Origin of the sequence: Allobosea sp. OK403 (genome assembly GCF_900113835.1) — a bacterium.
Classification (GTDB): domain Bacteria; phylum Pseudomonadota; class Alphaproteobacteria; order Rhizobiales; family Beijerinckiaceae; genus Allobosea.
Map to the genome: position 1 here is coordinate 1,201,421 of NZ_FOQV01000001.1, position 109,835 is coordinate 1,311,255.

110 protein-coding genes and 2 tRNA genes (2 of these 112 running past the window's edge) are annotated in these 109,835 nt (G+C 65.5%); 64 read left to right on the forward strand and 48 right to left on the reverse strand.

Annotated elements, in window-relative coordinates; all coding sequences use genetic code 11:
* A protein-coding gene (locus tag BMZ97_RS05260) for a GMC family oxidoreductase (protein ID WP_092166145.1) crosses the window boundary here: on the forward strand, nucleotides 1-64 show its final stretch. 1,481 nt of this gene lie to the left of the window's left edge; 64 of the gene's 1,545 nt are visible here — the last part of the coding sequence; its start codon lies off the left edge, out of view; the stop codon is at nucleotides 62-64.
* A 151-nt stretch (nucleotides 65-215) separates the two neighbouring features.
* On the opposite strand, the gene BMZ97_RS05265 is transcribed toward BMZ97_RS05260, so the two are convergent.
* On the reverse strand, nucleotides 216-1,592 hold the full coding sequence (locus tag BMZ97_RS05265; protein ID WP_092166146.1) for a M20/M25/M40 family metallo-hydrolase: 1,377 nt from the start codon (nucleotides 1,590-1,592) through the stop codon (nucleotides 216-218).
* A 365-nt stretch (nucleotides 1,593-1,957) separates the two neighbouring features.
* Between BMZ97_RS05265 and BMZ97_RS05270 the strand changes: the two genes are divergently transcribed.
* From BMZ97_RS05270 to BMZ97_RS05310, 9 genes are all read left to right on the forward strand, one after another.
* Complete coding sequence (locus tag BMZ97_RS05270) at nucleotides 1,958-2,752, forward strand: IclR family transcriptional regulator (RefSeq protein WP_175525435.1); 795 nt, start codon at nucleotides 1,958-1,960, stop codon at nucleotides 2,750-2,752.
* Between the two features lie 4 nt (nucleotides 2,753-2,756).
* A complete protein-coding gene (locus BMZ97_RS05275) occupies nucleotides 2,757-4,820 on the forward strand; it encodes a hydantoinase/oxoprolinase family protein (protein WP_092166150.1) in 2,064 nt (687 codons plus the stop codon).
* A 23-nt stretch (nucleotides 4,821-4,843) separates the two neighbouring features.
* The gene (locus tag BMZ97_RS05280) at nucleotides 4,844-6,412 is read left to right on the forward strand and encodes a hydantoinase B/oxoprolinase family protein (RefSeq protein WP_244546239.1); all 1,569 of its coding nucleotides are present in this window, start codon (nucleotides 4,844-4,846) and stop codon (nucleotides 6,410-6,412) included.
* 90 nt (nucleotides 6,413-6,502) lie between these two features.
* Nucleotides 6,503-7,642, forward strand: coding sequence for an ABC transporter substrate-binding protein (locus tag BMZ97_RS05285; protein ID WP_092166154.1), 1,140 nt, complete (start codon nucleotides 6,503-6,505; stop codon nucleotides 7,640-7,642).
* Nucleotides 7,639-8,385, forward strand: coding sequence for an ABC transporter ATP-binding protein (locus BMZ97_RS05290; RefSeq protein ID WP_092166156.1), 747 nt, complete (start codon nucleotides 7,639-7,641; stop codon nucleotides 8,383-8,385). Before BMZ97_RS05285 ends, BMZ97_RS05290 begins: the two co-directional genes overlap by 4 nt.
* The gene (locus BMZ97_RS05295; RefSeq protein ID WP_092166165.1) at nucleotides 8,354-9,319 is read left to right on the forward strand and encodes a branched-chain amino acid ABC transporter permease; all 966 of its coding nucleotides are present in this window, start codon (nucleotides 8,354-8,356) and stop codon (nucleotides 9,317-9,319) included. Before BMZ97_RS05290 ends, BMZ97_RS05295 begins: the two co-directional genes overlap by 32 nt.
* Nucleotides 9,316-10,101: an ABC transporter ATP-binding protein gene (locus tag BMZ97_RS05300; RefSeq protein WP_092166167.1), complete on the forward strand. Its 786-nt coding sequence runs from the start codon at nucleotides 9,316-9,318 to the stop codon at nucleotides 10,099-10,101. The genes BMZ97_RS05295 and BMZ97_RS05300 overlap by 4 nt, the downstream gene beginning before the upstream one ends.
* Complete coding sequence (locus BMZ97_RS05305) at nucleotides 10,094-10,972, forward strand: branched-chain amino acid ABC transporter permease (RefSeq protein ID WP_092166169.1); 879 nt, start codon at nucleotides 10,094-10,096, stop codon at nucleotides 10,970-10,972. Before BMZ97_RS05300 ends, BMZ97_RS05305 begins: the two co-directional genes overlap by 8 nt.
* A 28-nt stretch (nucleotides 10,973-11,000) precedes the next feature.
* Nucleotides 11,001-11,333, forward strand: a complete 333-nt coding sequence (locus BMZ97_RS05310) for a cupin domain-containing protein (RefSeq protein ID WP_092166171.1) — start codon at nucleotides 11,001-11,003, stop codon at nucleotides 11,331-11,333.
* Between the two features lie 259 nt (nucleotides 11,334-11,592).
* On the opposite strand, the gene BMZ97_RS05315 is transcribed toward BMZ97_RS05310, so the two are convergent.
* Nucleotides 11,593-12,573: a LysR family transcriptional regulator gene (locus BMZ97_RS05315; protein WP_175525436.1), complete on the reverse strand. Its 981-nt coding sequence runs from the start codon at nucleotides 12,571-12,573 to the stop codon at nucleotides 11,593-11,595.
* A 290-nt stretch (nucleotides 12,574-12,863) separates the two neighbouring features.
* Here BMZ97_RS05315 and BMZ97_RS05320 point away from each other — a divergent pair, with 290 nt between their 5' ends.
* The 5 genes from BMZ97_RS05320 to BMZ97_RS05340 all read left to right on the forward strand — a co-directional run bounded on the left by BMZ97_RS05320 (nucleotide 12,864) and on the right by BMZ97_RS05340 (nucleotide 17,124).
* Nucleotides 12,864-13,763 carry an amino acid ABC transporter substrate-binding protein gene (locus tag BMZ97_RS05320; RefSeq protein ID WP_175525437.1) on the forward strand — a complete coding sequence of 300 codons (900 nt, stop codon included), beginning with the start codon at nucleotides 12,864-12,866 and terminating at the stop codon, nucleotides 13,761-13,763.
* Nucleotides 13,764-13,791: 28 nt separating this feature from the next.
* Complete coding sequence (locus BMZ97_RS05325) at nucleotides 13,792-14,508, forward strand: amino acid ABC transporter permease (RefSeq protein WP_092166177.1); 717 nt, start codon at nucleotides 13,792-13,794, stop codon at nucleotides 14,506-14,508.
* Nucleotides 14,509-14,511: 3 nt separating this feature from the next.
* Nucleotides 14,512-15,171 carry an amino acid ABC transporter permease gene (locus BMZ97_RS05330; RefSeq protein ID WP_092166179.1) on the forward strand — a complete coding sequence of 220 codons (660 nt, stop codon included), beginning with the start codon at nucleotides 14,512-14,514 and terminating at the stop codon, nucleotides 15,169-15,171.
* A 71-nt stretch (nucleotides 15,172-15,242) separates the two neighbouring features.
* Complete coding sequence (locus tag BMZ97_RS05335) at nucleotides 15,243-15,971, forward strand: amino acid ABC transporter ATP-binding protein (RefSeq protein WP_139221159.1); 729 nt, start codon at nucleotides 15,243-15,245, stop codon at nucleotides 15,969-15,971.
* 10 nt (nucleotides 15,972-15,981) lie between these two features.
* Complete coding sequence (locus tag BMZ97_RS05340; RefSeq protein WP_175525438.1) at nucleotides 15,982-17,124, forward strand: aminotransferase class V-fold PLP-dependent enzyme; 1,143 nt, start codon at nucleotides 15,982-15,984, stop codon at nucleotides 17,122-17,124.
* Between the two features lie 70 nt (nucleotides 17,125-17,194).
* Here the strand turns inward: BMZ97_RS05340 and BMZ97_RS05345 are convergent, their stop codons facing one another.
* The 8 genes from BMZ97_RS05345 to BMZ97_RS05380 all read right to left on the reverse strand — a co-directional run bounded on the left by BMZ97_RS05345 (nucleotide 17,195) and on the right by BMZ97_RS05380 (nucleotide 25,719).
* Complete coding sequence (locus BMZ97_RS05345; RefSeq protein ID WP_092166185.1) at nucleotides 17,195-18,346, reverse strand: Gfo/Idh/MocA family protein; 1,152 nt, start codon at nucleotides 18,344-18,346, stop codon at nucleotides 17,195-17,197.
* 16 nt (nucleotides 18,347-18,362) lie between these two features.
* Nucleotides 18,363-19,421: a sugar phosphate isomerase/epimerase family protein gene (locus BMZ97_RS05350; protein ID WP_092166187.1), complete on the reverse strand. Its 1,059-nt coding sequence runs from the start codon at nucleotides 19,419-19,421 to the stop codon at nucleotides 18,363-18,365.
* A 118-nt stretch (nucleotides 19,422-19,539) separates the two neighbouring features.
* The gene (locus BMZ97_RS05355; RefSeq protein ID WP_092166189.1) at nucleotides 19,540-20,700 is read right to left on the reverse strand and encodes a Gfo/Idh/MocA family protein; all 1,161 of its coding nucleotides are present in this window, start codon (nucleotides 20,698-20,700) and stop codon (nucleotides 19,540-19,542) included.
* Between the two features lie 10 nt (nucleotides 20,701-20,710).
* Entirely contained in the window at nucleotides 20,711-21,469 is a 759-nt protein-coding gene (locus BMZ97_RS05360; RefSeq protein ID WP_092166191.1) for a sugar phosphate isomerase/epimerase family protein, read from the reverse strand.
* Between the two features lie 27 nt (nucleotides 21,470-21,496).
* On the reverse strand, nucleotides 21,497-22,573 hold the full coding sequence (ugpC, locus tag BMZ97_RS05365) for an ABC transporter ATP-binding protein (RefSeq protein ID WP_092166193.1): 1,077 nt from the start codon (nucleotides 22,571-22,573) through the stop codon (nucleotides 21,497-21,499).
* A 2-nt stretch (nucleotides 22,574-22,575) separates the two neighbouring features.
* Nucleotides 22,576-23,469 (reverse strand): carbohydrate ABC transporter permease, encoded by an 894-nt coding sequence (locus BMZ97_RS05370; RefSeq protein WP_092166195.1) that lies wholly within the window; start codon nucleotides 23,467-23,469, stop codon nucleotides 22,576-22,578.
* Nucleotides 23,466-24,359 carry a carbohydrate ABC transporter permease gene (locus tag BMZ97_RS05375; protein ID WP_092166197.1) on the reverse strand — a complete coding sequence of 298 codons (894 nt, stop codon included), beginning with the start codon at nucleotides 24,357-24,359 and terminating at the stop codon, nucleotides 23,466-23,468. Before BMZ97_RS05375 ends, BMZ97_RS05370 begins: the two co-directional genes overlap by 4 nt.
* 115 nt (nucleotides 24,360-24,474) lie before the next feature.
* Nucleotides 24,475-25,719, reverse strand: a complete 1,245-nt coding sequence (locus BMZ97_RS05380) for an ABC transporter substrate-binding protein (RefSeq protein ID WP_092166199.1) — start codon at nucleotides 25,717-25,719, stop codon at nucleotides 24,475-24,477.
* A gap of 295 nt (nucleotides 25,720-26,014) precedes the next feature.
* Here BMZ97_RS05380 and BMZ97_RS05385 point away from each other — a divergent pair, with 295 nt between their 5' ends.
* Nucleotides 26,015-27,031, forward strand: a complete 1,017-nt coding sequence (locus BMZ97_RS05385; RefSeq protein ID WP_092166201.1) for a LacI family DNA-binding transcriptional regulator — start codon at nucleotides 26,015-26,017, stop codon at nucleotides 27,029-27,031.
* Between the two features lie 227 nt (nucleotides 27,032-27,258).
* On the opposite strand, the gene BMZ97_RS05390 is transcribed toward BMZ97_RS05385, so the two are convergent.
* The gene (locus BMZ97_RS05390) at nucleotides 27,259-28,005 is read right to left on the reverse strand and encodes a FadR/GntR family transcriptional regulator (protein WP_092166203.1); all 747 of its coding nucleotides are present in this window, start codon (nucleotides 28,003-28,005) and stop codon (nucleotides 27,259-27,261) included.
* A 234-nt stretch (nucleotides 28,006-28,239) separates the two neighbouring features.
* Between BMZ97_RS05390 and BMZ97_RS05395 the strand changes: the two genes are divergently transcribed.
* From BMZ97_RS05395 to BMZ97_RS05455, 13 genes are all read left to right on the forward strand, one after another.
* Nucleotides 28,240-29,007, forward strand: coding sequence for an HpcH/HpaI aldolase family protein (locus tag BMZ97_RS05395; protein WP_210188211.1), 768 nt, complete (start codon nucleotides 28,240-28,242; stop codon nucleotides 29,005-29,007).
* 1 nt (nucleotide 29,008) lies between these two features.
* Complete coding sequence (locus BMZ97_RS05400; RefSeq protein WP_092166207.1) at nucleotides 29,009-30,115, forward strand: four-carbon acid sugar kinase family protein; 1,107 nt, start codon at nucleotides 29,009-29,011, stop codon at nucleotides 30,113-30,115.
* Nucleotides 30,112-31,152, forward strand: coding sequence for a 4-hydroxythreonine-4-phosphate dehydrogenase PdxA (pdxA, locus tag BMZ97_RS05405; RefSeq protein WP_092166209.1), 1,041 nt, complete (start codon nucleotides 30,112-30,114; stop codon nucleotides 31,150-31,152). Before BMZ97_RS05400 ends, pdxA begins: the two co-directional genes overlap by 4 nt.
* A gap of 51 nt (nucleotides 31,153-31,203) precedes the next feature.
* Nucleotides 31,204-32,364, forward strand: a complete 1,161-nt coding sequence (locus tag BMZ97_RS05410) for an iron-containing alcohol dehydrogenase (protein ID WP_092166222.1) — start codon at nucleotides 31,204-31,206, stop codon at nucleotides 32,362-32,364.
* Between the two features lie 34 nt (nucleotides 32,365-32,398).
* Entirely contained in the window at nucleotides 32,399-33,832 is a 1,434-nt protein-coding gene (locus BMZ97_RS05415; protein WP_244546240.1) for an FAD-binding oxidoreductase, read from the forward strand.
* Nucleotides 33,833-33,904: 72 nt separating this feature from the next.
* Entirely contained in the window at nucleotides 33,905-34,879 is a 975-nt protein-coding gene (locus BMZ97_RS05420) for a Bug family tripartite tricarboxylate transporter substrate binding protein (RefSeq protein ID WP_092166224.1), read from the forward strand.
* A 69-nt stretch (nucleotides 34,880-34,948) separates the two neighbouring features.
* Nucleotides 34,949-36,160, forward strand: coding sequence for a sialidase family protein (locus BMZ97_RS05425; protein WP_092166227.1), 1,212 nt, complete (start codon nucleotides 34,949-34,951; stop codon nucleotides 36,158-36,160).
* Between the two features lie 58 nt (nucleotides 36,161-36,218).
* The gene (locus BMZ97_RS05430) at nucleotides 36,219-37,028 is read left to right on the forward strand and encodes an ABC transporter ATP-binding protein (protein ID WP_092166229.1); all 810 of its coding nucleotides are present in this window, start codon (nucleotides 36,219-36,221) and stop codon (nucleotides 37,026-37,028) included.
* On the forward strand, nucleotides 37,028-37,891 hold the full coding sequence (locus tag BMZ97_RS05435) for an ABC transporter permease (protein WP_092166659.1): 864 nt from the start codon (nucleotides 37,028-37,030) through the stop codon (nucleotides 37,889-37,891). Before BMZ97_RS05430 ends, BMZ97_RS05435 begins: the two co-directional genes overlap by 1 nt.
* A gap of 51 nt (nucleotides 37,892-37,942) precedes the next feature.
* Complete coding sequence (locus BMZ97_RS05440; protein WP_092166231.1) at nucleotides 37,943-39,010, forward strand: ABC transporter substrate-binding protein; 1,068 nt, start codon at nucleotides 37,943-37,945, stop codon at nucleotides 39,008-39,010.
* On the forward strand, nucleotides 39,007-39,867 hold the full coding sequence (locus tag BMZ97_RS05445; RefSeq protein WP_092166232.1) for an amidohydrolase family protein: 861 nt from the start codon (nucleotides 39,007-39,009) through the stop codon (nucleotides 39,865-39,867). The genes BMZ97_RS05440 and BMZ97_RS05445 overlap by 4 nt, the downstream gene beginning before the upstream one ends.
* Nucleotides 39,868-39,910: 43 nt before the next feature.
* On the forward strand, nucleotides 39,911-40,981 hold the full coding sequence (locus BMZ97_RS05450; protein WP_092166233.1) for an ABC transporter substrate-binding protein: 1,071 nt from the start codon (nucleotides 39,911-39,913) through the stop codon (nucleotides 40,979-40,981).
* Nucleotides 40,978-41,685, forward strand: a complete 708-nt coding sequence (locus BMZ97_RS05455) for an SDR family NAD(P)-dependent oxidoreductase (protein ID WP_092166234.1) — start codon at nucleotides 40,978-40,980, stop codon at nucleotides 41,683-41,685. Before BMZ97_RS05450 ends, BMZ97_RS05455 begins: the two co-directional genes overlap by 4 nt.
* A 169-nt stretch (nucleotides 41,686-41,854) precedes the next feature.
* On the opposite strand, the gene BMZ97_RS05460 is transcribed toward BMZ97_RS05455, so the two are convergent.
* A complete protein-coding gene (locus tag BMZ97_RS05460; RefSeq protein WP_175525439.1) occupies nucleotides 41,855-42,565 on the reverse strand; it encodes a FadR/GntR family transcriptional regulator in 711 nt (236 codons plus the stop codon).
* Between the two features lie 482 nt (nucleotides 42,566-43,047).
* Between BMZ97_RS05460 and BMZ97_RS05465 the strand changes: the two genes are divergently transcribed.
* The 3 genes from BMZ97_RS05465 to BMZ97_RS05475 are packed head-to-tail and all read left to right on the forward strand — an operon-like array spanning nucleotide 43,048 to nucleotide 46,276.
* Nucleotides 43,048-44,598, forward strand: coding sequence for a UxaA family hydrolase (locus BMZ97_RS05465; protein WP_092166236.1), 1,551 nt, complete (start codon nucleotides 43,048-43,050; stop codon nucleotides 44,596-44,598).
* 37 nt (nucleotides 44,599-44,635) lie between these two features.
* The gene (locus BMZ97_RS05470; RefSeq protein ID WP_092166237.1) at nucleotides 44,636-45,616 is read left to right on the forward strand and encodes a Bug family tripartite tricarboxylate transporter substrate binding protein; all 981 of its coding nucleotides are present in this window, start codon (nucleotides 44,636-44,638) and stop codon (nucleotides 45,614-45,616) included.
* Nucleotides 45,617-45,658: 42 nt separating this feature from the next.
* Nucleotides 45,659-46,276 carry a glutathione S-transferase family protein gene (locus BMZ97_RS05475; RefSeq protein WP_092166238.1) on the forward strand — a complete coding sequence of 206 codons (618 nt, stop codon included), beginning with the start codon at nucleotides 45,659-45,661 and terminating at the stop codon, nucleotides 46,274-46,276.
* Between the two features lie 167 nt (nucleotides 46,277-46,443).
* Here BMZ97_RS05475 and BMZ97_RS05480 read toward each other — a convergent pair whose 3' ends face one another.
* A complete protein-coding gene (locus tag BMZ97_RS05480) occupies nucleotides 46,444-47,259 on the reverse strand; it encodes an oxidoreductase (protein WP_092166239.1) in 816 nt (271 codons plus the stop codon).
* 108 nt (nucleotides 47,260-47,367) lie between these two features.
* Between BMZ97_RS05480 and BMZ97_RS05485 the strand changes: the two genes are divergently transcribed.
* On the forward strand, nucleotides 47,368-47,946 hold the full coding sequence (locus tag BMZ97_RS05485; protein ID WP_092166240.1) for a TetR/AcrR family transcriptional regulator: 579 nt from the start codon (nucleotides 47,368-47,370) through the stop codon (nucleotides 47,944-47,946).
* Nucleotides 47,947-48,099: 153 nt separating this feature from the next.
* Here BMZ97_RS05485 and BMZ97_RS05490 read toward each other — a convergent pair whose 3' ends face one another.
* On the reverse strand, nucleotides 48,100-48,669 hold the full coding sequence (locus BMZ97_RS05490) for a TetR/AcrR family transcriptional regulator (RefSeq protein WP_092166249.1): 570 nt from the start codon (nucleotides 48,667-48,669) through the stop codon (nucleotides 48,100-48,102).
* Between the two features lie 110 nt (nucleotides 48,670-48,779).
* On the opposite strand from BMZ97_RS05490, the gene BMZ97_RS05495 reads away from it, so the two are divergent.
* The 5 genes from BMZ97_RS05495 to BMZ97_RS05515 all read left to right on the forward strand — a co-directional run bounded on the left by BMZ97_RS05495 (nucleotide 48,780) and on the right by BMZ97_RS05515 (nucleotide 53,695).
* Entirely contained in the window at nucleotides 48,780-49,568 is a 789-nt protein-coding gene (locus tag BMZ97_RS05495) for an SDR family NAD(P)-dependent oxidoreductase (RefSeq protein ID WP_092166250.1), read from the forward strand.
* Between the two features lie 61 nt (nucleotides 49,569-49,629).
* Complete coding sequence (locus BMZ97_RS05500; RefSeq protein ID WP_092166259.1) at nucleotides 49,630-50,724, forward strand: alkene reductase; 1,095 nt, start codon at nucleotides 49,630-49,632, stop codon at nucleotides 50,722-50,724.
* Nucleotides 50,725-50,808: 84 nt separating this feature from the next.
* Nucleotides 50,809-51,261, forward strand: coding sequence for a DUF2147 domain-containing protein (locus tag BMZ97_RS05505; protein ID WP_092166261.1), 453 nt, complete (start codon nucleotides 50,809-50,811; stop codon nucleotides 51,259-51,261).
* Nucleotides 51,262-51,323: 62 nt separating this feature from the next.
* Entirely contained in the window at nucleotides 51,324-52,325 is a 1,002-nt protein-coding gene (locus BMZ97_RS05510; protein WP_092166263.1) for an NADP-dependent oxidoreductase, read from the forward strand.
* A gap of 134 nt (nucleotides 52,326-52,459) precedes the next feature.
* Nucleotides 52,460-53,695: an MFS transporter gene (locus BMZ97_RS05515; protein WP_175525440.1), complete on the forward strand. Its 1,236-nt coding sequence runs from the start codon at nucleotides 52,460-52,462 to the stop codon at nucleotides 53,693-53,695.
* A gap of 293 nt (nucleotides 53,696-53,988) precedes the next feature.
* Here BMZ97_RS05515 and BMZ97_RS05520 read toward each other — a convergent pair whose 3' ends face one another.
* The 11 genes from BMZ97_RS05520 to BMZ97_RS05570 all read right to left on the reverse strand — a co-directional run bounded on the left by BMZ97_RS05520 (nucleotide 53,989) and on the right by BMZ97_RS05570 (nucleotide 64,621).
* The gene (locus BMZ97_RS05520; RefSeq protein ID WP_092166267.1) at nucleotides 53,989-54,873 is read right to left on the reverse strand and encodes an amino acid ABC transporter substrate-binding protein; all 885 of its coding nucleotides are present in this window, start codon (nucleotides 54,871-54,873) and stop codon (nucleotides 53,989-53,991) included.
* Between the two features lie 60 nt (nucleotides 54,874-54,933).
* Nucleotides 54,934-56,004, reverse strand: a complete 1,071-nt coding sequence (locus BMZ97_RS05525) for an NAD/NADP octopine/nopaline dehydrogenase family protein (protein ID WP_092166269.1) — start codon at nucleotides 56,002-56,004, stop codon at nucleotides 54,934-54,936.
* A 142-nt stretch (nucleotides 56,005-56,146) separates the two neighbouring features.
* Nucleotides 56,147-56,740: a helix-turn-helix domain-containing protein gene (locus BMZ97_RS05530; RefSeq protein WP_092166271.1), complete on the reverse strand. Its 594-nt coding sequence runs from the start codon at nucleotides 56,738-56,740 to the stop codon at nucleotides 56,147-56,149.
* Nucleotides 56,741-56,750: 10 nt separating this feature from the next.
* The gene (locus BMZ97_RS05535) at nucleotides 56,751-57,479 is read right to left on the reverse strand and encodes an amino acid ABC transporter ATP-binding protein (RefSeq protein WP_092166273.1); all 729 of its coding nucleotides are present in this window, start codon (nucleotides 57,477-57,479) and stop codon (nucleotides 56,751-56,753) included.
* Entirely contained in the window at nucleotides 57,476-58,132 is a 657-nt protein-coding gene (locus tag BMZ97_RS05540; RefSeq protein ID WP_092166275.1) for an amino acid ABC transporter permease, read from the reverse strand. The genes BMZ97_RS05535 and BMZ97_RS05540 overlap by 4 nt, the downstream gene beginning before the upstream one ends.
* Entirely contained in the window at nucleotides 58,129-58,848 is a 720-nt protein-coding gene (locus tag BMZ97_RS05545; protein ID WP_092166277.1) for an amino acid ABC transporter permease, read from the reverse strand. The genes BMZ97_RS05540 and BMZ97_RS05545 overlap by 4 nt, the downstream gene beginning before the upstream one ends.
* Before the next feature lie 255 nt (nucleotides 58,849-59,103).
* Nucleotides 59,104-60,318, reverse strand: a complete 1,215-nt coding sequence (locus BMZ97_RS05550) for an MFS transporter (RefSeq protein ID WP_092166279.1) — start codon at nucleotides 60,316-60,318, stop codon at nucleotides 59,104-59,106.
* Between the two features lie 190 nt (nucleotides 60,319-60,508).
* Nucleotides 60,509-60,868, reverse strand: coding sequence for a TfoX/Sxy family protein (locus BMZ97_RS05555; protein WP_092166281.1), 360 nt, complete (start codon nucleotides 60,866-60,868; stop codon nucleotides 60,509-60,511).
* A 173-nt stretch (nucleotides 60,869-61,041) separates the two neighbouring features.
* Complete coding sequence (locus BMZ97_RS05560) at nucleotides 61,042-61,902, reverse strand: sugar phosphate isomerase/epimerase family protein (RefSeq protein WP_244546241.1); 861 nt, start codon at nucleotides 61,900-61,902, stop codon at nucleotides 61,042-61,044.
* 300 nt (nucleotides 61,903-62,202) lie between these two features.
* Nucleotides 62,203-62,988 (reverse strand): enoyl-CoA hydratase/isomerase family protein, encoded by a 786-nt coding sequence (locus BMZ97_RS05565; protein ID WP_092166285.1) that lies wholly within the window; start codon nucleotides 62,986-62,988, stop codon nucleotides 62,203-62,205.
* 10 nt (nucleotides 62,989-62,998) lie between these two features.
* Nucleotides 62,999-64,621, reverse strand: coding sequence for an acyl CoA:acetate/3-ketoacid CoA transferase (locus BMZ97_RS05570; RefSeq protein ID WP_175525441.1), 1,623 nt, complete (start codon nucleotides 64,619-64,621; stop codon nucleotides 62,999-63,001).
* Nucleotides 64,622-64,872: 251 nt separating this feature from the next.
* On the opposite strand from BMZ97_RS05570, the gene BMZ97_RS05575 reads away from it, so the two are divergent.
* The 5 genes from BMZ97_RS05575 to BMZ97_RS05595 all read left to right on the forward strand — a co-directional run bounded on the left by BMZ97_RS05575 (nucleotide 64,873) and on the right by BMZ97_RS05595 (nucleotide 69,579).
* Nucleotides 64,873-65,646, forward strand: a complete 774-nt coding sequence (locus tag BMZ97_RS05575; protein ID WP_092166289.1) for a 3-ketoacyl-ACP reductase — start codon at nucleotides 64,873-64,875, stop codon at nucleotides 65,644-65,646.
* 5 nt (nucleotides 65,647-65,651) lie between these two features.
* The gene (locus tag BMZ97_RS05580; protein WP_092166298.1) at nucleotides 65,652-66,134 is read left to right on the forward strand and encodes a MaoC family dehydratase; all 483 of its coding nucleotides are present in this window, start codon (nucleotides 65,652-65,654) and stop codon (nucleotides 66,132-66,134) included.
* A complete protein-coding gene (locus BMZ97_RS05585) occupies nucleotides 66,131-67,294 on the forward strand; it encodes a dihydrodipicolinate synthase family protein (protein ID WP_092166300.1) in 1,164 nt (387 codons plus the stop codon). Before BMZ97_RS05580 ends, BMZ97_RS05585 begins: the two co-directional genes overlap by 4 nt.
* 68 nt (nucleotides 67,295-67,362) lie before the next feature.
* The gene (locus tag BMZ97_RS05590; protein ID WP_092166301.1) at nucleotides 67,363-68,442 is read left to right on the forward strand and encodes a LacI family DNA-binding transcriptional regulator; all 1,080 of its coding nucleotides are present in this window, start codon (nucleotides 67,363-67,365) and stop codon (nucleotides 68,440-68,442) included.
* A 165-nt stretch (nucleotides 68,443-68,607) separates the two neighbouring features.
* Complete coding sequence (locus tag BMZ97_RS05595; RefSeq protein WP_092166303.1) at nucleotides 68,608-69,579, forward strand: Gfo/Idh/MocA family protein; 972 nt, start codon at nucleotides 68,608-68,610, stop codon at nucleotides 69,577-69,579.
* Between the two features lie 239 nt (nucleotides 69,580-69,818).
* Here BMZ97_RS05595 and BMZ97_RS05600 read toward each other — a convergent pair whose 3' ends face one another.
* Both BMZ97_RS05600 and BMZ97_RS05605 read right to left on the reverse strand, forming a co-directional pair.
* Nucleotides 69,819-70,181 (reverse strand): type II toxin-antitoxin system VapC family toxin, encoded by a 363-nt coding sequence (locus BMZ97_RS05600; RefSeq protein ID WP_092166305.1) that lies wholly within the window; start codon nucleotides 70,179-70,181, stop codon nucleotides 69,819-69,821.
* Nucleotides 70,178-70,375 (reverse strand): type II toxin-antitoxin system VapB family antitoxin, encoded by a 198-nt coding sequence (locus BMZ97_RS05605; RefSeq protein WP_092166314.1) that lies wholly within the window; start codon nucleotides 70,373-70,375, stop codon nucleotides 70,178-70,180. Before BMZ97_RS05605 ends, BMZ97_RS05600 begins: the two co-directional genes overlap by 4 nt.
* Nucleotides 70,376-70,630: 255 nt before the next feature.
* Here BMZ97_RS05605 and BMZ97_RS05610 point away from each other — a divergent pair, with 255 nt between their 5' ends.
* The 6 genes from BMZ97_RS05610 (at nucleotide 70,631) to BMZ97_RS05630 (ending at nucleotide 74,312) form a co-directional block, all read left to right on the forward strand.
* A complete protein-coding gene (locus BMZ97_RS05610; RefSeq protein WP_244546242.1) occupies nucleotides 70,631-71,707 on the forward strand; it encodes an OmpA family protein in 1,077 nt (358 codons plus the stop codon).
* A 210-nt stretch (nucleotides 71,708-71,917) separates the two neighbouring features.
* On the forward strand, nucleotides 71,918-72,229 hold the full coding sequence (locus BMZ97_RS05615) for a putative quinol monooxygenase (RefSeq protein WP_092166315.1): 312 nt from the start codon (nucleotides 71,918-71,920) through the stop codon (nucleotides 72,227-72,229).
* A 47-nt stretch (nucleotides 72,230-72,276) separates the two neighbouring features.
* Entirely contained in the window at nucleotides 72,277-72,591 is a 315-nt protein-coding gene (locus BMZ97_RS05620; RefSeq protein WP_092166661.1) for an EthD family reductase, read from the forward strand.
* A gap of 104 nt (nucleotides 72,592-72,695) precedes the next feature.
* Nucleotides 72,696-72,962, forward strand: coding sequence for a hypothetical protein (locus tag BMZ97_RS30625; protein WP_139221157.1), 267 nt, complete (start codon nucleotides 72,696-72,698; stop codon nucleotides 72,960-72,962).
* A complete protein-coding gene (locus BMZ97_RS05625) occupies nucleotides 72,959-73,816 on the forward strand; it encodes a sigma-70 family RNA polymerase sigma factor (protein ID WP_092166316.1) in 858 nt (285 codons plus the stop codon). The genes BMZ97_RS30625 and BMZ97_RS05625 overlap by 4 nt, the downstream gene beginning before the upstream one ends.
* Before the next feature lie 193 nt (nucleotides 73,817-74,009).
* Nucleotides 74,010-74,312 (forward strand): hypothetical protein, encoded by a 303-nt coding sequence (locus tag BMZ97_RS05630; RefSeq protein WP_092166317.1) that lies wholly within the window; start codon nucleotides 74,010-74,012, stop codon nucleotides 74,310-74,312.
* An 84-nt stretch (nucleotides 74,313-74,396) separates the two neighbouring features.
* Here BMZ97_RS05630 and BMZ97_RS05635 read toward each other — a convergent pair whose 3' ends face one another.
* The gene (locus BMZ97_RS05635) at nucleotides 74,397-75,038 is read right to left on the reverse strand and encodes a ceramidase domain-containing protein (protein ID WP_244546243.1); all 642 of its coding nucleotides are present in this window, start codon (nucleotides 75,036-75,038) and stop codon (nucleotides 74,397-74,399) included.
* Between the two features lie 204 nt (nucleotides 75,039-75,242).
* Between BMZ97_RS05635 and BMZ97_RS05640 the strand changes: the two genes are divergently transcribed.
* The 4 genes from BMZ97_RS05640 (at nucleotide 75,243) to BMZ97_RS05655 (ending at nucleotide 79,093) form a co-directional block, all read left to right on the forward strand.
* The gene (locus tag BMZ97_RS05640; RefSeq protein WP_092166319.1) at nucleotides 75,243-76,541 is read left to right on the forward strand and encodes a GGDEF domain-containing protein; all 1,299 of its coding nucleotides are present in this window, start codon (nucleotides 75,243-75,245) and stop codon (nucleotides 76,539-76,541) included.
* A 37-nt stretch (nucleotides 76,542-76,578) separates the two neighbouring features.
* Nucleotides 76,579-76,836, forward strand: coding sequence for a YARHG domain-containing protein (locus BMZ97_RS05645; RefSeq protein WP_244546269.1), 258 nt, complete (start codon nucleotides 76,579-76,581; stop codon nucleotides 76,834-76,836).
* A gap of 115 nt (nucleotides 76,837-76,951) precedes the next feature.
* On the forward strand, nucleotides 76,952-78,463 hold the full coding sequence (locus BMZ97_RS05650) for a helicase HerA domain-containing protein (RefSeq protein WP_092166320.1): 1,512 nt from the start codon (nucleotides 76,952-76,954) through the stop codon (nucleotides 78,461-78,463).
* A gap of 6 nt (nucleotides 78,464-78,469) precedes the next feature.
* Nucleotides 78,470-79,093 carry an HAD-IA family hydrolase gene (locus tag BMZ97_RS05655; protein ID WP_092166321.1) on the forward strand — a complete coding sequence of 208 codons (624 nt, stop codon included), beginning with the start codon at nucleotides 78,470-78,472 and terminating at the stop codon, nucleotides 79,091-79,093.
* Between the two features lie 4 nt (nucleotides 79,094-79,097).
* Here the strand turns inward: BMZ97_RS05655 and BMZ97_RS05660 are convergent, their stop codons facing one another.
* Complete coding sequence (locus BMZ97_RS05660; protein ID WP_092166330.1) at nucleotides 79,098-79,661, reverse strand: TIGR00645 family protein; 564 nt, start codon at nucleotides 79,659-79,661, stop codon at nucleotides 79,098-79,100.
* 254 nt (nucleotides 79,662-79,915) lie between these two features.
* On the opposite strand from BMZ97_RS05660, the gene BMZ97_RS05665 reads away from it, so the two are divergent.
* Together BMZ97_RS05665 and xth are read left to right on the forward strand one after the other, a co-directional pair.
* Nucleotides 79,916-80,374, forward strand: coding sequence for a BA14K family protein (locus BMZ97_RS05665; RefSeq protein ID WP_092166332.1), 459 nt, complete (start codon nucleotides 79,916-79,918; stop codon nucleotides 80,372-80,374).
* A gap of 177 nt (nucleotides 80,375-80,551) precedes the next feature.
* Entirely contained in the window at nucleotides 80,552-81,331 is a 780-nt protein-coding gene (gene xth / locus BMZ97_RS05670) for an exodeoxyribonuclease III (protein ID WP_092166334.1), read from the forward strand.
* Nucleotides 81,332-81,599: 268 nt separating this feature from the next.
* Here the strand turns inward: xth and BMZ97_RS05675 are convergent, their stop codons facing one another.
* From BMZ97_RS05675 to dps, 6 genes are all read right to left on the reverse strand, one after another.
* Nucleotides 81,600-81,962, reverse strand: coding sequence for a hypothetical protein (locus BMZ97_RS05675; protein ID WP_092166336.1), 363 nt, complete (start codon nucleotides 81,960-81,962; stop codon nucleotides 81,600-81,602).
* A gap of 175 nt (nucleotides 81,963-82,137) precedes the next feature.
* Nucleotides 82,138-83,085: a tetratricopeptide repeat protein gene (locus tag BMZ97_RS05680; RefSeq protein WP_244546244.1), complete on the reverse strand. Its 948-nt coding sequence runs from the start codon at nucleotides 83,083-83,085 to the stop codon at nucleotides 82,138-82,140.
* Entirely contained in the window at nucleotides 83,072-84,802 is a 1,731-nt protein-coding gene (gene ilvD, locus BMZ97_RS05685; RefSeq protein WP_069691866.1) for a dihydroxy-acid dehydratase, read from the reverse strand. The genes BMZ97_RS05680 and ilvD overlap by 14 nt, the downstream gene beginning before the upstream one ends.
* A gap of 408 nt (nucleotides 84,803-85,210) precedes the next feature.
* Nucleotides 85,211-85,792 carry a YqaA family protein gene (locus BMZ97_RS05690; RefSeq protein WP_092166344.1) on the reverse strand — a complete coding sequence of 194 codons (582 nt, stop codon included), beginning with the start codon at nucleotides 85,790-85,792 and terminating at the stop codon, nucleotides 85,211-85,213.
* A 309-nt stretch (nucleotides 85,793-86,101) separates the two neighbouring features.
* Entirely contained in the window at nucleotides 86,102-88,921 is a 2,820-nt protein-coding gene (locus BMZ97_RS05695; RefSeq protein WP_092166353.1) for a valine--tRNA ligase, read from the reverse strand.
* 185 nt (nucleotides 88,922-89,106) lie between these two features.
* On the reverse strand, nucleotides 89,107-89,589 hold the full coding sequence (gene dps / locus BMZ97_RS05700; protein ID WP_092166355.1) for a DNA starvation/stationary phase protection protein Dps: 483 nt from the start codon (nucleotides 89,587-89,589) through the stop codon (nucleotides 89,107-89,109).
* Nucleotides 89,590-89,795: 206 nt separating this feature from the next.
* On the opposite strand from dps, the gene BMZ97_RS05705 reads away from it, so the two are divergent.
* Together BMZ97_RS05705 and BMZ97_RS05710 are read left to right on the forward strand one after the other, a co-directional pair.
* Nucleotides 89,796-90,281 (forward strand): pyridoxamine 5'-phosphate oxidase family protein, encoded by a 486-nt coding sequence (locus BMZ97_RS05705; protein ID WP_092166357.1) that lies wholly within the window; start codon nucleotides 89,796-89,798, stop codon nucleotides 90,279-90,281.
* 25 nt (nucleotides 90,282-90,306) lie between these two features.
* Nucleotides 90,307-90,534: a hypothetical protein gene (locus BMZ97_RS05710; RefSeq protein ID WP_092166359.1), complete on the forward strand. Its 228-nt coding sequence runs from the start codon at nucleotides 90,307-90,309 to the stop codon at nucleotides 90,532-90,534.
* A gap of 139 nt (nucleotides 90,535-90,673) precedes the next feature.
* On the opposite strand, the gene BMZ97_RS05715 is transcribed toward BMZ97_RS05710, so the two are convergent.
* The 4 genes from BMZ97_RS05715 to BMZ97_RS05730 form a co-directional block, all read right to left on the reverse strand.
* Entirely contained in the window at nucleotides 90,674-91,291 is a 618-nt protein-coding gene (locus tag BMZ97_RS05715) for a PopZ family protein (protein WP_092166361.1), read from the reverse strand.
* A 147-nt stretch (nucleotides 91,292-91,438) separates the two neighbouring features.
* Nucleotides 91,439-92,860: a TolC family outer membrane protein gene (locus BMZ97_RS05720; RefSeq protein WP_244546245.1), complete on the reverse strand. Its 1,422-nt coding sequence runs from the start codon at nucleotides 92,858-92,860 to the stop codon at nucleotides 91,439-91,441.
* A gap of 162 nt (nucleotides 92,861-93,022) precedes the next feature.
* Nucleotides 93,023-93,664, reverse strand: a complete 642-nt coding sequence (locus BMZ97_RS05725; RefSeq protein WP_092166363.1) for a protein-L-isoaspartate O-methyltransferase family protein — start codon at nucleotides 93,662-93,664, stop codon at nucleotides 93,023-93,025.
* Nucleotides 93,665-93,922: 258 nt separating this feature from the next.
* A tRNA-Cys gene (locus BMZ97_RS05730) sits at nucleotides 93,923-93,996 on the reverse strand.
* 188 nt (nucleotides 93,997-94,184) lie between these two features.
* Here BMZ97_RS05730 and BMZ97_RS05735 point away from each other — a divergent pair.
* A tRNA-Asn gene (locus tag BMZ97_RS05735) sits at nucleotides 94,185-94,259 on the forward strand.
* 370 nt (nucleotides 94,260-94,629) lie between these two features.
* On the opposite strand, the gene BMZ97_RS05740 is transcribed toward BMZ97_RS05735, so the two are convergent.
* The 6 genes from BMZ97_RS05740 to BMZ97_RS05765 form a co-directional block, all read right to left on the reverse strand.
* Nucleotides 94,630-95,367, reverse strand: a complete 738-nt coding sequence (locus BMZ97_RS05740; protein ID WP_092166370.1) for an ABC transporter ATP-binding protein — start codon at nucleotides 95,365-95,367, stop codon at nucleotides 94,630-94,632.
* A complete protein-coding gene (locus BMZ97_RS05745; protein WP_092166371.1) occupies nucleotides 95,354-97,132 on the reverse strand; it encodes a branched-chain amino acid ABC transporter ATP-binding protein/permease in 1,779 nt (592 codons plus the stop codon). Before BMZ97_RS05745 ends, BMZ97_RS05740 begins: the two co-directional genes overlap by 14 nt.
* Nucleotides 97,129-98,004, reverse strand: a complete 876-nt coding sequence (locus BMZ97_RS05750) for a branched-chain amino acid ABC transporter permease (protein WP_092166372.1) — start codon at nucleotides 98,002-98,004, stop codon at nucleotides 97,129-97,131. The genes BMZ97_RS05745 and BMZ97_RS05750 overlap by 4 nt, the downstream gene beginning before the upstream one ends.
* A 153-nt stretch (nucleotides 98,005-98,157) precedes the next feature.
* Nucleotides 98,158-99,312: an ABC transporter substrate-binding protein gene (locus tag BMZ97_RS05755; protein WP_092166373.1), complete on the reverse strand. Its 1,155-nt coding sequence runs from the start codon at nucleotides 99,310-99,312 to the stop codon at nucleotides 98,158-98,160.
* A 193-nt stretch (nucleotides 99,313-99,505) separates the two neighbouring features.
* Nucleotides 99,506-99,724 (reverse strand): hypothetical protein, encoded by a 219-nt coding sequence (locus tag BMZ97_RS05760; protein ID WP_092166374.1) that lies wholly within the window; start codon nucleotides 99,722-99,724, stop codon nucleotides 99,506-99,508.
* A gap of 59 nt (nucleotides 99,725-99,783) precedes the next feature.
* A complete protein-coding gene (locus BMZ97_RS05765; RefSeq protein WP_092166375.1) occupies nucleotides 99,784-100,803 on the reverse strand; it encodes an aldo/keto reductase in 1,020 nt (339 codons plus the stop codon).
* A gap of 694 nt (nucleotides 100,804-101,497) precedes the next feature.
* Here BMZ97_RS05765 and BMZ97_RS05770 point away from each other — a divergent pair.
* Nucleotides 101,498-101,872, forward strand: a complete 375-nt coding sequence (locus tag BMZ97_RS05770) for a hypothetical protein (protein WP_092166377.1) — start codon at nucleotides 101,498-101,500, stop codon at nucleotides 101,870-101,872.
* Between the two features lie 271 nt (nucleotides 101,873-102,143).
* Nucleotides 102,144-102,443: a hypothetical protein gene (locus BMZ97_RS05775; RefSeq protein WP_092166379.1), complete on the forward strand. Its 300-nt coding sequence runs from the start codon at nucleotides 102,144-102,146 to the stop codon at nucleotides 102,441-102,443.
* Nucleotides 102,444-102,618: 175 nt separating this feature from the next.
* Here BMZ97_RS05775 and BMZ97_RS05780 read toward each other — a convergent pair whose 3' ends face one another.
* Both BMZ97_RS05780 and BMZ97_RS05785 read right to left on the reverse strand, forming a co-directional pair.
* Nucleotides 102,619-103,992, reverse strand: a complete 1,374-nt coding sequence (locus BMZ97_RS05780) for a methyl-accepting chemotaxis protein (RefSeq protein WP_092166381.1) — start codon at nucleotides 103,990-103,992, stop codon at nucleotides 102,619-102,621.
* A 165-nt stretch (nucleotides 103,993-104,157) separates the two neighbouring features.
* Nucleotides 104,158-104,964 (reverse strand): SDR family NAD(P)-dependent oxidoreductase, encoded by an 807-nt coding sequence (locus BMZ97_RS05785; protein WP_092166383.1) that lies wholly within the window; start codon nucleotides 104,962-104,964, stop codon nucleotides 104,158-104,160.
* A gap of 384 nt (nucleotides 104,965-105,348) precedes the next feature.
* Between BMZ97_RS05785 and BMZ97_RS05790 the strand changes: the two genes are divergently transcribed.
* From BMZ97_RS05790 to BMZ97_RS05805, 4 genes are all read left to right on the forward strand, one after another.
* On the forward strand, nucleotides 105,349-106,077 hold the full coding sequence (locus tag BMZ97_RS05790; protein ID WP_092166385.1) for an alanyl-tRNA editing protein: 729 nt from the start codon (nucleotides 105,349-105,351) through the stop codon (nucleotides 106,075-106,077).
* Nucleotides 106,078-106,167: 90 nt separating this feature from the next.
* Nucleotides 106,168-107,025, forward strand: coding sequence for a 3-mercaptopyruvate sulfurtransferase (sseA, locus tag BMZ97_RS05795; RefSeq protein ID WP_092166387.1), 858 nt, complete (start codon nucleotides 106,168-106,170; stop codon nucleotides 107,023-107,025).
* A 4-nt stretch (nucleotides 107,026-107,029) separates the two neighbouring features.
* Nucleotides 107,030-107,533 carry a cupin domain-containing protein gene (locus BMZ97_RS05800; RefSeq protein WP_092166389.1) on the forward strand — a complete coding sequence of 168 codons (504 nt, stop codon included), beginning with the start codon at nucleotides 107,030-107,032 and terminating at the stop codon, nucleotides 107,531-107,533.
* Between the two features lie 124 nt (nucleotides 107,534-107,657).
* Complete coding sequence (locus BMZ97_RS05805; RefSeq protein WP_092166664.1) at nucleotides 107,658-109,079, forward strand: M20 family metallopeptidase; 1,422 nt, start codon at nucleotides 107,658-107,660, stop codon at nucleotides 109,077-109,079.
* Nucleotides 109,080-109,502: 423 nt separating this feature from the next.
* Here BMZ97_RS05805 and BMZ97_RS05810 read toward each other — a convergent pair whose 3' ends face one another.
* Nucleotides 109,503-109,835, reverse strand: partial view of a helix-turn-helix domain-containing protein gene (locus BMZ97_RS05810; RefSeq protein WP_092166401.1) — the 3' portion only. The gene runs 255 nt beyond the window's last position; only the last 333 of its 588 coding nucleotides appear in the window; its start codon lies beyond the right edge, outside the window — the gene reads right to left on this strand; the stop codon is at nucleotides 109,503-109,505.

Sequence of the window (109,835 nt, forward strand, 5' to 3'; positions counted from 1 at the left end):
GGCGAACCTGCACTTCACCTGCGTGATGATCGGCGAGGCCCTGGCGCGGCGGATGCGCGCCTAGGGTATTTTCGAGCGAAGTGGACACCGGTTCTCCCGCGACAAACGCGAAGCGTTTGCGCGGAGAAAACGCGTTGAAACAAAGAGCTGGAGCCGTTTCCGATCCAGTCGGATCAGAAACGGCTCCAGAACAAGGGGCGCCCTACCCAGCCCGCTCAGGGAGCCCGCAGCTGGCCCAGCTCGTGCAGCAGCGCGGCCCCGGTGCGTAGCCCGCTATAGAAGCAGTCGAGTGTCAGGTTTTCGTTCGGGGCATGGTTCGCCTCGTCGGGATTGGCATAGGGCGTGACGAAGGCGGGAATGCCGAGGATCTTGGTGAAGACATAGCCCGGCAGGCTGCCGAAGCCCGCCGGGATCAGCAGCGGCTCCACGCCTTGCGCGGCGACGAAGGCCCGGCGCAGCACCGGGGTGAAGGGCGAGGCAATCGGCGTCTTGGAGGGCTGCATGCCCTTCTCCACCGCGATGAACTCGACCTCCGGCGCGTGCCTGGCGACATGAGCCGCTATCTTGCGCAGGACATCTTCCGGGTCCTGCGCGCCCACCAGCCTGACATCGCATTTCACGAAGGCCTCGTTGGGCAGCACCGTCTTGGAGCCGGGCCCGCCATAGCCGCCGTGCAAGCCGTTGATCGTCAAGGTCGGGCGGAAGCAGAGACGATCGTAGAAGGGCCGCTCCGCCGGTGCATCGAGCCGTGTGAGCCCAAGGCTGTGCTTGAACGCCTCGATGTCGAGCGGCAGGCGCTCGATCGCGGCAAGCTCCTCCGGTGAAGGGGGCTCGACGCCGTCATGGAAGCCTTCGATGGTGATCTCGCCAGCCTCGTTCTTCATGGTGCCGAGCAGATGCACCAGCGTCCAGATCGGGTTGGGCACGACGCCGCCGAAATTGCCGGAATGCACGTCGCGGCTGGCATGGCGGCAACGCAGCTCGAAGGACGCCACGCCGCGCGAACCGAACTTGATAGCGGCCGCCCCGCTGGCATGGCGCGGACCGTCGGCGGTCACCGCGAGATCGGCCTTCAGCACGTCCTTATTGGCGCGCACGAAGCCGGCGATGTTCGGGCTGCCGATCTCCTCCTCGCCTTCCAGCATCAGGATGACGTTGCAGGGAAGGGTTCCATGCACCTTGAGGTGGGATTCGATCGCCAGGATCTGTGCGAAATGCTGACCCTTATTGTCGCCGACACCGCGCGCATAGAGACGGCCATCTCGGATGGTGGGCTCGAAGGGTGGCGAGAGCCATTTCTCGAGCGGGTCCGGCGGCTGCACGTCGTAGTGGCCGTAGAGCAGCACGGTCGGCTTGCCCGGCGCCTTCTCCCAGCGCGCGACGACCATGGGGTGCCCCTCGGTCGGCATCAGGCTGGTTTCGAGCCCGATATCGCTCAGCATCTCCACCAACAGCGCCCCGACTTCGGCAATGCCGACATTTTCGGCGCTAATGCTGGGATGGCGAAGATAGGCGATCAGGCGATCGAGGAAACTCGCTCGGTTCGTCTCGATATGCTCGAAAACCGCAGCCAGCGCATCGGAGGAAGGCATGACTTTGTCCCTGACGGAGGAAAGATAGGCCTGAAGGCGCAGAACGCCTCATCACCTATTTCTAGATAGTTGAGCCCGATGCTTGATGAAACGGTTTATCGGGATGCCAGCATCTTTCGCACGGCGTCCTTCGCCTGTCCGGAAGCCTCTCGGCCCTCGCTGGAGAGGCCCGAGCCGCAACCAATTCGCCCGCCCTTTCTGACAGCGCCAGACGATTTGCGGCTGCACGCCCCCTGATCCGGGCATCCGAAGAAAACTGATCAGCACGGCCAGAGTGGGCATTGACCTCCTCGCAGCTTTCATCATAGCGTATCAAATAACAAAATGATGTTTCATTATATGAAATGAAACACAGAGGAACGCTCTTGCCGACGAAACCCGATCCAGATGCGGCCAAAGCCGCACCGGCCGGCACCAGCACGCTCGATCTCGCCTTGCAGGCAGTCGAGTACCTGGTGCAGCAGAGCCGTCCGGCGGCGCTGGCGCAGATCGCCGGCGCGCTGGGGGCATCGAAAGCCACGATCTACCGGCATCTGGTGACGCTGCAGCGCCACGGCTTCGTGCGGCAGGATGCCGAGACCGGTCGTTACGAAGCCGGCATCAAGCTGATGGTGCTGGGCGAGTCGCTGCGGCAGCGCTTCGACATCGTCAGCGCCGCCCGCGAGGAGCTGATGACGCTGCGCGATCGCACCGGCCAGGCCGTCACGGTCTGCGCCGCGATCGACGCCGAGCTGATCGTCCTCGAATTGATCCAGGGCCGCACGCTTATCGAATTCGCCACGCGCCCCGGCACGCGGCTCGCTTTCCATGCCAGCGCACATGGCAAGATCTGGCTCGCCTTCGGCTCACAGGAGCGCACGGCCGCCATTGCCAATGGCGAGCTCAAGGCCTGGACGCCAGCGACGATCGTCACGCGGGATGCCCTGCTCGCTGATCTCGACGCCGTACGCGAGCGTGGCTGGGCCACCGCACCCGACGAGGTCATCACCGGCGTCAACACGCTCGCCGCCCCCGTCTTCGACCATCGCCAGATTCTCGTCGGCTCGATCGCCATCGTCGGCGCGACACAGTTCATCCCTCCCGTCCCCGATCCCGAACAGATCCGCGAAGTCGTCGGCAGCGCCGCGCGCATCTCGCGGGGATTGACCTGGAAAGACTGAAGCCATGAGCTATTCGCTGGCCGTCGATATCGGCGGCACCTTCACCGATATCGTCCTGCGCGACTCCAAGGGCGGCCTCAGCGTCGACAAGACGCTGACCACGCATCACGACCTGCTCGAAGGCTTCTTCCGCGGCGTCGATTCCGTACTCGGCAAGGCCGGCGTCGCGGCCGATGCCGTCGATGGTCTGGTGGTCCACGCCACGACGGTCGTCACCAATGCGCTGATCGAGCGAAAAGGCCTGCCGACGGCACTCGTCGTGACCGAGGGCTTCCGCGATGTGCTCTCGATCCGCAACGAGCACCGCTACGACATGTACGATCCCCAGATCGAGTTCCCCGAACCGCTGGTGACGCGCGAGCTGACCTTCGGCCTCAAGGAGCGCGTGCTCGCCGACGGCACGATCGCGATCGCGCCCGATCCGCAGGATATCGCGCAATTGGTTCGCGATATCCGCGCCAGCGGCGCGCGAGCGTTGGCGATCTGCTTTCTCAACAGCTTCGCCAACCCCGCCAACGAGGCCCTGGTCGCCGCAGCGCTGGCGCGGGAGCTCAACGACGTCTTCATCTGCACCTCCTCGGAGGTCGCCCCGCAGATCCGCGAATATCAGCGCGCCTCGACGGCGACGGTGAACGCCTATGCGATGCCGATCTCGCAGCCCTATCTCAAGCGCTTGAGCGACAGGCTGCGCCTCGAGGGTTTCGCCAACACGCCCTTGATCATGCTGTCCTCGGGCGGCGTCGTCGGCGCGGAAACCGCCGGGAAGAACCCGGTGCGCATGATCGAGAGCGGCCCCGCCGCCGGCGCGCTGGCGGCCTGCCACTATGCCGAACTGCTCGGCATCGACCGTTTGATGTCCTTCGACATGGGCGGCACCACCGCCAAGGCCTGCCTGATCGAGAACCGCACCCCGCTGGTCACCGGGCTGTTCGAGGTCGACCGGCGCTATCGCTTCAAGGAAGGCAGCGGCCTGCCCGTCACCGTGCCCTCGATCGACCTGATCGAGATCGGCGCGGGCGGCGGCAGCATCGCCCATGTCGACGATCTCGGCCTGCTCAAGGTCGGCCCGGAAAGCGCCGGCTCCAATCCCGGCCCCGCCTGCTACGGCCGCGGCGGCCAGAGCGCGACCGTGACCGATGCCGACCTCGTGCTCGGCCTGATCGATGCCGAGAACTTCCTCGGCGGCGACATGTCGCTCGACAAGCTGGCCTGCGAGGCCGCGATGGCGCGGCTCGGCGAGGCGCTCGCGGTCTCCCCTGTCCAGGCGGCGCGCGGCATCTACCGGATCGTGACCGAGGCGATGGCCTCGGCCGCGCGCACCCATGCCACCGATCGCGGCGTCGACTATCGCGGCCTGCCGCTGTTTGCGTTCGGCGGCGCGGGTCCCTTGCATGCCTGCGGCGTCGCCGACCTGCTGCAGAGCACCTGCGTGATCGTGCCGCCGCAATCGAGCGTGCTGTCGGCCTTCGGCACGCTGGTGACGCCAGTCCGGCTCGATCTGGTGCGCAGCGACCTGACCTTGGTCGCCCATCTCGACTGGAGCCGCGTCGACCGCGTGCTCGGCGACCTCGAAAGCGAGGGCATGGCGGCGCTCGGCCAATCCGGCTGCGCACCCAAGGACGTCACGATCCTGGTCGGCGCCGATATGCGCTATGTCGGCCAGCAGCATGAGGTCACCGTCATCTTCGAGACCGACCCGCGCCAAAGCCGCGATGCGAGCGCCCTCGCCCAGCAATTCGAGGCGGCTTATCGCACGCTCTACGGCGTCAACCCCTCGCATGTCCCCATCGAGATCGTGACCTGGCGCGTGGTGGCGCGCGGCCCCTCGCCGCATTTCGACGGCCAGACCCGCCCCCAGATCGAGCAGGGGCAGGCCAAGCGGCATCGCCCGGTCCATGCCTGGCAGGATGACCAGTCGGTCCCGGTCTATGAGCGCGCCGCGCTCGCTGAGGGCCAGACCATCACAGGCCCCGCCATCATCGAGGAGCGCGAGACCACGACCGCGCTTCCCCCCGGCTGGAACGCCACGATCGACAGCCTCGGCTGCATCATCGCCAGGAAAGGCTGAATCCGATGGCAGGGTCACATCCAATGGCAAAGTCGCCTGCAATGGACGGCGTCGAACTCGAAATCCTCTGGTCGAACCTGATCGGCATCGTCAACGAGCGGGCCAAGGCGCTGCAGCGCATCGCCTTCAGCCCGATCGTGCGCGAGGCGGGCGACCTTGCCTGCGCCCTGTTCGACCAGCGCGGCCGGATGGTGGCGCAGGCCAATACCGGCACGCCCGGCCACATCAACTCGCTCGCCTTCGCCGGCGCCCATCTCGTGCGCATCTTCGAGGGGCGCTGCGAGCCCGGCGACGTGCTGATCACCAATGATCCCTGGCTTTCGGCCGGGCATTTCTTCGACATCACCGTGCTGACGCCGATCTTCGACGGGCAAAACCTCATCGCCTATATCGGCTCGACCATCCACCACACCGATATCGGCGGCTACGGCATCGGCGCCGGCGCGCGCGACGTGCATGAGGAGGGGCTGTGGATTCCCCCGCTCAAGCTCTATGAGCGCGGCAAGCCCAATGAGGTTCTCCACGATATCATCCGGCGCAATGTGCGCACGCCGGACGCCGTCTTCGGCGACCTCTCCGCCCAGGTCTCCAGCGGCGAGGCCGCGGCCGAATACCTGATCACGCTGTGCCGGCGCTACGGCGTCGCCGATATCGAAACCCTGTCGGACGAGATCATCAATCGCTCGGAAGAGGCGACGCGCAACGCCATCCGCAAGCTGAAGCCCGGCACTTATCACGGTGAAACCAGCTTCGACGTGCCCGGCGGCGAGATCATCACGCTCAAGACCGCCGTGACGGTCGATGTCGAGGCCGGCGCGATCATCGTCGACTTCGCCGGCTCGTCGCCCCAGACCGCCACCGGCATCAATGTCGTGCTGAACTACACCCACGCCTATTCGACCTTCGCCATCCGCTCCTGCCTCAACCCCGATCTGCCCAACAACACCGGTTCGCTCGCGCCGATCGAAGTGCGCGCGCCGGAGGGCTCGATCATCAACTGCGCCTATCCGGCGCCGGTGAACGCCCGCCATGTGGTGGGCATGTATGTGCCGATGCCGATCCTGAAGGCGCTGCATCAGGTCATGCCCGAGCGCGTGCTGGCCGAAGGCTCGGGCGCAGTCTGGACCATGCAGATCCAGGGCAAACGGCAGGACGGCCAGGCCTTCACCTCGTCCATGTTCAACTATTCCGGCGGCATGGGCGCTCGTGCCAACAAGCCCGGCCCCAGCGCGACCTGCTATCCGACCGGCGTCGCGGCGGTGCCGATCGAGATCCTGGAGGCGACGATGCCGATCGTGTTCGACCGCAAGGAGCTGCGGCGCGGCTCGGGCGGCAAGGGGCGGATGCAGGGCGGCGACGGCCAGAGCATCCAGTTCCATATGCGCACCGAGACGCCCTGGCTGCTGAACGCAGTGCCGAGCCGATTGAACCACGGCCCCGACGGCATCGATGGCGGACTGCCCGGCGCATCCGGCCACTTCCTCGTCAATGGCAAGCCCGTCAGCGAAGCCAAGAAGCTGACGATGCAGCCCGGCGACGTCGTGCTCCTCGAAACGCCCGGCGGCGGCGGCTACGGAAAGCCAGCGGCCTGAGCGAGGCGTGAAGCCTCGCCACCAAGACCAGAAAGGGCGCGTCGCAGCTTGCGGCGAACGACCCGAAAGCAAGGGAAACGGGAGGAACCCATGAAGACATCCACTGCCCTGGCGGCCGCGCTCGCCGCCTGCCTCGCATCGGCTCTGCCGCAGATGGCCAGCGCGCAGGACTACAAGATCGGCGTCTCCGCCGGACTCACCGGCTATGCCGCAACCGTCGATCGCGCCTGGCGCGACGGCGTCGAGCTCGCGGCGGCAGCCGTCAACGCCAAGGGCGGCGTGATGGGCCGCAAGATCCAGGTGATCGTCGAGGACAACCGCTCCGAACCGCAGGAATCCGTGACGGTCTATCGGAAGATGCTGAGCTCCGACAAGGTCGACGTCTTCGTCAGCGGCTGTGTCTCGGCGGGCAATTTCGCCGCCGCCGGCCTGCTGCTGCGCGCCAAGGTGCCGATGATGCTGTGCTCGATCCTGCCGCAGCTGGCCGAGCATCTGCCCTGGGCTTTCACCACGCTGCCGCCAGCCGGTTTCGAGGTCGACAAGCGCCTCGAATTCCTCAAGGAGAAGACGCAGATCCGCAAGATCGCGGTGCTGCACGACCCCACGCCCTACGCCAATCTCCAGAAGACCGTGGCCGAGCGCAATGCCGCGAAATACGGGCTCGAAATCGTCTCCATCGAGCAATACAAGCAGGACGACGCCGATCTCAGCGTCCAGATCAGCAAGGCGCGCTCGGCCGGGGCCGGCGCCATCCTGAAGATCGGGCTCGGCGGCACCACGCTGACCGCCGCCAAGAATATCAAGCAGCTCGGCGCCGACATGCTGCTCCTGACCAGCCTCGAGGATCTGGCGGTATTTGGCCCCGTCGCCGAAGTGCTGGGCGACAAGTTCTTCTTCGTCGCTTCGCCCTCGCAGGTCTATGAAGCGCTGCCGAACGGCCCGCTCAAGACCAGCATCAAGGCGTTCCTCGATCCCTGGCGCGAGAAGTACCGGGATCGCGACCCGAACTGGGCCTCGCGCGGCTGGGACGGCGTGATGCTCACCGTCGCCGCGGTCGAGCAGGCCAAGTCCTTCGAGGGCGAGAAGCTCCGCGCGGCCTTTGAGGAGCTGAAGGGCTTCCAGGGCACGACCGGTGTCTACAATTTCCGGCCAGATCTGCATCAGGGCATCACCGACAACCCCTTCGTGCTGGCGACGATCCAGAACGGCGCGGTCAAGGTGGTGCAATGAACCTGGCCGTGGCCACGGCGCCGGGCGTCGCGGCTCCCGCGCCCATACTAGCGGCGACAGGCCTCTCGGCCCGCTATGGCCATGTCCAGGCGCTGCATCCGCTCGACATCCGGATCGGCGAAGGCGAGCTCGTCGCCGTGCTCGGTCCCAACGGCGCCGGCAAGTCGACCCTGCTGCGGGCGCTGATGGGGCTGGTCTCGAATGCGGGCGAGGTCCGCTTCCGGGATGCGCCATTACCGCGCCAGGATGTCGTCGCCGTCGCCTCGCGCGGCATCGTCCTGGTGCCGGAAGGGCGCGGCATCTTCGGCCCGATGAGCGTGGCCGATAATCTCGAGCTCGGCGCCTATCGCCTGCGCGACAAGTCCGAATTCGCCCGGCGGCGCGAGCGCGTGCTGACGCTTTTCCCGCGCCTGAAGGAGCGGCTGGGGCAGATGGCGGGCTCGATGTCGGGCGGCGAGCAGCAGATGCTCGCCATCGGCCGAGCGCTGATGGCCGGCCCCAAGGTCCTGCTCCTGGACGAGCCTTCGCTTGGTCTTGCGCCCCGCGTCACCGACGAGATCCTGGAGACGCTCGGCCTCCTGAACCGCGAGGGCCTCGCAATCGTGCTGGTCGAGCAGAAGGCGCCGCTGGCGCTGAAGCTCGCAGCCCGAGTCTACCTGCTTTCCCTGGGGCGCATCGTCGCCGAACTCGATCCGCGTGACATCACATCCCATGACGATCTCGCCCAGCATTACCTCTCCTGACCGGCGCCGCCTGCGGCTCGTCGGCCTGCTGCCCTGGCTCTTCGCCGGCGCGGTCGTCGGCTATGCCATCCTTGTCGGCGGCTATGCGGCAACCGTCGTCTCCTTCGCGCTGATCTATGCCGTCTTCGTCACCGGCCTGAACCTGTTCATGGGCTTTGCCGCCCAGGTCTCCTTCGGCCAGAACGCCTTCGCCGCGATCGGCGGCTATGTCTCGGCCGTGCTCACCGCGAGCCATGGCTGGAGCCCCCTGCCCGCCATGGCGCTGGGCATGACTGCCGCCGTGCTGGCTGCCGCCATCATCGGCTTCCCGACCTTGCGGCTGAAGGGCCATTACCTCGCCATGGGCACGCTCGCCATCGGCCTGATCGCCTATGAGATCACGGTCGAATGGCAGTCGGTGACGCAAGGCTATATGGGCATTTCCGGCATCCCGCCGCTGAGCCTGGCCGGCTACGAAGTCTCCTCGGATCGCGGCCAGCTCGTCATGCTGGCACTCGTCGTCGCAGGCGGCGCTTTCGCCGCGGCGCGCATCCGCCGCTCGCGCTTCGGCCGCGCCTTGTCGGCCGTGGCAGGCAGCGAGGAAGCAGCCCAAGCGCTGGGCATCGATGTCGCGCGCTACAAGCTGATGGCCTTCCTGCTCTCGGCGGGCTTCGCTGCGCTCGCGGGCTCGCTCTTCGTCCATGTCGTCGGTTTCGTCAGCCCGGAGGTGTTCGGGCTGCACATGGTCATCGTTACCTTCACCATGCTCTATGTCGGCGGCATCGGCACCGTCGCGGGGCCGTTGATCGGCGCGCTGATCGTCAGCCTGCTGCCCGAGACCTTCCGCGCCTTCAAGGATTATCAGGACCTCGCCTATGGCGCGGCGCTGATCCTGCTCCTGATCTATGCGCCGCGCGGTCTCGCCAGCCTGTTCTCGACGCGAGGCCGCTCATGACCCGCCGCCTGCGGCTCGAGGGCGTGACGCGCCGCTTCGGCGGCCTCATAGCCGTCGACGATGTCAGCTTTTCCGTACCGGCCCAGGGTGTCACGGCCGTGATCGGCCCCAATGGCGCCGGCAAGACCACCCTGTTCAACCTGATCTCGGGCTTCCTGCCGCCAAGTTCAGGACAAATCATCTTCGAGGAGCAGGACATCACCGGCCTGCCGCCGGTCAGGATCGCGGCGCGCGGGCTGGTGCGCACCTTCCAGCTCGTCAGGCTGTTCGAGGATCTGAGCGTGCTCGACAACGTCAAGGTCGGTTGCCATCTGCATGGCAAGGCCGGACTGTTTTCGGCTCTGTTGCGCCCGGCCTCGGCCCGGCGCGAGGAGGCCGAGGTCGAAGACCGCGCCCGCGAGCTCCTGGCTTTCACAGGCCTTGCCGCTCTGGCCGAGGAACCCGCCTCCAGCCTGCCCTATGGCCGGCAGCGCCTGCTGGAACTGGCCCGCGCCATGGCGGCGGGTCCGCGCCTGATCCTGCTCGACGAGCCAGCGGCGGGACTGAACGCCGAGGAATCGGCCGCCCTATCGCGGATCATCAGGCGCATCGCCGAGACGGGCACGACGGTGTTGCTGGTCGAGCACGACATGACTTTGGTGATGAACACGGCCGACCGGATCGTCGCGGTCGATTTCGGCCGCAAGATCGCCGAGGGCACGCCGGCACAGATCCGCTCCGACCCGGCCGTGATCGCAGCCTATCTCGGCGCCCCCGCCAGCAAGGAAGCGGCCGATGGCTGACTGGTCCTATATCCCCCAGGTCCTCGTCAGCGGGCTCGGCATCGGCTGCGTTTATGGGCTGATCGGCATCGGTTTCTGCGTGATCTACAATGCCAGCGGCATCGTGAACTTCGCCCAAGGCGCCTTCGTGATGCTCGGCGGCATGATCACCCAGACATTGTTTAGCCGCCACGGCCTGCCCTTGCCAGTGGCGGCGCTGGCCGCGGTCGCGGCCGTCGCCGCGCTCGGCGTCGCGATCGAACGGATCGTCGTCAGGCCGCTCTGGAACCGCAAGGCGACGATGTTCGTGATGATCCTGGCGACGCTCGCAGCCCAGATCGTCATCGAGCGCTTGACGCTGATCGCGGTCGGCGATCAGCCCAAGACGCTGCCGGTCTTCACCGACCTGCCGCCCCTCATGATCGGCAGCGTCGCGATCGGCACGCAATTCCTCTGGATCGTAGGCGGCTCGCTCGCAATCGTCGCGCTGCTTGCCGCCTTCTTTGCCCTGACCCGCACCGGCAAGGCGATGCGGGCCTGCTCGATCAACCGCGAGGCGGCGGCGCTGCAAGGCATCCCGGTCTCGCGCATGCTGGCGCTGGCCTTCGCGCTCAGCGCCGCGCTCGGCGCCATCGCCGGCATCTTGATTACGCCGACCCAGTACACCGCCTTCAATGTCGGCGTGCCTTTCGCCATCAGCGGCTTCATCGCCGCGATCGTCGGCGGCTTCGGACGTCCCTTCGGGGCTTTTCTCGGTGGGCTTCTGCTCGGCCTGATGCAGGCGCTCGCCATCGTCGTCTTCGGCGCCGGCCTCAAGACCGTCGCGGCCTTGTCGGTGCTGCTGCTGTTCCTCTTCATCCGCCCATCGGGAATTCTCGGCGCAGCCAAGTGAGCGCGCCTGTCACGACAGGAGACAAGCCATGGACATCCACAAGATCGACTGGAGCCAGCTCCCCTGGACGCCGGTGCGCCCGGGCGTCGAACGCAAGGCCTTCTCGGGTAGCGCCGCGACGCTGGCGCTGCATCGATTGATGCCGGGCCATGAACCCAAGCCCCACAGCCATCCCCATGAACAGATCGCCTATATCGTCAGCGGCACGATCCGCTTCGTCGTCGGCGGCGAGGAACATCTCCTGGGACCGGGCTCGCTCCTGGTCGTGCCGGCCAATGTCGAGCATTGGGGCGAGGTCGTCGGCGATGAGCCCGTGATCAATCTCGACGTCTTCACGCCGCGCAGGCCTGAATATGCCTGATTAAGGAAGCCACCCATCACCTTGAATCGATTCGGGAACTCCCGCCTCGTCTCCTGACGGAACGATGACGCGCAAGCGCGGCTTCAGCCCGTGGCGAGGCCGTCAGTCATGATCTGAACGCTGCCGGCCGAGAGCAGCGCTCGACCCTGGCCCTGACGCCGTAGACACGTTGCAGCATCGCGGACGTGACGACCACGGCCGGCATGCCTTCCGCATCGAGTTTGCCGCTGTCCAGAACCACGACATGGTCGGGCCGTTCTCAACGCAGCGCCGCGAGCTCCTCCATCTGCAGCGATGGCTCGCTCTGGATCAGGCCCGGCCCGTCAGTGGAGAGTTTCGTCCAGAGCTCCTCGGCGCGCCGAGGCAGTTTCTGCGGCGGCCGATAGATGCGGATGTCGAGCGTCAGGTCGAGCGCGCTATCGCCGGCGCGCACGAGCCGGCGGCGCAGGATGTCGTTATGCGTCGTCGTCAGCGGCAGCCAGGCGACGCCGAGCCCCGACAGCGCCATCGAGCGAAGCCCGTCGGCGAGCGAGTTCTCATAGAGCGCATTGAGCTGTGGCAAGTCGCGGCGCGTGGCGATCAACTGCTCGACAGCCCAGCCCAGCGAGCATTCGCGGCTGTAACCGAGATAGGAGGTCGACAGCCTCGGGCCGATGTCGAGCCGATGCAGCGGGGCGCCGTTGCCATCCGGAGCCGATAGTGGGATCAGCGTTTCGCGGCCAATGGTCAAGGAGGCGCAGCCCTCGATGGAGAGCGGCCGCCCAGCCGCCCTGAAGATCGCATCCTGCGCGTCGGCGAGGCAGACGACGAAATCGACCGAGCCATCCTCGAAGGCGCTGGCGCATCCGGGCAGGTTGTCGGACATGACCGAAAGCCGCGTCGCGCCGAGGCTGCTCTGGATCGCGGGAATCCAGCGCGGAAAGAACGTCATCGAGAGGATGTGCGGAGCAGCGAAGCGGATGCTGCGCAGGCGTTCGTCCAGATCCTCGCGGATCGCCCGGCGCGCACCCTTGAGGCGACCCAGCGTGTCGTTGGCGACCTCCAGCAGCTTGTAGCCGGCCTCGGTCAGATCCAGCGGCGACTTGCGGCGATCGATGAGCGGTGCGCCGACCCAGTGCTCGAGCGACTGGATGCGGCGGCTCAGGCCGGACTGCGTGACGTTGCGGATTTCGGACGCCTTCGTGAGATTGCGCGTCTCCGCGACGACGATGAGGTCTTCCAGCCAGCGGATGTCCAGCATGGCTCTCTCCAAAGGGGCCTGCAGCGATCGGGGCGACGCCGAGCATGTCACGGCCGGCATGGCCGCGCCATGCGGATTGCTCATCACTCACCCAGCGATCCGCATTGGCCAGCCTGTTCCCGGCCCAGCATTGTCGGGATCGAAAGCTGGCATATCGCTGCGGGGCAGCAAGCCCCCCGCGGTCAAGACCGGCGGGAACAACCGTATTCCATTCCGAGAATCCGCGGCCCGTCCGAGCAGCAGCGCTCGGGCGCCATGCCGTCATGCCCGACGCAGAGGGGAGCATCATCATGTCGAAATTCGTGCAAGGGTTGGCCGCCACCAGCCTTCTCGGCGCCCTGGTCCTGGCCATCTCTCCCAGCCTGGCGCAGGGCGCGGGCAGCGGCACTGGGACCAGCCCCATCCTCCAGCGCATCGCCGAGCGCAATGCCTTGACGATCGGCCATCGCGAGGCGTCGGTGCCCTACTCCTACATCGACCGGGAGCAGAAGGTGGAAGGCTACTCGGTCGATCTCTGCCTGAAGGTCGTCGAGGCGGTGAAGGAACGTCTCGGCAAGCCCGGCCTGCAGATCAACTACGTGCCGATCAACACGACCAACCGCATTCCGCTGGTCGCCAACGGCACCATCGACCTGGAATGCGGCACCACCACCAACACGCTCGCCCGCCATGAGCAGGTGGCGTTCTCGCCAATCTTCTACATCACCGGCACACAATTGCTGGTGAAGACGGGCAGCGGCTTCAAGGAGGTCGAGGATCTGGCGGGAAAGCGCGTCGCCGTGCTCCAGGGCTCCAGCAACGAGCAATCGCTGCGCGCGCTCAACGACGGCAAGAAGCTCAACATCTCCCTGGTCTATGCCAAGGATCTCGGCGAGGGGGCGCTTCTGGTCGAGACCGATCGCGTCGACGCCTTCGCCGCCGATGGCGGCCAGATCAAGGTCTATGCCGCGACGCGCGCGCAGCGCAAAGGCTCGCTTTCCGTGGTCGGGCGTCTGCTGACCTATGATCCCTACAGCGTGATGATCCAGCGCGGCGACCCGGAATTCGCGCAGCTGGTCTCGCGCGTCTTTGCCGAGACCTTCCGCGCCGGCGAGGCGGAACAGCTCTATGCCAAATGGTTCGGGCCGCTCGGTATCGAGATCGATCCGATCCTCAAGGCCGCCTTCGAGATCCAGGCGCTGCCGCGCTGAGACCCGCGCGCCGATCTCGGAGGCTGCAATGACCTATCGCTGGAACTGGAGCGTGCTCGTCACAGAGCCTTATCTTGGCTGGCTGCTGTCGGGCTTGACCTGGACGCTTCTGGTCGCGGGGACCGCCTGGATCGTCGCGCTCCTGATCGGAACCGGGGTCGGCATCCTGCGCACGCTTCCATCACGAACCGCGCGCGCCCTCGGCACGGTCTATGTCGAGATCTTCCGCAACATCCCGCTGCTGTTGCAGCTCTTCCTCTGGTATTTCGTGATACCCGAATTGCTTCCCGCGGAGATCGGCCGCTGGATCAAACGCGACCTGCCGATGCCGGAATTCTGGACGGCGGCACTTGGGCTCGGCCTTTTCACCGCAGCCCGCATCGCCGAACAGGTGCGCGCCGGCATCGAGGCCGTCGGACGCGGCCAGGCCATGGCGGCAGCCGCCAGCGGCCTTTCCACCGCCCAGGCCTATCGCCATGTGCTGTTGCCGATCGCAGCCCGCAACGTACTGCCGCCGCTGACCTCTGAGTTCCTCAACATCGTCAAGAACTCGTCGCTGGCGCTCACCATCGGTGTCCTCGAACTCACCGGCCAGAGCCGCCAGATCGAAAGCAACACCTTTCAGGGCATCGAGGCCTTCACCGCGGCGACGCTGATCTATGTGCTGCTGACGATGCTGGTGATCGCCGCGATGCGGACGGTGGAGCGGGCCACCGCCATCCCCGGCATCTTGGCGAGGGCCTGATCGATGCACGCCTTCGACATCGATGCGGTCCGGCTCGCCCTGCCCTTCCTGTGGAGCGGCATGATCACGAGCCTGACCCTGCTCGCCATCGCCATGACGGGCGGCATCCTGCTCGGCACCGTGATCGCCATGCTGCGCCTCTCGGCGCCCAGGGCGGTCGCCGCCATCGCGGCAGGCTATGTCAACGGGCTGCGCTCCGTGCCGCTGATCATGGTGATCTTCTGGTTCTATCTGCTCGTGCCGCTGATCATCGGCCGGCCGGTCGGCGCCTTCGTCTCGGCGGTCATAGCCTTCACGCTGTTCGAGGCCGCCTATTATTCCGAGATCATCCGGGCCGGAATCCAGGGCGTGTCGCGAGGCCAGATGGCGGCAGCGCAGGCCGCCGGCCTGTCCCGGCTCCAGGCCTACCGGCTCGTCGTCCTGCCACAGGCGTTCCGCCGCATGACGCCGATCCTGCTGACCCAGAGCATCGCGCTCTTCCAGGATACCTCGCTGGTCTATGTCATCGGCCTTCACGACTTCATGACGGCCGCATCGATCACCGCCAACCGGGAGGGGCGCCTGATCGAGCTCTATCTGTTCGCAGCCGCCATCTACCTGGGCCTGTGCCTGGCTGCCTCGCAGTTGGTCCAGGCGCTGAAACGCCGGATGGCAACGTCATGACAGCTCCGTTTCCCCAGTCCCGCCTCAAAGGCACGGCCATGCCTCGAACCGGCCCTGAGACCGCATCGCCGATCATCGCCATTGACGATCTCTCGAAGGCCTACGGCTCCCTGCAGGTGCTGAAGAACTGCACGACATCCGTCGCTCGCGGCGAGGTCGTGGTCGTCTGCGGCCCGTCCGGCTCCGGAAAATCCACGCTGATCAAATGCGTCAACGGTCTCGAGCCCTTCCAATCCGGTTCGATCAGCGTCGAGGGTCTGTCGGTCGGGGATCGCAAGACCGATCTGACACGCCTGAGATCGCGGATCGGAATGGTGTTTCAGCATTTCGAGCTCTATCCCCACCTCACGGTTCGCGACAACATCACGCTGGCGCCACGCCATGTCCTGCGGCGCTCCCGCGACGAGGCGATCGACAAGGCCGAGGCACTGCTGGCCCGCGTGGGGTTGGCCGACAAGGCCGATCGCTTCCCGGGGCAGCTCTCGGGAGGGCAGCAGCAACGCGTCGCCATCGCGCGCGCGCTCGCCATGGACCCGGTCGCCATGCTCTTCGATGAGCCGACCTCGGCGCTCGATCCGGAGATGATCAACGAGGTTCTCGACGTCATGACGGAGCTGGCGGCGGACGGCATGACGATGATGGTCGTGACGCATGAGATGGGGTTCGCGCGCCGGGTCGCTCACCGGGTCCTGTTTATGGATGGCGGCCAGATCCTGGAGGAAGCGCCAACCGCGGCCTTCTTCGAAGCGCCACGAACCGATCGCGCCAGGAGCTTCCTGTCGAAGATCCTGCAGCATTGAGACTGCCGTCATGCTTCATCTGAACGCAGCCGGGGCCGGCCTGCCGCCGGCGATCGTCACCGAGACGATCGTGAACCATCTCCGCCGCGAGGCGGAGATCGGGCCGCATTGGGCCGCCTCGGAAGCACGCGAGCGGCTCGACGCCGTCCGCGTCAGCGCGTCGGCATTGCTGGGATGCCGGACGCGGAACATCGCCTTCGGCCCCAGCGCCGGACGCCTTTGGGCGATGGCCTTGCTGAGCCGGCCCGTGACGGCCGGAGCTCGGATACTGGTCGCCCGCTCGGAATGGGCGAGCAACGTCCTCAACCTGCTCAAGCTCCAGCGCGACTGCGGCGTGGCCATCGAGATCATGCCGATGGACGAGGCCGACCTGATCGATGTCGCGCGAACCGCGGCGCTGATCGATGACCGGACGATCGCGATCTGTCTGCCCGTGGTCAGCAGCGGCTACGGCCTGCGCCAGCCGGTTGCGGCCATCGCCGCCTTGCCCCGTCCTGCCGATTGCCTGCTTTTCGTCGACGCGGCGCAGGCGGTCGGGCAGTTCTCGATCGGCCTCGATGGGGCGGAGATCGATGTGCTGGTGACACCGGGCCGAAAATGGCTGCGCGGCCCCCGCGGCGAGGCGATGATGGCGCTGTCCGAGCGCGCCCTGAGGCAGCTCGGCGATCCGCCGCTCCTCGACCAGACCGGGTCGCCCTGGACCGATGCATGGACCTATAGAAGCCTCGACGATGCCCGTCGCTTTGAAACCTATGAGTTCTCCGCCGCGAGCCGCCTCGGCTTGGGCGCCGCCATCGATCACGCGCTGGCGCAAGGCATTGCGGAGATCCGCGAGGGCATCGGGGCGCGCCTGGCGCATCTGCATGAAGGCCTGTCGAGGCTGCCAGGCATCCAGCTGTTCGAGCCGTTGGACGCAGAGCCCTTGTTTCTCACCTTCGTCGCCGACGGCCTGCCGCCAGGCGAACTGAACCAAAGGCTCGCCCAGGCCGGGATAGCAGCCGCGATCGTCGACCGCGCTTATGCGAGGCTCGATTTCGAGGCGCGCGGGCTGGCGGCCGTCAACAGGGTTGCGCCCCACATCTACTCGCGCGAAGCGGATCTCGATAAATTCCTGAAAGCGATGGAGACTATCTGCTCTCGGCCCGCCAGATAGCGCGCTGTCCGGCAGTGCGTCAGCAGCGCATCCGCACGCTTGTTGATCCGCTAGAACAAAGCGGCAGCCCTCACGGCTCCGCCGTCACCCAGAGCCCGCCCGCAGCGTGGGAGCGCAGCGCGGCCTCGACCATGGCGACGCCGGCGAAGCCATCCTCAATCGTCGGGAAGCTGACCATCGGATCGAGTGGCGCGCCCTTGCGCCGGGCCAGGATCGCCTCGGCGACCTCCGCATAGATCGTCGCGAAGGCCTCCAGATAGCCTTCCGGATGGCCCGAGGGAATGCGGCTGACCCGCTGTCCGGCGGCATTCACCGCCGCCGTGCCCCGGCGGATGAGGCGTGGCGCCTCGCCGAGCGGTGACCAGAGGAGCTGGTTGGGCTCCTCCTGAGACCAGTCGAGGCCACCTTTCTCGCCAAAAACCCGCAGCCGCAGGCCGTTGTCGCAGCCCGGCGCGACCTGGCTCGCCCAGAGCGCGCCGCGCGCACCATTGCCGTAGCGCAGCAGGATCTGGGCGTTGTCATCGAGCCGGCGTCCCGGCACGAAGCTGGTCAATTCGGCCAGGATCTGCTCGGGAGCCATGCCGGTGACGAAATGCGCAAGCTGATAGGCATGGGTGCCGATATCGCCGACGCAGCCGCCTGCGCCCGAACGGGCCGGGTCGGTGCGCCATTCCGCCTGCTTCTGGCCGCTGGCCTCGAGCGGCCCGGCGAGCCAGTCTTGCGGATATTCCACCTGCACGACCCGGATCGCCCCGAGCTCGCCTGCCTGCACCATGGCGCGGGCATGCCGGACCAACGGATAGCCCGAATAATTATAGGTCACCGCGAAGATCAAACCGCTCGCCCGCGCCTTGTCGCGCAGCCGGCGCGCCTCCGCCAAAGTCGCCGTCAGCGGCTTGTCGCAGATCACATGCAGGCCGGCTTCGAGAAAGGCCTCGGCGACCGGCGCATGCATATGGTTGGGCGTGACGATCGCGACCGCCTCGATACCGTCGGGGCGCGCGGCCTCGGCGCGGGCCATGCTGCGATAATCGGGATAGGAGCGCCCGGGCGGAAGCCCGATCGCCTCAGCCGAACGCGCTGCCTTGTCGGGCGAGGCGGAGAGCGCCCCTGCGACCAATTCGTAGCGGTCGTCGAGGCGGGCGGCGATGCGGTGAACGGCGCCGATGAACGCGCCTTCGCCGCCGCCGACCATCCCCAATCGAATGCGTGGTTCGGCCATCGCGGCATCTCCTCGTTCAGGTCAGGCCCAGCATGCGGCGCAATTGTGCATCGTCGCTGCCGGCGCCGGCGAAATCATCGAACGCCTTGTCGGTGACGCGGATGATCTGGTCGGCAATGAAGGCCGCGCCCTCGCGTGCGCCGTCCTCGGGATGTTTCAGGCAGCATTCCCATTCCAGCACCGCCCAGCGATCATAACCGATGGCAGCGAGCCTGGAGAAGATCGCCTTGAAATCGACCTGCCCGTCGCCCAGCGAGCGGAAACGGCCGGCGCGGTTGAGCCAGGGCTGGAAGCCGGAATAGACGCCTTGCCGGCCGCTCGGATTGAACTCCGCATCCTTGACGTGGAAGGCCCGGATGCGCTCGGCATAAATGTCGATGAAGGCGAGATAATCGAGCTGCTGCAGCAGGAAATGCGACGGATCGTAATTGATCGCGCAGCGCGGATGGTTGCCGACGCGCTCCAGGAACATCTCGAAGGTCGCGCCGTCGAAGACGTCCTCGCCGGGATGGATCTCGTAGCAGAGATCGACGCCAGCCTCCTCATAGGCATCGAGAATCGGCCGCCAGCGCCGGCCAAGTTCATCGAAGGCGGTCTCGATCAGCCCCGGCGCGCGCTGCGGCCAGGGATAGAGGAAGGGCCAGGCAAGCGCCCCGGTGAAGCTGACACTGCCGCTGAGCCCAAGCCGACGCGAGGCTTGCGCGGCCTTCATGAGCTGGTCGACGGCCCAGGCCTGGCGCGCCTGCGGCTTGCCCCTGAGGGCCGCTGGGGCGAAGGCGTCGAAGGCCTCGTCATAGGCGGGATGGACGGCGACGAGCTGGCCCTGGAGATGGGTCGAGAGCTCGGTGATTGCGAGGCCATGGCTCGCCGCCACCCCGGCAACCTCGTCGCAATAGCTCTGCGAGCCCGCCGCCTTGTCGAGATCGAACAAGCGGGCATCGAAGGTCGGAATCTGGACGCCCTTATAGCCGAGCCCGGAAGCCCAGCCGCAGATCCCGTCGAAACTGTTGAACGGCGCGGCATCACCGGCGAACTGCGCGAGGAAGAGCGCCGGTCCTTTCATCGTAGCGGGCATCGATATCTCCTGCGTCCAGCGTCTCTGGTTGATGCTGAGGGCCAGCTCTCCAGCCGGTCCCGAATTGGCCTCCGGAGCGACCGCCCCGGAGGAACAGGCGGCGAATTACGGGCCCTGTTCAGCCCGCCGCAGCGCGCCAATAGGACGCCGCCTCCGCATCGGAGAGCGGCGCAGGCCGTTCCATACGCGTCTCCACCGCGATCGTGCCGCCATGCTCGCCGGCCCGCAGGATCGCATGCATGGCTTCCAGCACATGCGCCGCGAAAGCGCCCGACGCGCGATGCGGCGTTCCGTGCAGGACAGCGCTCGCCAGCTCGGCGATGCCGAGGCAGCGGTAATTCGCCCGGTCGGGTGCACTGGCGGGCCAGTTCGGCGAGCGCCAATTCGGCTTCCCATAGAGCCGGTCTGCGGAATCGAGCACCTGCCAGTCCTCGCCGCGGGCAGTGATCTCGACCGTGCCGCCGAAGAAATTCGGATCGGGCGCGCGCAGCGAGCCCTCGGTGCCGTAAAGCTCGATCGGCGGATGACCGTGCTTCCACACGTCCCAGCTCATCGACAGCACGATGTCGGCGCCTTCCGCGAAATGCAGCAGCGCCATCACGGTCGTCGGCGTCTCGACTGTGATGCGGTCGCCTTTGCGCGGCCCCTCGGCGGAGACCACCCGCTCCGCGAAGCCAACGGAAGCGCGGGCCTGCACGCTCTCGATCGGCCCGAGCAGGTTGCACAGCGCGCCGAGATAATAGGGCCCGATGTCGAGGATCGGGCCGCCGCCAGGCTTGAAGAAGAACTCCGGATTCGGATGCCAATGCTCCATGCCGTGGGACATCAGGAAGCAGGAACCGGCCAGGACGCGCCCGACCTTGCCGCTGTCGATCGTCTCCCGGGCGAGCCTTCCGCCCGCGCCGAGAAAGGTGTCGGGCGCGCAGCCGAGCTTCAGTCCGCGGCGATCGGCCTCCCGCACCAGCCGCAAGCCATCCTCTGCCGAGACGCAGAGCGGCTTTTCCGAGAAAACATGCTTGCCCGCCGTGAGCGCGGCATGGCTGACGGCGAAATGGGCGTTCGGCGTCGTCAGATTGACGACGAGATCGACCTCCGGATCGCGCAGCAATTCGTCGATCGTAAGCGCCCGGATGCCGAATTTCTCAGCCTGGGCGCGCGCACTTTCCGCCAGAAGATCGGCGCAGGCGACGAGGCGCACGCCTCGAAACAGCGCGAGGTTCTGCATGTAGATGGTTGAAATGACTCCGCAACCAACGATTCCGACACCAAGCTCGGCCATGCCCTTCTCCTCAGCGCCAGGATGAGACGGTGGCGAAGGCGCGCCGGGCAAAGCGTGCGACATCGTTGGGCTTGTCGTGCTCGGCGACGAACAGCGTCACGCCGATCTCCTGCAGCACCGGCAGGAGCTTTCCCCAATCGAGCACGCCATGGCCGGGATCGGCCCAGCCATCCTCGTCCAGGCATTGGCCGGCCGGGGCGATGTCCTTGACATGGACGGCTTTGACACGGCCGGCATAGCGCCTGACCTCGGCTGCGGGATCTGCCCCGCCGCGCACGATCCAGGCGAGATCCGCCTCCCAGAGGATATCGGGCGCCTCCTGCAGCATGATGTCGAGGAAGCGCCGGCCATCTGCCGCCTTGCCATATTCCCAATGATGGTTGTGCCAGCCGAAGGTCAGCCCCTCGCCGGTGACCACTTTGCCGATCCGGTTGAGCTCCTGGCCGATGGCCTTCCACTCGGCCTCGCCGCCTTCGCGCTCGCCGAGAGGCGGTGCGGGTGCGTAGATCGTGCCGACGCCGAGATCGCGGCAGAGCTTGACCGTCGCCACCGGGTCCACCCGCAGGCGATCCAGGCCGACATGCGATGTCGGCGCCGCGATGCCGTGGCGCTCCAGCAGCCCTCTCAGCCTGTCCGGCTCGTTCAGGAGCCCGCCAAAGGGCTCGACCTTGCGATAGCCGAGGCCGGCCAGCAGCTCGAACTGCTTCTCCAGCGGTTCGAGCATCCTGGCCGAGTAGAGTTGGAACGAAAGACCATCGAGCGGCGTCATGAGGTGTCCTTTCGGTTATGCGGAGGGTCAGAGACGCCGGCCGGTGGCGGCATCGAACAGGTTGAGCTTGTCGGCCGGCAGCCTGAGCTGCATCGCCTCGCCCGCGACGGTGCAGGCCTCCGCCGGCAGGCGCATCGAGAGCGGATGGCCGCCGACCCGCAGCCAGGCGAGCTGGTCGCTGCCCATCGGTTCGACCATCTCGATTTTGGCTGGGACCTCGCCGCCGGCCTCGACATGCTCGGGGCGGATGCCGAGTTCGACAGGCGCGCCGTCTTGCGGCGGGGCCTCGAAAGCATAGCCGCTCAGGGGGATGGCGATGCCCTCGGTCAGGAAACAGGGCGCGCCCTCTTTCACCGCGAAGGCGCCGGGCAGGAAGTTCATCGCCGGCGAGCCGACGAAGGAGGCCACAAACCGGTTCGCCGGCCGGCGGTAAACCTCGTTGGGCGTGCCAAGCTGCTGGATCACCCGGTCCTTCATCACCGCGATGCGGTCGGCCAGCGTCAGCGCCTCGATCTGGTCGTGGGTGACGTAGATCATCGTCGCCGCCAGACGCTGGTGCAGGCGCTTGATCTCGACCCGCAGTTCGGCGCGAAGCTGGGCGTCGAGATTGGAGAGCGGCTCGTCGAACAGATAGACGCCGGCATCGCGCACCAGGGCGCGGCCAATGGCGACGCGCTGGCGCTGGCCGCCGGAAAGCTCGGCCGGACGGCGATCGAGCAATTCAGTGATCTGCAGCGTCGCGGCGGCAGCGTTGACCCGCCGCTCGATCTCGGGCTTCGGCATGCCGGCGACCTTGAGGCCGAAGGACATGTTGCCGCGCACGGTCATGCGCGGATAGAGCGCGTAGGACTGGAACACCATGGCGATGCCACGGTCCTTCGGCTCCTCCCAGGTGACGTTCTTGCCGCCGATCCAGATCTGCCCGGCCTGCACGTCGATGAGGCCTGCGACCGCGTTCAGCAGCGTCGACTTCCCGCAGCCGGAGGGACCGAGCAGGACGATGAACTCCGATTGCGCCACATCGAGATCGAGCTTCTCCAGCACGCGCACCGCGCCGAAGGAAATCTCGACCCCGCGGATGGAGACGTCGCAAAGCTTGCCCATGGTCAGCCTTTCACCGCGCCGGCGGCGATGCCGCGCACGAACCAGCGCCCGGAGGCGAAATAGACGGCGAGCGGGACGAGCGCCGTGAGGAGGGTGGCGGCCATGTCGACGTTGTAGGCGCGCTCACCCTGAGTGGAGTTGACGATGTTGTTGAGCTGCACCGTCATCGGCAGGTTCTCGCGGCCAGCGAAGATCAGCCCGAGAATGAAGTCGTTCCAGATGCCCGTGACCTGCAGGATGACGGCGACGATCAGCATCGGTGTCGCCATCGGCAACATCACCGACCAGAAGATGCGGAAGAAGCCCGCCCCATCGACACGCGCCGCCTTGAACAATTCCTGCGGCAGCGAGGCGAAGTAATTGCGGAACAGCAGCGTCATCGTCGGCAGGCCGAAGATGGTGTGGATCAGCACAATGCCGAGGATCGAGTTGTTGATCCCGGCAAAGGCGAAGACGCGCACCAGCGGGTAGATGAAGATCTGGTAGGGCACGAAGGCCACGATCATCAGGGCGCCGAAGAGCAGGCCTGCCCCACGCACCCGCCAGAAAGACAGAGCGTAGCCGGTGAGCGAGCCCACCGCGATCGAAGCGACGACGGACGGCACCAGGATCTTCACCGAATTGGCGAAGCCGACGCTGATGCCGTCGCATCTCAGCCCGGTGCAGGCCGCCGACCAGGCCTTGACCCAGGGCTCCAGGCTCGGCGCGCGCGGCAGGGCCAGGATCGCCCCGAGGCGGATCTCCTCCATCGGCTTGAGCGAGGTCACGAGCATCACATAGAGCGGCGTCAGGAAGAACAGCGCCGTCACGATCAGGAAGGCATAGACGCCGATGCGGGCGGGCGTCAGCCGGCGCGGCCGCATGCCGGCGGGTTGGGTCACGGCGATCGCGCTCATACCTGCGCCCTCCGGGCCCGGCGGTTCTGCCAGACCAGCCAGGGCGCGACCACGGCCGCGACCGTGATCAGCATCGAGGTCGCGGCCGCTGTGGCGAGGCCGAGATTGCCGCGCTCGAACAGGTGGTCCATGACGAATTTGGCCGGCACCTCCGAGGCGACGCCGGGGCCGCCATTGGTCATTGCAACGGAGAGGTCGTAGAGGCGCACCACACTGGTCGCGAGCAGGACGGCGGCGGTGGCGAAGCTCGCGCCGAGCATCGGGATCACGATCGAAAGATAGACCCGCCAGGGCGGCAGGCCGTCGATCCTGGCCGCCTTCCAGATATCCTCGTCAATGCCACGCAGGCCCGCCAGCATGATCGCCATGACGAGGCCCGCCGCATGCCAGACGGCGGCAAAGACCAGCGTGTAGATCACCATGTCCTGGCGCACGATCCAGTCGAAGTGGAAGGACGGGAAGCCTAAATCCCGGACCATCTTCTCGATGCCGAAGCTCGGGTTCAGCAGCCACTGCCAGACCAGGCCAGTGACGATGAACGACATCGAATAGGGGTAGAGGAAGATCGAGCGCAGCGTGTTCTCGGCCCGCACGCGCTGGTCGATCGCCACCGCCAGCAGGAAGCCCAGTGCCAGGCTCGCGATCAGGAACAGCGAGCCGAAAACGGCAAGATTGGCGACCGAGACCTGCCAGCGCTCATTGCCCATCAGGGAGGCGTATTGGCGCAGGCCCACAAAGGTGGAATTCGGCAGCATCCGCGACGATGTCAGCGAGATCCACACGGTCCAGGCCGTACAACCGAGATAGACCACGACGAGGACCAGCAACGCCGGCGACAAGGCGAGGCCCGCTGCGAGCCGGGATGCGGTTCGGTGTCTCACGAGGGGCATGGCAAAGCTCCGCCGCCGAGCGACCTAAGGGGGTGAGTGATGCTCCGGGGAGCCCCTGGAGCCGCCCTCGCCTGTCAAGGCGAGGGCGATGAGGCACGAAGATCCCGACTGACCGTCAGAAAGGCTGCTTCAGCACGTCGGCGACCTTCGCCATGAAGGCGTCGGCGGTCATCGCTGGCGTGTTCCAATATTGCGAGATCACATCCTCCATCGCGCCGGTCAGGGCGGGAGGCGAGAGCATCTCCTGGGCAGCGACCTGATGCTTCTTGTCCGCCAGGAGTTTCACCGCCTTCTGGGCGCAGGCGTCGAGGGAGCTGACATCGAGATCGAGCCGAACCGGGATCGAGCCCTTCTTCTGGGCGAAGCGGATCTGCGTTTCAGGCTCGAGCATCACCTTGGCGAGCACCAATTGCGCCTTCTGCTGGGCAGGATCCTTGAGCTTGGGAAAGGCGAAGACATCGCCTCCCATCACATAGCCGCCCTCGTTCGAGAGAATGGCGCAGCCGAACTCCTTGCCCGCCGTCTGGCCGGCCGCGGCAAACTCACCCTTGGCCCAGTCGCCCATGATCTGCATCCCGGCCTTACCCTGGATCACCAGATTGGTGGCGTCGTTCCAGTTCCGTCCGGGTGCGCCCGGATCGATATAGCCGCGCAGCTTGCCATAGGTCTCGGCGACCGCCCTGAATTCGGGGCTCCTGGCCGCAGCCGGGTCGCGTTTGCCATGGATCGATGCCCAGAGCGCGGTGCCGCCCTTGCCGACCAGCACAGCGTTGAAGAGACCGCGCTCCCAGACCTTCTGACCGCTGAAGGCCAGCGGAATCAAGCCCGCGGCCTTGAGTTTCTCGAGTGCGACGAGCGCCTCGTCCCAGTTCGCCGGCTCGGAGGCGCCGGCCTTCTCGAGCGCGGCCTTGGACAGCCACAACCAGTTCTGCCCGTGGATATTGACCGGCACCGCATACATCTTGCCGTTGCGGCTGGTGGCGTCGATGATCGCCTGAGGCATGAAGCTCTTCCACTTCTGCTCGGTCGCGATCTGGTCGACATCGCGCAGCAGATCGTTCTCGACCAGCTCATCGAACTGCTTGCCGGTGTTGAACTGCATGGCGGTGGGCGGCGTACCGCCGACGACGCGGTTGATGGCGGCGGTACGGGCATTGACGCCCCCGGCGATCGCCGTGTCGACCCAGGTTCCGCCCGCTTTCGCGAACTGTTCGGCGAAGACCTTCACCGCCGCCGACTCGCCGCCCGAGGTCCACCAATGGATGACCTCGGCCTTCATCTCCTGCGCATTTGCCGCCTGGAACGAGGCGCCGGCCGCGCACGCCAAGGCGAGAGCCGTCAAGCAAGGCTTGAGCTTCATGGTCCTGTCCTCCCTGTATTCGCATCGTCGTTGAACCCGTGTCCGGGCGCGCTGCGATTTCGATTTGTAATCGATTACATTTTTTTCCATACTGCCACAGGAATGACGCCTGTCAAGCCGTTCCGAGACAGCGTCTTGGCAGGCCGCCGGGATAACGATAGGGCAGATCGAGGCTAGAGCATTGCGCGAAAAACTGGGCACCGGTTTTTCGCGCAATGCTCTAAACTTATAGAATCGATTACGTTTTTTGCATTCGGACGGCTCCGTCCGAAGGCGACGTGATCTAGGGACGATCATGGACGAACGGCTGCGCAAACCGAGGATCGACGACGTCGCCAGGCGGGCGGGCGTCTCGACAGCCACTGTGAGCCGCGCTCTCGCCACCCCCGACCAGGTGAAGCCGAAAACGCGCGCGGCCGTGGAAAAAGCGGTGCTGGAGACGGGTTATGTGCTGAATGTCGCGGCCCGCAATCTGCGCACCAACCGCACCCATGCCGTGCTCGCCGTGGTGCCCGACGTCGCCAACATCTTCTTCTCGCAGGTGCTGCGCGGCATCTCCGACACCTTGCACCAGCACGGCTACCGGCTGGTGATCGCCGATACCGGCAACGATCCCGAGCGCGAGCGCGACCATGCCGAATTCGCCCAGGCCGGCTGGGTCGACGGCCTGCTGCTGCTGAACGGGCGTCTTCTGCCCACCCCGGCAGGAGGGCGGCGCCGCCTGGCCGTGCCGACGGTCAGCCTGTGCGAACGCATCCCGGGCTCCGACATCCCCTATGTCGAAACCGCGAACCGCGAGGCGGCGCGAGCGATGACGGAGCGCCTGCTGCAATTGGGACATCGCCGCATCGGCTATGTCTCCGGCCCGCCCAACAACATCCTGGAGCATGACCGTTTCGCCGGTTATCGGGATGCGCTGGCGGCGCGGGGCCTCGCACCTGACCCTGCGCTGGTGCGCCCGGGCGACTATACGCTGGCCACGGGCGAGGCGGCAGCGAGCGCCTATCTGGCTCTTGCCGAGCTTCCGGACGCGGTCTTCGCCAGCAACGACGCCATGGCGATGGGCCTGATCCGGGGCTTTACCGCCGCCGGCCTCTCGGTGCCGGAGGCGATCTCGATCGCCGGCTTCGACGACATCGAGTTCGCCGGCGCCTACAACCCCGCCCTCACCACCATGCATCAGGCCCGCAGCGAGATCGGCGCCCGCGCGACCACGATGCTGATCGATCTGATCGAAGGCCGCCAACCGGCCAGCCGCGAGGTCCATCTGCCGGCCGAGATCGTCATGAGGGACAGCACGCGCGAGCGCTGAGCCAGAGCAGGATGCGAAAAAGTGGGCACCGGTTTTTCGCATTGATCCTGCTCTCAACTCTTAGATGAGAGACGGATTCAGATTTCAGATGGGATCACTTGGTGAGCCCATCTGAAATCATCCGGCTCTCGGCGTTTTCGAGCGAAGTGGCCACCGGTTCGCGTGAAGAAAACGCTATAAAACAAAGATTTAGAGCAATTTCCGATCCAATTGGATTGGAAATTGCTCTAAAGGGCAAGATCCAGGACCCGCCCCTCGAACAGGCGGTCATAGGAGCCCTTGATGTGCATGCGCATCGCATCCCGCGCCACTTCGGCGTCACGGGCGCGGATCGCCGCGAAGATGTGCGCATGCTCGTCCAGCACGCCGGCGAGGCCGCCCGCGGGTCCGAGCAGCGAAAGCCCGTGCAGCTTCATGCCGACATTGATGTGGTCCTTCAGCGCCTGCATCGACGACAGGAAGAAGTAGTTGTTCGCCGCCTCCGCGATGGCGATGTGGAAGGCATAATCGGCGTCCTCGCGATGGCGATGCGCGTGGGTGGTGTCGCGCAGCAGCTCGAAGGCGCTGCCGATGGCCTCCAGCGCCGCCGCATTATGGCGCTTGGCGGCATAGAAGGCATTGGCCGGCTCCACCTCGAGCCGGAACTCGTAGCAGCGCTGCACATCCGCGATCGTGCCGACCGGCGCGAAGGCCAGCGCCCTGCCTTGGTCCGCCTCGGTCCCGCGCACGAAGGTGCCCGCGCCCTGGCGGGAAAAGATCAGCCCGTCCTCGCGCAGACGGCGCAGCGCCTCGCGCACCACCGGCCGCGATACGCCGTAGATCGCCGACAGGTCGTGCTCGCCGGGCAGCCGCGAATGGCTGGCGTACTCGCCCGAGGCGATCCGGGCGCGCAATTGATGATGCACGCGCTGCACCAATGGCGAGGGCGGGGTGACGTCCGCGGAACGCGCCGGCTTGCCTGAGGTCTGATCCATGGTCGCATGCTTACAACTATTTACAAATCAGTCAATCGCCCGGTCAAAACGCCGCTGGAGGCCTATATCGGCAGACAAATTACAACATGTTGACATATCCAGCCGGATGATGTTCAACCCCCTCAAGGCCCGAAGAGGCCGGCTCATGGAGGCATCCCAAGGACCGTGCGCTACAGCGCAACCGCCCGCTTCCGTGATCCGCTGCCCCGATGGGTGTCTTTCAGCAGGTGGATGATGGCTGACGTCAGGACGAACGGTTTCAAGCGCGATCTCGGCAAGCGGCAGATGCTCGGCATCTTCTCGACGCTGGCCAGCCCCACCCTCACCGAGCTCTTCGCACAGGTCGGCTTCGACTGGATCCTGATCGACACCGAGCACAGCCCCAATGAGCCCGGCGATGTCGTCGCCCAGTTGCAGGCGATGTCGGCATTGCCCGCTGAAGCGATCATCCGGCCGGCCTGGAACGACATGGTACTGGTCAAGCGCGTGCTCGATCTCGGCGCCCAGACCCTGCTCTTCCCTTATGTCCAGAATGCCGAGGAAGCGGCTCGCGCCGTCAGCTACACCCGTTATCCGCCCCATGGCGTGCGCGGCGTCTCCGGCAGCTCGCGCGCGGCGGCCTATGGCCTGATCCCGGATTATTTCGCCAAGGTGCAGCAGGAGATCTGCGTCATCGTGCAGATCGAGACGATCGAGGCGCTGGCCGATATCGAGAAGATCGCGGCGGTCGACGGCGTCGATGCCGTCTTCATCGGCCCCGCCGACCTCGCCGCCTCGATGGGCCATCTCGGCAACACGCAACATCCCGAGGTCCAGGCCGCGATCGATGACGGCTTCCGCCGCCTGAAGGCCATCGGCAAGCCGGCCGGCTACCTCACCAACAACGAGGCCGAGGCGGTGCGGCGCGTCGCGCAAGGCATCGATTTCGTCGGCGTCGCCAACGACACGACGATCGTGGTGCGCGGCTCCAAGGCGCTGCTCTCGGCGGTAAAGGCGAGCTGAGATGGCGCCGCTCCGGCTCCTGGCTGATGACCTGACCGGCGCGCTCGACAGCGCGGCCGCGTTCGGTTCGCCCGCCGAGCCGGTCGCGGTGTGCTGGCGCGGCGGAGCCCCCGCGGAGGGCGCCATCGCCATGGACAGCCGCAGCCGCGAGGTTTCGACCGCCGAGGCGCGCAGTGCAGTCGCCGCAATCGCTCCCACCTTGTGGGCGCGCGGCTCGGGCCTCGCCTATAAGAAGATCGACAGCCTGTTGCGCGGACAGGAGGTGGCCGAGATCGCCACGATCCTCGACCTGCTGCGCCCGGCCCATTGCATCATCGCCCCGGCCTTCCCGGCGCAGCGCCGGATCACCCGCGACGGCAGGCAATATGCCTGGGCGGATGGCGACTGGCGCGCAGCGCCCGCCGATCTCGCTACCGGGCTTGCAGTGGCGGGCCATCGCGTCACGCAGGCCGTTCCGGGAGATGCCCTGCCCCCGGGCATCAGCCTCTGGGATGTCGAGACCGACGCCGATCTCGACGCCGTCATCGCAGCCGCCTCCGGGCGCGATGATGTGCTCTGGGTCGGAAGCGCGGGGCTGGCGGCGGCGCTCGCACGGGCAGCCGGCATCATCCGCTGGATCGATGACCGCCCGCTCGCAGGCAAGGTTCTCGGGCTCGTCGGCTCGGACCATGCGGCGATCGGCCAGCAGCTCGACCGGCTCGGCTCGCTTCACATCGTTCTAGGTCCTGCCTGCAATGCCGAAATCGCCCGGCGCCTCACCCATGATGGCATCGTCTTCGCGAGCGTCGCGTTGCCGGACGGCACCTCGCGCCGCGACGCCGCCGCGCTGATCGACGCGCGACTGGCCAGCCTCCTGCAGGAGCTCGACCGCCCGGACACGCTCTTCGCCGCCGGCGGCGAAACCTTGCGCGGCATCTGCGAGAGCCTCGGCACTGACCGCCTCGACGTCACCGGCGAGATCATGCCGGGCGTGCCGCGCTCGATCATGCGTGGCGGTCGCTGGGACGGCGTCGCCGTGATCTCGAAATCGGGCGCCTTCGGCGCGCCGGACCTTCTTCAACAGCTCGCCGCGACCCGGATCGCGGCCTTTGCCGGAGCGGCAGCATGAAACCTCACCTTGCCATCACCATGGGCGATCCCGCCGGTGTCGGCCCCGAGATCATCGTCAAGGCCTGCCTCGCCCTGAAGGACAGGCTGGCGAGCGGCGATCTGCGCCTGCTCGTCATCGGCAGCAACCCCGCGCTGGCCGAGGCGCGCCGCCTGCTCGGCGCCGACATCGCCATTCCCGAGGTCTCCGAGAGCGAGGCCTGGCCGCATCTCGCCTGTCTGCAGGCGGGGCCGGAGGGCGAACCGATCCGCCCGGGCGTGCTTTCCGCCGATGGCGGCCGCTTCGCCTATCTCGCGGTCGAGAAGGGCGTGAAGCTCGCTCAGGCCGGCCGCATCGGCGGCATCGTCACGGCGCCGCTGAACAAGGAAGCGCTGAACAAGGCCGGCTACAAATTCGCCGGCCATACCGACATGCTGGCGACGCTGACGGGCGCCAAGGGCTCGGTGATGATGCTCGCCCATGGCGGCATGCGGGTAAGCCATGTCACCACCCATGTCGCTCTCAAGGACGTGCCCGCCAAGCTGACGCCGGAGCGGTTGCGCTATGTGCTCGACCGCACCGACGAGGCGCTCTCCGCGCTCGATCTCGGCCGGCGCAAGATCGCGGTCGCCGCGCTCAACCCCCATGCCGGCGAAGGCGGATTGTTCGGCCGCGAGGATGACGAGGTCTCCGCGCCGACCATCGCCAAGGCGGTCACTGATGGTCTCGACGTCGTCGGGCCGGTGCCGGGCGACACGGTCTTCGTCAAGCTGCGCGCCGGTCAGTACGACGCCGTCGTCGCGATGTATCACGACCAGGGCCACATCCCGGTGAAGCTCCTGGGCTTCAATGTGAACCCGGAAACCGGCACCTGGGATTCGCTCTCGGGCGTCAATATCACGCTCGGCCTGCCGATCGTGCGGACCTCCGTCGACCATGGCACCGCCTTCGACATCGCCGGCAAGGGCATCGCCAACGAGCTCAGCCTGATCGAGGCGATCGAATACGCCGAAAAACTGGCTGCAGCGCGCGGCCTCAGTGCCGACCGCGCGGCCTGACAGCGCCAAAGCTGAAAGCGCCAGAAGCCAAAAGTGCCAAGGGAGGCGACCATGAATATCCACGCGCCCAGCCAGATCGCCGTCGCGAGCCTCGCCACGCCGATCGCGATCACCCGGCCGAAGATCATCGAGTTCGGCTCCGGCACGGCGCCACTCGCCGGGCGTTGGGCTGCGGCCCAGGGGCTCTCGCGCATCCTCGTCGTGGCGGATGCCTTCAATGCCGCCCGCGTCGATCTGCTCGGCCTGACCGGCGAGGTCACGATCTTCGGCGAGGTCCGCCCCGAGCCGGACGTTCCCAATCTCGAGGCAGCGCTTGCCGTCGCCGAGCGGGTGAAGCCCGACCTCGTCATCGGCTTCGGCGGCGGCAGCGCCATGGACCTCGCCAAGCTCGTCGCTGTCCTGCCGGGTTCCGGCCAGTCTCTCCAGGATGTCGTCGGCCCCGAGAAGGTCGCCGGCAAGCGCTCGGCCCTGATGCAGGTGCCGACCACCTCGGGCACCGGCAGCGAGGCCGGAACACGCGCCCTGGTCACCGACCCCAAGACGCAGAACAAGCTCGCCGTGCAGAGCCTGCACATGCTCGCCGACATCGCGGTGATCGACCCCGACCTGACGCTGACGCTGCCGCCGGCCGTGACCGCAGCGACCGGCGTCGATGCCATGGCCCATTGCGTCGAGGCCTACACCAGCCTGAAGGCACATCCGCTGATCGACATGTATGCGCTCGAGGGCGTGCGCCTGGTCGGCCGCTTCCTCGGTCGCGCCATCGCCGACGGTTCCGACATCGAGGCCCGCGCCGGCCTGTCGCTCGCCTCGCTTTATGGCGGCTACTGCCTTGGTCCGGTCAACACGGCCGCCGGCCACGCCGTGGCCTATCCGCTCGGCACGCGCCACCATATCGCCCATGGCGCCGCCAACGCGCTGATCTTCCCGCATACGCTCGCCTTCAATGCGCCGGCCGTGCCGGAGAAGACCGCCGCGATCCTCGCCGCACTCGGCCTGAAGGCGTCGGCCCGGCAGGAGGAGGTCTTCGAGGGCGCCCATCGCTACTGCGCCGAGCTCGGCTGCGAGATGAAGCTGTCGCGTCTCTCAGTGCCCCGCGACGATCTCCCGGCGATGGCGAGCGAGGCTCACGCCATACGCCGCCTGCTCGACAACAACCCGCGCGACATCAGCCGCGACGAGATCCTGGCCCTTTACGAAGCCGCCTATTGAGCGCGTTCGCCAGACGCCCACAGGGAGAGAAGCGATGACAGTCCATGCCACGCCCATGATCGTCGAGCGCCTCGCGGCGATCGTCGGGGCGCGGCATGTCATCGGGCCCGATGGCGACCAGGAGCCTTATCTCGTCGACTGGCGTGGGCGCTATCGCGGCACGGCCGAGGCGATCGTGAAGCCGGCGAGCACCGCCGAGGTCGCCGCCGTGGTCAAGCTCTGCGCTGAGCTCGGCTTCGCCATCGTCCCGCAGGGCGGCAATACCGGCATGTGCGGCGCGGCGACCCCGCTCAGCGGGCGCCCGAATGTCGTGCTGCGGCTCGACCGCATGAACAAGGTCCGCGCCATCAGCCGGCTCGGCGATTCCATCGCGGTCGATGCCGGCTGCATCCTCGCCGATGTCCAGAAGGCGGCCGAGGCGGCCGACCGCCTGTTCCCCTTGAGCCTCGGCGCCGAGGGCTCCTGCCAGATCGGCGGCAACCTCTCGACCAATGCCGGCGGCACGGCCGTGCTGCGCTACGGCACGACGCGCGAGCTCACCCTCGGGCTCGAAGCCGTGCTGCCGGATGGCTCGGTGCTCGATTTGATGACGAGCCTGCGCAAGGATTCCACCGGCGTCGATCTCAAGCAGCTCTTCATCGGCGCCGAGGGCACGCTCGGCATCATCACCGGCGCGGTGCTGAAACTGTTCCCGCGCCCGCGCCAGCGCAGCGTCGCGCTGGCCAAGGCCGAGGATATCGAGGCGGTGCTCGATCTCCTGGCGCTGGCCCGCACCGAACTCGGCGACCGGCTCGGCGCCTTCGAGGTGATGTCGCGCGGGCAGGTCGAGGTCATCGCCGAGAATGTGCCCCATGTCGCGATCCCCTTTGCGGCGGACGCGCCCTGGTTCGTGCTGATCGAGCTCATCGACACATTGCGGGGCATCGACCTCTCCGCCGAGATGGAAGCAATGCTGGCCTCGGCCTTCGAGCGCGGGCTGATCGGCGACGCCCTCGTCGCTTCAAGCGAGGCCCAGGCGGCTGCGCTCTGGGCCATCCGCCACAGCGTCTCGGAAGGCTCCAAGCGCGCCGGCTACGTTGTCTCGCATGACAGCGCCGTTCCGCTCGAACATCAGGCCGAGTTCGTGCGCCGGGTCGAGGCGCGTATCGCGGCGCTCCGGCCCGAGGCGCGCATCGTCATGCATGGCCATCTCGGCGACGGCAACATCCATGTGCTCGCCATCCTGCCCGGCATCGCCGCCGACCAGCGCGGGACGCTTGCCCCGATCGTCAGCGCGATCAACCGCGCCGTCGACGAGGAGACGGCGGCGCTCGGCGGCAGCATCAGCGCCGAGCACGGCATCGGCATCGCCAATAAGGAGCGCCTCAACCACGTGACGGCGCCGCGCGAAATGGCCCTGCTGCGGCAGGTCAAGGGGCTGCTCGATCCGCAGGGGCTGATGAATCCGGGCAAGGTCCTCAGCGACTGACAAGATCTTGAGCGCCTGTCCTGGGTACATGAACGACGCGATACGAAAAAAATAATGCAAGGGAGAACAGAGATGAACCGCCGCGATGTCCTGGCTGCACTGAGCCTCCTGTTCGGCCCGGCTCCCGCCTTCGCGCAAGGCGTCGGCTACCCGTCGAAGCCGGTCAGCATGATCGTGCCCTTCTCGGCCGGCGGCACCGCCGACATCTTCGCCCGCATGGTCGGCGAGCATCTGCAGAAGAGCTGGGGCCAGCCCTTCGTGACCGAGAATGTCGGCGGCGCCGGCTCGATCGTCGGGATCACGCGGATTGCGCGCGGGACGCCGGACGGCAGCATCCTCGGCCTCGCCTCGACCTCGGGCCTCTCGATCAACCCGACGCTCTATGGGGCGAAGCTGTCCTATCGCCCGGCGCAGGACCTCCTGCCCATCGCCCAGATCAGCATGGTTCCGAACGTGCTCGTGGTGAACCCCGACAAGATCAAGGCCCGCACCGTCCCGGAGCTGATCGCCCATCTCAAGGCCAATCCGGACAAGGTCTCCTTCGGCTCGGCCGGTGTCGGCACCTCACAGCATCTGGCGGCCGAATTGTTCAAGCAGATGACCGGCACGCAGATGACGCATGTGCCCTATCGCGGCTCGAGCCAGATGGTCACAGACCTCATCAGCGGCAATATCGACCTCGCCTTCGACAATGTGCCGCTGCTGCTGCCGCAGGCGGCGGGCGGAAAGCTCGCGCTGATCGCGACCGCGACCGCCAAGCGCGCGGCCTTCGATCCCAATCTACCGGCGCTGTCGGAATACCTGCCTGGCTTCGAGGCCGTCGCCTGGCACGGCTTCGTCGCTCCCGCGGGGACGCCCAAGCCTGTGATCGACAAGCTCTCGGCCGAGATCCGCAGCTTCATGCAGAAGCCCGAGACGGCCAAGAAGATGGACGAGGTCGGTGCCATCGCGGTTGCGCTCGGCCCCGACGAATTCGCCGCCTACATCGCCTCCGAGACCACCCGCTGGAAGGCGGTCATCGAGGCCGCCGCCATCAAGATCGACTGAGCCGCATCGACAGCGGCGCCGGACCAGGCGGGCGAGCTGCCCGCGCAGACCAGAAGGAGGCCTTCCGAAATGGGAGCCCATTCGACCGATATCGCACCCGCCGGCCTCTCCGAGCGCAGCGGCATCCTGCATCCGCGCGAGGGCGATGCACGGCGCATCGAGGCCTATCTGCCCTCCCCTTGCGTCCAGAACCACGCAGCCAACATCGCCGTGCTCGGCAATGGCGATCTCGCCATCGTCTGGTTCGGCGGCACGCAGGAAGGCATCCCCGACATCTCGGCCTATTTCTCGCGATTGCCCAAGGGTGGCGATCGCTGGTCGGCCCCGGTCAAGCTCTCCGACGATCCGGCCCGCTCCGAGCAGAACCCGGTGCTGTTCACCGCACCCGGTGGCGAGCTCTGGCTGATCTGGACCGCGCAGATCTCCGGCAACCAGGACACAGCGCTGGTGCGCAAGCGCATCTCGCTTGACCATGGTCTGACATGGGGACCGATCGAGACCCTGTTCGAGGCGCCCAAGGGCCATGGCCTGTTCGTGCGCCAGCCTCCCGTCGTGCTCGACAATGGCGATTGGGTAATCCCGGTGTTCCATTGCGTCAGCGTACCCGGCGCCAAATGGGTCGGCGATCACGACATCAGCGCCGTGCGTGTCTCCTCCGACGCCGGCAAGAGCTGGGTGGAGCATGCCGTGCCCGGCTCGACCGGCTGCGTGCACATGAACGTGCTGAAGACGAAGGACGGGCTCGTCGCGTTCTATCGCAGCCGCTGGGCCGATTTCATCTATGCCAGCCGCTCGACCGACGGCCGCAACTGGACGTCACCCGAGCCCACCGCGCTGCCCAACAACAACTCCTCGATCCAGGCGACAGTGCTCGCCGACGGCCGCATCGCGCTCGTCTTCAACCACTCCAGCGCGGCCGACGCGACCGACCGGCGCACCGGCCTTTATGACGACATCGAGGACGAGGAGGCCGGCGCGCCGCAAGCCGAGGCCGCCTCTGCCCCCGCTGCGTCGCATCGCACCGCCTTCTGGGGCGCACCGCGCGCACCGATGACGCTGGCGCTCTCCTCCGATGGCGGCCGGAGCTGGCCGATGATGCGCGACCTCGAGACCGGCGACGGCTTCTGCATGACCAACAACTCCAAGGACCAGCTCAATCGCGAGTTTTCCTATCCCTCGATCACGCAGACGCCGGACGGGGCGCTGCACATCGCCTTCACCTATTTCCGCCGCGCCATCAAATACGCCCGCGTCGCGCCCGATTGGGCGGCCCAGACCTGAACAAGACCAAGCCTGAACAAGACCGAGAACAGCAAGACCAAGAACAGGGAGACCGCAGATGCCTGCACTCGCTCAAGTCCATCCGCTCAACGCCGCGTCCTCGCCTCAGCGCGACCTCATCCGCATTCGCGGCCTCGACAAGACCTATGCCGGCGGCAGCGTGCATGCGCTGTCGGCGATCGATCTCGACATCAAGGATGGCGAGTTCGTCTGCGTTGTCGGCCCTTCGGGCTGCGGCAAGTCGACCTTGCTGCGCATCCTCGCCGGGCTCGACGATTACGACACCGGTACGGCAGCGCTCGACGGCAAGACGATCTCCGGCCCCTCGCGCGATGTCGGCGTCGTCTTCCAGGCAGCAAATCTCCTGCCCTGGCTGACCGTGCGCGAGAACATCGCCTTGCCGCTGCGCGTCGGCGGCAAGCAAGTCGGGCAGGCCGAGGATATCGACCGGTTGCTCGATGTCGCCGGCCTCAAGGATTTCGGCGAGCGCTTCCCCTATGAGCTCTCCGGCGGCATGCAGCAGCGCGCCGGCATCTGCCGCGCCCTGGTGCGCTCACCCCGCGTCCTGCTGATGGACGAGCCTTTCGGCGCGCTCGACGCATTGACCCGCGAGCGCATGAACCTCGAGCTGCAGCGCATCTGGCAGGCCAGCCGCAAGACCGTGCTCCTGATCACCCATTCGATCTCGGAGGCGATCTTCCTCGCCGACCGCGTCGTGGTGATGTCGGCCCGGCCGGGCCGCGTCATCTGCGAGCTTGAGGTGCCGATCCCGCGCCCGCGCAGCAACGACACCATCATCAGCCACCCCGCCTATCCGGCGCTGGCTAAGGAAATCCGCGGATTGCTCAACGCGCAGGGAGACGAATGATGAGCCAGGCGCAAACCACCATCATTGCAGACAGCGTCGCGATCGAGCGCGCGCCCCCGAAGCCCAAGACCAAAGCCAAGGACGGCAAAGGCGTTAACGGCACCGCGATCACGCTGATCGGCCTCGTCGTCCTGTTCGGCGGCTGGTCGCTCGCGGTGAAGTATCTCGAAGTGCCTTCCTACATCCTGCCGACGCCACTGGCGGTGTGGAAGGCGCTGTGGTCGGGCATCGCGGTCAGTCCGTCGAGCCCGCTTGGCTATTACCTGCCGCTCTGGGGCACGCTTAAGAACGCCGCGATCGGACTGGCGATCGGCTCGGGGCTGGGCCTGACGCTCGGCTCGCTGATGGCCGAAAGCCGCTTGATCGAGAAATTGGTCATGCCCTATGCCTTCGCGCTGCAGAGCCTGCCCAAGGTCGCGATCGCGCCCCTGATCGTGATCTGGTTCGGCTTCGGCGACGGCTCCAAGATCGCGATCTCGGCATTGCTCGCCTTCTTCCCGATGCTGATCAACAGCTTCACGGGCCTGCGCGCCGTTGAGCCCGAACGCATTGACCTGATGCGCTCGCTCTCGGCCTCGCGCTTCGAGACCTACCGCATCGTCAAGCTGCCCAATGCGGCGCCCTTCATCTTCGCCGGACTCGACATGGCGGTGGTCTATGCGCTGCTCGGCACCATCGTCGCGGAATTCCTCGGCGCCCAGCAAGGCATGGGCGTCGTCATCACCCAGGCGCAGGCGGTCACCGACGTGGCCGGCGTCTTCGCCGCCCTCGTCATCCTCGGCGCCATGGGAATCACGCTCCACGCCATCGTACGCGGGCTGGAAAAGAAGGTCGTCCATTGGGGCGATCGCGGCCGCAAGTGATCGAGCAAACCTAGACGACCAAAAGCAATAAGCCATAACGGGAGGAACATCATGGTCACACGCAGAGAATGGCTTCTCGCCAGTGGCGCCGTCGCGGCGGCGCTGGCCCTGCCGGCCCGCTCGGCGTTCGCCCAGCCGGCCCGCACCGTGAAGGTGGCGATCGGTCAGAAGACGATCGCGCCGAACCTGGTCAACCTGCTCATCGGCGAAGGGCTCGGCTACAACGCGGCCGAGGGCTTCAAGGCGCAGTTCATGACGGTGGGCGGCGTCTCGAACGCTCAGGTCGCCATCGATCGCGGCGATTCCGACATCTCGACCGGTGTGCCCTCCTTTGCCCTGCCGATCCTGGCCAAGGGCGAGTGGGGCAAGGCGATCCACTTCTACCAGTATACCTATCCCTACAAATGGGACGTGGCGGTGAAGCCGGAATCGACGCTGACGAGCTATGAGGGGCTCAAGGGCAAGAACATCGGCGTGCCGGATTTTGCGGAGACAGCATTCCCAGTCACCAAGAACGTTCTGCGTAGCCTGGGCCTTGACCCGGACAGGGACGTCAAATGGACGGCGGTGGGCACTGGCGTCGCTGCCGGTGTCGCACTGCAGCGCGGCGCCGTCGACGCCCTCGCCTATTACGACACCGGCTTTGGACAGATCGAAGGCGCCGGTATCCCGTTCAAGATGCTGCCGCTTCCGAAAAACGTGCCCATGGTCGGCGGGCAGTTCCTGATGGCGCTGCGCGAACGCATCGCCAGCGATCGCGCATTGCTGATCGGCTATGGCAGGTCGGTCGCGAAGGCGTCCGTCTTCCTCGCGGCAAGTCCGGGCGGCGGGGCGCGCGCCTTCCTGAAAATGTATCCCGAAGCGGCGCCGCGCGGCTCCAACGAGGAGGATGCGATCAAGTCGGTGCTCGTCGCGATCTCCCGGCGCATCAAACTCTACGAGCCGCCCTATCAGGGCGCCAAGATCGGCAGCATCAATCCGGAGGAGTTTCGGATCGAGGCGCAGATGAACGACATGAAGATCGGCTCCTTCGACGGCTTCTACACCAACGAGCTGATCGATGAGATCAACCGCTTCGATCGTGAGGAGATCAAGCGGCAGGCGCAGTCCTACGCATGAGCATCGGGGCCACGGAGATGGACGCTTCGACGGCGCTACGCATCGATGCGCCTGCCGCTGTCGGGATATGCGACACGCATTTCCATGTCTTCGGCCCCTATGACCGCTTCCCGCTGCCGCATCATCCCTCCTATGCGCCGCAGGAGGCGACGGCTGCGGCCTATCGCCAGGTTGCCGAACGGCTCGGCATCGACCGGATGGTGGTCGTGCAGGGTGGCTGCTACGGCACCGACAACGCGGCGATGCTCGATGCGGTGCAGGTGCTGGGTCCCGGTCGGACCTGCGGAATCGCCATCATCGAGGGGACCACGACCGCGGCAGATCTCCGCCGGCTTGACGAAGGCGGCGTACGCGGCATCCGGCTCAACGCCATATCGGACACGCGCATCGACGCCGACGCTATCCGGACCCAGGCGAACATGATCGCGGAGTTGGGTTGGCACATCCAGTTCCACGCGCGCGCCGATCAGATCGTGCAGCATGCGGCGCTGCTTCGCGATCTGCCTGTCGACGTGGTGATCGATCATTGCGGCCGGATCGATCCGCGCGGAGGCCAGGATCAGGAGGCGATGCGGGCGATGCTGGACCTGCTCGCGACCGGGCGATGCTGGATCAAGCTGATCAGCTACCGATCGCTTCCAGCTGGCGGCAAGGGCGACGAGATGGCGCCGTTCCTGCGGCGCTTCGCAGCCGCCGCGCCGGAGCATTGCCTCTGGGGCACCGACTGGCCACATCCGCTGATGGAGGTCGTGCCTGACACGCAAAGACTATTCGAAGAGCTCTGTAGCGTTTTTGACGAGCCTTTTCGCAAGAAGATTTTCAGCAAAAACGCTGAACGACTCTATGGCTTCAAGTAACGGCTCGCGTATCGGGCCCAATCAGCAAGAAGGGAGAGAAACCATGACGACACGCAGAGAATGGCTTCTGGCAAGCGGCGCCTTCGCCGCCGCACTGACAATGGGACCACGCTCGTCCTTCGCTCAGGCGACGCGGACCGTAAAGGTCGGCGTCGGGCTGAAATCGCTCAACTCCAGCGTTATCAACCTGCTGATCGGCGAGGCACTCGGCTACAATGCCGAGGAAGGCTTCAAGGTCCAGGGGCTGGCGCTCGGCGGCAACGCCAACGTCCAGGTCGCGACCGATAAGGGCGATGTCGATGTCGGCATCGGCGTGCCCTCTTACGCCCTGCCGATCCTGGCCCGCAACGAGTGGGGCAGCGCGCAATGGTTCTACCAGTACACCTACCCCTATAAATGGGACATTGCGGTCAAGCCCGGCTCGACCGCCAAGGCCTATACCGACCTCAAGGGTAAGAATATCGGCGTCTCCGATTTCGGCGGCACCGAATATCCGGTCACTCGCAACGTGCTGAAATCGCTCGGTGTCGATCCCGACAAGGATGTGAAATGGACGGCCGTCGGCGCCGGCGTACCGGCTGGCGTCGCCCTGCAGCGCGGCGCCATCGACGCCCTCGCCTATTATGACACCGGCTTCGGTATCATCGACGGCGCCGGCATCCCGCTGGAGCTGCTGGCGCGCCCCAGCAACCTGCCGATGATCGGCGGCCAATTCCTGATGGGCCTGCGCCAGAGGATCCAGGCCGAGCGCGATCTCTTCATCGGCTTCGGCCGTTCGACCGCCAAGGCCTCGCGCTTCATCCTGGAAAACCCCGCGGCCGGCGCGAAAGCCTTCCTCAAGCTCTATCCCGAGACCGCCCCGCGCGGCTCCACCGAGGAACAGGCCGTGAAGTCGGTGCTGGAGGCGATCAGCCGGCGCATCAAGCTCTATGAGCCGCCTTATGCCGGCGCCAAGATGGGCAGCATCAGGGTCGACGAATTCATCACCGAGGCGAAGATGAACGACTGGGCCATCGCCGACTTCTCAAGGGTCTACACCAATGACCTGATCGACAAGATCAACGACTTCGACGTCGAGAAGATCAGGGCGCAGGCGCGGTCCTTCAGCGGATGACGCCGGCGCTTTCGACACAGGACGGGCGCGCGAAACGCGCGCTCGTCACCGGCGTGAGCTCCGGCATCGGCGAGGCGATCGCGAAGCGATTGCTCGCCGAGGGCTGGAACGTCGTCGGATTCAGCCGCAGCACGCCCGCCTTCGCGGATCCGGGGCTGGCACACGAGCCGGTCGACCTCTTCGACAGGGAGGCACTCGCCCTCGCGCTTGAGGGCCTGGGTCCGCTGGACGCCATCGTCCACGCCGCAGGCATCCTGCGCGTCGGCCGGCTCGGCGAACTCGATCCGGAAAACGCGCGAACGATGTGGCGGCTCCATGTCGATGCGGCAGAACAGATCGTTGAGGCGCTTGTACCGACCCTGCCCGATGGCGGGCGCATCGTCCTGCTCGGCAGCCGCACGGCCGCCGGATCTCCCGGGCGGGCGCAGTATGCTGCGACCAAGGCCGCCGTCGTGGGTATGGCCCGTTCTTTCGCCATCGAGTTGGCTCCACGGCAGATCACGGTGAACGTCGTGGCGCCCGGCGCAACCGACACGCCGATGCTCAGGGACCCAAGACGGGCATCGGTCGCGCCGAAGATGCCGCCGATCGGCCGCCTCGTGAAGCCGGAGGAAATCGCTGCGACCACGGCGTTCCTGCTCTCCGAAGGCGCAGCCAGCATCACGGGCCAGCAGATCATCGTCTGCGGCGGGGCCTCGCTTTGAGCAGCCTGCGTCATCGGTCGGCCCTCACCAAACGCTATACGGCATGACCGAACCGAAATGTGGTATGAGGAGGCCTGCGTCCGCGCGATCTCAGGGCGCCCTCGAGCGGGCGCCATTATAGGACGGGACAGTCAGATGCAGTGAGGCCGTCCAAACTGGGGGCTTCATTTCAAGTAGCCACCGTGTCGGCCAAGGTGCGATTCTTGGAATTGGCGATATGCTGTCGCATTGCCTGCCTGGCGCGGTCGGGGTCTTCTTCCAGGATGGCGCGGTAGATCTCCACGTGCTCATCCTGGACCATGCGCAGCCGTGCATGGGTGCTGCTCAAAGCCAAGCTGCGCATCACGCGCATGAAGTCGAAGATTTGCATCGACAGGGCCTGCAGGCTGCCGGCAAACAACTCGTTGCGGCAAGCTACAGCCACGGCCTGGTGGAAGCGCAGGTCGGCCGCGTGGCCGATCTGGCGCGTCTCGATGGCTTGAGCCAGTTCGTCCAGCGCAGCCTGCATTTCCTCCAGGTCTTCATCGCTCCTTCGGCTGGCCGCGAGGTAGGCCGCGTCGCCTTCGATGGCGCTGCGCAGCTCCATGCAGCGCAGCAGTTCTGGCAGCCCGCCGATGGGCGCCAATTTGAACAACTCGGCATCGCGGCGTAGCCGCACGAACGAGCCGGCACCCCGCTGGGTTTCGACCACGCCATCCGCGTGCAGTCGCGACACGGCTTCGCGCACGACCGGGCGCGACACGCCAAAGGCCTCGCACAGCTCCGCCTCAGAGGGCAGCTTGCTGTTCACCGGGAATCGCCCCGCGGTAATCAGCTTATAAATCTGCGTGTAGATCTGCTCGGCCAGGCGCGGAGCACGCGCCGCTTTGGCTCCCAGCAAGGCGTTACCCCCGCGCAGATCGCGTAGATCCCGCAGTGCTGAAGAGGAGGAGCGTCGAGCCATTCTTCGACGGGAAACATGCCTATGGCCAAGTTGTCAACCTAATATCATGCATTACAACTTGTCATGTTAACGCGCGCGGCCACTCCATTGAAGAGGGGCGCACGTTGGTTCTCGCTGTTGCGTTGCCCACGGCGAGCAAGGTGATCGCAGGCCGCCTTGTCCGCCCACGCGCAGAGCGGGCGGACAAGGCCTCTCAGCATGGGCGAACCGATGCTCATGCAGGCCGATCCGCTGCAAGAATGCTCGATTTGTGCGTGACTGCCCGGCCTTGCGTGGCTGCGCGTTGGGCGCCCTCACGCTGTGCCAGAAGGGCGAAACCTAACAACTTGACTGACAACTTTATATCTCGGTAGGCTCGATTGGCTTTGACTGAAGCGATGCCGGGTCATGCGGCGGCGCCGAACGCACCGGGAGAAACCATGAGCCAAGAGAGCCCCGCGGCCATCGTCATCAACAACCCCGTGATCCGCATGCACCCGGCGGACAACCTCGTCATAGCTCGCCTCGACCTTCCCCCCGGCGTGCCGATCGCGGACAGCGGCCTGGTCTCACTGCAAGCGGTTCATGCCGGCGACAAGATCGCCTCGCGAGCCATCGCTAAGGGCGAACCCATCCTCAAGTATGACACCACTATCGGGTTTGCCCTCACCGACATCGCGCCTGGTGATCCGATCGGCTCCAACCGCATCGAATACCGCGAGTTCGACCGCGACTACGCGTTCTGCGAGGCCTACCAGCCATCTGCGCTGTTGCCGGAATCCGAGCGCGCCACCTTCATGGGCTTCGTGCGCGAGAACGGCCGCGCGGCCACGCGCAATTACGTGGGGGTGATCGCCACCGTGAACTGCTCGGCCACCGTTATCCGCAAGATCGCGGAGTGGTTCACGCCCGAGCGACTGGCCGACTATCCCAACGTGGATGGCGTCGTGGCCTTCGTGCACAGCACCGGCTGCGGCATGGAGCAGACCGGCGAGCCGATCGAACTCCTGCGCCGCACGATCGGCGGCTACATCACGCACTCCAACATCGGCGCAGCGCTGGTGGTGGGCCTAGGCTGCGAGCGCAACCAGGCCACGCAACTGCTGGCCTCGCAGGGGCTGCAGGAGAGCGAGAGCCTGCGCGTGCTGACCATGCAGCAGGTCGGCGGCACGCGCGCGACCATCGACGCCGGAATCGAGGCCGTGCGGCAGATGCTGCCGATCTGCAACCGAGCCACCCGCCAGCGCATGCCGGCCAGCCACCTCAAGGTGGGCCTGCAGTGCGGTGGCTCGGACACCTTCTCGTCGATCACCGCCAACCCGGCGCTGGGCCGCGCGGTGGAAATCCTGACGCGCCACGGCGGCACCGCCATCCTGTCGGAGACGCCCGAGATATACGGCGTGGAGCACACGCTGACGCGCCGGGCCGCCACGCCGGACGTGGCGCAGAAGCTGGTCGATCGCGTGCGGTGGTGGAAGCGCTACTCCGAGGGCCGCGACGTCCAGATCAACGGCAAGGTCGCTCCGGGCAACTCGGATGGGGGCCTGGCCAACATCTTCGAGAAGTCGCTGGGCTCGGCCATGAAGGGCGGCACCGGACCGCTGATGGAGGTCTACAAATACGCCGAGCCGGTCACGGCCAGTGGCCTGGTGTTCATGGACACACCGGGCTACGATCCGGTTTCCGCCACCGGGCAGATCGCTGGCGGCGCCAACCTGATCTGCTTCACCACCGGCCGCGGCTCGATGTTCGGCGCCAAGCCGGCCCCGTCGATCAAGCTGGCCACCAACTCGCCGATGTACGAGCGCCTGTCCCAGGACATGGACATCAATTGCGGCGAGATCCTGGACGGCACGGCCGACATGGAGGCCATGGGCCAACGCATTTTCGAACGGATTCTGGCGATCGCTTCCGGCGAGGAGAGCAAGAGCGAAAGCCTGGGTCTGGGCGACAACGAGTTCGTGCCCTGGCAGATCGGCATTACCGGCTGACCGCCCGACTACCCATTCCCACGACGGAGGCAAGGCCATGATCAAGACGGCCATGATCAAGACCGCATCCAAATTGGGCTTTGCCATGGCGCTGTTCGTCAGCGCCTTCGCCGCCTCGGCGCAGAGCGACCGATCGATCGTTCGCCTGGTCGTGCCATTCAATCCCGCTGGCGGGTCCGACCTGTTCGCGCGCGTAATCGCACCCGGCCTGTCCGAGGCCCTCAAGCAGACCGTGATCGTGGAGAACCGCGCCGGCGCCGGCGGCGTGATCGGCGCAGACCATGTGGCCAAATCGGCACCGGACGGACGCACCTTCCTAGTGTCCGACTCTGCCGCCTACACCGTGAGCCCGTCGCTCTATCCCAGCTTGCCGTACGCGGCCAAGGACCTGACCCCGGTGGTGGACATTGCGCGCTTTGCCAACGTGCTGATCGTGCCGGCCAATTCACGCCTCAACTCGCTGGACGACGTGCTCAAGGCTGCGCGCAAGGATCCCGGCAAGCTGACCATCGCGTCGGCCGGCCCCGGCAGCAGCCCCCATCTTACGGCCGAGAAGTTCCAGGCCGACGCGAAGATCAAGCTTATCCACGTGCCCTACAAGGGCAGCGGGCCGGCCATCGTCGACACCATCAGCGGCCAGGTCGATATGGTGTTCAGCGGCCTGCCCAGCGTCTCCGAATATCTGAAGAGCGGCACGGTGAGGGCGCTGGCGATCGCCTCGCTCCAGCGCTCGCCGTTCGCGCCGGAGGTGCCGACCATGTCGGAGGCCGGCGTGCCGGGCTTCGAGTCGATCATCTCGCAGGGCCTGTTTGCACCCGCCGGGACACCGGACGATATCGTGGCCAAGGTCAATGCCGTGGTGAACCAGATCATGGGCGGCAAGGAGATGGCGGCTCGTGCACAACAGCTCAGGGTTGAGCCGCGGGCCTATACCTCTGCCGAGTACAAGGCCTGGCTGGAGGACCAGACAGTCGCTTGGGCAAAGCTGATCAAGGATGCGGGCATCAAGCTCCCGTAATGGCCGCAGGCAAAGCACGGACAAAGAGGGACTGGCGAAAGCATGATTGATGTGTACGCATGGGGGACCACGAACGGTCTCCGCGCGACGCTCGCGATGGCCGAGTGCGGGATCGCGCACCAGGTGATCCCGGTTGACCTGAGCCGCAAGGCGCACAAGACGCCGGAGTATCTGGCGATCAACCCTGCCGGCCAGATCCCGACCATCGTCGACCATGGCGCGCCGGGCGGGCCACGGGTGCTGGCACAATCGGCCGCCATCGTGCTGTACGCCTGCAACAAGGCCGGCCGCCACATTCCGACGGACGAGGCGACCCACTACACGGCGATGCAATGGTGCATGCAGGCCGCCACCGACATCGGCGGTGCCAGCGCCGGTCTGCAGCAGGTGGCGGTGGTCGCGCCCGAGAAGGTGCAGAGCACGGTCGACCTGTTCGAGCAGCGCTTCATTCGCTATTTCGGCTACGTGAACCAGCAGCTGCAGGGCCACGATTTCCTTGCCGGCGACTTCTCGTTCGCCGACATCATGTTGTACCCCAACTACGTGCTGCGCCGCGCGCTGATCGAGCGATTGGCCGATCTGCCCCACCTGCGCGCCTGGGCCGAGCGCATCGCGCAGCGGCCCGGCGTACAGGTCGGCATGCGGTTGCTGGAAGCGTGAGATGAACAGCGCAGAAGCACTTGTGCGCACGCTGGCAGCCTGCGGACGCGGGCAGCCCTTGCTGTTGCCGCCACGAGGCTGGCATCCATAACCAGCGACGCAGCCGATTGGGGCCTTCCGTACTCCAGGTCAAAGGCAGCATTGGTCGGTGATAGCCTCGACTGCGCTCAGGCCGGCAGGCCGAACTGCTGACGCGAGGCCTTGTCGAACATTCGCGCAGGCATCAACCGCCGCAGCAGGCTGATCTGCCGCGCGACCTTGCCGACGGGATAGCGTTGCCGCTGGTGTGTGGCCGTGGCCGCCAGAAGCACTGCCTGCGCCACTTTCGCGGGAGTATCAGCCGTCAGCATGGATTTCTTGTAGAAATCATGCACCCAGGCGCGCCCCTCGTCGTACGCCTTCATGGTGGAATCAGGCTCCAGCGAGCTTTGATCGAAACTGCCCTGGACGGCCCCCGGCTCGATCAGCGAGACGCGCACATTGAAGGCGCGGATTTCGTGGTCGAGCGACTCCGAATAGCCTTCGAGCGCGTGCTTGCTTGCCGCGTAATACGCCGAGTACGGCGCCGGCACGAATCCCAGCGCCGAACTCATGTTGATGATGCGTCCTGCTCCGCGACTCCGCATCGAAGGCAGCACGGCGTTGGTCATCCGGATGACACCGAACAGGTTGACATCGAACAGGCTCTGAACCTGAGCGACCGAGGATTCTTCGGCACCCCCAAATAGGCCCAGCCCGGCATTGTTGACGAGAACGTCGATACGCCCGGTGTTTGAGAGCACCGTCGATACCAGCGAAGCCACAGAGGCTTCATCCGTTACGTCACAAGCCAGCATCGAGACCAGGCCCGGGCCTTTACCGCTGGTCTTGCGGCTGGTGCCGAAGACCGTGAAGCCGGCTCGTGCCAAGGCTTCGGCGCTGGCTTGGCCGATACCGGATGAGGCTCCCGTTACGAGAGCGGTCTTTTGAGAATTCGAGTTCATCGCCGTCTCCGAAAGCGCTGGAGCTACCACCAGCGACCTGCTATTGAATTACGGTCACTTATATAAATTACGAACGTAATGCAATGACTGGTGCTGTGAGGAGCGAGCATGCGGTATGAAAAAGGCCGAAAGGACAGCTCCAAGCGTCGGATCGTGGAGATTGCGGCACAGAGGTTCCGCGCCGATGGCATTGCCGCCACGGGACTAGCGGGCATCATGAGCGGCGCTGGCCTGACAAACGGGGCTTTCTATCCGCACTTCAAGTCGAAGGTGGCGCTGGTCGAGGAAAGCGTCGCGACCGTGATGGAAGCCCAATCGTCATGGCTGAGGGATACTTTGGCGGCCGGTGGGGTCGAAGCCGTCATCACGGCGTATCTGTCACCCGAGCACCGCGACCATCCGGGACTGGGGTGCCCGTCTGCCGCGCTGCTGCCCGAACTGAGTCGCGAACCATCAGACACGCGCGAGCTTTACACGGGGCACTTCCTGGCCCTGGCACGGCAGTTGGCCGCCCAGCTCAGTCCGCACCTTGCGGATCGGGAAGGCAGTGCCATTGCCATTTTCACGACCCTGATCGGCACGATGCAGCTGGCTCGCGCCGTCGACAATGCTGAAGTCTCAGATCGCGTCCTCACCGTGGGTGCCAATGCCGCCCGCGCGCTTGCCGCGCTCGGTACGGCAGCGTGACTTGTGGATCGTTGCGGGCTCCCGACGCCATCGGCGTGGGGTCATTAGCCGTAAACCCTTGAATGCTCGGCGCTTGGATAGCTGCGTAGGGATCGATAGCTCCCGCCGATTTGCAGGTTCTCATCGATCGCCGGTTGCGAAGTGTGCCTTCGGTTATCTGGCGCCGGCAGACTGCGGGTTGATCCCAGCTTTGACCCACTCACGCGTCTGTTCCAGGACCTCATCCGAAAGCGCGGGATCGTCGATCGCCCGGGCGAGGATAACTGCCCCCACCATCGCCGCATAGCTTCCGATTGCCGCGCGGCGCCTGTCGGCCGCATCCAACTCCGGGAGCGCCATGCCGATACGGTCGATTTGCGATCGCAGGCCGTCCGTCATGGCCGAGCGTGCCGCCGGGGTCTGATGGCGGATGGCCGCGGCAAGGCCGGCCGTCGGGCAACCACCCGCGCAATTGTCGCGATGACGGGGCGCGAGATAGGCATCCACATAAGCGCGAAAATCGCCCCCTTCCCCCGCGTCGACGGCGAGAGCATGGACAAGAGTCTGCGCGATCAGATCGTCCTTCGAACTGAAATGGCCATAGAAGCCGCCATGGGTGAGCCCGGCGGCCTTCATCACCTCCGCCACGCTGACCGCCTCGAACCCCTTGTCGCGAAACAGCCGGCTGGCAACCTCCAAAATCCGGCGACGGTTCTCCGCCATCTGCTCTCGACTGACCTTCATTTCAAAATTCTCCGCCGGCTCCGTTGACATTTATATGATGGCCATCATATTTAACGCCAATCATGATGACTGTCATGAATATAGGTTCCCGAAGAGAAAAGAGCAATCCTATGACCACGATCCCCTCAGTCCTCGTCACCGGCGCCTCCACCGGCATCGGAGCCGCCTATGCCGAGCGCTTCGCGCGCCGCGGGCACGACCTTGTGCTGGTTGCCCGTGACATCGCTCGCATGGAGGCCCTGGCGGCCCGTCTGCGTCAGGAAAATGGCGTGGCGATCGACATCATCCAGGCCGACCTTACCAAGGCCGACGAGCTTGCAACGGTAGAGACGCGGCTGCGCGACGACGCCCGCATCGGGATTCTCGTCAACAATGCCGGGACGGCCATCGGCGGAAGCTTCATCGAACAGGGCACAGATGACGTGGCGCGGCTGGTTGCGCTCAACACGACCGCAGTTCTGCGGCTTGCCAGCGCCATCGCCCCGCGCCTTGCGAAGGCCGGCGAAGGAGCGATCGTCAACATCGGCTCCGTGGTCGGCCTGGCGCCGGAGTTCGGCATGACGGTCTATGGTGCGACCAAAGCCTTCGTGCTGTTCCTGTCGCAGGGGCTCAGCCTCGAGCTCGGGCCGAAGGGCGTCTACGTCCAGGCCGTGCTTCCCGCCACGACGCGTACGGAAATCTGGGACCATGTCGGCGCCGACGTCAACGCGCTCTCCAACGTGATGGAGGTGGGCGATCTCGTCGATGCGGCGCTGGTCGGCTTCGACCGCCGCGAAGCGGTGACCATCCCGCCGCTTCCCGATGCCGGGCAGTGGGACGCGTTTCAGGCCGCGCGCCAGGCCATGCTTCCGAACTATCGGAACGAATTGCCCGCGGAGCGGTACCGCACCTCTGCTTGAGCAGCGCCCACGCCATCGCGACAAACCACTCCGCCGCGGCGGAGACCAGCACAGGTGACCCATGACAATCAAAACACTGTTTGAGCCCTATATTCTTGGCTCGCTGATCCTCTCCAATCGTATCGTGATGGCGCCCCTGACGCGCAATCGCGCTGGCCCAGGCTTCGTTCCAGGCGATCTCACCGCCGAGTATTACGGCCAGCGTGCTTCAGCCGGCCTGCTGATTTCCGAGGCCACGCAGATTTCGCAGCAGGGGCAGGGTTACCAGGACACGCCCGGCATCTACACGCAGGCTCAGATCGACGGCTGGCGCAAAGTTACCACCGCCGTGCACACCAAGGGCGGGCGGATTTTCCTGCAGCTCTGGCATGTCGGCCGCGTCTCGCATGTCGATCTCCAGGCAAACGGGGCGGCTCCGGTTGCGCCGTCTGCGATCCGGGCCAAAACCAAGACGTTCGTCAACAATGGCTTCTTTGACGTTTCGGAACCCCGCGCGCTTGAGCTCGACGAGCTTCCGGGCATCGTGAACGACTTCCGGCAGGCAGCCGCGAACGCCATCGCGGCGGGCTTCGATGGCGTCGAGATTCATGGCGCCAATGGCTATCTGCTCGACCAGTTTGCCAAGGACAGCGCCAATGTCCGCACCGATGCTTATGGCGGATCGATCGAGAACCGCGCCCGCCTGATGCTGGAAGTTGCGACCGCTGTGGTCGAGGAAATCGGCGCCGAGCGCACCGGTATCCGCATTTCGCCGGTTTCACCGGCCAACGGCGTCGCGACTACGGACCCCCAGGCACAGTTCGACTATATCGTCGACAAACTGAACAGCCTCGGCATCGTCTACATCCATGTCGTCGAGGGTGCCACGGGCGGGCCGCGCGACGTCGCGCCGTTCGATTTCGGATCGCTCCGCCGGCGCTTCAAGAACACCTATATCGCCAATAACGGCTATGACCTCGACCTCGCGACATCGCGGCTAGCCGAGGACAAGGCCGACCTGTTCGCCTTCGGCCGCCCCTTCATCGCCAATCCCGACCTGGTGGAGCGGCTGGAAACCCGCGCGCCGCTGGCGCAGGTCAATCCTGCCACGATCTATGGCGGGGGCGCCGCGGGCTATACCGACTATCCCGCCATCGCGGCCGCAAGCCGCTCCTGACCCATCGGGGGCGCGCTGGAGCGTGCCCCCGACCTCGGCAAGCTACCTGGCCGGACTACGCAGAGAATCCTGGAGACCGCCGGAATGCGCATTTTGAAACAATCGGGCGTTCTCACGTTCACCCTGGCTGCTGCGCTCATGGCCTCTGCCGCTTGGGCGGAGAATACCTCGCCTATCGGCTTGTGGAAGAACGTCGACGACACCAGCGGCAAGCCGAGGGCCCTGATCCGCATCACGGAAGCGAATGGCGCACTCCAAGGCAAGATCGAGAAAGTCTTCCTCGCCCCGAACGAAAGCCCAACCTGTACGAAGTGCGAGGGCGCGTTGAAGAATGCGCCCGTCATCGGCCTGGTGATCCTATCCGGCCTGAAGAAGGACGGCGCCGAATTTACCGGCGGCCAAATCCTCGATCCGGATAATGGCAAGACCTATAGCAGCAAGATCTACCTGACCGATGGCGGCAAGACGCTAAACGTGCGCGGCTATATCGGTGTATCATTGCTCGGTCGTTCGCAGATTTGGCAGCGCCAGGAATAGGCAGCCGAGGTCGACGGGAAAACTGCTCGATCCAGAGAAAAACCCGTAGAAAGAAACATATCATGAGAGCCTTCATCGTCGATCGATACAAGAAGAAGAGCGCGCTACGACTTGGCGAGATGCCGGAACCGGCGTTGCGGGATGACGATGTCCTGGTCGAGATCCACGCGGCCGGGCTCAATCTTCTGGATTCGAAAGTTCGCGACGGCGAATTTAAGCTCATCCTGCCCTATCGCCCGCCCTTCGTCCTGGGACACGACCTGGCCGGAATCGTCGTTCGGATCGGGGCCAAGGTCCGGCATTTCAAGCCGGGGGACGAGGTCTATGCTCGACCGCGCGATGGCCGGGTCGGAACATTCGCGGAATTCATTGCCGTAAACGAAGCCGACCTGGCGCTGAAGCCCGAGAACCTCACCATGGAGGAAGCGGCTTCCATCCCTCTGGTGGGGCTGACGGCCTGGCAGGTGCTGGTCGAACGAGCCGGCCTGCGAAAAGGGCAGAAGGTCCTCATACACGCGGGCTCAGGCGGCGTGGGGACCTTCGCCATCCAACTGGCGAAGCATCTCGGCGCGACGGTTGCGACAACGACGAGCACGGCGAATGCCGAGCTGGTCAGAAGCCTCGGCGCCGATGTCGTCATCGATTACAAAAACGAAGACTTCGAGAAGGTCCTCTCCGACTACGACGTGGTGTTGAACAGCCTGGACGGCGCCACACTTCAAAAATCCCTGAAGGTGCTGAAGCCCGGCGGCAAGCTGATCTCGATCTCCGGCCCGCCGGATCCCGCTTTCGCCAGGGAACAGGGACTGAACTGGTTCCTGCAGCAGCTCTTGCGTCTTCTGAGCTTCGGCATCCGCAGGAAGGCCAAAGGCCGGGGGGTCAGCTATTCTTTCCTGTTCATGCGTGCGAACGGCGAGCAGTTGCGCCAGATCACAGCGCTGATCGAAGCCGGGATCATTCGTCCCGTCGTGGATCGGATCTTCCCCTTCGAAGCGACCAATGAAGCCCTCGCCTACATCGAAACCGGACGGTCAAAGGGCAAGGTCGTCGTCAAGCTGAGGTAGTTGCCTTGCCTGGAAGCACGGGGCGCGGGGCCAGGAATAGGAGCGCTTTCGCGAGCTAAGGATATTTCGTCTGGCTTTTCCGGGGGAAGCCGGGCAGATGGTTCCTGGAGGAAGCGTCCTGGATATCCGGAGCCGTGACAGAAAAGGCCCATAGCGGTTCGGTCGCCGCGCTTGGCGCGATCGTTGCCGGAGCGCTGATCCTGCAGATTGCCGGCACGATCGTGAACACGGTCGTGCCTTTGCGGATGGCGGTCGCGGGCCAGCCTCCGCTCCTGATCGGCCTGGTCGGCTCGGCCTATTCGATCGGCTTTCTCGTCGGCTGCTTCGCGATTCCCTCGCTGGTGCGCCGCATTGGCCATATTCGCGGCTTTGCCGTCTTCGCCGCGCTTCAGGCCGCCTCGACCTTGAGCTTTCCAATGATTCCCGAGGCCTTGTGGGGCGTGGCGCGGCTCGTCATGGGCCTGTCGGCCGCCGGCCATGCCATCTGCATCGAGAGCTGGATCAGCGGCCAGGCCAAGGGCAGCAATCGCGGCCGCATCTTCGGTATCTACCAGATCCTCAACCGCCTTGCTTTGATCGGCTCCCAGATCGGCGTCGGCTATGTCGCGATCCAGGCGCATGACGTCTTTCTCTACGCCAGCATGGCGTTCTCGTTCGCGCTGATTCCCGTGGCGCTCACCCGGGCGCGCGGCCCTGAATCGAGCGAGGTCGTCTCGGTCAGGTTGCGGACCTTGTGGCGGCATGCGCCGGCCGCCGTCATCGGCTGCCTTTATGTCGGCTTGGTCGGCGGTCCTTTGACCAATGTCGCGCCTGCCTACGGCATCCTGATCGGCCTCGACCAGAGAGCGACGATCCTGCTGACCGCCGCGATCCAGATCGGCGCGCTCATGCTGCAATGGCCGCTGAGCCTGCTCGCGGACCGCATTGCCAGCCGCGTCATCATGCTGACCGCCGCGAGCGCAGTCGCATTGGCTGCGACCCTGCTCGGGGTGCTGCTGCAATTGGGTACGGCGCATGACCGGATATGGCTGTTCAGCCTGTTCACCCTGATCGGCGGCTGCGGCATCCCGCTCTACACGGTCGCCGTTGCGCACGCCTATTTTCGCCTGGGGCAGGAGCAGGCCGTCGGCCTTTCGGCCCGGCTGCTCTTTCTTTGGGGCGTCGGTTCGGCCATCGGGCCGCTCGCGGCGACGCTGTTCATGCAACTTCTCGGCCCGCAGGGTTTGCTGGCCTATCTCGTCGTGCTGTCGATCGCGACGGCCGCCTATCTCGCCCTGCGCATCTCGCGCAACCCTTCGCCGGTCATCCCCGAAAGCGAGCGCGGCCTCACGCCGCCGACCATGCCCGACATCGAATTGGGCAAACGCTAGCAGCGTCTCGCATTAACGTTGGAACAACCCGGTCGCGGCCTTGCTGGAGCGCCTGAACAAGGGCTCGCGCATCGCGGCAGTCGGCAGCCGCTACATCATCGAGGCCCGGCTCGCAGCCGGATACGGCACGAACTGAACAGGGCATTTCCGCATTTCTCCGAATCGCGGAAATGCCCTGCCCTTTTGTTTTATCGCATTTTCTTCACGCGAACCGGTGCCCACTTCGCTCGAAAATGCTCTAGGCCCGGCGGGAGAGACGCAGGAACGCTACCTCTCCCACCGGCCCGTGATCCTCATTCAGCGTAGGATTGCGTCGCCCAGGCCGCCCGCAGCCTCGGCCCAACATGGACGCCGAACGGCCCGAACCATTTGTCGAACAGGGCCTCGGCCTCACCAGATTTGAACATCTTCGCCATGGCGTGATTGACGATCCACAGGATCGTCGGATTGAGCTTGGGCACCATGAAGCCTTGCGGCGCATAGCCGTATTCCTCGCCGACGATGGTCAAGGCATCGGGATTCTTCGACTGCTTGATCAGGCTGTAGAACGCCCCGTTGTCGCTGAAATAGGCGTCCGCGCGCCGGGTCTCGACCGAGATCAGCGCAGCCGCATGATCGTCGACGTTCTGGATGCGGATATTGAGCTTCTTGTCGGAGATGAGCTTCTTGAGGTCAGGTTCGCTGCTGCCGCCGGTGGCGACGGCCACGATCTTGCCGTTCAGATCCTCGTATTTGGTGATGCCCGAGGCCTTGAGAACCAGAAGCTGGCTCGTCGAGACATAGGAGACGGAGGAGAAATCGACCTGCTTGTTGCGGCCGAAGGTGTTGACCGTACCGCCGCATTCGAGATCGACCGTGCCGTTGGCGACCAGCGCCTGACGGTTCTGGATGTTGACCGGCACATATTTGACCTGGATCTCCGGCAGCTTCAGCTCGGCCTTGATCTCCTCGATGATGCGCTGGCAGAACTCGACCGCGTAGCCGGCCGGCTTCTTGTCATTGTCGAGATAGCCGTAAGGGTAGAGCGTCTCGCGGATGCCCATGGTGATCGTCTTGGTGTCGCGCAGCTTCTTGACGATCGCATCGACCTCCTGCGCCTGGGCGGAGGCCGCCATGCCGAGCGCCAAAAGCGCGCCCGTGATGGTGACAAGGTTCAGTCGCATGGTTTTCTCGCGCATGGTTTTCTCCCGTTTGCCGTGATCGTTCAGTTCGTCGCCCCGCCCCCCGGCGGGGAGCCGTCAAAATCCAAGGCGCGCCCGTTCTTGCAGCTCCTCGCGCGTCATCTGCGCGAAGTCGAGAGACGGCAGCAGGTCGTTGTCATCAGCAAAATCACGGCCATAGGCGCCCGAAAGCATGGTCAACCCAGCCTCGTGCAGCACCGCCGGACGACCTACGAGCCGGCCGAGCAGAACCGTCGGCAACAGGCCGAAGGGCGCGTCCTCCAGCACATAGCGGCTCTCCAGCGTCGTCGGGCCGAAGCCGCCGCGCCCCTGGCCATGAAGATTGGCGTTCATCTCCGCGATGCTGGCGAGCGGCAATTGATAGGAGAAGGCATAGTGCTCCTTGATCGTTCGCACCGAAAGTCCGAAGGCTTCGGCGATCGCCAGCCGCTCGGCGTCGAGCGCCTCCATCACGCGGCCGACAGCCGGGGTGACGTTCTCGGCCTGGCCCCAGCGCTCGCCGCGCTCCATCCGCGTCAGGTTGAACAGCGCGATCGCAAGATGGTTCTGTGGATTGAGGTTGCTGAGCGCGATCGCCAAAAGCCCGTCGCGCTTGACGAAACGCTCGCCGAACAGGGCCGTGCAGAGCGCATGGCCCTCATCGAGCCCCGCTTCCGGCACGGTTGCGATATCAATCTTGGAGCGCAGCGAGTTGACACCGACCTCGGTTGGGCTGGTCTTGCGGCCGGTCGTCAGCGTCGTGCCCCAGGCGATGATCGGCGCGCGCACGCCGCGAGCGGCGAGCAGCTTCGAGAGATAGAGCGCGCCGAAAGAGGCGTGCGAGCTGATGATGACCGGTTGCCCTTCGCGCAGATGCGCGGCCGTGGCTTCCAGCGCCATTTTATGGGCATTGCCCGGCATCACCAGCATCACCACGTCGGACTCGGTCACCGCCTCCTTGGCGCTGGATGCGATCCGGGGCTGAAAGCTTGTCTCGATCGCGGTCGTCGCACGCAGCGGAGCGCCCGCAGCCAGTTCGCGGGTGCTCTGGCCTGACGGCGACCACAGCATCGGGTCATGACCGCCGACGAAGAGCTGGGCGGCGGCGCCATAGGCCGCGCCGCCAGCGCCAAGAATGCTTACGCGCATGGGAAAGATGCCTTTGCTCGATCCTGAGGGGAAGAACGGTCGCAACGAAGCTGCGCGACCGTGAATAGCTTGGCGGTGGTGAATGCCTTGGCCGGTGCGGGCATCTCCGCGAGCAGAGATGATCCGTTATAGCGGAAATGAGTCAAGCTGGCCTGCCCTGCCCGGCTTTGCCGTAGAGCAGCACCATCAAGCCGCGGGCCGGCCGCTGCGAGGCATTGCTGATGGAATGGGGAACGTCGACGGGATAGCGCGCCGTCTCACCCGCCTTGACCGGATAGGTCGATGCGCCGCTCGTGATCAGGAACTGTCCCGACAGCGCCGTGAAGTGCTCGCAGGCGCCCGCCGCATGTGGCGCACTGTCGAGCCTGCCGCCGCCGGCGATCTCGACATCGTACCATTCGGTCGTACCCGCCAGGCTCGGGGGGCTGAGGATGCGCAGCCGGCAGGAGCCGTCGCTGCTGCGGATCTCCGGCGTGTGCTCGGACGGGACGATCTCGATCGTCGTATCGCTCGGCACCGCCTGCCCGCCTTGCAGCAGCGCCGCGAAATCGATCTTCAGCCCCTGCGTCAAGCCCCACAGCACGGCGAAGGTCGGGTTGGCCTGCCCGCGCTCGATCTGCGACAGCATCGACTTCGACACGCCCGAAAGGCCCGAAAGCTGCTGCAACGTCAGCCCGCGCGCCTTGCGCTGGCGCTGGATGATCGGGCCGATCTGCGGGGCGCTGAGCTCGGTCATCACATCGATTCTAGTGGGTCAGGACCTTGGTCAGGAACTGCTTGGCGCGCTCCGTCGCAGGGTCGGTGAAGAACTGCGCCTTGGGCGTATCCTCGAGGATCTCGCCGCCATCCATGAACAGCACGCGGTCGGCGACGCGCTGGGCGAAGCCCATTTCATGCGTCACCACCATCATGGTCATGCCTTCCAGCGCCAGCGCCTGCATCACCTCCAGCACCTCGTTGATCATCTCAGGGTCGAGCGCCGAGGTCGGCTCGTCGAACAGCATCGCCTTGGGGTCCATCGCCAGGGCGCGCGCGATCGAGACGCGCTGCTGCTGGCCGCCCGAGAGCTGGCTCGGGCGGCTCGCCAGCTTGCCGCCGAGCCCGACCCGGGCCAGGAGCTTCTCGGAGCGGGCATCGGCTTCGGCACGCGAGCGCTTCAGCACATGGATCTGCGCCAGGCTGACATTCTCGAGCGCGGTCATATGCGGGTAGAGCTCGAAGTTCTGGAAGACCATGCCGATGCGCGCGCGCAGCATCGGCAGGTCGGTCTTCTTGTCCGAGACCGAGACACCATCGACCGTGATCGAGCCCTGCTCGAACGGCACGAGACCGTTGACGCATTTGATCAGCGTGCTCTTGCCTGAACCCGACGGGCCGCAGACCACCACGACCTCGCCGAGCTTCACCGAAGCCGAGCAGCCGCGCAGGATTTTCAGCTTGCCATAGGATTTGTGCACGTCCTCGAGAACGATCATCCCGCGCGGCCTTTCCGGTATAATTCCAGCGCCTTGGTCGATGACAGGCAGATGATCAGATAGACCACGGCGACGAGCGTATACATTTCCGTCGGCCGCCCATCGCGTGCGGCCACGATGCTCGCCGTCGTCAGGAAGTCGTGCAGCGCCACGACATAGACGAGCGAGGTGTCCTGGAAGACGATGATGATCTGGTTCAGCACCAGCGGCGTCATCGCCTTCAGCGCCTGCGGCATGACGATATGGCGCATCACCTGCGAGCGCCGCAGGCCCGTCGCCAGCCCGGCCTCGGTCTGGCCCTGGCGGACATTGTTGATGCCGGCGCGAATAATCTCGCAGTAGAACGCCGCCTCGAACATGACGAAGGCGATCAGCGCCGAAGCGAGCGAGCCAATCGGCCGGCCGATCGCCAGCGGCACCAGGAAATAGAACCAGAACAGCACCAGGACGAGCGGCAGCGAGCGCATCACCGTGACGTAAGCCGCGGCCGGCGACGCGATCAGCCGGTTCGACGACAATCGCATCAAGGCAAGGCCAAAGCCGATGACCAATCCGCCGATGGTCGCGACCGCGACCAGCAAGGCGCTGAGCGCCATGCCTTCGGCCAGGAAGCTCCAGGATCTGACGATGACGCCCCAGTCGAAATCGCTCATGAGCCGGCCCTGCGCAGGGCTGCACCGCCGACCCTGTCGTCGATCAGGCGCATCAGGCCCGTGACGCAGAGCCCGATGACGAGGTAGCCGATAGTGGCGACGGTGAAGGCCTCCAGGCCCTGGAAGGTATAGTTCTCGATATGGCGGCTCTGCGCCGTCAGTTCGAGCACGCCGATCGTCAGGCTCAGCGACGAGAGCTTGACCGTGACCAGGAACTCCGAGGTCAGCGGCCCGACGATGGCGCGTAGGCCCAGCGGCACCACGACCAGCCGGAACGCCTGCATCGGACGCAAGCCCGTCGCCAGCGCCGCCGGCATCAGATGATTGCCGACGGCCTCGATGCCGGCACGCACCTGCTCGGCGACACGCGAGCCCGCAAACAGCCCGATCGCGACCACTGCAGTGACGAATTCAGGATAGGGCAAATCCCGCTTGATCCAGAGGCCGATGGTCTCCGGCACGATCTCGGGCAGGACGAAGTACCACAGGAAGAGCTGGACCAGCGGCGGGATGTTGCGGAAAACGTCGATATAGACGCCGGCGATCACCCGAAGAATGCCGCTCGGCAGGCTGCGGACCACGCCGACGCCGAGGCCGACCGAGAGCGCAACGGCCCAGCTGACGAGGCTGATCGCAACGGTCCATTGCAAGCCGCTCCAGAGCCACTCCGTATAGGGCTCCTGCAGCAGGATGGACCAGTTCCAGCGGTAGTTCATGCCATCGCAACGGCGTGGCGCGGAGCCCTGGTGCAGGATGCGAAAAAGTGGGTACCGGTTTTTCGCATTGATCCGGCCCTCACTCTGAGATGAAAGCCGGGCCGGTCTCGGATATCCATCTAGGCCCCCGCAAATTCCGCTATAGTGGAATAGTTCGATTACGGGGACTGTTTGTCAACTGGCTTTGCTGTTTCGGTCGCACCTGCCGTTGCGGCCGCGCAGACAAGCGCCAATCCTGACGGAACAGCGGGCTTATCACGCCCGCTGTTCCGTCATCTTCGGCAGGAACCAGGCCAGCAGGCCGATCGCCGGCAGGAACGCACAGATCCGGTAGACGGTCTCGATGCCGACCCAGTCGGCAAGTTCGCCCAGCATCGCGGCAGCGACCCCGCCGAGGCCGAAGGACAGCCCGTAGAACAGGCCACCGATCAATCCGACGCGGCCGGGCAGAAGCTCCATCGCGTAGATCAGGATCGCCGCGAAAGCGCTCGACATGATCAGGTTGATTACCACCGTCAGCGCGCCGGTCCAGAACAGGTTGGCGAAAGGCAGCATCAGCGTGAAGGGCAGCGCCCCCAGGATCGAGAACCAGATGATCTTGTTGCGGCCGATCTTGTCGCCCAGGATGCCGCCGCCGACCGCCCCGGCCGCCGAAGACACCAGGAAGAGGAACAGCATCACCTGGGAGGTCTGCACGGAAACGCCGAACTTCCCGATCAGATAGAAGGTGTAGAAAGAGCTGAAGCTCTGCGAATAGGCGTTCTTGGAAAACAGCAGGATGACCAGGATCGCGATCGGCAGGACGACGCTCGCGACGCGGCGGGTCGGCGACCCGGCCACAGAGGCCAGCTTGACCGCGACCGGAGCGGCCGCCTGCTGGCTCCGCAGTTGAGCATGGCGCCCGGCGGTCCAGGTCATCAGGATCATCGCGAGGAGCGCCGCGGCCGAGAACCAGGCGAGGCTGGTCTGGCCGCGCGGCACGATCACGAACGCCGCCAGCAGCGGCCCGAGCGCGCCACCCGTCTGCCCGCCGAGCTGGAAGATGCCCTGCGCCAACCCATGCTGCCCGCCGGAGGCGCTGCGCGCCATCCGCGTCGCCTCGGGATGGAAGATCGAGGAGCCAATGCCGACGCAGGCCGCCGCCAGCAAGAGCAGCGGATAGCTGCCGGCATAGGCAAGCCCGATCAGCCCAGCGAGCGTGAAGCCCATGCCGACGACCATCGAATAGGGCATCGGGTGCTTGTCGGTATAGGATCCGACGAGCGGCTGCAGCAGCGACGCCGCGATCTGGAAGGTCAGGGTGATCATCCCGATCTGCCCGAAATCCAGGGCATAAGCGCTCTTGATGATCGGGTAGATCGCCGGGATCAGCGACTGCATCATGTCGTTGAGCAGATGGGTCGTGCTGAGCGCGATCAGCACGGGCATGGCGGTGCGCTGTGAGACGCTGACCGGACTATTGAGGTTCATCGCCGTGTTCTCATGTCGTTGCCGGGGCGTTTTGTCGCAACGGCCCGGACGTGTTCGTCATGGTGGATGTCACGACATGAAACAAGCCGGCAAAATCACGACACCGACCTGCGCGGAGCGCGCGGCGCCAAGCGGGTCATGGGAGGCTCCCGCAGGGGGAGTGGAATGCCTAACGGCGGTCGATCCAGGGTCACGCCCGGCGCGGCGACATGCGCTTCACTGCGATTCGGCGCGCCGCCGCCAGAGCCGACCGCGCCCAGGTGAGGAGCTCATCCGGCTCATCCAGCAGCCGCTCAGGCACGCGCCAGAAGGAGAGGTCGATGACCTGCCCCTTCTTCTCATAGCTCAGCGGCGGAGAGGCTTCGGCTTCCTTGAACCCCGCCCGGTTGTGATCGTCGACCCGGAAATAGAGCCTGTCCTCCGCCACCACCGCGAACATCACCTGGTCGCAGAACACACCGGTCTTGCCAAACATGCGCCGCAGCGTGACACGGCCGAGCGGCGCAAGCTGCTCTCGCAGGAATTCGGCAAAGCCTTGGCTGGCGACCATCGTCAGTCCTCAACTCTCGACCCGGCGGTTTCCATTCAAGGCGCTCCGTCATTGCGAGGAGCGCAAGCGACGAAGCAATCCAGGAGGGCTCGCGCGACGGCTCCTGGATTGCTTCGCTTCGCTCGCAATGACGGGTCGAGAGGACGACATTACGACCAATCCGCCTGCTTGTATCAGCAACAGCGCGTCAGGCGCTCCGCGCAAGTGGCCAGGATCTCACGCTCGGGCCGCCCCCACCAGTCCCGCGAAAAGATCTCGGTCTCGACAGGGCCGCGATATCCCGCCCGCTCCACCAGCCCCCGAATCTTCGGAATATCGATCACGCCGTCGCCCATCATGCCGCGATCGAGCAGGAGATCGCGCGTCGGCACCAGCCAGTCGCAGAGATGGAAGGCGCTGATCCGGCCCGCCTCCCCGGCCTTGCGGATTCCCTCAGCCAGCCGCGCATCCCACCAGACGTGATAGACGTCGATGGCGATCCCGATGCCGCCGCGCCGCTCGGGGTCGAGCGCTTCGCAGATGGCGAGCGCTTCCGCGAGGCTCGTCACGCAGGAGCGGTCGCCGGCATACATCGGATGCAGCGGCTCCAGCGCCAGGGAGACGCCGCATGCGCGGGCCTGTTCGAGGAGCAGCGCAAGCCCTTCCGCGACCTGCACGCGAGCCGCATCGAGATCTCGCTCGCCGGCCGGAAAGCTCCCGACCACAAGCACGAAACAGGGCGCTCCGAGCGCGGCAGCATCGTTCAGCGCGCGCAGATTATCCGCGACATTCGCCTTGAACTGCGCCCGCGTCGCGGCCGGAAAATAGGTGCTGCGGCAATAGCCGCTGAGCGCGAGGCCAGCCTCGCGAATGCGCCTGGCGACGGCGGCAACGCTGCGCCCGTCGAGATCGCACCGCCAGGGTGCGATCGCACCGAAGCCGAAGCCCGCGACGAGATCGACGACCTCCTCGATCGGCAGGCGATGCCCGAGCGTGGCCGTATTGATCGAGCAGCGATCGAGCGACAAGGGCGCAAGGCCGTGGCGATCCGTCATCATGCCCTCATCGGAAAAGGAGGAGCCAACTGAGAGGCTTCTTGCCTCCCTGAGCCCTCATCTCAGGAGGCCGACCCGAAATGCATCGAGCGATATCAAGGACCTCCGATTGCTCGCCTCACCCGCAGCGTCATTCCGGACGCAGCGAAGCGGAGATCCGGCATCCATCGTAGAGTTCCGGAGCCCTCCGATGGATTCCGGATCTGCGCCGCTGCGCGGCTTGTCCGGAATGACGGCGCATAGGTGATCAAACCAGAGCCCTTGAAATCGCTAGGTTCATTTCCCGCTAGGCTCTCAGCCCTAGACGAAACGCGGCGGCCGCTTCTCGACGAAGGCGGCCTTGCCTTCAATGGCGTCGTCGGAGAGGCCGAGCGGCACGGTGATCTCCTCCTCCATCAGAAGCCCGGCCTGATATCCGTTGCGCAGGCCGGCCGAGACGCTGCGTCGCGAAGCCGCGACCGCTTTGGGCGATTGGCTCGCGATCAGCCCCGCGACCGCGAGCGCCCGGGCTTCGAGCTCGTCATCCTCAACGAGTTCCTCGACCAGCCCGATCCGGTAGGCCTCTTCCGCCCCGATCATCTGCCCCGTCAGCATCAGGCGCAGCGCCTGGCCGCGCCCGACCAGCATCGGCAGACGCTGCGTCCCCGTCGCTGTCGCCATCGCGCCGAGCTTGACCTCGGGAACGCCGAAGCTCGCGCTGCGACCGGCAATGCGGAAATCGCAGGCCAGCGCCAGGACCGTGCCGCCGCCCAGCGTATGCCCGTTGCAGGCGGCGATCACCGGCACCGGACAGCGCTCGATGGTCTCGTTGAGCTTCGTCTCCACCAGGCGCGCCTCTTCGATCCAGGCGGCCGTGGCTTCGAATTCGCGGATATTGGAGCCGACGGAGAAGGCCTGCCCGCTGCCGATCAGCACGACGCAGCGGGCGCCGTGATTACGCTGCACGCTTTCCAGAAAGGCGGTCAACGCCCGCCGCGCCGCGATGGTGAACACGCCGAGCGGCTTGGAGATGATGCGGATCAGGACGACGCCGGGCGCGGCCAGCACCGCCTCGAAAACCTCGTTCTTCAGGAGACTGTCAGTCATCGTACGCCCCTCACGCTGCCTGCAGGCCAGTCCGAATGACCGGAGCGGGTTTGCGGGCCAGGCTGAGGCCGATCGGCTCCGGCCGGAACAAGCGCGCCTCCATCAGCTTGAGATCGCTCGCTACCTGCAGCGGCGTGCCCGCCCGGGCGAGGATGTCGCGTTCAAGATCGACGCTCGGCGCGATCTCCACCACGGTCAAGCCCTCGCGGCGCAGCTTGAGGACGCAACGCTCGGTGACATAGGTGATGTCCTGGCCCCTTTCGACGGCGTTGCGGCCGCTGAAGGTGACATGGCCGACCTCAGGCACGAATTTGGAAATCTTGCCGTCCTGCCGGATGCGCAAGCCGCCATCCTCGGCCGCCACCTGCAAGCCGCCCGCCGTGAAATAGCCGCTGAAGACGATCTTGCGCGCCCGTGTCGTGATGTCGACGAAGCCGCCGCAACCGGCGGTGAGATAGGGCCGTGACGGCAATCGCGACACATTCACGCTGCCGAAGGCGTCTACCTCGAGGAAGGAGAGCAGCGAGCAGTCGAAGCCGCCGCCCTGAAAATAGGTGAATTGCTGCGGCGTCGGGAAGATCGCCTGCGCATTGGCGGCGCAGCCGAAGGCGAAGCCGGTCAAGGGAATGCCGCCGACAGCGCCCTGCTCGATCACCCAGGTCACCGCCTCGGCCTGGCCCTCCTCGATGAGAATTTGCGGCACCAGGGCCGAGATTCCGAAGCCGAGATTGACCGCGCCATCATCCATCAGCTCCATCGCGGCGCGGCGCGCGATCACCTTGTCGACGCTGAAGGGCTCAGGCTTGAAGCTGCTGATCGGGCGGCGGACTTCGCCGCTGATCGCGGGATCGTAGAGGATCTCCGTCGCCTGGGCCTGGTCGGGGTCGACGACGACGTAATCGACCAATGTCGACGGGATATGGACCTTGTGGGCGGGAATCGTCCCTGCAGCCGTCGTTCGCTTCACCTGGCAGATCACGATCCCGCCCGAATTGCGGGCGGCGAGCGCGAGATCGACCATGCCGAGCACGGCTCCCTCCTGCTCCATCGAGATGTTGCCGCGCTCATCGGCCGTCGTCCCGCGAATGATCGCGACCTGCGGGAAATGATTGGGGAAATGCAGCCAGGTTTCGCCGGCGAACTCGACGACCTGCACCACCTCGCCGCGCTTCGCCGCGGCTGCGTTCATCTTGCCACCGTTGAGGCGCGGATCGACGAAGGTGTCGAGACCGACTTTGGTCAGCACGCCCGGGCGCTTGGCCGCCGCGTCGCGGGCCATGTCGTACATCACGCCCGACGGCAAATTATAGGCCGCAACCTCGTCGCGCTCGATCATCTCCCAGATCGCCGGCGAAGGCAGCGAGGATGGCCCGCTCGGAAAGGAGCCGGCGAGGATCGTGTCGAGCAGGCCCTTGCGCGCGAGATGGTCGATCCCCTTGACGCCATACATGTCGCCCGCCGCGATCGGCGAGAATACCGTCAGGTTCCGCGGATGCCCTTCATTGGCAAAGCGTTCGCCGACCGCCTTCAGCATGTGATCGGGGCAGTTGAGACCGGCCGATGAGCCGATCGCCAGAACCGCTCCATCGGGAATGAATCGCGCCGCCTCAGTTGCGGAAATGATCTTGTTCATCATGGCATTCTCATCGGGTCGGAGCCGGGTATGGCCGCATTTGACTGCTGCGTGCAGGCGACGACCGGCACGCGAAGCCAGGACAGTGCGAGGCCGCCCCATCATCGAAGGCGCGGCGCTTCACCGTGAGCCTCATCGTTCCACTCCCATGGGCGCAGCTTAAAAACTGACTTGATCGTTCTAGTAGATCGATTTACTACCGGCCTCAACAAGGCCGTGCAACTGAAAAATTGAAGCCGGGAAACGCTGGGATGGATCGACGACAGCTCGGAAACGCCCTGGTCACGGGCGCCGGCCGCGGCATCGGCCGCGCCATCGCGCTCGCCCTGTCAGACGCCGGATTCAACATCATCGCCAACGACTTGGCCGAATCCGATGACCTGCCCGCCACCATCGCCGCGATCGAGGCGCGCGGCGGCAAGGCCGTGGCACTGCCAGGCGACATCAGCGACCTCTCCAGCCAGCAAGCCCTGGTCGATGAGGCCTGGGCCGCCTTCGGCGGCCTGCATTGCCTCGTCAACAATGCCGGCATCTCCGTCGCCAGGCGCGATGACATCCTGAAGGTCACGCCTGAGAGCTATGACCGCCTGATGGAGGTCAATCTGCGGGGCCCGTTCTTCCTGACGCAGGCAGTGGCGCGGAAGATGGTGCAGGCGCCGTCCGAGCATTTCCGCAGCATCGTCACGATCTCCTCGATCAATGTCGAGTTCGCCTCGGCCGACCGGGCCGAGTACTGCATTTCCAAGACGGGGCTGGCGATGATGTCGCAGCTCTTCGCGGCGCGCCTGGCCGGGGATGGCATCAATGCCTACGAGATCCGCCCCGGAATCATCCGCACCGACATGACTGCCGTGGCGAAGGAGCGTTATGACGCTCTTTTCGCAGATGGCCTCACCCCGCTCGCTCGCTGGGGCGAGCCCGAGGATATCGGCAAGGCGGCCGCGATGCTGGCCTCCGGCTCCCTGCCCTATTCGACCGGCGAGGTGGTGCGGGTCGATGGCGGCCTGGCGGTTCGCAGGCTGTGACGGTCATGAGCGGCAGAGAGCTCCCCCCGGGCGAATACTGGTTCGAGGACCTTGATGAGGGCGATCGCTACCAGACCGGCTTCCTGGTCGTGACCGAAGCCCATATCGTCTCCTTCGCCGGCCTCTCCGGCGATTTCTTCGACATCCACATGGATGACGACTTCGCCCGCTCGCAGGGCTTTCCGGCCCGGGTCGCCCACGGCCTGCTCGGCCTGGCGCTGACGGACGGGCTGAAGAACCGGGCCTCGGTGCGCATCATGGCCATCGCCTCGCTCGGCTGGAACTGGCGCTTCAAGGGCCCGATCTTCGCAGGCGACCGCATCGGCGCGCAAATCCGCGTCGCCGGCAAGCGCCTGTCCAGCAAGAGGCAAGGCATCGTCACGCTGGCTTTCGAAGTGGTGAAACGCGGCGGCGAGATCGCCCAAGAGGGCGAAACCATGCTCCTCACCCGCCTGCGCCCTCAAGTCCTGGAGCGGACACCCGCATGATCACGCTCGCCCTGCCCCGCAGCGACCGCTCGCTGGAACACTTCGCTTTGCCCGATCCCGTCCGCTGGGATACCGCCCGTCCCGGCGAGACGCTGGCGCGCGCCATCCTGTCGGCCGCCCATGTCGTTGCCGATCCGCTGGCCGATATCGCGCCGATGCGCGACATCGCGATCGATTTCGACGCGACCCAGCGCTTCCGCGAGTATCTCTGGGATCTCGGCCTCGGCGTCGCCGAGGCGATGGATACCGCCCAGCGCGGCATGGGGCTCGACTGGCCTTCCGCGAAAATCCTGATCCGCAACACCCTCGCCAGCGCCCGCCAGCGGCCCGGCGCGGTGGTCTTCTCAGGCGTCGGCACCGAGCAGCTCGCGCCGCAGGACGCGACGATCGAGAGCGTCATCGCCGCCTATCTCGAGCAGTTGTCCTATGTCCAGGGCCTCGGCGGGCGTGTCATCCTGATGGCGAGCAGAGCGCTGGCGCGGGCGGCGCGATCCCCCACCGATTATGCCCGCGTCTATGCCCGCGTCCTCTCCGAGGCCGACCAGCCGGTGATCCTGCACTGGCTCGGCGAGATGTTCGATCCTGCGCTTGCCGGCTATTGGGGCGGCAATGATATCGATGCCGCAATGGATTCCTGCCTCGGCATGATCGCCGACAATGCCGGCAGGATCGCCGGCATCAAGATCTCGCTCCTCGACAAGGAGCTCGAGATCGCGATGCGCCGCCGCCTTCCCGAGGGCGTCGCGATGTATACCGGCGACGATTTCAACTATCCCGAACTGATCGCCGGCGACGCCAAGGGCTTCAGCCACGCCTTGCTCGGCATCTTCGATCCGATCGCACCCATCGCGTCGGCCGCCCTCAAGGCCTTGACGCAAGGCGGCGCCGCGCCCTTCCGGGACATCCTCGACCCAACCGTGGCGCTGTCGCGCGAATTGTTCCAGGCGCCGACGCAGTACTACAAGACCGGCGTCGTCCTGCTCGCCTATCTCGGCGGCCATCAGGAGCATTTCACCATGCTCGGCGCCCAGCAGGGCGCCCGCTCGGTGCTGCATCTCTCCCGCGTCTTCCGTCACGCCGCGACTCTGGGGCTGTTCCTAGACCCCGACCGGGCAGCGCAGCGGATGCGGCATGTCCTCGCCCTACACGGCATCGCCTGAGCCCGCGGCTTGACGGGTCGGTCCACCGCGATCAGATCATCCATCCAGAGGCAGAAACAGACGAATCCGTGGCAGATTTCGAGCATCGCAAGACGCAATCGCAAGTGAACCCGCGGCCCACTCTGGTGGATATCGCGAACGCGACCGGCGTCTCGAAGGCCACCGTCTCGCTCGTGCTGCGCAACAGCCCGACCATCCCCAAGCGCACTCATGAGCGCGTGCTCGAAGCGGCGAAAAACCTCGGCTATGTCTATAACCGCGGCGCCGCGGGCCTGCGCTCGACAGAGTCCCGCCTGATCGCCATGGCGGTCAATGATCTGATCAACCCTTATTTCGCCGAGATCGTTGCGGCGATGGAAGACGCGCTGACGGAGCAGAACCGCATCGTCTTGATGTCGAACACCGCCGAATCCGTCGCGCGCCAGAGCGCCTTTGTCTCGGCTGTGCGCGAATACAATGTGGCGGGCCTGCTTGTCGTACCCGCCATGGGCACGGATGCGGCCTTCGTCGACCTGCTCCGATCCTGGCGTTTGCCTTGCGTGATGGTCTCGCGCTCGGTTCCGGGAGCCGACGTCGATCTCGTCCAGGCCAATCACCGCGCCGGCATGATCGAGGCCACAAGGCACCTGATCGAGCTCGGCCACCGCCGGATCGGCATGATCGGCCTCAACGAGAACATCTCGACCGGCCGCGAACGGTTCGAGGGCTACCGGCAAGCCCTGTTCGATGCCGGGATCGCACTCGAACCGCGCCTCGTGCTCTCCGGCCCGGCGACGCGCGACACCGGCATGGCGCATGTTCTGACCCTGCTCGATCTGCCTGAGCCACCGACGGCGGTCGTCTGCTTCAACGATGTCGTCGCTTTCGGCGCCATGCTCGGCCTGCGCTCGCGCGAATTGACACCGGGACGCGATTTCTCCGTCATCGGCTTCGACGACATCGCCGAGGCGACCTTATGGCGCCCAGCACTCACCACCGTCGCGGTCGCACGGCGGACCGTGGGCCGGACCGCCGCCCAGTTGCTGCTGCGCCGGATCGAGGCTTTCGACGCACCGGTCGAAACCGTCCTGCTGCCCACCGAGCTCGTGATCCGCGACACGACCGGCGTGCCGCCCGCTCTGCATCCGCGCAGGAAGGCGCTGGTCTAGCGTATCTTTTGGCTCGGACCCATGTCGTCATTTCGCCCCTCCAGGCCGCCCTGGAATGCCGATCTGGTTCCGAGCCCAAACAGCAGTCTCGCGCCGGACAGTGACCAAGCTCCGCGAATCCTGCTACCCCGCCTTCCCACCTCACAGCTTGAGATCTTGACCGCCATGCCGCAGGCCACACTCTCGATCGGGATCATCGGCGCCGGAATCATGGGCGAGCGCTTGCTGCGCGCGATCCTCGAACAGGCGCCCGACAGCCTGCGGGTCAGCGGCATCTGGGACCCCGCGCCCGCCGCCATGGCACGCATCGCCACCGCCTTCCCCACCGTTCCCCAGTTGGCCAACGCCGCCGCGGTCATCGCGGCCAGCGACTGCGTCTACATCGCCTCGCCGCCCGCCTCGCATCTCGACCATGCCCGCGCCGCGCTGGCCGCCGGCAAAAGCGTCTTCGCGGAGAAGCCGCTTGCAGTCGATGTCACGGATGCGCGCGCCTTCGTCGCCAGCGCCGGCGAGCGCGGCGCGGTCAACTTCCCCTTTGCCTCCTCGCTCGCCGTCGCAACACTGCAAGACTGGGTCGCGCAAGGCGAGATCGGCACGGTCTCGCGCATCACGATCGAAGTCGCCTTCGCGACCTGGCCGCGCTCCTGGCAGGCCGACGCCGCAGCCTGGCTCGACAAGCCGGCGCAGGGTGGCTTCACCCGCGAGGTCGTGTCGCATTTCCTGTTCCTCAGCCGCCGGCTGCTTGGCCCGCTGCATGGGCTTTCGGCCAGCGTGAGCTTCCCGGAAACCGGCAAGGCGGAACGCGCGATCGAGGCCCGGCTTTTCGCCGGCGAAGTGCCGGTCGTGCTCAAGGGCAGCGTCGGCACGACCCCGAAGGACGATCACAACATCTGGATGCTGGAAGGCGACAAGGGCGCGGTCCGGCTCTGCGACTGGTCGATCGCCGAACGCCGCCTGCCCGATGGCAATTGGCAGCGCGCTCCTGGCACGATGTCGAACGAGCAGGCCCGCCCGCTCGCCCTGAAGCGCCAGCTCGAAGGCGTCGTGCGCCTGACCCAGGGCCAGCCGCATCACCTGGCGACGCTGACCGAGGCGCTGAACGTCCAGGAGATCGTCGAGGGCATTCTCGCGAGCTAGGACGTTTTCGAGCGAAGTGGGAGCCGAACGACGCCGCTCGCCTTGCTCCCTGAATGCTGAACCACGCCGTCATTCCGGGGTTTGGCGGAGCCAAGAGCCCGGAACCCAGAACCGATGAAGGTGGAAGGAAGCGCTGGACATCAGAGCTTCGGCACCAAAACGCATCGGTTCTAGGTTCCGGGCTCAGGCCTTCGGCCTGCCCCGGAATGACCTGTGGTTCTGTCCGGAAGCAACAGGCTTTAAGCGATCGCCAGCTTCATCCGCTGCGCCACTGCCTCCAGCCTCTTGTCGCGCGTCCATAATCGCGCATCCCCCATCAGTCGCGTCGAGGCGATGAGATGGGCATCGACATGACCGATACCGATTCCGGCCAATCCCTCACGCTCGATCAACAGCAGAAGCTCGGCATGCGTCGCGACCGCCGCCTGCGGCAAGCCCTGCAACGCCTCGATGACGAGCGAACGTTGACGCAGCGTACCGAGTGCGATCTCGGCAGTCACGAACGGGTGGCCCAGAACCTGGCCGGCCTCGAGCAAGGCGCCGAGCTTCGCATCGGCCCCGCGGAAATGATCGATCCAGACGGAGCTATCGACCAGGATCACGCGGCGTCGGGCCGCCGGCGCGGCGCGGCTTCAGCCGCCGCGTCCGATCCGCCAAGTCGCGCAAGCCGCTTAGCACTTTCACGCTCGATCAGCGCCGTCAGCGCCTCGCGGAGCAGCGCGCTGCGCTCGTGCAGGCCCGTATAGGCTTGCGCCTTGGCGAGCAATTCGTCGTCCAGCGCCACGGTCGTCCGCATCAGATGCTCTCCTTGCAGGCATCAAGATTAGCATCAATCGATGCGCCTTTCCATGCCGGAGCGAAACGGCATCCAAGTCGGAAACATCCGACTTGGATTAGAGAGGGTTCCCCGCGCCTGCTGGGCTTCGGGCTGCGCAACCTTCCCCTCTCGCGGAGAAGGAAAGCGACCTTCCCCAACGCGAACCCGGCATTGAGTCACCCCGGAAAGGTCGATACGGTCCCGCTCCCAAATATGCGAACAGGAGAAGCGGCGATGGCCTGGGCTCGACTGGCTGGTGTGGCGATGGCGTTGATGGCCTTGTCCAGCGCGGCCCATGCGGATGCGACGATCCCGATCAAGGACATCGCCGGCGTGAAGGATAACCCCATGCTGAAGCGCTATGAGGGTTCCTTCATCGTCAGCGGCGCGAGCTCGGCCTTCACCGATTTCAAGGTTCCGCTCTCCAAGCTGGAGCAGACAGACAAGCGCGACACGATGAACAATGTCCTGTTCGCGCCCAAGCAAGAGCAGGAGGTCGAAGGCGCCTTCACCCGCCTGGTCTATGTCACGCCCGCCAATCGCTCGCCATTGGAGGTGCTGCGCAACTACCAGGACGAGATCGAGGCGGCCGGCGGCTCGGTACTGTTTGCCTGCAAGACCGAGGGCTGCGGCGGCGCGCACACCCGCGCGTCGAGCGGCGGCGGCGGCGAATCCAGCCTGATGATGTATTTCTTCCACGAGGCCGACATCAAGGATGGCAGCTTCTCGAACGGCGCCTGCGCCGTCACCGGCACGATCAGCGACCAGCGCTTCTTTGCGGCAAAGCTGCCGCGCCCCGGCGGCGAGGCCTATGTCACGGTCCAGACCTATCAACTCGGCGACAACACCTACTGCGCGGCGCTGACCGGCCGTACGGTTGCTGTGGTCCATATCGTCGAGCCTCGATCGCGCGAGAAGAAGATGACCGAGGTGAAGGCGCAGGAAATGGCGCGCTCCCTGGGCTCGACCGGCAAGATCGCGCTCTACGGTATTCTGTTCGACACCAACAAGACCGAGATCAAGCCGGAATCGGCCGCGACCCTGCAGGAGATCGCGACGCTGATGAAGTCGGATGCGAAGCTCGCCGTCATCGTCGTCGGCCACACCGACAATCAAGGCGGCTACGACTACAATGTCGATCTCTCGCGTCGCCGCGCCGACGCCGTGATCAAGGCGCTGGCCGCCGACTACAAGCTCGACGCCAAGCGCTTCCGCGCAGCGGGCGTCGGCATGGTCGCTCCCGTTGCCAGCAACGACGCCGAAGAGGGCCGCAGCCAGAACCGCCGCGTCGAGCTGGTGAAGCTGAACTGAGGCCCGGAGCGTTTTCGAGCGAAGCGGCACCGGTTCGCGTAAAATCGCGTAAAATCAAAGGATTAGCGGCGTTAGATCATTGCAATTGGCGTTGCAAAACTCGGCAACGCACACGTCCTCGAGACGATTTTCCAAAAAATTTTCTACGGCGCGATCCGTTTTCACCCTTCGGATCGTCCTTGGTGTGTCCGCAACAGAAGGAGACGCGCCATGTCCGACGAGTCCGTTATTTTGATCAATCTGCTGAGGGTCAAACCCGGGAAGCAGGATGCACTGATCGCGCTCTTGAAGCAGAACACCGACACGGTGATCCGCACGCTCCACGGCTGGAAGACGACCCGGCTGATCGCGGCGAAGGACGGCGCCAGCGTCGTCATCTACTCCGAGTGGGAAACACCCGTAGACGTCGAAGCCATGCGCAGCGACCCGCGCATGCAAGCCTATTTCCCGAAGATCATTGAGCTCGCGAGCTTGGACTCAATCGTGGGCTCGGCGGTGTTGAGCGAATGCTGGCGCGGCTGAACACACAGATACGTTTGCATCACCCGGATAACAACGGAGAAGCCGCCATGGCTCAGATGGTCGTGATTTACCGAACACCCAGGAACGTCGAGGCATTCGACCGACATTACTTCGAAATCCATGTGCCCCTCGCCAAGATGATTCCGGGACTGAGGAAATACGAGGTCAGCGATGGCCCGATCGCAATGCCGGTCGGAAAATCCGACGTGCATCGAATTGGAACGCTGCATTTCGATGACCTTGCTGCGATCGAAAAGGCGTTCGCAAGTCTGGAGGGACAGGTGGCCGGGGCGGATCGCAGACTTTTTGCGCCCGATGACTCGGGTGTTCAAATGTTCCTCTTCGAGAACAGGGAAATTTGAGCCCATCTTTCTCGTTCGTCCCGGCCGGCGACGGAGCAAAAGGGCGGCGAAAGCCGAGCAACCGCTTGTAGTCGGCAAATGATTAAACGAAGAGAGACTCAATTATGTCAGCCAGCAAAGCGCCTGAAAGATTTGGCACGGTGCCGCGCCAATACAGCCGCTGCGAACAGGATCGCTCAGTTCCGTTGATTGGTCAGGATCACATGATTGCAACGGTTGACGGTACCGTGGGCGGCAAGACAATCACTCGCAGATTGGAAAGCAGCCACTCGCCATTCCTGTCACAACCGGCCATTCTGTCGAAGATTCTCATCGAGATTTGTATCCAGTCCCTGACAGAACAGAGCGCGGAAGCAGGTCTCGCTACATGAACACGGACGAATTCGAGGATCGTCTGAAAGCGCTGCGGCCACGCCTTCATCGCTACTGCGCGCGTATGACAGGATCGGCAGTCAATGGCGAGGACGTATTGCAAGATACCCTGGTCAAGGCCCTTCACGCGCGAGCCCAGGGCACCGAGGTGGATAATCTTGAGGGCTGGCTGTTTCGCATCGCCCACAACACGAGCCTCGATTTCCTGCGCGACAGGTCGCGGAACACGGTCGTTCCGCTCACCGAAAACCTCGAAGCGGCACCCATGCCCGAGGCGGATATCGTCGCGATCAGCTTTCAGACGTTTCTGCGGCTGCCTGAACTTCAGCGCTGTGCGGTGATCCTCAAGGATGTTCTGGGTCATTCGATCGACGAGATCGCAAGGATCGTCGAGTGCTCTCCGACAGCCGCCAAATCAGCGCTTCAGCGCGGGCGCGCTGCGCTGCAGCGACTCGCGCAGGAGCCCGAAGACACCCGGCTGCCGCTGATGCCCGATTCGGATCGGCGGAAGATCACCGCTTATGTCGATCTGTTTCGAAGCGGCGATTTCGACGCAATCCGCGCCATGCTCGCTGATGACGTGAAGCTCGACCTGGTGAACCGGCTCCAACTGGAAGGGCGCGACAAGATCGGCCTCTATTTCACGCGTTATGCGGAAGAGACGAAATGGCGGTTCGCCCTCGGCGCGGTTGAAGGCCAGCCGGCCATGCTGGTCTTCGACAGCACCGGCCCGATGGAAAGACCTGCGCATTTTGTCCTGATCGACTGGTCGGAAAGCGGAATCATCAAGATTCGAGATTTCCTGTTCGCTCCCTATGCGCTCGAAGCCATAGATTGGGTGCGGTTAGGCTAAAAGGCTATAGTCGAGTTCTAGCCACCCCACGAGGCCACCAGCGTTTCATCTGCTACGGCGATGTCCAATCGAATTGGATCGGACATCGCCGTAACTGCGCAGGCCGCAAAGCAGCCCTTCGCGCTGAGCATGGAACGACGCCGGCGCGCCTTGCGTTTCCTGCGCGGGGCGTGGTTTTGCGGAGGTTCATGCCATGGTGATCGCCGGTCTCGTCGCAATATCGCTGTCTTCTGGCATGGTGCTGCCGGTCGCCGACAGCCCGCCTCGCTTCAACATCGAACAGGCCTGCCGCCATGCCGGCGAGCCCGTCACCGGCGTCGGTCGCCCCAATCAGGCCTGTCGCGATGATGAGAGCAAGGCGGCGGCGGATCTGCAGCAGCAATGGGCGAAATACCCGCCCGTACAGCGCGCCACCTGCGTCGAGGGCGCGGGGCTCGGCGGCCCGCCGAGCTATGTCCAGGTGCTGACCTGCCTGGAAATGGCCACGCATAAGTGAGCATGGCTGCCCGTCACGGGGGTGCCCCGTCACGACAGCATCAGCTTGTTCCGAAAACCGGTTCGCACTTTTCGGGCCGGTGCTTTAGCGCAGGATCGCCGCCCTCAGCAGCAGATAGAGCACGCCCGCATTGAGCAGATGCCAGAGCCAGTGCGTGCCCATGCTCCAGCCGCCGCAAAGCGCTCCATCCAGCGTGCGAAAAGCCAGCGACACCGCGAAGACCAGCCCCGCCGAACCGACCTGCCGCGCCGTATCCTGACAGCCCGGCCGGCGCAGCAAGGTCCCAGTGACGCCGGCGAGCGCCAGCAGGAAGGCGGCATAGCCGGCCGAGCCGCGCGCCGGCTGCGGCAGCAAGGAGCCGACCCCGCCGGAGAGCAGCAGCGCGAAGGCGAAGAAGGCGAGCGTGCCCAGCACTGTCGTCCGCCAGGACAAGCCGAAGAAGCGCGTCAGCGCCAGGCCGAAATAGCAGAAGGCGAAGAGCTGGATCGGCACGACATCCGCAGCCAGCGTCCAGCCCTGCGGCATGGTGTGGTAGAGGAAGGAGCCGATGCCGATCGCGAAGACCAGCAGGGTGAGCGCCAGGGATGGTCGGTCCGAACCGCCGCCGCGCCGCCAGAGCTGAAAAGCCGCGACAGCCGCCAGCAGGAAGGCTCCGTTCGTCAGCGCATTCCAGGGCTCGGCCCAGAACGCGCCGCTCAGCCGCTCGCAATAGCCGTAGCTCAGCACCGTTCGATCCTCCCGAACGCCCCTCTTGCCAGTGCTCCACGACATTGGTGTTGCGCGCCCCGCGGTGGGTTGGCCGCAAGCCTTCGCCGCGGCCGCCCTGCACGGGTCCGATCGCGCCGGATTTGGCGAGTATCATGAGGAAACCTTAAACCGAAGCCGACAAATCCACTGCATGCCCAAACGGAGTTTTAGATAGTCGGCGGCATGGTCGCGCCCATGCACGCCCCGGGACAGGTCATCGACGCCGCCGCAACAGCTGCGCCGACTGCGGCGCAGGCTGGCCTCTATGCCGAGCAGCGGAGGAAGGGCTTCGGGTGGCTGCGCTTCTCGCCATCCTTGGAGCGCGAATATCGCCGGCATATGCGCCAGGATCAGCGCATCAGCGCGCTGATCTGCTCGGCAACCGCGCTTGCCATCTGGCTCGCCTTCATGGCGCTCGATCTCTGGCGGCTGGATCTGACGCGCGAGCTCGCGGAGCGGCATTACGATGTCTGGATGACGGTGACCCTGCGTCTGGTCGTGCTCGCGCTCCTGCTGCTGCTGGTGCAGCGCCTGGCAAGCCGGGGCGTTACAGCGGACAAAGGTCCTCCGCGCGGCTATCACTGGCTGTCGTTCCTGGCCCTGGCCCTGATCGGCACCTCCAGCGCCTTCAGCGCCAATGTCATGAAGCTGCGCGACCTCGCCCATGCCGATATGGCGCAGTTCGTCATCATCATCGCGGTCTTCTTGCCTGTCGGAATGACCTTCCGCCAAAGCCTCGGCGCTGCGACGCTGATCGCCGTCGCGACCGCCCTGCTCGGCGGCGTGATGCTCGATCCCAGCCATATGCGCGAGCATATCCGGCTCTCGACCCTGGTGTTCTTCGCCGTCTTCGTCGGCGCCGTCGGGGCCTATCTGCGCGAATACGCTCAGCGCGACCAGTTCCTGCTACGCCGCCTGCTGCATCACTACGCCATGTTCGACGCGCTGACCGGCGTCGGCAATCGCCGCTTCTTCGAGCAGCACGCCGCGACCGCCCTGCTGCAGGCGCAGCGCGAGGGCGCCGGCGTGGTGCTCGCCATCCTCGATGTCGATCACTTCAAGAAGTTCAACGACCGCTACGGCCATCAGACCGGAGATCTTGCGCTCAGCCTGGTCGCACGCAGCCTCAAGACTGGCCTGCGCCGGCCGATGGACCTCGCCGCCCGGCTCGGCGGAGAGGAGTTCGGCCTGCTGCTCTACGGAACCGGGCCGGAACAGGCGCAGGTCCTGCTCGACAGCATCGTCGCCGCCATCGTCGCGCTTGCCATTCCCCATGACGCCTCGGCGACGGCGCCGCATCTCACCGTCAGCATCGGCGCGGCCTGCTTCGACGGGCACGAGACGCTGGAGAGTCTCTACCGGCGGGCCGACGCGGTTTTGTACGAGAGCAAGACCGGCGGCCGGAACCGGGCCGGGCTGGATTGGCCGAGATCAGTGGTTGCCCTGGCCAGCCGCAGGCCGCAAACTCAGCGGCGCAGATGAAACGAGGGAGCGGGCGATGCCGCGCCAGATGCTGACGATGCTGGGCCTGCTGGGCTTCAGCCTGATGGCCGCCTCCACTCCCGCCCGCGCCGAGACCTGCGACGACCTCTGGTATGCCCGCAACGAGATCTACAAGGCGCAGGGCTATTGCTTCCGCACCGCGCGCGGCATCAGCGCCTTCGGCAATGCCGGCTGCCAATACGACGCAGTCGAGGACGTGCCGCTCTCCAGCAGCCAGCGCCGCACCATCGCCGATATCGCCCGCGAGGAGCGCGCCCGGCGCTGCCCACGCTGAGCGATCGATGAACAACCTTTGCTGTGGAAGGCGCGCTGCGGTGCAGCGAGCCTGGCGCTGCGCCGTGCTAAAGGCACCGGTCCGACAGGCATAATCAAGGCGGCGCAACCACGGCATGACGACGGCCATCGACATGGGGACCGCCCGGAGCGGCGAGCCCGCCTTGCTCGATCTCGCCGAATTGCTGGCGACGCGTCTGCTTGTCCAGGGCAATTCCGGTTCGGGCAAATCGCATCTGCTGCGCCGCCTGCTCGAGCAGAGCGCACCGCTCGTCCAGCAGGCGGTAATCGATCCCGAGGGCGATTTCGTCTCGCTCGCCGACCAGTTCGGCCATGTCGTGGTCGATGCACAATGCGGCGAGGCCGAGCTCCAGCGCGTCGCGCTCAGGGTCCGGCAGCATCGCGTCTCGGTGGTGTTGAACCTGGAGAACCTCGAGGCCGACGAGCAGCTGCGCGCGGTCGCGGCCTTCCTCGGCGGCCTGTTCGATGTCGACCGCAGCCTCTGGTTTCCGATGTTGATCGTCGTCGACGAGGCGCAGCTCTTCGCGCCGGTGATGGCGGGCGAAGCCTCCGACGAGGCGCGCCGGCTCTCGCTCGGCGCCATGACCAACCTGATGTGCCGGGGCCGCAAGCGCGGGCTGGCCGGCGTCATCGCCACCCAGCGCCTCGCAAAACTCGCCAAGAACGTTGCGGCGGAAGCCTCGAACTTCCTGATGGGCCGCACCTTCCTCGACATCGACATGGCCCGCGCCGCCGACCTCCTCGGCATGGACCGCAAGCAGGCCGAAATGTTCCGCGATCTCGAACGCGGCCAGTTCGTCGCGCTCGGCCCCGCACTGTCGAAGCGCCCGCTGCCATTGCGGATCGGTCCGGCGACCTCGCAGGATCGCGGCGGCGCGCCCGGCCTGATGCCCTTGCCGGAACAGGGCCCCGAGGAGGCGGGCAAGTTGATCTTCACCGCCGGTGCCGACGAGCTTCCGATCACCAACTGGCCGCCGCGCTCGGCGCCACGGCCGCGCCCGCCCGCCAACGACGTGCTGCGCCAGATCGAGACCTATCGGCCCTCGCCCGCCCCCGAGCCCGAGCCGGACATTCCGATGGAGCCGGAAGAGCGCGAGGCGATCATGGCCGAGATCCTGCGTGAATTGATGGTCGATCCCGAGACGCGCACGCGCCAAATCGCCGTGCTCTACCAGGATTTCACTGTGCGCTGCCGCATGCGCCGGCTCGGCCGCCAGAGCCTGAGCCTCGACGAGTTCCGCCGCAGGCTCGCCGTGGCGCGCGCCGGCGCGAGCGAAGAGGTCACGGCCTCCGAGCCCTGGCAGGCCGCGATCGAGGCCTCAGCCGCGCTGCCCGACGATCTCCAGAGCCTGTTCCTGTTCATCGCGCGGGCCGGCATCGAACGCACGCCCTGCCCCACCGATGCGGAGCTCGCCGCCGTCTATGGCAGCCATTCGCCGAGCCGGGCGCGCCGCCTGATCGGCTATATCGAAGAGCGCGGGCTCCTCGTTTGCCATGTCGATTTTCGCGGCCAGCGTACACTGGCCCTGCCGACGCTCGGGCTGGAAACCGCACCGGGCCTCGCCCAACCACGCACCGCGGGCCTGCCGCGCGGAGCGCGGAGCTAGAGGCCGATGCGCCGAGCCTTGCTCGTCGATGTCGACGGCGTCCTCGTCCGAGGCAGGCCGAGCGATGGCCGCCCTTGGACGAGTGAGCTAAGGCGGGATCTGGGCCTCGACCCGGATTTGCTGCATCGGCACTTCTTCGCAAAGCACTGGCCAGACATCGTCATCGGCCGCGCCGGTCTGGAAGAAAAGCTCGCTCCCGTGCTGGCCGAGATCGCGCCGCATCTGACATATCAGAACTTCACGGCTTACTGGTTCGCCAACGACGCCCGGCTTGACGTCGAACTGCTCGCGGCGCTCGACCTGCTACGCTCATCGGGCCTCACCATCGCTCTCGCGACGAACCAGGAGCATATGCGCGCCCGGCATCTGCTCGGCTCGCTCGGGCTGTCCCGGCACGTCGACGATCTCTTCTATTCCGCGGCGATCGGGGTCCGGAAACCCGAGCCTGCCTTCTTCCTGGCCATACAGGACAGGCTCGGTCTCAAGGGGCAGGCCCTGCTGCTGCTCGACGACAGTCTCGAGAATGTCGAGGCGGCGCGCCGTCTCGGCTGGCAGGCGATCCACTGGGCGCATGACAGCCGGCTGGACCGGGAGATGGCTCGGCTGATCGGAGCCGACCGCCTGCGCTAGGCTTTCAGTGCTCCTTGCCGGCGGGCATCGTCATCCTGTCGACCCAGGCGATGCCGATCGCCGACAGGATGAAGACGGTGTGGATCGCGGTCTGCAGGATGACGCCGGTCGCGGTGTAGTTCGTCGCGGTCGCGCTGCCGATATTGCCGGCTTCTATGAAGGTCCGCAGCAGGTGGATCGACGAGATGCCGATGATCGCCATCGCGAGCTTGATCTTGAGCACGCTGGCATTGACGTGGCTCAGCCATTCCGGCTGGTCGGGATGATCCTGCAGGCCCAGGCGCGAGACGAAGGTCTCGTAGCCGCCGACGATGACCATGATCAGCAGGTTCGAGATCATCACCACGTCGATCAGGCCCAGCACCACCAGCATGATCTGCTGTTCGCCGAACTCGGTCGCATGGGTGACGAGGTGCCAGAGCTCCTTCAGGAACAGGAAGACGTAGACGCACTGCGCCACGATCAAACCGAGATAGAGCGGCAGTTGCAGCCAGCGCGAGCTGAAGATGATCGTCGGCAAGAGCTTCACAGCCACGGGGATGCGTGGGGGTTCGCCAGAATGCGACATGAAGGAGTTTCCAGGCTTTCTCGAACGGATGTTGCAATGCAAAAGAGTGCTGTCGCTAGATGGTGCAAGAGCATCGACCGTGCAAGCGGCCTTCGCTGGGCGACGGCAAAAGTTCCCGCGAGCAGTCAAAACGATGAAATTTCGGACTTTCCTACGATCGGCGCTTCCATGACGACACGGCAATGACTAAGTTTAGCGACAATCGGGGGAACATATGACGTTCCTCTCGCGTTGGAGAGGAAAGGAGTTTTGTCATGATCAAGACCTTGACCATCGCGGCCGCGCTCGTCGGAGGCGCCCTCATCGCCGCTCCGGCTTCGGCCGCCCCGCTCAGCGCGACGACTAGCTCGGCCCTGACGCTCGCCGATAGCGGCAAGGGCCTCGTCGAGACCGTGCAGTATCGCCGCTATGGCGGTTATCGTGGCGGACGCTATGGCTACCGCGGTGGTTATTACCGTGGTGGACGCGGCGCGGCCGTCGGTGCCGGCATTGCGGCGGGCGCCATCGGCGCGCTGGCTGCGGGCGCCCTGCTCGCGCCCGGTCCGGTCTATGCCGAGCCGGCTCCGATTTATGGCGGCCCGGTTTACGGCGCCCCAGTTTACGCCGGCCCGGGCCCCGACGCGGTCGCCTATTGCTCGCGTCGCTTCCGCAGCTACGACCCCGAGACCGGCACCTATATCGGCACGGGCGGCGTCGTCCGCTCCTGCCCCTGATAGCGCTTGCCCCTGACATCGCCTGACGGGCGAATACGACAGCCTTCGCGCAGCGATGCGCGGAGGTTTTTCATGTCTGGAACCAGTCAGGCCATATGTGGCATCAAGCTGAACGGGCTTGCCAGCGCGGCACGCCTACCGCTTATCCTCACGCTCTTCTGAGTCGGAGTTCGGTTCGTGCGCATCGCCACCTGGAACGTCAATTCGGTCCGCCAGCGGCTGGGCCATCTGCTCGACTTCCTGAAGGAGGCGCAGCCTGACGCGCTCTGCCTGCAGGAGATCAAATGCGTCGACGCCGATTTCCCACGCGCTGAGATCGAGGAGGCCGGCTGGCAGGTCGAAACCCATGGCCAGAAGACCTTCAACGGCGTCGCCATCCTCAGCCGCAGCAAGCTCGAGGATGTCCGGCGCGGCCTGCCTGGCGATGAGGCGGACGAGCAGGCGCGCTATCTCGAAGGCGTCCTGCCCATGGGCAGTGGCGTGGTGCGCCTGGCCACCATCTATCTGCCCAACGGCAATCCGCCCAATACCGAGAAATACCCCTACAAGCTCGACTGGATGAGGCGCCTCACCAACCATGCCCGGATGCTGCTGGAGCAGGAGGAGGCCTTGGTCTTCGCCGGCGACTACAACGTCATCCCCGAGCCGCGCGACGCCCGCGAGCCCGCGGCCTGGGTCAATGACGCGCTCTTCCTGCCACCGACCCGAGCCGCCTTTCGCGGCCTGCTCAATCTGGGACTGACCGAGGCGCTGCGCGCGACCACGGATGCGCCGGGGCTCTACACCTTCTGGGATTATCAGGCCGGCGCCTGGCAGCGGAACAACGGCATCCGCATCGACCATCTCCTGCTCTCGCCACAGGCGGCGGACCGGCTCGCGAGCGTGTCGATCGCCAAGCATGTCCGCGGCTGGGAAAAGCCGTCCGACCATGTGCCGGTGATGCTGGAATTGAACTGAGCGACGAGGCTCGACGCCTCTTCCCTTCTCCCCTCCCATCTCGGGCTTGCCCGAGATGGGCAACCCAAAATGTCAAAGTCGGCAACAGCCGACTTTGATGCGGGAGAAGGTGGCAGCGCGAAGCGCTGACGGATGAGGGAAGCGCCTCAACCGCTCTAAATGCGACTTGCGCAATCCTTCCCTCATCCGCCTCACTGCGTTCGGCACCTTCTCCCCCAAGGGGAGAAGGGTTCCCCGCGCCTGGTTCTGACTGGGGCGGACTTGAAGACTAATCCGCCGAGCCCCGCTTCACTCCGCCCTTGATGAACACCCGAAACGGCGTCGTGCCGGTGGCGCCGCCATCTAGCGAGCGCCAATTGCCGTTGGTGCAGAGCACGCCGCCTTGCGTCTCCACCGCCTCGAACGTGATCGCATTGCGATAGACCGTGCCATTGGGCGCGATCGCCCGGAAGTTCGTGGTGCATTTGCCGTCTGCGACGACCGGGTCGTAGTCGTGGATCATGATGCCGCCGCCCCCCGTGCTTGGGAACGGATCCTTGAGCGGAGCCCAGCGCTCGAAATCATCCTGCGCGGCAGCCCCCGCAGTCGTGAACATGATGGCGATGAGGCTGAAGGGCACGGCATGACGCATGGCGCAGGCTCCCGATGGGTCTGTTCTGGAGCGTTTTCGAGCGAAGTGGACACCGGTTCGCGTGAAGAAAACGCGTCAAAACAAAGGGCTAGAGTCATTGAACGATCCAATTGGATCGTTCAATGACTCTAGCTACGCCGGGATCGTGATGATGGATGCAGCCGCTGGCTCAGCGCTACTGCTGGCTGCGGCTGGCGAATTGCTGGCGCTCGACCATGGCGAGCGCCGCGCTGCGATCCGCAGGCGAGGCGGCAGCGAAAGCAGCCTCGCAGCGCTCGATGATCCAGGCCTCGCGCACCGCGTCCGCACTGTCGCGCGCCAGCGAGAGCCACATCAACCCGACCACCGGCGCGCGCGGCACGCCGTCGCCGCCGCGGATCAGCATGTCGCCGAAGACGGCGCGGGCCGGGGCGTGGCCCTTCTCGGCGGCGAGCTTCATCCAGCGCGCGGCCTGGCGCGCATCGCGATTGGTGCCCTGCCCGTTCATGTAGAGCCGGGCGAGATTGTACTGGCCTTCCGGGTCGCCGAAGTAAGAGGCGGCGTAGTGGAACATGTCGAAAGCCCGGTCGGCATTGGGCTTCACATAGCTGCCCTTGATACCATCGACGAAATAGCCACCGAGCGCGACGAAGGCGCCGCTAACAATGCGGCCATCGGCGGTGCCGGGAGTAGCGTCGGCATTCTCATCCGCGATCTTCGAGAAATATTCGAACGCCTTGAGATCATTGGCAGGCACGCCGTCGCCGCCGGCATACATCCGGCCGAGCTTGAACTGCGCCGTGAGATGGCCCTGGGAGGCGGCATATTCGAGCGCACGCACGGCACCGACCTGGTCGCCAGCGGTCGAGTCGCGCATCCAGGCCCGGATCGCATCGCGGGCGTTGCTGAAGGGGGCGATCGGCAGGGCCGTATGCGCGGCCGGGCCGCTCGGTGCGGGGGCGATCGGCCGCACGCTGGGAGCAGGCGGTGCGGGCGGAGCAAGATCGGGCTCGGGCAGCATCACGCCCGGGATCGGACGCGGCGGAATCGGCCCGCGCATAGGCACGCTGTCCTGCGCCCAGGCGGCCTGTTGGCCGCCCAGGATCAGGAACAATGCTGCAAATGTCGCGTCAAATATCCGCATAGCAATGGGTCTCGGCCGCCCCTCCCGGGTGGGTGACGGCCCCACCCTTCGCAGAGCCGACCGTCTGGGCGTATTTCCACAGCGCGCCCGATGCGTAGTCGGTCTTGCGCGGTGTCCAAGCCTTACGACGCGACTCAAGTTCGGCATCAGAAAGGCGGCAAGCGAGCTTTCCTGTGACCGCGTCGAGCTCGATGATATCGCCGTCGCGGATGAGTGCGATCGGGCCGCCGACAGCAGCCTCCGGACCGACATGGCCGACGCAGAAACCGCGCGTCGCGCCCGAGAAACGGCCATCCGTGATCAGCGCGACCTTGTCGCCCATGCCCTGGCCATAGAGCGCCGCCGTAGTCGCCAGCATCTCGCGCATGCCGGGGCCGCCCTTGGGGCCCTCATAGCGGATGACCAGCACGTCGCCGACCTTGTAGTCGCGGTTGGTGACGGCGGCGAAGGCGTCTTCCTCGCGGTCGAAGCAGCGCGCCGGGCCGGTGAAGGTCAGTTGCTCGGTCGTCATGCCCGCGATCTTCACGATCGCGCCCTCGGGAGCGAGGTTACCTTGAAGGCCGACGACGCCGCCATTGGGCGAAAGCGGCTTGTTCGCAGCGCGCACGACGTCCTGCTCGTCGTTCCATTTCACCGAGGCGAGGTTCTCGGCGATGGTGCGGCCGGTCACGGTCATGCAGTCGCCGTGCAGATAGCCATGGTCGAGCAAGGTCTTCATCAGGAGCGGGATGCCGCCGACCTCGAACATGTCCTTGGCGACGTATTTTCCGCCGGGCTTCAGATCGGCGATATAGGGCGTCTTCTTGAAGATCTCGGCCACGGCGAAGAGATCGAAATCGATGCCGCATTCATGCGCGATCGCCGGCAGGTGGAGCGCGCCATTGGTCGAGCCGCCCGAGGCCGCGACGACGGTCGCGGCGTTCTCCAGCGCCTTGCGGGTGACGATGTCGCGCGGGCGGATGTTGCGGGCGATCAGCTCCATCACCATCTCGCCGGCGGTGTAGCAGAAGCTGTCGCGCATGTCGTAGGGCGCCGGCGCGCCGCAGGAATAGGGCAGCGCCAGGCCGATCGCCTCGGCGACGGTCGCCATGGTGTTGGCGGTGAACTGCGCGCCGCAGGAGCCCGAGGACGGACAGGCGACCTCCTCCAGCTCCTTCAGATCCTCGTCGGACATCGCACCAACGGAATGCTTGCCGACAGCCTCGAACACGTCCTGCACCGTGACCGGCTTGCCCTTGAAGACGCCGGGCATGATCGAGCCGCCATAAATGAAGATCGAGGGCACGTTAAGGCGCACCATCGCCATCATCATGCCCGGCAGCGACTTGTCGCAACCGGCCAGTCCGACGAGCGCGTCATAGCAATGGCCGCGCATGGTCAATTCGACCGAATCGGCGATGCATTCGCGCGAGGCGAGCGAGGACTTCATGCCCTGGTGGCCCATGGCGATGCCATCGGTGACGCTGATGGTGCAGAACTCGCGCGGCGTGCCGTTGGCCGAGGCGACGCCCTTCTTGACGGCTTGAGCCTGGCGCATCAGCGAGATGTTGCAGGGCGCGGCCTCGTTCCAGCAGGAGGCGACCCCGACGAAAGGCTGGGCGATCTGCCGGGCGGTCATGCCCATGGCGTAGTAATAGGACCGATGCGGCGCACGAGCCGGCCCGACGCTGACGTGGCGGCTGGGGAGTTTCGATTTATCGAACACACGCACGTCCATGGTCTTTTTTTCCTCGTTCCACCCTGCGCTTGAGGCGCGTGGCAGATGTGCCACGCAGCCCGAGCCGGGCGCAACGCTGTCCTGCCTGCCGGCCGTAAGGGCAAGAGCCTCTCCCGGCCGTGAAACTCACACTCTAATTCTTCTATATCTCAGTGACTTATCGGAGCCCTCTGCTGGGCGCGCTTTGTGGCGGCTTCGCGGCAATTGGGCGGGCCCCTGGCCATCGCCACGCGATGCGGGAGCAGTGTTGCAGCAACGCCACAAATTCACGGCCAACTCTCGAAGGCGGGAACCTTTTGCGCTGTCGCGATTCATGCGACGCGATCGCTTCTAGAAGTTGAGAGCATGGCTCTTGCGAAAAACCGGTACCCGCTTTTTCGTAGCAACCTCTGGCGGCAGCACCCCGCCTCAGAGCACCAGCGGCAGGACGAAGAAACCGCCGACCACGATGACGAGCAGCGACAGCGCCACCAGCGGCAGGTGCTTCTCGATGAAGATGCGGATGTCGTCGCCATAGAAGCGCAGCGCCAGCGCGATCATCATGAAGAAGGTGACGCGCGAGACCACCATGCCGATGGTGAACTTCCAGATGTCGAAATGCAGGAAGCCCGACATGATGGTGACGATCTTGAACGGGATCGGCGTCAGCCCCTTGGTGACCAGCACCCAGAACCAGTAGTCCTGCGAGGTCGAGATCAATTGGGCGGCCTTGTCCTGCAAGCCGTAGATGCCAATCAGCCAGGAACCGACCGAATCGTAGAGCAGCGCACCGATGGCGTAGCCGAGATAGCCGCCCAGTACCGCGCCGAGCGAACAGAGACCGGCATAGAACCAGGCGCGGTCGGGCCTGGCGATGCACATCGGCAGCAAGAGCGGGATCGGCGGCAGCGGGCTGACGGAACTTTCGACGAAGGTCAGCGCGAAGAGGAGCCAGGGGGCGGCGGGGTGGGACGCATAGGAAACGCACCAGTCATAGGCTCGTTTGAGCATGGCGTAAGAGCAACCGGTCCTGGGTTAACGACGGCATCGAGCGCATGGCGGGCTTGCGCCCGACGCGCATCTAAGCCTGTCGGCGGAAGATTGCCAGAGTTGTCTTACGGTAACGTCAATTCGAAGACGGCTTCATGACCGAGTGGGGGCGCGCTCGACGGCTAACCTGTCTCATCAACCTCTCCGTCATTCCGGGCGCAGCGAAGCGGAGACCCGGAATCCATCCTAAGGCGCAGCGGCCTCCGATGGATCCCGGATTGGAAAGGCTTCGCCGCTTGTCCGGGATGATGGCGCGGTTGTCTCTCCCCCTCACGCCAACCGCGTCAGCGCCTCAGCGATCTTGAGCTTACGTGCTTCGGCTGCGGTCTTGCGATCGCGATTCTCCTCGACGACCTCCTCGGGCGCGCGGGCCATGAAGTCGGGATTGCCGAGCTTCTTGTCGACCACCGCGATGTCCTGGTCGAGCTTGGCCATCTCCTTGCTCAGCCGCACCCGCTCGACATCGAGATCGATGATGCCGGCGAGCGGCAGCGCCGCAACCTCGCCGCGCACGATGATCTGCGCCGATTGCGCCGGGGCGGTCTCCGCGAGGGCGATCTCGGAGACACGCGCCAAGCGCTCGATCATCGGCCGCCAGCTCTCGATCGTCGCCCGCGTCGCGGCCGAAGCCTTGACCAGCACGAGCGGCGCCTGCGTGCCCGCTGGCACATTGACCTCAGAGCGTACCGAGCGGATGTCCGAGATCAGGTCGACGACGAAGCCGATCTCAGCCTCGGCCGCAGCATTGCGCAGCGCCGCGAGATCGGGCCAATGCGTGAGACACACCAGCGCATCATCGCCCGAGGCGAGTTTGCGCGGAGCGCCCTCGCCCGCCTTCTGCGCCCAGAGCTCCTCGGTGAGGAAGGGCATGAAGGGGTGCAGCAACTGGCAGATCAGGTCGATGACATGCGCGACCGTCGCCTGCGTCTCGGCCTTCTCTGCAGGGTCGACACCCTCGCCCTGCAGCACGGGCTTGGCGAGCTCAAGATACCAGTCACAGAACTGGCCCCAGGTGAAGCGATAGGCCGCGGCCGCCGCCTCGTTGAACTTGAAGCTCGGGATGCCGGCGGCGATCTCTTCGGCCGCACGCGCCGCCTCGCTCAGGATCCAGCGGTTGAGCGGCTGCTTCACCTTGACCGGGTCGAACCCCTCCGCCCGGGCGCAGCCGTTCAATTCGGCGAAGCGCGCCGCGTTCCAGATCTTCGTCGCGAAGTTGCGGTAGCCCTCGACGCGCGCGGTCGAGAGCTTGATGTCGCGCCCCTGCGCCGCCATCGCGGCCAAGGTGAAGCGCAAGGCATCAGCCCCGTACTGATCGACGATCGTCAGCGGGTCGATGACGTTGCCCTTCGACTTCGACATCTTCGCGCCCTTCTCGTCGCGAACGATGGCGTGGATGTAGACGTCCTTGAACGGCACCTCATCCATGAAGTTGAGGCCCATCATCATCATCCGGGCGACCCAGAAGAAGATGATGTCGAAGGCGGTGACGAGCGTCGCGGTCGGGTAATAGCGCTTGAGCTCGGCGGTGTCCTCGGGCCAGCCCAGGGTCGAGAACGGCCATAGCGCCGAGGAGAACCAGGTGTCGAGCACGTCCTCGTCGCGGGTGAGTTCGACCGTGCCGCCGTAATGGCCGAGCGCCAGCGCTTGCGCCTCGACCTCCGATTCCGCCACGAACACTTCGCCGTCAGGCCCGTACCAGACCGGGATCTGGTGGCCCCACCAGAGCTGGCGCGAGACGCACCAGGGCTCGATGTTCTCCAGCCAGTCGTAATAGACCTTGGTCCAGCTTTCCGGCGTGAACTTGGTGCGCCCGTCGCGGACCGCCTTCAGCGAGCGCTGCGCCAGCGGCCTGACGTCGACATACCACTGGTCGGTCAGCCAGGGCTCGATCACGACATCCGAGCGGTCGCCATGCGGCACGGTGTGGCCATGCGGCTCGATCTTGGAGAGGAAGCCGCGCTCGGCCATCAGCGCGACGACGCGCTTGCGCGCGGCGAAGCGGTCGAGGCCGTGCAGCGCCAGCGTCTCGCTCTCGGGCGCCGAACCCGCAAGGAAATCGGCATTGTCGGCGAGCAGGATCCTGGCCTCGCCATCGAGGATGTTGACGACGTCGAGCTTGTGGCGCTTGCCGACCTCGAAATCGTTGAAATCATGCGCCGGAGTGATCTTGACCGCGCCCGTGCCCTTCTCCGGATCGGCGTAGTCGTCGCCGAAGATCGGGATGATGCGCCCAACCAGCGGCAGCACCACATTCCGGCCAATCAGATGGCCGAGCTTTTCGTTCTCGGGATGAACTGCGACGCCGGTATCGCCCAGCATGGTCTCGGGCCGCGTCGTCGCCACCGTGATGAAGGTCGAGGCGTCGTCGGCATCGTAAGCCACACCTTCGAGCGGGTAGTTGAAATAGTAGAGATGCCCGCCGGGATCGCGGTTCAGCACCTTCTCAAGCTTCGCGGAATCGAAGGCCTCCTCCCCGCCCCGCTCCCATTTGAACGAGCCGGATTTCTCGACCTGAACGACCTCGAGATCGGAGATCGCGGTCTGGAACTTCGGGTCCCAGTTCACCAGGCGCTTGGCGCGATAGATCAGCCCCTGCTTGTGCAAGGCGACGAAGACCTTGAGCACGGCCTGGCTCAGGCCCTCATCCATGGTGAAGCGCTCGCGCGACCAGTCGCAAGAGGCGCCCAGGCGCTTCAGCTGGTTGACGATCGTGCCACCGGATTCGGCCTTCCAGGCCCAGACCTCGTTCAGGAAGTCTTCGCGTGTCATGTCGCGGCGGGAGATGTTGCGCTCGGCTGACAGCTTACGCTCGACCACCATTTGCGTGGCGATGCCGGCATGGTCGGTGCCCGGCTGCCAGAGCACGTCCTTGCCGCGCATGCGCTCGAAACGGCAGAGCGCATCCTGCAGCGTATTGTTGAGCGCATGGCCCATATGCAAGGAGCCGGTGACGTTGGGCGGGGGGATCACGATGCAATAGGGCTCGGCACCGGGTACAGCCCCGCGCCCGGCCTTGAAGGCGTCGGCCTTCTCCCATGCCGCGCTGACGCGCGCCTCGACTGTCGCCGGCTCGAATGTCTTGTCCATCATCGCTTCGCTCGAACGCAAAAAGGCCGGGGAGCACGCCCCGGCCGTGAAAATCAAAGGCCAAAAAGGTCGACGGACTTAAGAGCCCAAGCAAGGCATACGCGTCAAGCAAGGCCTGCGCGTCAAGCAAGGCCTGCGCGTCAAACTAGGCTCGCGCGTCAACGTCTTCGAGCGATCACGACGCCGCATCAGGCCGCAGCATTGGATTGCAGGAACCATAAAGCCTTGTCGAGCATGCGCGAATAGGCGGTCAGCAGATCGGCGGTGCCGGCGTCGCCTGCCTCATCGGTCTTGTCGATCGCTGCGCGCACCAGATTGGCGGTCGCGGCATAGCGTTCGATTAGCGCGGCGAGATGATCGCCGACCGCGACGATATCGGTCGGATAGGCTTTCAGCGTGGTGGCCGAGGCGGTCGTCTGCGTGGTGCCCAATGCAATGCCGCCGAGCTGGGCGATGCGCTCGGCGACCGTATCGACATGTTCGTCGAGATCCTTGCGGAAGCCGTCGAGCATCAAGTGGATGCCGATGAAACCCGGCCCTTTCAGGTTCCAATGCGCCTGCTTGGTGACGAGCGCGAGGTCGATTCCATCAGCGAGACGCTCATTCAGCAGGCTGATCACCTCGGCCTTGGTGTTCGAGGTCAGGTCGATCTTGGAGACGGGCTTCTTCATGGCGATATCCTCGACGGAGTCATCTGCGGAAGGCCTGCCAGAGGAAAAGATCTGGTCGGGCTCTTGGCTCGAGATACGCGCGAGGGCGCTTCGCGTTCCCCAGGTTCTCGTTCCCAGGATCGAGACGGCAGGGCATCGCGAGAGGCGGCGGAAGGAACTGTTGCAGCGTCCACCCGTTGAGAACGTGAACGATAGGAGAATGTCCCATGACCCATCGCACCGACCAGGATCGCGCCTGGACGCTGATCGACGATATCGGGCTGTGCATGCTGGTGACGCATGACGGTTCGAGCGACGAGTTGCGCTCCCGGCCGATGAGCGCCCATGCCGCCCGCGACGAGGATGCGATCTACTTTCTGACCGACGCGCGCAATCACAAGGATGACGAGGTCGAGATCAACGACAATGTCTGCCTGACCTTTGCCGACAATGGCGGCTATCGCTATGTCTCCGTGACCGGCACAGCCAACATCCTCGACGACCGCCGCAAGATCGGCGAACTCTGGTCAACCGCTGCGAAGGCGTTCTGGGAGAGCAAGGACGATCCCAATATCCGCGTCCTGCGCGTTAGGCCCGCCATGGCCGAGTTTTGGGACAGTCCCGGCAAGATCGTCACGACAGTGAAGATGGCGGCTGCCGCGATCACAGGCTCGAAGCCCAATCTCGGCGACAATCGCAAAGTGGTCCTCTGACCATTGCAGCAAGGGAACGATTGCGATGAAGTTTTTCGTCCACGCGCTCGGCGCCTGGTTCGGGGCCGGAGCAGCGTCAGGCCGCTATTCCCGCCCCGTCACCATCGGCATCGCGATGCTGGTCGCGCGGCTCGGCACGCCGACGCTGGCCCTGATGCTCGGCAGCCTCATCTACAAGAAACTGCGCTCGGAAGGCGCTTTCGAACGGCTGCAGACCGTGCCCACCAGGAAGCCTCGCGCCACGCGGGCCTGACCAAGCGGTAAAGACAACCACGCGATGTCTGAGGTCGCGCCGGCCGGCGCGACCGCGTTTAGAGTATCTTCGCGCGAAGAAAATGCGATAAAACAAGGAGCTAGAACATGTCCACGCTTCGGAGAAACGCGGAAAGGCTCTAGTTGCGGCCGCCGCGCGCTACGCGCTCGATCTCGGCGCGCACCAGCCGCTCGACCATGGTCGGCAGATTGTCGTCGAGCCAGCTCTTCAGCATCGGCTTCAACATATCCTTCACCAGATCCTCCAACGTGCGGGCGTTGTTGGACAAAACCGTATGGGCAAGCTGGCCGAAGGCACTGGTGACCGCCGAACTCGTCTGGTCGGAGAGAAGCTGAGCCATGTCGAAGGACGGCGCGGACGCAGCAGGCGGCGGAGCCGGAGCCGGCACGGAAGCCTGCGGCAAGACGGGTTCCGGCTCGGTTGTCGCGACCGGCTCCGCGGCCTCGAGGAAGTCGATATCACTGGATTCGGCGAGCGCCTGGGCCTCGGCCGGCGGCTCAGGCTCCGGTTCGGGTGCGGCGACCAGGCTGGCTTCGGCCCCGAGATCGAGTACGTCGTCGTCGGCGGCCGACACGGCACTCGCACCGGCGAGCAGCGCCTTCAACTCGTCGTCCCCATCCGTTACGGCAGCAGGCGGCGCTTCGGCAGGCTTGGCCTCGTCATCCGAGATGATCCGACGAATGGAGGCAAGGATTTCCTCCATCGACGGTTCGCTGGGCTTCGGTTGCGCGCTCATCTTGGGTCCGGACCACTCGACACCAGGCGCGTCGATAGAATCAACGCCGCTCCTGCCTTGAGTATTTCACGGGGAGCAGCTCGGGCAAGGCGGCTTTTCAGCCGCCCACAAGAGAAATGCCCGCTGTTGCGCGAATGTTATTCTGAATCAGCGCCCATCTGGCGTCTGGGTGCCCCAGAGCAAGCCCTTGACCTGATCATAATGCTTGCGTGCATCATAGGTCTCGGTCTTGAGCTTCAGCGTCTCGGCCGAAAGCCGGCCGACCGCCGAAAGCACCGAATAGGAGGCGACGACGCGGTCGCGCTGCGCCGTGACCAGGGTCGAGCGGGCGCTGACAAGCTCCTGCTGCGCGTTGAGCACGTCGAGCGTGGTGCGCTGGCCGACCTTGGCCTCCTCGCGCACGCCAGACAGCGCGGTCTCGGCCGCCTGCACCTGCGCCTGGGCCGCGATGATCTGCGCCTTGGCCGCCTCGAGGCCACCCCAGGCCGAGACCACCGCCGCACGCACCGTGTCGCGCTGCGTATCGACATCGATCCGGCGCTGACCGGCCGTCTCCTTGGCCTGTCGTGTCCGCGAATAGACCTGGCCGCCCTCATAGATCGGCACGGTCAGCGTGCCGACGACGCTGGCGCTGGTCCGGTTGTCACCGAAATAGGTCGAATCATAGCGCTGCTGGACGACACCGCGCACGCCGAAGGTCGGGTAGAGGTCCGCTTCCGTGACCTTGACCTGCAATTCGGCGGCATCGACGCCATGCAGCGAGGCGATGATCGAGGGATGCCCGGTCAGCGCGACGTTGAGCGCGGCGGGCAGCGATTTCGGCAGCAGATTCTCGATCGGCCGTCCCGGCGCGAGCTGCTTGGGCTCGGTGCCGACATTCTGGCGGAAGCGCGCGATCGAGGTCTTGAGGTTCGATTCGGCGAGAATCGCCTGCGACTGCGCTGCCGACAGGCGCGCCTCGGCCTGAGCGACGTCGGTGCGCGTCACCTCGCCGACCTGAAAGCGGTCACGGGTCTGGCGCAGTTGCTCTTCCAGAACCTCGACATTGTTACGATTGAGATTCAGGATCGCGGTGTCGCGCAGCACGTTCATATAGGAGGTCGCGGCATCGAGCAGGACGTTCTGCTCGGTGTTGCGCAACGTCGCGCGTGCGCCCAGCACCAGCGATTCGGCCTGGCTGACGGAGCTGCGCGTCTTGCCGCTGTCGAAGATGTTCTGGTCGATCTGCACGCCGCCGCCACGCGGACCGAGCCGGCTGAGCGTGCTGTTGTGAAAACCCCGCGTCGTATCCTTGGCGGGAGTATCGCTCTCGGAAATGCTCGCGCCGATATCGGCCGAGGCGGTGATCTTCGGCCGATAGCCGGAGAGCGCCTGCGGCACGTTCTCATTCGTCGCCCGCAGCGAAGCACGCTGCGAATTCAGCGTCGGATTGCCCGAATAGGCCCGCGACAACGCCGCATCCATGGTTTGAGCGCTGGCGGCGGCAGTGCCCCCGAACAGCAATGCAACGGCGATCAATGCCGCAGCACCAAACTCAACCGACTTCTTATCGAACTTCTGTCTCGTCACCGGACGCCTCATGTGCGGACTGCTGTCACGCCCAGGCATCGCCCCAGCCTCGGCATAAATTTAAGAATCCTACATAGCCGTAACCGAGGCACGCGCCAACGTGGGCTGGGCACCAGATCGGGTTTCCGTTTCGCACTGCCGCAAAAATGCGACACCTTTCGTTCAGAAAACGAAGGCCGGCGCCTTGCGGAATTCCGCCAGAACCGGCGCTGCGGCGTCGAAAACCGGGCGCCCCGAGACGGTTTTTCCCGATTTCTGATAGAGCTTTACCCGTGCGGAGCGCCCGAGCCCCTCGACCGCGATGAGCCGGCCGCCATCGCGCAACAACGGGAAAAGTTCGTCGGGGCCGGTCTCACAGGCGCCGCCGACCAGGATCACGTCGAAACTATAATCAGCGGGGCGCTTGCCCGCCAGCACGACAGCGCCGGCATCGGCCCGCTTCAGGGCTGGGCCAGCCAAGGCGGCGGCCTCGGCATCCGGCTCCCAGAGCGTCGCAGCCGCACCCATGCTCGCCATCACGGCTGCGCCATAGCCCGTGCCGCCGCCATATTCGAGCGCGCTCTCGCGGGGTTGCACGGCAAGCGTCTGGATCATGCGGATCACGACCATCGGCGTCATCAGCGCCCTCCCCGTGCCGGGCAACGGCACGGACTGGTCGAGATAGGCGAGGTAGGACAGCGTATCGGGCAGGAAGGCCTCGCGCGGCACCGTATCGGCCGCCGCCAGGACGGACCGGTCGGTAATGTCATAGGTCCGCAATTGGCAATCGACCATCATGCGGCGCAGCGCGGCGAAACTGTCCATGTCCCGAAATCTCCGTCTGCGACACTAGGCCGGCAGCTCGCGGCCGGCGCCACCAAAAGCGGGCCGATACGCCATGGCCCGGGGCCCGAGCCAAGCCTATCGACCGATCCGACAGCTTTTGTTCGAGGCCGCGTCAAAAGGCAAGACGCCAGGGAGCAACACGCCAAGGGACAAGACACCATCACGGCATGACGCCACGAGGGCGCGCGCGCCGCGGAGCGGACCCGAATCTCAGCTATTGGCGATGGTTGGGAAAATTGGAGGCCTCGCCCGGAATCGAACCGGGGTGCAAGGATTTGCAGTCCTCTGCGTAACCACTCCGCCACGAGGCCATCCCGATGTCCGCGCTGGCGTGACATCTTGCACGGCGTATAACCACATGCCGGGCCGGGCCGCAACCCATCCTCGCCACGCCGCGCGGCATGACCCACGGGCAAATTGGTGAGCCGACGTTTTCCCACCTGCTTTGTCGCAAAGGGCTTGCGCGCTCTCGGTGGCATGGGTATACGGCGGCCACTGATCCCGGATAGCTCAGCGGTAGAGCAATCGACTGTTAATCGATTGGTCGCAGGTTCGAATCCTGCTCCGGGAGCCAGACTTTTCCACGCCTTGGCGCGAACTGTGCCCGCGTGCGATTTTTCCCTACGCTACGAGCCGGTTTGCTCCCGTCGGCTAGGCCAGCATTGGATTGCGAGGCAGATCGAAGACAGGTGTAGAACAGCGACACGTACCACGGTCGCCCACCTCTTCTGAGCACTCATCGCGGAATCAGCGCCACGGCGTAAAAGACAGGCGATCTGCGGTGCATGGCAGCTCTGCGCCAAGAGCTGACATTGGTCATCTGCACAGAAGCGGAAGTCCAACACATCAGAAAGAACACCTCTAAGCGCTGGCCTACCAAAAATCGGATGATAGCCGATTGCGGTCTTTGAAACAGATCCGCATTTTCAGCTGGAGGGAGGGAACTAGGCATGTGCCGCTGCCGTGCGGCCGCCCAGATATGCGGCACGGATTTCCTCGTTGGACCAGAGTTGCGTCGGGGTGCCCGAAAGCACGAGCTTGCCGGTCTCCAGCACATAGCCGCGATCAGCGACCGAGAGACCCATTCGGGCGTTCTGCTCGACCAGAAGCACGGTCGTCCCGCGACGCCGAATCTCGGCGATGATGGCGAAGACCGCCTGCACAATGACGGGCGCGAGCCCCAGAGAGGGTTCGTCGAGAAGCAGAATGCGGGGCTTGGCCATCAGCCCCCGCGCCACCGCCACCATCTGCTGCTGGCCACCCGACAGGGTCCAGCCGAGTGCGTCGGCGAAGCGGCGGATATCGGGGAAGAGGTCGAACATCTCGTCGGCCTCGCGCCGGATCGCCGAGGTCTTGAGGCCTTTGCGGTTTGAGGCACCGAGCATGATGTTCTCGCGCACGCTCAGGCCGGGGAAGATACGGCGGCCCTCCGGCACTTGCGCGATGCCGCGGCGAACGATCTCCTCGGGCTTGAGCCCGACGATCGACTGCCCCTCAAACAGAATATCGCCCGAAATGGGCTTTTCCAGTCCCGAGATGGCGCGCAGCGTGGTCGATTTGCCCGCACCGTTGGAGCCCAGCAGCGTGACGACTTCGCCTTCGTCAACGATCAGGGAGATGCCCTCGACGGCTTCGATCTCGCCATAGCGGACGACGATTGATTTCAGTTCAAGCAGCGACATCGGGAGCCGTTCCAAGATAGGCCGCAATCACGTCGGGATGCTGCAGCACATCTGCCGAGACGCCGTCGGCGATATGGCGGCCGAAGTTCAGCACGGTGATATGCTGGGCGACCTCGCTCACCAGCGTCATGTCGTGGTCGATGATCAGAATGGTCAGGCCGCGCGCCGAGATGCGCTTGAGCAGATTGCGCAGCTCGACCTTCTCGGACGAGTTCAGGCCGGCCCCCGGCTCGTCCAGCAGCAGCAAAGCGGGATCACCGGCGAGCGCACGGGCGATCTCGACTGCGCGCTGATGACCATAGGAGAAGCCGGCGACGACCTCGTCGGCCCTGTGCTCGAGGTCGACGAAGGCAAGTGCGGCGCGCGCGCGGGCGATGACGGCGGCTGGATCGTCGGCGGCCGTGTTTCCCGGGCGCTCGGCGCCGACCATGACGTTCTCCAGCGCCGTCATCGAGCGCCACAGCCGGATGTTCTGGAAGGTGCGGCCGAGACCGGCTTTCGTGCGGGCATGCGGCGGCAGGCTAGTGATGTCCTGCCCATTCAGAATGACGCTTCCGGATGTCGCCTTGTAGAGGCCGGACAGGACGTTCAGCGTCGTGGTCTTGCCGGAACCGTTGGGTCCGATCAGCGCATGTACGCCGCCGCGCTTGATCAGCAGATCGACCTCGTCGACCGCTTTCAGGCCACCGAAATGCTTGGAGAGCTTGCGCACCTCCAGGACCGTCTCGGCGCCCGCACCGCCACCGGAGAGTTGCAGGGCGTCGCCGGTTTTGACCGAATGCCTCGCGCGCTTGAAGCGATCGAGCTGCCCGCGCAGATAGCCCCAGATGCCGTCCGGCATGAACAGGACAATCAGGATGACCGCCGCGCCGTAGATTGCCAGATACAGGCCCGGGATGCTCTTGAGGAAGCGCAGCCATTCCGGGATCAGGATCAGGAGCCCGGTGCCGATGACCGCGCCGATCGGCGAGGCGACGCCGCCGAGCAGCGCCATGGTCAGGAACACAACCGACTCGGCGAAGGAGAACTGGTCCGGGCTGACATAGGCGAAGCCGCCGGCAAAGAGCCCGCCGCCGATGCCGCCGAGGATGGCAGACAGCGCGAAGGCCGTGACCTTGGTGCGATAGATGTCGATGCCGGCAACACCCGCAGCGAGTTCGTTGTCGCGCACCGCCCGCATCGCGCGGCCAAGCCGCGTATCGCGCAGGCGCCAGACCAGATAGCCGAGCCCGGCAAGCACCGCGATGCAGAGCCCGAGATAGTAAGACCCATCGACGAGAAGCGCCGGGCGGGGAATGGCGCGCACACCATCCGGCCCCTTGGTCACGGGAATCCAGTTGATCAGGATGAGCGTCAGGATCTGCTGGAAGGAGATCGTCACCATGGCGAGGTAATGCCCGCCGAGCCGCAGCGTCGAGGCGCCGAGCAGCGCCCCAAACAGCGCTGCGAGGCTGGTGCCTATCATCAGGCAGATCCAGAAATTCAGGCCGTGCTCGGTCTGCCCGAGCCCGACCGCATAGGCGCCGAGCCCGAAGAAGGCAGCCTGGGCGAGATTGATCTGGCCACAGAGGCCCAGAACGATCGTCAGGCCGAGCACAGCGATGGCGTAGGTCGTCGCCTGCAGTGAGATGTTGAGGATGTAGCCGGTCTTCGGGATCAGGACGGCGAAGACGATCGCCGCCGCAACGAAGAGGATATAGGCCGGCACGCCCCAGTTCAGGCGCGTACGGGCGACCTCGGTGGCGGGGGAAGCAGTCGTGCTCATGCTTTTTCCGCCACCCGCTCGCCGAATATGCCCCGTGGCCGGAAGATAAGGAAGGCGATCAGGACCAGAAAGGCGAAGCCGTCCTTGTAAGGGACGGAGATATAGGCGGCGCCGAAGGTCTCGATGACGCCGAGCGCCAGACCGCCGATGATCGCGCCCGTGACGTCGCCGAAGCCGCCGATGATGGTGGCGGCGAAGGCCTTGAGCGCGATCGCCGCGCCCATGCCGATCGAGACGAACAGGACCGGCGCCACCAGAATGCCGGCGATGCCGCCGATCACCGCCGAATAGACGAAGGTGACCATGATCATTGCCGCGACCGGTATCCCCAGCAGCGCGGCCATCTCCTTGTCCTGCGAAGTCGCCTGCAGCTTCTTGCCCAGCAGCGTGTGCTCGAAGAACCAGTATTGAAGCACGACCAGGATCGCCGTCACGCCGATGATCAGCAGGTACTGGCTGTCGACATAGACGGGCCCGACCAGGAAGCCCGGCGTCTCGAACCAGCCCTCGAGAACCTCCGGTTCCGGTCCGTGCAAGGCGAGCATGCCATTGGCCAGGAAGATCGAGGCGCCGATCGTCGAGATGATCACCGGCAGATAGGTGCGGTGCCGAAGCGGGTAATAGACCGCCAAGTTGAAGACCGCGCCCACCGCCGCCATGCCGACGAGCGCCATGATGAAGGCCAGCCAGTAGGGCAAGCCGAGCTTGAGCGTGAACACCACCATCATGAAGGCTGCCAGCATCGAGAACTCGCCTTGAGCGAAGTTCACGACATTGGTCGCCCGGAAGATCAGCACGAACCCCAACGCGACGAGCGCATAGACCGAGCCGATGCCGATTCCGGTAAAAAGCAGTTGGAGAGCAAGATCCATCAATCTACCGCGCGCAAATGAAGCCGGATCGGTCCTCCGGGCGACAGGGCATGCCCGCCGCTCGGAGGCGTGATCTAGGATGGTTCCGAAAAAGCGGGCACCGGCAGAGCGCGGATCTCGCCGGGAGGCGAAACCAACGCCGCGCCGAAGAGATCAGCCGAGGTTCGGCGTGAAATCGAGCCGCTTGTCGAACCTGATCTCGCCCTTGTCGTTCTTGACGATGTTGTAGCCATGTAGGCCGTCACCGTTCTTGTCGAAGTTGTATTCGCCCTCGGCGCCCTTGTGGCCGCGAATGGCAAGCATCGCCTCGCGAACCTTGGCCGGTTCGGTCGAACCCGCCTTGTTCATCGCCAGCGCGAGGCAGGTCACGGCGTCGAAGGTCCAGGAGGACTGGTTGTCGGGCGCGACTTTGCGAACATCGCGATAGGCCTTGCCGAAGGCTTTCGAGGCATCGCTGGAATCCTCGGCATAGTCAGCCACGCCATAGGTGTTGTAGAGCGCCGGGCCGGCGAGCTTCAGCGCCGAGATGTTGACGATCGACGGCGAGCCGACCCACGGGATGGTGACGCCGAGCTGACGCAACTGGCGGGCGAAGATGCCCAGATCCGTCTCGAAGGTAAAATAGGTGCCGAGGATGTCGGCGCCCGACTGGCGAACCGCCAGCACGACCGGCGTAAAATCCTGGCTCTGGTTGGCATAGCCCTGGTCAAGCGCGAGCGTCGCGCCATTGTCGGCCAGGGAATCGGCGAGCGCCTTTCCGCCAGCCGTGCCGAAGGCGTCGGTCGAGTGGACGATCGCCCACTTCTTCTTGCCGAGCTCCTTGGAGCCGAACTGGGCGATGACCTTGCCCGAATAGGAATCATTTGGACGGAAGCGGAAGAGCCAGGGGTTGTTGAGCTTGGTCAGGTTCGGGTCTGTGCCGCCGAAGCCGACCGGCTTGCCCACCTTCAGCATGTCGGGGGCCATCGCGTGCATCTGCGTCGAGCGGATCGAGCCGAGGAAGGCGACGATGTCGGGCTGGCTCGCCAGCTTGGAGAAGGCCAGCACCGCGCCGGGGTTGGTGGTCTGGTCATCCTCGAAGATCAGCTCGACCGGCTTGCCGAGCACGCCGCCGGCCTTGTTGACCTGTTCGAGGGCGAGCTTGGCGCCCGTCTGGGCGAAGGAGCCGGATTCGGCGGCTGCGCCGGTCATCGGCATGACCATGCCGAATTTGACCGTAGCGCCTTGCGCGAAAGCGCTGCGAATAAGCGCCGGAGCGGCGATGGTTCCAGCAACAGCGGTCGTGAACCCGCGGCGGGTCAACAGCATGGCAATCCTCCCTATTGGGCCGGATCTTGGCGCCCGACCTCGCGTTCCGTTATGCGAATCATACATTCGTCTAACGCGGATAACGCCTCATCCTTTAGTCCACTGCTGTGGGCCAGTGGCTGCCGACAGCGCCGCACAGGCCGCACAGTTCGACCAGCGCCAGCTTTGGGCATTCGCCCCGTATCGCTTGCGGCTAGCCGGTCATCGCCTCCCAGAAACGCGCCTTGTGCAGGACATTGGCGAGGATGTCCTGCGCACCGCAGAATCCGCAGTCGAGGCAGCCCAGGAACCATTGCAGCCAGGCGGTGATGTCGAGCTCAGCTTTCTGGGTCCGCTCGAGGACGGCGTAGTAGCCCTTCCGCTCCAGGCGGATCTGGGTATTTCCGCATATGCAAGATTGTTCACCGCACATTCAGCGGCGAATGGGCCTCTCAAACTCCGCAAGACGCTCCGACCCAGGAAGATGGTGGATCAAGCCGCTTCGGGAAGCGCTTTTTGATCGGGGCCAGGGGCTTCCTGATAGAAGCTGGCGGCGTGCGGAACATAGGGCGCTTCAAGCACCGCTATCTCCGCCTCGTCGAGTGCGAGGTCCAGCGCGCCCAGCCCGTCATCGAGATGGGCAAGCTTGCCCGCACCGATAATCGGCGCAACCACGCCCTGCCGCGACAGCAGCCATGCGAGCGACACCTGCGCTCGCGAAACGCCGCGCTTGTAGGCGATCTCGCCCACCGCTTCGACAACGCTTTGATCCGCCGCCGCGGTGTGGGCGTAAAGCCGCTCCGCGGTGCGGTCGTGACGCACGCGCTCCGAGGTCGATTCCGCGGCCCAGGGCCGGGCGAGCCGCCCTCGCGCCAAAGGGCTCCACGGGATGACGCCGATGCCTTCGGATCGGCACATCGGCAGCATCTCACGCTCTTCCTCGCGGTTGAGAAGATTGTAGTGCGGTTGCACGGAGACAAAACGGCTGAAGCCGTTGGCCGCCGCGACGCTCTGCGCCTTGAGCAACTGCCAGGCAAACATCGAGGAGGCGCCGAGATAGCGCACCTTTCCGGCGCGCACGACATCGTTCAACGCTTCCATCGTCTCCTCGATCGGCGTCTCCTCGTCCCAGCGATGGATCTGGTAGAGGTCGACGTGATCGGTTCCAAGTCGTTTCAGACTGCCGTCAATCGCGGCGAACAAGGCCTTGCGCGACAGGCCGCGCCCGTTCGGGTCCGGGCGCACCGGGTAGAAGAGCTTGGTCGCGATCACGACCTCGTCGCGCCGGGCGAAATCGGCAAGCGCGCGGCCGAGCGCGATCTCGCTTTCCCCTGCACCATACATGTCGGCGGTATCGAAGAAGGTGATGCCACGCTCGAGGGCGTGCCGGATGACGAGGCGACTAGCCGCTTCATCGAGCCGCCACGCCCTCGATTCGACACCGAAGCTCATGCAGCCAAGCCCGATTCTGGATATCTTGAGGCCCGAACGGCCGAGATTGGCGTATTTCATGGCGCTTCCCTTTTTCGGTCGATGAATCGCGACGCCGGCGATGGCCAATGTGATCCCGAGCAGTTCGGCAGCGGCAGGCGTCCAGAGCGTTTTCGAGCGAAGCGGGTACCGGTTCGCGTGAAGAAAGCGCGTTAAAACAATGGGCTAGAGCAGCACTACGAAGCCGATCGCCGCTGCCGCAACTGCGGCAGCATCAGCCGATGCGTCCCGCACGAAAGCCGCGCCATCGCGAGGTCCGTGACACATGGGATGGCCGAGGACGATGTGCCCACGCCACTCACGCGCGGGAGGGCGGCGACGTTGCGCGGGCCGCGCAGCGACATCGGCATGGTCATTCGGTTTGCGGGGCAATGAGCCGGATCGACAGCATCGCAACCTTATCGGGATAGCGGCAACACCGTAAATGTCGAAGCGAAGGAGTCGCGCTGAAAATTCCTTCGAAACGAAGGATGCTGGCGATTATTGCCACCTGGCTCGTCGAGGTCTCTGCGCATTTCCATGAATTTGGAGATTCGTCTGACCGTCGTCGGACAGCCCCGACGATCCAGCCCCCGCTTCAGTCCACAGTTCCAGGCGCCATCAATGTGATGCCTTCGCCACGACATCGTCACGAGATGGTCAGATGCCGTTCAGCATCCGACCGCATTTGCGGTGTGAGTTAGGCCGTTCATCCGCAACTGATGGAGGAACGTCCATGCGCATGATCACTACCTTGGCCACCGGAGCCGCGCTCGCATTGTCCATGGCCGCCAATGCACAGACCCCCTCGGACCCGCCCAAGCCCAGCCGCCCATCGACATCTGCACCGCAAGCCCCATCGGCCCCGCCGACGATTCAATCGGTCAACGTGGTCGACATCAGTGAATTGCCGGCGGCGACTCAATCGCAGGTCACCGAGATCGTCGCCCAACGGGGGGACGGTGAGCTTCAAAAGCTCCGGAGTTCGGTCGACTCCACGCCAACCATCAAATCGGCTCTGGAAGCTAAGGGACTATCGTCAACCCATGTCCTGTTCGCGCAGATGAGCGAGAACGGGCTGCTCACGATCGTCACCAAGAAGGCTGGCTGAGCCTGTGGACAGCCCGGCGCTCGCTTGCGCCGGGCTTGTGATTCCCTGGTGCGCCACTGCCAGCCATCGAACGGCGTCCGGCTCTTCGTCCGGCCTTCCCCAACACAGCGCAGGCCCTCGAAGACCACCTGCTCCGGCGCGAGCCGTTCAGGTCCCGGCCGCTCCTTGCGTCCCCGCCCTCCCTGAACGCAGGTGCACTTTTCCATTCATCGGTAGTTCTGCGGCGCCGGCATAGATCGGACCCACACCGATCCACCGGAAGGAGAATTCAATGCGTAAACTGATCCTCGCCGCGAGCCTGGCGCTTGGTGCCGCGGCGTTCCTGCCCGCGATCGCCGAGGCCGCGCCGGCCTTCGCCTCGGGCCGGGAGATCCAGGCTCCGGCCGGCGACATCCAGCAGGTCCAGTATCGCGACTGGCGCCATGATGGCCGCCGCTTCGACGGACCCCGGGAGTTCCGCCATGGCCCGCGCCGTTATGGCCCTCCGGCCTACGGACGTCGTTTTGGCGGCCCGCCGCCCTATTATGGGCGTCACCACCGCCGCCATTACGACCGGCCCTATTACCGCTGATCGTCCAAGTCACTGATCGCCCAAGTCAGCGAACATCCAAGTCAGCGATCATCCAAGTCAGACCGCGCCGCAGCACCACGCTGCGGCGCGGTTTTTACATGCAGGAGCAGGATGCGAAAAAGTGGCCACCGGTTCTTCGCATTGGTCCTGCTGTCACTCTTAGATGAGAGACGGATCAGGCGGCGGCGACTGTCGCGCCGAGCTCGCCGACCAGGGCGCGTAACGTCTCCGCGCTTCTCGCGAGGCCGAGAGCCGTCGCCTCCACCCGGTCGATCGCCGCGATGGTTTCCGTCATGGCCTGGCTCGAGCGCCGCGCGCCGCTGACCACATCGGAGGACTGCGCCGAGATCAGGCCTGCGGCCTCCGAAATCCGACCGGCCAGGCCGAATTGCGAGGCGAAGGTAACGACCGCCTCGTTGCTGAGACGCGAAATCGTCTCGACGCTGTCGGTGATGGCGTCGACGCTGCCGACGCAGCGCCGCGTCGCGGTCTCGATCTTCTCGATCTGCCCGGCGACGGCCTGGGTCGCCGTTCCGGTCTGCGCGGCCAGGTTCTTGACCTCATGGGCGACGACAGCAAAACCCCTGCCGGCATCCCCGGCGCGCGCGGCCTCGATCGTGGCGTTCAGCGCCAGCAGGTTGGTCTGGTCCGAGATCTGCTTGATGACGGCCACGATCGAGCCGACCTGTTCGATGACCCCGGCCAGATCGGCCATCGAATCCTTGATGTCGGAGGCATGCGCCACGCTGGTCGCCGTCGCCTCGGCGGCGCCGGACAGGCGCGCGCCCATATCGCTGGTGAGCTGGTGCAATTGGCTGGTGGTATCGGCGCTTTCGGTTGCCAGGCGATAGGCCTTGGTCGAAGCGACCTCAGCCTCTCTCGACTGCTCCAGCGTCGCTTGCGCCTTCTCCAGCATCTGCCGCGCCGCCGCGGTCAATTCGCGGGCGCTGCTTTCGAATGTCGTGCCGAGCGCTTCCGTCCGCTGGCTGAAGGCCTTGAGCGCCCCGTCGAGAGAGTCATGCCGCTCGACGACGGCGCGGCGCGTCTCATGCTGCTCGACGGCGATGGCGCAGACCAGGTCGAAATAGAGAAGCCGCATCAGCAGGTCGACGTCGCGCGGCGACACGGCCTGTCCGAGCAGGCGCCGCATGCCACGCCTGGCGCGCGCCTGCAGCAGCGGAAGCACGAGTTTCTGGCCGACCTGCAACCGCGCCCTGGCGCCGATCATCGAATCGAACTCGACCTTCAGCATCTGTTCGAGGGAGGTCAGATAGCTCTCGTCGAAACGCGCCTGAAACAGCACGTTGAAATGCGACACGACCGCGCGCGTCAGCGCCTCCCCATGGATATCGAGCGAAGCCCGGCTCGATTTCAGATGGTCCTTGGTGATGCTGATATTGTGCCGGATCACGCGCTCGATGATACGGCCGACTTCAGGCGCGAGCTGCCGCGCCAGTTCACGACAGTCATCGTCGATTCCGTAGAGTCGCAGGCGCGGCTCGATTTCATCGACCGTCGGAATCTGGATGTTACGCGAATCGAGGCGCATTCAGTGCAGATCTCTCCAGAGTGCAGGAGAAAAACGAGCGTTCAAAGCGCGCCATATCAGCGTCACACCGGTTAAGATGCGATGAAATCGCCAGCCGGCGCAGCGTTCCCCAGCAATGCTGGCAGCGGATTCAAAGCTGATCCCGCAAGAGGGCAGGCCAAGGGCTCAGGCTCTGTCGCGCCTCATTGACTTGCCCCGGGGCATCAATCGCGCCACGAGCCAGAAATAAGCGGGATAGGGTAGACAATTCACCGCCTTGGCGAACCAGGCCAGGCGCCGCGGGAAAGCGATCTCGAAACCGCCGCGCGCGAAACCCTCGACGATGCGCCGGGCCGCCTCCTCGAGCGGCATCAGGAAGGGCATCGGGTAGCCGTTCCTGCGGGTCAGCGGCGTGTCGACAAAGCCCGGGTTGACCAGTTGCAGCCGGATGCCGAGCCTGTCGCAGTCGAATTTCAGCGCCTCGCAGAGATGGATCGCCGCCGCTTTGGACGCGCCATAGGCCGCTCCGCGCGGCATACCGCCATAACCCGCAATCGAAGCGTTGACGGCGATCTGCCCTCGGCCGCGCGGCGTCATGCGCTCCAGCACGGCCGCCAGCCCCTTGGCCACGCCGAACAGGTTGACGGCGAAAGCCTGCTCGAAGGCAGCTAGATCGAATGGGCCGGAATGGACGTGAGGGGCAATGCCGGCATTGAGGAAGGCGAGCGCGATCGGACCGTGCACGCTCTCGATTCCATCCACCACCGCCTGCATCGCGGCAGCCTCGGTCACGTCGCCGGCATGGGCGACGATGCGGCCGGGCAATCCTTCCGCGCGCCGGGCGATATCCTCGAGCAGGTCGAGCCGGCGCGCGGTGATCGCGACGGTCCAGCCCCGCCGCGCCAGTTCGAGTGAAACCGCCTCGCCGATGCCCGAACTCGCACCCGTGACCCAGGCGACCCCGTCCTTCGGCTGCATGCGCGGCAATGACATCGAGGCTCCCGGGCGCGGTCGACGGATCATCGCGCTATCTAGAGGTTGTTAGGGACCGTTTGGAAACGTGAGCCCTCATCCTGAGGAGCCGCGCAGCGGCGTCTCGAAGGATGGCCCAGGAGGCTCATGAACCATCTGGAGCATCCTTCGAGACGCCATTCCTCGCGGAATGGCTCCTCAGGATGAGGGCTCGGAGGTTTCCAAACGGCCTCTCACAACCTCTAGTCCCTGCCGTCCTGCGACGGAAGGGCTAGGCGGAACGGCGGCATGCTCCCCCCAGGAAAGCCGCTCTATCCCGGGAGAAAGCATTCTGGCGCGGCCAGCCCAATCCGTGCAATCTCCGCACCCCGCGCCGCCGAAGCGCGCCCCAGGGACGACCAGACCATGCCGACCGAATTGCTGTTTCGCCAGGACGCCTATCTGAAGGAGACGTCGGCACGCGTCGAAGCCGTGAATGAGCGCGGCGGCGTTATCCTCGACAGGACGGTGTTCTACGCGACCGGCGGCGGGCAGCCGGGCGACGCCGGCAAGCTCGTTCGCGCAGACGGCAGCGAGATTGCGATCGGCACGGCGATCTACGATCCCGAGGACAAGAGCCGCGTGATCCATGTTCCGCTTGCAGGACAGGTTGAAGGACAGGCCGCTCCGCAGCCCGGCGAGACTGTGACGGTCGTGCTTGACTGGGAGCGCCGGCTGAAGCGCATGCGCATCCACACGGCGCTGCATCTGCTCAGCGTGGTCTTGTCCTATCCGGTGACAGGCGGGGCGATCGGCGAAGGCGACGGGCGGCTTGATTTCGACATTCCCGAAGGCGGACTCGACAAGGCCGAGATCTCCGGGACGCTCAACGCCCTGATCGCCCGCAACGCCGATGTCACCGAAAGCTGGATCACCGACGAGGAGCTCGACGCCAATCCGGGCCTGGTCAAGACGATGTCGGTGAAGCCGCCGCGCGGTTCGGGCCGTGTCCGATTGGTGGCCATCGGCGACATCGATCTGCAGCCCTGCGGCGGCACCCATGTCCGCAACACCGCCGAGATCGGCCTTGTCGCGGTCACGGATATCGAGAAGAAGGGCAAGCAGAACCGGCGCGTCCGCATCGCGCTCGCCTAGATCAGGTCGCATTCGGACGGAATCGTTCGAATCCAGCCGCCAGCTCAGGCCGTCATAGTAAGCGGCCGCAACGTCAAGGAAATGCCGATCATGGCCAGCGACAACGTCTTCGTCTCCACGGAATGGCTCGCTGAGCGCCTGAGCGCGCCCGATGTCGTCGTGATCGACGGCTCCTGGTACCTGCCCGTCCATGGCCGCGACCCGCATGCCGAATATGCGCAGCGCCGCATCCCGGGCGCACTGCGCTTCGACATCGACACCGTCAAGGATACCAGCTCTGACCTGCCCCATATGCTGCCGCGGCCAGAGGCCTTCGCGGCCGCCGTCGGCGCGATGGGTATCGGCGACGGCATGCGCATCGTCGTCTATGACGGGCTCGGCCTGTTCTCGGCCCCGCGCGTGCGCTGGACCTTCAAGACCTTCGGCGCCAAGGACGTGGTCATCCTCGAAGGCGGCTTCCCGAAATGGCAGGCGGAAGGCCGCCCGATCGAGGAAGGCCCACCGCGCTCCCGCTCGGCCCGGACCTTCACCGCACGCCTCGACCATTCCGCCATCGCCGACGCCGACGACGTCGAGCGCGCGCTCGGCAGCGGCGCGATCCAGGTCGTCGACGCCCGTCCCGCCGACCGCTTCCGCGGCGAGGCGCCCGAGCCGCGCGCCGGTGTGCGGTCCGGCCATATGCCGGGCGCGCTCAACCTGCCCTTCCCCGCCATCATGCAGGACGGCAGGCTGAAATCGCCCGACGCGATCGCGGCCGCCTTCGCCGAGGCCGGCGTCGATCTCGACAAGCCCCTGATCACGAGTTGCGGCTCGGGCGTCTCGGCGGCGATCCTCTCGGCCGCGCTGGAGACGATCGGCAAACCGGCGCGCGCCATTTATGACGGCTCCTGGGCGGAATGGGGCTCGAGCGAGCGCCCGATCGCCACCGGCCCGGCGAAGAAGGGCTGAGGTCATGTCCGGACACGATCACGACCATCCGCACGACCACTCCCACGACGAGCCGCGCTGGAAGCATGACGGCGTGCGCGTCATCACCGGTGACAAGCTCGACCCGAACACGGCGCAGACGCCGGGCATGTTCCGGCAGGCGGCGATCAACCACGCCCGCGTCGGCGCCCAGAAGATCTGGGCCGGCACGGTCTCGATCCAGCCCAACGCCAAGACCGGCGTGCACCACCATGGCGAGCTGGAGAGCGTGATCTATGTCGTGCGCGGCAAGGCTCGCATGCGCTGGGGCGAGCGGCTCGAATTCGTCGCCGAGGCCGGCCCGGGCGACTTCATCTACGTGCCGCCCTTCGTGCCGCATCAGGAGATCAACGCCAATCCCGACGAGCCGCTGGAATGCGTGCTGGTGCGCTCGGACAACGAAGCCGTGGTCGTCAACATCACCGATGTCGATCCGGTCGAGGCACCGGAGGCGGTCTACTGGGTCGATCCGATCCACAAGCAGCCCTGAGGACATCGGGCCGGCGCCCGACATGATGACGTTGCGTCGGCTGGCATCGGCCATGCTTCCAGCAACTGGACGGGCGGCGGCCGCCCGGCTCATATATTGCGACCCCATCAAGGCGAAAACGATCATGGACAATCGAAACGATCTCTGGCGGCATGTGGATGCGAGCAAGCAGCGCTTCATCGAACTCAGCGACCGCGTCTGGGGCATGCCCGAGGTCTGCTACACCGAACAGCGCTCGGTCGCCGAGCATCTCGCCGAGCTGAAGCACCAGGGCTTCAAGATCACCGAGAACATCGCCGAGATCCCGACCGCGGTGATGGGCGAGGCCGGCGAAGGCGGCCCGGTCATCGCATTCCTGGGCGAATATGACGCCCTGCCCGGCCTGAGCCAGGAAGCCGGTCTCGCCGAGCATCGCGAGGTCGAGGCCGCCGGCCACGGCCATGGCTGCGGCCACAACCTGCTCGGCTCGGCCGCGCTGCTCGCCGCGACCGCGATGAAGAACTGGCTCGCCGAGAACAAGATCCCTGGCCGCGTGCGCTATTATGGCTGCCCGGCCGAGGAAGGTGGCGCCGCCAAGGCCTTCATGGTCCGCGCCGGCGCCTTTGACGACGCCGATGTCGCGATCACCTGGCATCCGTCGAGCTGGTGGGAGGTCGCCCCGCCGCTGGCGCTCGCCAACACCCGCGCTGATTTCATCTTCACCGGCCGTGCGGCGCACGCCGCCGCCAGCCCCCATCTCGGACGCAGCGCGCTCGACGCCGTCGAGTTGATGAATGTCGGCGTCAACTACATGCGCGAGCACATGCCCAGCGATGCGCGCGTGCATTACGCCCTGCTCGACACCGGCGGCATCGCGCCGAACGTCGTCCAGGCCCACGCCCGCGTCCGCTATTCGATCCGCGCGCGCGATCTGCGCGGCATGCTCGAACTCGTCCAGCGCGTGAAGAAAATCGCCGAAGGCGCGGCGCTGATGACGGAAACCAAGATGGAGATGCGCATCATCAGCGCCGTCTCCGACCTGCTCGCCAACCCGCCGCTCGAACAGGCGCTGCACGGGATCATGGAAGAGCTCGGCCCGCCGCATTTCGACGATGCCGACAAGGCCTTCGCCGAGGAGATCCGCAAGACGCTGTCCCCGCAGGAGATCGCCTCGATCTGGCGCACCATCGGCATGGAGGATTCGGGCGTGCCGCTGGCCGATTTCCTCGTTCCGATGGACGCCAAGCGCAACCCCGCCATCGGCTCGACCGATGTCGGCGATGTCAGCTGGGCCGTGCCGACCGTCCAGGCGCATGCGCCCACCGTCGCTGTCGGCACGCCGTTCCACACCTGGCAGGTGGTCTCGCAGGGCAAGCAGCCAGCTGCTCACAAGGCGATGATCCATGTCGCCAAGGCGATGGCCGCGACAGGCGCTGCCGTGCTCTCCGACCCCGCCCTGATGGCGGCCGCCAAAGCCGACCACAAGAAGCGCCTGGGCAAGGAAGGCTACACCTCGCCGCTGCCGACCGAGGTCAAGCCGCCGCTGAAGATGTCGCTCGGCGGCTGAACGTCAGCGCTCCCGGACGCCGTGCGGCGTCCGGGAGGCCCCGCGAAACATGGCGCTGCGGCTAGCTTAGTCTCTTTAGAGCTCAGCCCTGCTCCGCGAGCCCTCATCCTGAGGAGCCTGGTTCGAAATGAACCCAAAGATTTCAATGGCTCTGTCCTGACACCAACACGCCGTCATCCCGGGCGACCGAAGGTCGACCCGGGATCCATGCCGGAGCACTGCCTGGTTAGGCTCAGGAATGGATCCCGGATCGGCGCGGCTTCGCCGCTTGTCCGGGATGACGGCGCGTGGGGCAAGCGATCGGAAGCTTCTGATATCGCTCGGTTCATTTCGAGAGGGCTCTGAGAATTCAGCCCTGCCGTCGCGCCTTTGAGCGCCCAGCGATGGCTGCGATTGCCACTGCGATGATGAAGACGGCCTCTTCTACAGGCTGGTGACCCAGAGCACGCGCGTCTCGCCCTCCGCCGCATTGGCGAAGCAATGCGGGCGCGAGGACAGGAAGCGGAAGCTGTCGCCCTCCTGCAAGGTCCAGCTCTCGCTCTCGACCTTGAGCAGCATGGCGCCTTGCATGACGAGCCCGGCCTCCTCGCCCTGATGCGTATAGAGCTCATCTCCGGTGTTCGCGCCCGGCTCCAGCTCGACCATGTAGAGGTTGAGCTTCGAGCCCTCCGCAAGCGGGGTCAGCAAATGCTTGCGGATGCCCGAGCGCCAGAGTTGCAATTCGCTCCTGTCCGCGCTGCGGACGATGGTCGCGGG

What these genes read in the sequence shown, in the direction of transcription:
- BMZ97_RS05560 (WP_244546241.1), bottom strand. Translation starts at nt 61,902, where the DNA reads ATGACGGATCGCCACGGCCTTGCGCCCTTGTCGCTCGATCGCTGCTCG.
- BMZ97_RS05505 (WP_092166261.1), top strand. Translation starts at nt 50,809, where the DNA reads ATGCGCATTTTGAAACAATCGGGCGTTCTCACGTTCACCCTGGCTGCT.
- BMZ97_RS05680 (WP_244546244.1), bottom strand. Translation starts at nt 83,085, where the DNA reads ATGCGGATATTTGACGCGACATTTGCAGCATTGTTCCTGATCCTGGGC.
- BMZ97_RS05500 (WP_092166259.1), top strand. Translation starts at nt 49,630, where the DNA reads ATGACAATCAAAACACTGTTTGAGCCCTATATTCTTGGCTCGCTGATC.
- BMZ97_RS05440 (WP_092166231.1), top strand. Translation starts at nt 37,943, where the DNA reads ATGGTCACACGCAGAGAATGGCTTCTCGCCAGTGGCGCCGTCGCGGCG.
- BMZ97_RS05790 (WP_092166385.1), top strand. Translation starts at nt 105,349, where the DNA reads ATGCCGACCGAATTGCTGTTTCGCCAGGACGCCTATCTGAAGGAGACG.
- BMZ97_RS05475 (WP_092166238.1), top strand. Translation starts at nt 45,659, where the DNA reads ATGATTGATGTGTACGCATGGGGGACCACGAACGGTCTCCGCGCGACG.
- BMZ97_RS05470 (WP_092166237.1), top strand. Translation starts at nt 44,636, where the DNA reads ATGATCAAGACGGCCATGATCAAGACCGCATCCAAATTGGGCTTTGCC.
- dps (WP_092166355.1), bottom strand. Translation starts at nt 89,589, where the DNA reads ATGAAGAAGCCCGTCTCCAAGATCGACCTGACCTCGAACACCAAGGCC.
- BMZ97_RS05775 (WP_092166379.1), top strand. Translation starts at nt 102,144, where the DNA reads ATGCGTAAACTGATCCTCGCCGCGAGCCTGGCGCTTGGTGCCGCGGCG.
- BMZ97_RS05580 (WP_092166298.1), top strand. Translation starts at nt 65,652, where the DNA reads ATGAGCGGCAGAGAGCTCCCCCCGGGCGAATACTGGTTCGAGGACCTT.
- BMZ97_RS05655 (WP_092166321.1), top strand. Translation starts at nt 78,470, where the DNA reads ATGCGCCGAGCCTTGCTCGTCGATGTCGACGGCGTCCTCGTCCGAGGC.
- BMZ97_RS05585 (WP_092166300.1), top strand. Translation starts at nt 66,131, where the DNA reads ATGATCACGCTCGCCCTGCCCCGCAGCGACCGCTCGCTGGAACACTTC.
- BMZ97_RS05295 (WP_092166165.1), top strand. Translation starts at nt 8,354, where the DNA reads ATGACGATCTCGCCCAGCATTACCTCTCCTGACCGGCGCCGCCTGCGG.
- BMZ97_RS05595 (WP_092166303.1), top strand. Translation starts at nt 68,608, where the DNA reads ATGCCGCAGGCCACACTCTCGATCGGGATCATCGGCGCCGGAATCATG.
- ilvD (WP_069691866.1), bottom strand. Translation starts at nt 84,802, where the DNA reads ATGGACGTGCGTGTGTTCGATAAATCGAAACTCCCCAGCCGCCACGTC.
- BMZ97_RS05495 (WP_092166250.1), top strand. Translation starts at nt 48,780, where the DNA reads ATGACCACGATCCCCTCAGTCCTCGTCACCGGCGCCTCCACCGGCATC.
- BMZ97_RS05275 (WP_092166150.1), top strand. Translation starts at nt 2,757, where the DNA reads ATGAGCTATTCGCTGGCCGTCGATATCGGCGGCACCTTCACCGATATC.
- BMZ97_RS05570 (WP_175525441.1), bottom strand. Translation starts at nt 64,621, where the DNA reads ATGAACAAGATCATTTCCGCAACTGAGGCGGCGCGATTCATTCCCGAT.
- BMZ97_RS30625 (WP_139221157.1), top strand. Translation starts at nt 72,696, where the DNA reads ATGTCAGCCAGCAAAGCGCCTGAAAGATTTGGCACGGTGCCGCGCCAA.
- BMZ97_RS05665 (WP_092166332.1), top strand. Translation starts at nt 79,916, where the DNA reads ATGATCAAGACCTTGACCATCGCGGCCGCGCTCGTCGGAGGCGCCCTC.
- BMZ97_RS05325 (WP_092166177.1), top strand. Translation starts at nt 13,792, where the DNA reads ATGACCTATCGCTGGAACTGGAGCGTGCTCGTCACAGAGCCTTATCTT.
- BMZ97_RS05645 (WP_244546269.1), top strand. Translation starts at nt 76,579, where the DNA reads ATGCTGGGCCTGCTGGGCTTCAGCCTGATGGCCGCCTCCACTCCCGCC.
- BMZ97_RS05785 (WP_092166383.1), bottom strand. Translation starts at nt 104,964, where the DNA reads ATGTCATTGCCGCGCATGCAGCCGAAGGACGGGGTCGCCTGGGTCACG.
- BMZ97_RS05455 (WP_092166234.1), top strand. Translation starts at nt 40,978, where the DNA reads ATGACGCCGGCGCTTTCGACACAGGACGGGCGCGCGAAACGCGCGCTC.
- BMZ97_RS05565 (WP_092166285.1), bottom strand. Translation starts at nt 62,988, where the DNA reads ATGACTGACAGTCTCCTGAAGAACGAGGTTTTCGAGGCGGTGCTGGCC.
- BMZ97_RS05535 (WP_092166273.1), bottom strand. Translation starts at nt 57,479, where the DNA reads ATGATCGTTCTCGAGGACGTGCACAAATCCTATGGCAAGCTGAAAATC.
- BMZ97_RS05320 (WP_175525437.1), top strand. Translation starts at nt 12,864, where the DNA reads ATGTCGAAATTCGTGCAAGGGTTGGCCGCCACCAGCCTTCTCGGCGCC.
- BMZ97_RS05435 (WP_092166659.1), top strand. Translation starts at nt 37,028, where the DNA reads ATGAGCCAGGCGCAAACCACCATCATTGCAGACAGCGTCGCGATCGAG.
- BMZ97_RS05640 (WP_092166319.1), top strand. Translation starts at nt 75,243, where the DNA reads ATGGTCGCGCCCATGCACGCCCCGGGACAGGTCATCGACGCCGCCGCA.
- BMZ97_RS05420 (WP_092166224.1), top strand. Translation starts at nt 33,905, where the DNA reads ATGAACCGCCGCGATGTCCTGGCTGCACTGAGCCTCCTGTTCGGCCCG.
- BMZ97_RS05430 (WP_092166229.1), top strand. Translation starts at nt 36,219, where the DNA reads ATGCCTGCACTCGCTCAAGTCCATCCGCTCAACGCCGCGTCCTCGCCT.
- ugpC (WP_092166193.1), bottom strand. Translation starts at nt 22,573, where the DNA reads ATGGGCAAGCTTTGCGACGTCTCCATCCGCGGGGTCGAGATTTCCTTC.
- BMZ97_RS05550 (WP_092166279.1), bottom strand. Translation starts at nt 60,318, where the DNA reads ATGAACCTCAATAGTCCGGTCAGCGTCTCACAGCGCACCGCCATGCCC.
- BMZ97_RS05415 (WP_244546240.1), top strand. Translation starts at nt 32,399, where the DNA reads ATGACAGTCCATGCCACGCCCATGATCGTCGAGCGCCTCGCGGCGATC.
- BMZ97_RS05650 (WP_092166320.1), top strand. Translation starts at nt 76,952, where the DNA reads ATGACGACGGCCATCGACATGGGGACCGCCCGGAGCGGCGAGCCCGCC.
- BMZ97_RS05375 (WP_092166197.1), bottom strand. Translation starts at nt 24,359, where the DNA reads ATGCCCCTCGTGAGACACCGAACCGCATCCCGGCTCGCAGCGGGCCTC.
- BMZ97_RS05385 (WP_092166201.1), top strand. Translation starts at nt 26,015, where the DNA reads ATGGACGAACGGCTGCGCAAACCGAGGATCGACGACGTCGCCAGGCGG.
- BMZ97_RS05350 (WP_092166187.1), bottom strand. Translation starts at nt 19,421, where the DNA reads ATGCCCGCTACGATGAAAGGACCGGCGCTCTTCCTCGCGCAGTTCGCC.
- BMZ97_RS05610 (WP_244546242.1), top strand. Translation starts at nt 70,631, where the DNA reads ATGGCCTGGGCTCGACTGGCTGGTGTGGCGATGGCGTTGATGGCCTTG.
- BMZ97_RS05710 (WP_092166359.1), top strand. Translation starts at nt 90,307, where the DNA reads ATGAAGTTTTTCGTCCACGCGCTCGGCGCCTGGTTCGGGGCCGGAGCA.
- BMZ97_RS05725 (WP_092166363.1), bottom strand. Translation starts at nt 93,664, where the DNA reads ATGGACAGTTTCGCCGCGCTGCGCCGCATGATGGTCGATTGCCAATTG.
- BMZ97_RS05445 (WP_092166232.1), top strand. Translation starts at nt 39,007, where the DNA reads ATGAGCATCGGGGCCACGGAGATGGACGCTTCGACGGCGCTACGCATC.
- BMZ97_RS05370 (WP_092166195.1), bottom strand. Translation starts at nt 23,469, where the DNA reads ATGAGCGCGATCGCCGTGACCCAACCCGCCGGCATGCGGCCGCGCCGG.
- BMZ97_RS05465 (WP_092166236.1), top strand. Translation starts at nt 43,048, where the DNA reads ATGAGCCAAGAGAGCCCCGCGGCCATCGTCATCAACAACCCCGTGATC.
- BMZ97_RS05690 (WP_092166344.1), bottom strand. Translation starts at nt 85,792, where the DNA reads ATGCTCAAACGAGCCTATGACTGGTGCGTTTCCTATGCGTCCCACCCC.
- BMZ97_RS05450 (WP_092166233.1), top strand. Translation starts at nt 39,911, where the DNA reads ATGACGACACGCAGAGAATGGCTTCTGGCAAGCGGCGCCTTCGCCGCC.
- BMZ97_RS05410 (WP_092166222.1), top strand. Translation starts at nt 31,204, where the DNA reads ATGAATATCCACGCGCCCAGCCAGATCGCCGTCGCGAGCCTCGCCACG.
- BMZ97_RS05290 (WP_092166156.1), top strand. Translation starts at nt 7,639, where the DNA reads ATGAACCTGGCCGTGGCCACGGCGCCGGGCGTCGCGGCTCCCGCGCCC.
- BMZ97_RS05545 (WP_092166277.1), bottom strand. Translation starts at nt 58,848, where the DNA reads ATGAACTACCGCTGGAACTGGTCCATCCTGCTGCAGGAGCCCTATACG.
- BMZ97_RS05305 (WP_092166169.1), top strand. Translation starts at nt 10,094, where the DNA reads ATGGCTGACTGGTCCTATATCCCCCAGGTCCTCGTCAGCGGGCTCGGC.
- BMZ97_RS05540 (WP_092166275.1), bottom strand. Translation starts at nt 58,132, where the DNA reads ATGAGCGATTTCGACTGGGGCGTCATCGTCAGATCCTGGAGCTTCCTG.
- BMZ97_RS05485 (WP_092166240.1), top strand. Translation starts at nt 47,368, where the DNA reads ATGCGGTATGAAAAAGGCCGAAAGGACAGCTCCAAGCGTCGGATCGTG.
- pdxA (WP_092166209.1), top strand. Translation starts at nt 30,112, where the DNA reads ATGAAACCTCACCTTGCCATCACCATGGGCGATCCCGCCGGTGTCGGC.
- BMZ97_RS05620 (WP_092166661.1), top strand. Translation starts at nt 72,277, where the DNA reads ATGGCTCAGATGGTCGTGATTTACCGAACACCCAGGAACGTCGAGGCA.
- BMZ97_RS05520 (WP_092166267.1), bottom strand. Translation starts at nt 54,873, where the DNA reads ATGCGCGAGAAAACCATGCGACTGAACCTTGTCACCATCACGGGCGCG.
- BMZ97_RS05675 (WP_092166336.1), bottom strand. Translation starts at nt 81,962, where the DNA reads ATGCGTCATGCCGTGCCCTTCAGCCTCATCGCCATCATGTTCACGACT.
- BMZ97_RS05615 (WP_092166315.1), top strand. Translation starts at nt 71,918, where the DNA reads ATGTCCGACGAGTCCGTTATTTTGATCAATCTGCTGAGGGTCAAACCC.
- BMZ97_RS05715 (WP_092166361.1), bottom strand. Translation starts at nt 91,291, where the DNA reads ATGAGCGCGCAACCGAAGCCCAGCGAACCGTCGATGGAGGAAATCCTT.
- BMZ97_RS05695 (WP_092166353.1), bottom strand. Translation starts at nt 88,921, where the DNA reads ATGATGGACAAGACATTCGAGCCGGCGACAGTCGAGGCGCGCGTCAGC.
- BMZ97_RS05310 (WP_092166171.1), top strand. Translation starts at nt 11,001, where the DNA reads ATGGACATCCACAAGATCGACTGGAGCCAGCTCCCCTGGACGCCGGTG.
- BMZ97_RS05770 (WP_092166377.1), top strand. Translation starts at nt 101,498, where the DNA reads ATGCGCATGATCACTACCTTGGCCACCGGAGCCGCGCTCGCATTGTCC.
- BMZ97_RS05490 (WP_092166249.1), bottom strand. Translation starts at nt 48,669, where the DNA reads ATGAAGGTCAGTCGAGAGCAGATGGCGGAGAACCGTCGCCGGATTTTG.
- BMZ97_RS05285 (WP_092166154.1), top strand. Translation starts at nt 6,503, where the DNA reads ATGAAGACATCCACTGCCCTGGCGGCCGCGCTCGCCGCCTGCCTCGCA.
- BMZ97_RS05625 (WP_092166316.1), top strand. Translation starts at nt 72,959, where the DNA reads ATGAACACGGACGAATTCGAGGATCGTCTGAAAGCGCTGCGGCCACGC.
- BMZ97_RS05265 (WP_092166146.1), bottom strand. Translation starts at nt 1,592, where the DNA reads ATGCCTTCCTCCGATGCGCTGGCTGCGGTTTTCGAGCATATCGAGACG.
- BMZ97_RS05740 (WP_092166370.1), bottom strand. Translation starts at nt 95,367, where the DNA reads ATGTCGCTGCTTGAACTGAAATCAATCGTCGTCCGCTATGGCGAGATC.
- BMZ97_RS05750 (WP_092166372.1), bottom strand. Translation starts at nt 98,004, where the DNA reads ATGGATCTTGCTCTCCAACTGCTTTTTACCGGAATCGGCATCGGCTCG.
- BMZ97_RS05525 (WP_092166269.1), bottom strand. Translation starts at nt 56,004, where the DNA reads ATGCGCGTAAGCATTCTTGGCGCTGGCGGCGCGGCCTATGGCGCCGCC.
- sseA (WP_092166387.1), top strand. Translation starts at nt 106,168, where the DNA reads ATGGCCAGCGACAACGTCTTCGTCTCCACGGAATGGCTCGCTGAGCGC.
- BMZ97_RS05395 (WP_210188211.1), top strand. Translation starts at nt 28,240, where the DNA reads ATGGCTGACGTCAGGACGAACGGTTTCAAGCGCGATCTCGGCAAGCGG.
- BMZ97_RS05300 (WP_092166167.1), top strand. Translation starts at nt 9,316, where the DNA reads ATGACCCGCCGCCTGCGGCTCGAGGGCGTGACGCGCCGCTTCGGCGGC.
- BMZ97_RS05660 (WP_092166330.1), bottom strand. Translation starts at nt 79,661, where the DNA reads ATGTCGCATTCTGGCGAACCCCCACGCATCCCCGTGGCTGTGAAGCTC.
- BMZ97_RS05805 (WP_092166664.1), top strand. Translation starts at nt 107,658, where the DNA reads ATGGACAATCGAAACGATCTCTGGCGGCATGTGGATGCGAGCAAGCAG.
- BMZ97_RS05315 (WP_175525436.1), bottom strand. Translation starts at nt 12,573, where the DNA reads ATGCTGGACATCCGCTGGCTGGAAGACCTCATCGTCGTCGCGGAGACG.
- BMZ97_RS05360 (WP_092166191.1), bottom strand. Translation starts at nt 21,469, where the DNA reads ATGACGCCGCTCGATGGTCTTTCGTTCCAACTCTACTCGGCCAGGATG.
- BMZ97_RS05400 (WP_092166207.1), top strand. Translation starts at nt 29,009, where the DNA reads ATGGCGCCGCTCCGGCTCCTGGCTGATGACCTGACCGGCGCGCTCGAC.
- BMZ97_RS05575 (WP_092166289.1), top strand. Translation starts at nt 64,873, where the DNA reads ATGGATCGACGACAGCTCGGAAACGCCCTGGTCACGGGCGCCGGCCGC.
- BMZ97_RS05340 (WP_175525438.1), top strand. Translation starts at nt 15,982, where the DNA reads ATGCTTCATCTGAACGCAGCCGGGGCCGGCCTGCCGCCGGCGATCGTC.
- BMZ97_RS05280 (WP_244546239.1), top strand. Translation starts at nt 4,844, where the DNA reads ATGGCAAAGTCGCCTGCAATGGACGGCGTCGAACTCGAAATCCTCTGG.
- BMZ97_RS05765 (WP_092166375.1), bottom strand. Translation starts at nt 100,803, where the DNA reads ATGAAATACGCCAATCTCGGCCGTTCGGGCCTCAAGATATCCAGAATC.
- BMZ97_RS05390 (WP_092166203.1), bottom strand. Translation starts at nt 28,005, where the DNA reads ATGGATCAGACCTCAGGCAAGCCGGCGCGTTCCGCGGACGTCACCCCG.
- BMZ97_RS05800 (WP_092166389.1), top strand. Translation starts at nt 107,030, where the DNA reads ATGTCCGGACACGATCACGACCATCCGCACGACCACTCCCACGACGAG.
- BMZ97_RS05780 (WP_092166381.1), bottom strand. Translation starts at nt 103,992, where the DNA reads ATGCGCCTCGATTCGCGTAACATCCAGATTCCGACGGTCGATGAAATC.
- BMZ97_RS05755 (WP_092166373.1), bottom strand. Translation starts at nt 99,312, where the DNA reads ATGCTGTTGACCCGCCGCGGGTTCACGACCGCTGTTGCTGGAACCATC.
- BMZ97_RS05355 (WP_092166189.1), bottom strand. Translation starts at nt 20,700, where the DNA reads ATGGCCGAGCTTGGTGTCGGAATCGTTGGTTGCGGAGTCATTTCAACC.
- BMZ97_RS05330 (WP_092166179.1), top strand. Translation starts at nt 14,512, where the DNA reads ATGCACGCCTTCGACATCGATGCGGTCCGGCTCGCCCTGCCCTTCCTG.
- BMZ97_RS05530 (WP_092166271.1), bottom strand. Translation starts at nt 56,740, where the DNA reads ATGACCGAGCTCAGCGCCCCGCAGATCGGCCCGATCATCCAGCGCCAG.
- BMZ97_RS05425 (WP_092166227.1), top strand. Translation starts at nt 34,949, where the DNA reads ATGGGAGCCCATTCGACCGATATCGCACCCGCCGGCCTCTCCGAGCGC.
- BMZ97_RS05555 (WP_092166281.1), bottom strand. Translation starts at nt 60,868, where the DNA reads ATGGTCGCCAGCCAAGGCTTTGCCGAATTCCTGCGAGAGCAGCTTGCG.
- BMZ97_RS05630 (WP_092166317.1), top strand. Translation starts at nt 74,010, where the DNA reads ATGGTGATCGCCGGTCTCGTCGCAATATCGCTGTCTTCTGGCATGGTG.
- BMZ97_RS05760 (WP_092166374.1), bottom strand. Translation starts at nt 99,724, where the DNA reads ATGTGCGGTGAACAATCTTGCATATGCGGAAATACCCAGATCCGCCTG.
- BMZ97_RS05510 (WP_092166263.1), top strand. Translation starts at nt 51,324, where the DNA reads ATGAGAGCCTTCATCGTCGATCGATACAAGAAGAAGAGCGCGCTACGA.
- BMZ97_RS05705 (WP_092166357.1), top strand. Translation starts at nt 89,796, where the DNA reads ATGACCCATCGCACCGACCAGGATCGCGCCTGGACGCTGATCGACGAT.
- BMZ97_RS05605 (WP_092166314.1), bottom strand. Translation starts at nt 70,375, where the DNA reads ATGCGGACGACCGTGGCGCTGGACGACGAATTGCTCGCCAAGGCGCAA.
- BMZ97_RS05380 (WP_092166199.1), bottom strand. Translation starts at nt 25,719, where the DNA reads ATGAAGCTCAAGCCTTGCTTGACGGCTCTCGCCTTGGCGTGCGCGGCC.
- BMZ97_RS05480 (WP_092166239.1), bottom strand. Translation starts at nt 47,259, where the DNA reads ATGAACTCGAATTCTCAAAAGACCGCTCTCGTAACGGGAGCCTCATCC.
- BMZ97_RS05745 (WP_092166371.1), bottom strand. Translation starts at nt 97,132, where the DNA reads ATGAGCACGACTGCTTCCCCCGCCACCGAGGTCGCCCGTACGCGCCTG.
- BMZ97_RS05345 (WP_092166185.1), bottom strand. Translation starts at nt 18,346, where the DNA reads ATGGCCGAACCACGCATTCGATTGGGGATGGTCGGCGGCGGCGAAGGC.